This window comes from Lunatibacter salilacus, assembly GCF_009797935.1.
Classification (GTDB): domain Bacteria; phylum Bacteroidota; class Bacteroidia; order Cytophagales; family Cyclobacteriaceae; genus Lunatibacter; species Lunatibacter salilacus.
Window position 1 is genome coordinate 1 of record NZ_VOLC01000020.1, and the last position, 115343, is coordinate 115343.

A 115343-nucleotide genomic window follows, 5' to 3' on the forward strand; every position below is an offset into this window, starting at 1 on the left:
TGTGGCAGACGTCCGGAAGATACCGGCCACACCGCATCCGGGGTAAAGTTGGCAGGAACGCAGTACAGGCCATTTCAAGGAACAAGTGAACTCCATGCCGTCAGGCCAAATCGAGAGAGGAAACCCGCACCCGTGGTTGGGTTGGGCAGATCCAGCCGTAGTAGTGTTGAAGCTCCTGAAATGCGTCAGCATTCACGAACACCGATGAGAATAATTACATTGTGAGTAAATGGGAGTGGAGCGAAGGGCTGGACATGTTTTGGTTTCAAACCAGTTTACAACCAATCAATTTGGGATGACAGACTACTATGAAACAAAATCGCAACCAATTACCAAGTTGATGGTATGGCAGGCGTACAAGAAAGTAAAATCGAACAAGGGCGGAGCGGGCATAGACCGTATGGACTGGGAGGAGCTGGACAGAGATCTAACCTCACACCTGTATAAACTATGGAACCGACTGACCTCGGGGAGTTATTTTCCCGTACCTGTCAAGCGGGTGGAAATATCCAAGAAAGATGGCGGTGTCCGCAAATTGGGGGTACCGACCCTTCTCGACCGTATCGCCCAGCAGGTAGTCCGTCAGCACTTGGAAAGACAGCTTGAACCACTCTTCCATGAGAGTTCCTTTGGTTATCGGCCTAAAAGGAGTACCCACCAAGCGGTAAAACAATCAGAGCGAAACTGTTTTGGTCATGACTTTGTGGTAGACCTGGATATCAAAGGGTTCTTCGACAATATCAACCATGACCTGATGATGAAAGCCCTGACGCATTACTGCAAGGACGAATGGGTAGCGATGTATGTGTCCAGATGGCTGAAGGCGGGGATCATGGCGGAGGCAGAGTTCGTGGAAACAGTTGACGGTACACCCCAAGGAGGGGTTGTGAGCCCACTATTGGCAAACCTATATCTTCATGTGGCTTTTGATGAATGGATGAAGAGATTCCATCCGGAGAAACCATTTGAGCGGTATGCGGATGATATAGTGGTACACTGCAAGACCGAGAAACAGGCGAAGTTCATGCTAAGGCAAATCAGCCAACGCATGAATGCCTGCTACTTGGAACTGCATCCAGTGAAAACCAAGATTGTCAACCTGAGGGGCTGGTCAGAGACCAAATATCCTAGGAAGTATGACTTTCTGGGCTTTACGATCAAAGCATCCATGCAGACTGTCAAGGGGCAGGGCATGCTGTTGCCGGGCACGTTTGTCAGCATCAAGTCAAGAACATCAATACTGGCGAAATTCAGGGAACTGAAAATCCACAAGTGGCGCATGGATTTTCGGGAGGTTGCCAAGCGTCTAAACCCGGTTATCAGGGGACTGCTCAACTACTATTAGAAGCTAAGAGGAGACCTCCCGAAAAAACGGGACAGGCTATGCGGGAAGTATGGAGTTAACTCAACCACCGACTGCTCAAATGGATCAAATGGGAGAAGGGATTGAACAAAATGGCGGCAGTCAGATGGCTCAAGCACCAGTACAAAACCTATCCGGGTTTGTTTGAACAATGGAAATTGGTTCTCCTCAGGTACTTTTGTACCAAGAGATTTATAAATCTGTCTGCCTACACCAAGGCATAAGAAATCCCCGAAATTTTGCGGGGCAGGCTGTCGGAACGTGGGTGTGAATTGAAAATCACGAACACCTTTTGAGGCAATTAAAGAAAGTGAGTAAATTCCCCCGCCTGACCGGCTGTAGGCAATTGAGAAAATGCAAAATCATAAAAATGTTCTAATATATTCCGAACTATTTTCTACCTTTGTTATAAAATGATTAGAATAAAATGAGTTGAAAGTTATAAATAAGCACATTCTGGGTAAACTAATTCGGAAAAACCGAGGAAACTCAAAATTGGTGAAAGCTGTCCATGAATTGATTACTGACATTGAGAACAGTAGTTGGAAAACGCCTCATGAGTTAATCGAAAAACGCCCTGATGCAGATTGTGTTTATGGAGGAGAGTTTTACTTCTTCGATATAAATATTCATAGAACTTTGATTTTGATTGAGTTTGAAGAAAGTGGAGAAGCAACGATTGTTTGGGCAGGAAGTCATGATGATTACGAACTGAATTTTAAAAACAATCGTAATGTTATTAAAAAGTGGTTAAGAGATAATAATTGGATTTAAAATTTGTAATTATGAAAGATATTCTTGACATAAAAGAGCTTGCTAACATTGAACGACTGGGAAATGAGTATGATTTACAAAAGGCATCTTTACTTGAGCGAAAATTGCGTTTAATGATAAATGAGAATCCAGATCTAAAACCCATTCGACAAAAGCTCCGTGATTTGATTAAAGACTACGAAGATAGAGAATGGTCTGATTTTGATAACATTACCGATTTCCAAGTAGAGGAGTCTGATAAAGCAAAGGAACTTGTGAATTATGAACAGAAATTCATCAATAAGCGTAAAGAGTTCATTAGAAAAAAACTGAAGGAATATGATATGACTCAACAGGATTTAGGATTAATCTTAGCTCATCCTAAATCATATATGTCTGAATTGGTAAATGGTATATCTCAATTCACATTAAAAGATTTGGTAATTATCCATCGGGTTTTAGGGATTAACCTAACTATTTTAATTCCCACTTTTCTTCAATCTGAGACAAGAGATAAACTAATGGAATCGATTAAGAAACTTAACAAGCCAAAACTTGGATTGAGAAAGACGGAATTGGTGTAATATCAACGGCGAATCGATTGATCGTAAAACATTGGGGACGAAATGGTTATTCGAAGATTCGCTTTACATTAAAGTTGGATGCACCTTGATCCCGCAATTGGGGTAGGGCCACTGACTACTTCAGGACAATTAGAGAGATATTTCTCACCTTATATGGTTAAAATAGTTATGGGTTATGAATTTTGAATCAAAGTGCTTTCGTTCAGCACTTAAACTAATTTCATCACTCAATTGCTATTCTGAACTTCTCTTCTGACCCAACTACTCCTCACTTACATTATTGTCGTTTGAGAGGGTGGTATTTAACCTGTACAACACAATCATCGGGTTTTTCTCCACCATACCTTCCTCATTCCTCAGAATAGAATATAACACCTCCCCATCTTTATGCCGTGGCATGTTTTCTAGGGTGAATTCCCGATCACCCCTACTTCAAAAACCTAATATAAACCGGCTTATTGATATCCAGCTTTGTATCTGTCGGCGTAATCAACCCAGTTTCCCGATCCCTGCTGAAAACCAACAGCGAATTGCTTCCCTGATTTCCTGCCAAAAGATATTTTCCGTCAGGGGTAAGGTTAAAATTCCTCGGTGCCATGCCACCGGAGGAAACGGTTTGGATATGGGTCAATTTCCCCTCTTCGGAAATTTCAAAAGCAATCAATTCATTTGCGTCGCCCCTGTTTGAAGCATATAAAAATTTGCCATCCTCCGAAATTCGCACTTCCGCAGCACCTATATTTCCTTCAAATCCATCCCGTAACAGTGTTTGGGTTTCCAGATGCGTAAGTGATCCATTTTCATAGGCATATACGCCCACAGCGGCCGTAATTTCATGAATAAGGTAAAGGCGGTCTCCTGATTTGTTAAAAACCATATGCCGTGGACCCGCACCGGGCTCTACTCTTAGCCTAAAACTTGGGTTTTCTGTCAGGGGAGAGTCTTGCGTAGCATCAAAATCATAGACTACTACCTCATCCGTACCCAAATCTGCGATAAACAATTTAGTGTCGGATGGGTGGAATACCGCTGAATGGACATAAGGCTTGTCCTGTCTTCTCGGATTTACACTGCTGCCACTGTGATTAACTGTTTGCACGGCTTCATCAACTCCTCCGTCTGAGTTAACGGGAATAACCGAGAAATTCCCTCCGCCATAATTTGCGACCACAACAAAGCGCTCGCTGGGGTCTAACGTAACATAGCAGGGTCCGTTGCCTTTGGCAGAAACGGTATTGATCTTTTCAAAGGCACCCCTTTCCATCTTAAAAGCACTTACTTTTCCGCCATCTTCACCACCTGTTTCCTCTACCGAATACACCCGGTTTTGGGCTTTATTTACCGCAACAAAGGATGGATTCTCCGGTTCTGAAGCGGTGGCTGTTACTTCCAATGTTTTTGCCTCCGGATCAAATTCAACAAGGTAAATTCCCTGTTCGGGTTCATTGGTATACGAACCTAATACAAAAGAGTATTTTGGCGAGGACATAGTTTCTTGGGTTTGTTCAGTTGTTTTCGGACTGCTGCATGCCAGGGCTATAAAGCCGATAGCAAGCGAAGGAAGGAAAGTTTTCATATCTTTTTATCTTCAGGTTTTTCTTCACTGGAAAGTTTATGGGTTTTTGGATCATATTGATCCTTGAGGTCATCGTATTGGGAATCCAGCCACATCTTAACACCCGTAAAGTAAGAAGCTCTGCCTATCATATGCGCACCTACAGGTGCGGTTAAAAGCATAAACAAAATAATTGCCATTACACGGGAGGTTATGGCCGTGTCACCAAAGTAGATGGCGGCGGCGCCAAGTATTAACCCGATCCCCAACGTGGCTGCTTTGGTAGTTACGGAAATACGTAAATACAAATCCGGCATACGTACGACACCGATTGCTGCCAGCAAAATAAACAGAGCTCCCATGGTGCTTAGGATAAATATAAAGATCTCATTCATTTTTTTCTCGTTTTTCTAAATAATAAGAAAATGCCACCGTACCCAAGAAGGCTATCAAGGCCAAAATCATGGCGATATCCAGAAAGGTTGGTTGGTCGGTATGGATGCTGTAAACTGCAATGATACCAATACCGGTTGTCAGAAGCAGATCTAGGGAAACCACTCTATCCGATAAGGTAGGGCCTTTCAGAAACCGTATAAAAATAATAACGGTAGAAATGGCCAAAACCGGTAAGATTACATAATACAGGTAGTCGTATAAGTTCATCGCAGAATTTCTAATAGTCTTCTTTCAAATCCATTTTTGATTTCATCAATAAATTCATCCCTGTCATTTACATACATGGCATGTACATAAAGCACTTTTCTGTCGTCGGAGACATCCAAGCTAAGCGTACCGGGTGTAAGGGAAATCAAGTTTGCCAAGAGTGTTATTTCCAAATCTGACTTTGCGTCCAGTGGAATCCGTATTATTCCCGGCTTCATATAATACTTCGGAGTGATTACGTCATAGGCAACTTGGATATTGGCTTTGACCAACTCATATATGAAGAAGAAAATAAAACCTATAAGTTTCGGTACTCTGCTAAAGTATTTTTCCTCCCGGCGATTGGTAGTTATTAACCACATAAGAACAAAGCTAAGAGCAAAGCCAAATACAAAGTTCTCAAAGGTAAAGGTACCCGTTACCGCCAACCAAATGAAGGAGAGGAGTAAATTACTTAAAAAACGGGTTTTTATCATGGGGTAGGAGGTTAATTAGTTTGACCTAATACTGCGTGTATATAATCCTGTGGATTCATAAGGGATTCAGCCACTTTTGATGCCACTTGAATGACATATTCTGCACCAAAGCCAATGCTTAGGGAAAGTACACTCAAGAAAATAATGGAACCAACCATGGCCTGTCTTTTTAGTGGTTTTAATTCGTGGAAGTATTTGACCTGCATCTTTACGGGTATATGTATACTGTCCTTCCAAAATACCCCCGCCCATACTTTGGCAATAATGAATAAAGTAAGGAAACTTCCTAGTAAAATAAAACCCACCAACCAATAATTACCTACCGATAGGCCTCCTTCAATTAGAAATAATTTAGCCCAAAATCCGGACAAGGGCGGAATTCCAACGAGAGAAAACAGCGAAATGGACATCAGTAGCGAAAGCTTTGGATATTCTTTGTAAAATCCGCCCAAAAGCCGAAGGCTGTAGGTTCCTTTGATCTTGAAGATCAATCCGGCTACCATAAAGAGGGTAGTCTTTACAATGATGTCATGGGTAAGGTAAAAGACAGATCCGATTAATGCCGTTTCGGTGTATATACCCAAACCTGCAATCATGAATCCGATATGGCAGATGATTAAGTAGCTGAAAATTTTACGGAGATTGTTTTGGATAAGTGCACCGATGCCGCCGGATAGAATGGTGATGGCAGCCATACCGCTGATGAGGTTTATCATAAATTCATCCGGAATAAAAATCAGGGTAAATACCCGGATGAGTGCATATACCCCCACTTTTGTCAACAGTCCGCCAAATATGGCAGATATAGCAGGTGGTGGTGTATGATATGATGCAGGCAACCAAAAATACAAAGGAAATACCGCTGATTTGATTCCGAAGCCTACCAGAAATAGAATGGCCGTCACATTGACTAATCCCCTGTTTTCAATCTCGGCTACTTTAAGCGAAAGGTCGGCCATGTTTAAGCTGCCGGTAAGACCGTATAAAATTGCTATGGCTGTAAGAAACACCACCGAAGCCAATAGGTTCATGGTAACGTACTTCACAGCACCTTCCAATTGGGCTTTCTCACCGCCTATTGTAATTAATACAAAAGACGAAATGATGATAATTTCAAACCATACATAAAGGTTGAAGATATCACCGGCCAAAAAGGCTCCATTTAATCCCATTAGCAGGAAATGGTATATAGGAAAGTATCCAAATTTAATCCGGGCATTTCGCACACTGCCTACCGAAAATACAGATACAGCTAAGCCTGCCAATGTGGTCAACAACACCATCAGCGTGCTAAAAGTGTCTGCCACAAAGGTAATTCCAAAAGGCGCAACCCAGTTGCCTGCCTGTGTGGTATAAATTCCTTCCTTCCAAACCGCAGCAAACAGTACAACTGAAATAATCACCGCAACTAGAGAGCCGACTACACTGATTAATTTTTGCAGGTTTTTTTGCGTCCAACAAAACATCAGCAGCACGGCTAAGAAAAGTTGAAATATAATGGGTAAAACTACAAAAGGGCTACTCATAAGTCTTCGTCAGTTGCATTCATTTCATCTAAATCATCAGTTTTTATCACTTTGTAGGCCCTTTTCACCAAGATAATGGCAAAAGCCTGGAGGCCAAAGCTAATTACTATCGCAGTCAAGATAAGGGCTTGGGGGATTGGGTCGGCATAGAGTCCCTCCAAGGCTTTACCAGTAGCTTCAATAATGGGGGGCTTACCCTTGACAATCTTACCCAGTAGAAAAATCAGCATATTCGCTCCATTACCCAAAAGTATCAGTCCGATGATTAATTTTACAAGGCTTCTTCTCAGGATCATGTAGATTCCTGCGGCATATAATAGTCCGATTAGGATCACAAGTAATATTTCCATGTCTACAGTCCTTCAGAAATGGTAAATATAATAGTAAGCGTTACCCCAATAACCACCAAAAATACACCTGTATCAAAAAACAAGGCAGAACCTACCAGTCCAATGACAGGAATTGGCTCATCCATCCATAACCCGGTCATAAAAGGCATTCCAAAAAGCCATGGTGCCGCCCCTGCTACCAACGCAATTGTAAGTCCAACGGGCATAAGAAATCCTGGATGGAATTTGATAATTTTTCTAGTTGTCTCCAGTCCATTTGCAAAAGAGTGGATCACAAAGGCAATGGAAGCGATCAATCCTCCAACAAATCCCCCCCCAGGCAAATAATGGCCCCGCAGCAAAATGAAAACAGCGAATAGGAGAAGCAGTGGTAGAAGGTAATTGGAGGCGGTTTTGAATATAAGCGTCTTCATAGGTTATTCTTTTTCAATGCTTTTGAGCCTTAATTTTAACAAACTAAATACACCCAGTGCGGCAATAGCAAGCACGGTGATTTCTACCATGGTATCAAAGCCTCTAAAGTCGACTAAAATGACATTCACGACATTCTTTCCCTTGCCCAAGATATACGCGTTTTCCGCATAATACGATGTGATATCCTTGGTTACGGTTTCATTCATAACCTCAAGGGTTAGAATACTTATAAGGGCGCCAAAAATTAGGGAAAGCAATCCATCCCGAATTCGGTCTCTGGTGTCGGAGAGGGTTAGGTATTTGGGTAGATTATAAAGTACCAAAACGAATAGAATTACCGTCAGGGTATCTATTGAAAACTGGGTCATGGCAAGATCAGGAGCCGAATAAAAAAGAAATATCAAGCAAAAACAATAACCGACTACTCCCATGGAAGCCACTGCTGTGAGTCTGGATTTGGAGAACACTGTAAAAAATATCGCCGCGGCCATTATAAGGACAATAACAGCCTCATAAAGTGTAATGTCAGATAGGGTAGAGGTGTCCACATATATTTCGACCCCGTAAAACAACCGATAGCCCAATAACAGAGACAGAAAAGATAAGATAGTTATAAGGTAATACCTCAAATAACCATTTTGGAAAAAATTAGTCCACTTGGAAGAAAAGGATACAAAACCTTTTGCAAACTGATTGACGGCACTTTCTGGGGATAATTTCTCGAAGCGTGTTGCTTTGGCGAAAAGAACTTCTGACGGTTTAAGTATAAAATACAATGCGATACCTGATCCAATGGTCAATAAACTGAGTAGTAGAACGATATTAAATCCGTGCCAGATTTTTAACTCAAAAGTAGGGGTGCCCAAGGTCATGGAAGAAACAATGGGTTTGATTAATGCGGTATCGACAACCATGGGGAACAACCCAAAAACCATTCCCAGAGAAGCCAAAATCAAGGGGGGTACCCACATGGTGGCCGGTGGTAGGTGGAGTTTGGAGAATGCTGGAGGTAATGGTCCGATAAAGGGTTTAATTCCGGCAAGAAATCCGGCAAATAGTAAGCAAACATTTGTGATTACCGCCAAACCGGTCAACACATATCCCATGTTTCCAAGGTGAAGGGTGGCTTCATAAATAAGATCTTTACCAATAAATCCGAAGCTTGCTGGGATTCCTGCGTTGGATATTGCCGCAAGAATTGCCGCAATTCCCACCGGAAGCATCACTTTATTCAATCCTGATAATTTCGAAACATCCCGGGTTCCTGTTTCGTGGTCAATGATCCCCGTTACAAGAAACAGGGTGGCCTTATATAAAGCGTGGACTAAAATGAATACACCTGCAGCCAATAAGGCCTCGTCCGTACCCAATCCAATTAAAAAAACCAAAATCCCCAAGGCGGAAATGGTGGAATAGGCAAGGATTGCTTTCAGATCAAGCCTGAATATGGCATGAATTGCGGCATAGACCATGGTTATGCTGCCGACGATAATTAGAGGTCCATTCCACCATTCGTGATTTCCCAATATAGGAGTAAACCGGGCAAGCAAGTAAATGCCCGCCTTTACCATAGTCGCCGAATGTAAATAGGTAGACACTGGAGTTGGAGCCTTCATAGCTCCCGGTAACCAGAAGTGAAAGGGAAATTGGGCGGACTTGGTGAATGCGGCAACAAATACCATCACCAAGATCAACGGATATAAAGCGTTGGCCTGAATTTCCTCCGATAAAGTGGCCAATGCCGAAATTTGATATTCCTGCGCCACATATCCCAACGTGACCATGCCGGTCAGCAAGAAAAACCCGCCCAAACCTGTAATAGATAGGGCAGTCAATGCTGATTTTCTCGAAGCTTCATTGTCGTTATTAAAGCCAATCAGAAAGAATGAACTGATACTCGTCAATTCCCAAAAAATAAAGAGGGTAATGATATTATCCGCCAAAACTAAACCTAACATGGACGCCATAAAAAGTGACAGGTAGGCATAAAATCGGTCGAGGTAAATATGTCCTTTCAGATAAGATGAGGTATACACAAATACCAAGGTCCCGATGCCGGTGATCAGCAAGGTAAATAGCAGAGACAATCCATCCAGGTAAAAATCCAATCCAATACCCAAGCTAGGTACCCAAGCCCAAGATGAACTCAGCGTTTCCCCGTCTTTTATGGCCGGTAGTTTACTGATAAAATAGATAAATAAACTCAGTGGAAAAAGGGAAACCCATAACGTATTTGGTCCTTTAAATACCTTAATGATTAAAGGTAAACCTAACGCAACGAAAAACCCAGAAAGAACCGCTAACAGCATGTATTTAAAATTAAATGGTTGGATTCAATTGGCTAAAAATACGAAAATAAAATTACCCCGTAGAAAGAAATTGAATTTGAATTTGGGGTAATGGTGAAGATGGGTAAATAAAAGGCTGATTTTTAAGACTCTACTTCATGAAATTTTGTTTTATGACAATTTAATGGACTAGAAAATATGTTAGAACGGAAAAAATGACCATTTTTGAGTAATTTGAACGTTCACCATAACCAATCGAACCATGCCTCATGCATACGAGACAGAAGTAGCCAAAAGGTTTACAATATATAACAGTCTCTTTTTAGATTTACCTTTTGACAATATATACCGGACAGGTACATTACTGCCAATGCTAACAAGTATATGCCAGAGTGGGTTTGAAAAGAACAAGAGCCCCAAAGAGATTATACACCAGTTTTTTGACGAAATGCTTGCTGACAAAACTGACAAGGAGAGGCACGACATGCTCTTTAAGATGGTGCAGTATATCGAAAGGCAAGTAGTGTTGTTCGATTCCATTGAAGATTCCGCATTTGAAAAATTCAATGACATCAAAGGTAAGGGCACCATGGGTGCATTGATTGCTCGGGCAGAGAATGACCACAAAAAGGCAGATCTCATTGAAAAATTGAGGACCTTTTCGGTTCGCCTCACGCTTACAGCACACCCCACCCAATTTTATCCCGGCAACGTACTAGCTATTATAACTGATCTGGAATCGGCCATTCGATCCAATGACTTAGGGATGATTGACCGATTGTTACAACAGTTGGGTAAAACAGGATTTATCAACAAAGAAAAGCCCACACCTTATGACGAAGCTGTCAGTTTGTGTTGGTTTTTAGAAAATGTCTTTTACCCGAGTATTTCCGACGTGTTGGTGCGCATCCTCACCCAATTGGACATTCCATTGCACGATTGGGAAAATCCCAATTTACTGAAAGTAGGCTTTTGGCCGGGAGGTGATAGGGACGGGAATCCCTATGTCACGCACGACATCACTGAAAAAGTTGCTGATAAGCTGCAAAATTCAATTCTGAAATGCTACTACAGGGATATTCGGAAAGTCCGTCGAAGATTGACTTTCCGCAATGTGGAACATTTTCTTATAAAAGCCGAAAAAGGGATTTACGACTCGCTGTTCGGTGGGGAGAATAAATTTACTTCCAAGGATGAACTGTTGGAAATCCTATATAGCGCAAGAAAGGGGATTATTGAAGATCATGGAGGCCTCTTTCTGGAGATTTTAGATGAGTTTATCTTAAAAATACGCCTCTTTGGATTTCATTTTGCCAGTATGGACATCCGTCAGGACAGTAGAAAGCACGATGACCTTTGGGAAACAGTGATTTTAAAGATGGAAGGGAAAAATGCCCATAGGGAGTTCTTGGAAGCAACCGAAGAAAAGCAGGTTGAGAAAATCCTGAATTACACCAAACTGCCCAAAACTGAGGAAATGGAGGATGCCTTTCATCAGGAAATGATAAAAAGCTTCCAAGTCATCAACTACATTCAGACCAATAATGGACCTATGGGATGTCACAGGTATATCATTTCCAACAATCAGTCCGTAAGGCATATGCTGGAAGTTTACCAGTTGGCGAAGATTCTGCTGGCGGATGGGGGAAAACTCGGGATAGATATTGTACCCCTGTTTGAAACGATCGACGACTTGGCAGCCGCACCGGGAATTATGAAGCAACTGTACCATAACAAGCTTTATAGGGAGCATCTCTCTCAGAGAAACAATAAGCAAACCATAATGGTGGGCTTTAGTGACGGTACCAAAGACGGCGGTTACATTCGTGCCAACTGGTCAATTTTGATGGCCAAGGAGGCATTGACAAAAGGAGCACGGGAAGAGGGAATTGATTTGGTGTTCTTTGACGGAAGGGGAGGCCCACCGGCACGTGGTGGTGGAAATACACATAATTTCTATGCCTCCCTCGGACCGAATGTGGAGAATAAGGAAATTCAGGTGACCATTCAGGGTCAGACTATTTCATCCAATTATGGTAAGCAGGTATCTTGTACCTATAACCTCGAACAAATGCTTAGCGCAGGCTTAGAAAATCACCTGTATCCATCCAGCGAAAATAGTCTTACAGAAAAGCAAAAAGAACTGATCGAAGAAATGGCTGGGTACAGCTATGAGGCTTATAAAGAACTTAAAAGTCACAAACAATTCGTCCCTTATTTGGAACATGTGACACCGCTCAAGTTTTTTGGTATGACCAATATCGGATCAAGACCAGTAAAACGAAGCGGGGGTGGTGGAATGAAATTTGAGGATTTACGGGCAATACCTTTTGTGGGAGCTTGGGCTCAGATGAAACAAAATATCCCAGGTTTTTTCGGTGTGGGCAGGTCAATCGAAAAAATGGAAAAATTGGGCAAACTAGACGAGGTTAAAAAACTCTATGCTGATTCCCTATTTTTCAGATCTCTGTTAGGCAATTCCATGCAGTCTTTGGCAAAGTCTTTCTATCCGGCAACCGCATATTTGAAGGATGATGAAACCTTCGGAGGCTTCTGGAACGTCTTGTTTGACGAATACCAACGCTCCCTTAAAAATATCCTGAAGGTATCCAATATGTTGCATTTGTTGGAAGATAATCAGGTAAGCAAAGAGTCCATTGGCATTCGGGAGAAAATCGTATTGCCACTGATTACCATTCAGCAATATGCTATTCAGGATATCCTTGAAAAGGGTCAAGAAAACGCGGATTTGCAAAAGTTGATCTTAAGAACCATGTTTGGAATCATCAATGCAGCCAGAAATGCTGCCTGATCTTTGTTAAAGTTCATAAAAAAACCCTGTGTTCCTCTTAAAATAAGTTGGACGCAGGGTTTTCTTATTTAAATTCTAGCCTGATAGGTATACAGGTCAAAATAGCGTCCTTCTTTGGCTATAAGCTCGGAATGTTTTCCCCGCTCCACAATTCTTCCTTTTTCTATTACCAAGATTTGGTCCGCCTGCCGGATAGTACTCAGCCTGTGGGCGATCACAAAGGTGGTGCGCCCCCTCATCAGGACCTTAAGACTGGCTTGTATATACTGCTCGCTTTCCGCATCCAGATTGCTGGTTGCTTCATCCAATATCAGGATCTTCGGATCAGCTAGGATTGCCCGGGCTATTGCGAGTCGCTGTCTTTGACCGCCTGAAAGCTTTACACCACGTTCTCCAATTAATGTGTCAAGCCCATCCTCAAATCTATAAGCAAATTCATCAACATATGCCGCTTTTACAGCCTCCTTCAGTTGATCTTCCGTCGCATTCGGTCTGGGGAAGAGAATATTTTGCCTAATGGTGCCTTCAAACAGGAAATCGTCCTGCAGAACAACGCCTAATTGGCTGCGGTAGCTATCTAAACTGATCTGTTGAAGGTCGTGGCCGTCAACAGTGATTTTACCCTCTCCCGGATTTAAGAAGGAGGCTACCAAACCGGATATGGTAGTCTTACCCGATCCCGAACTGCCAACCAAAGCCGTCACGGATCCCGCAGGAGCATGGAATGAAATTTCTTGCACCACAGGTTTTTCAGGATCATATCCAAACGATACATTTTCAAACCGGATATCCCCATCTATCTGCGGAATCCGCAACTGTCGTTTGGTTGGGTCGGCTTCAATGGGTTGATTCATCAATTCTTCCGTACGGTCTAGCCCTGCAAACGCTTCAGTGAGCTGACTTCCTATATTGCTCATCTGCAAGATAGGTGCAATCATGAATCCCAAAAGAAGGGTAAAAGCAAGGAAATCCCCAAACGTAAGGGTTTCTTCCATAATCATATAACCCCCAATGCCCATGATTCCTGCCGATGCCAATCCGAGTAGGAGGGTAGCGGCACTGGTTACAAAACTGGTAGTAGTTAGGCTACTTTTTACATTCAAAAACAATCTGTTCACCCCTTCTTCAAAGGTAGCGACTTCCTGGGCCTCCGCATTAAAGCCCTTAATTACCCGGATGCCCCCCAAGGTTTCGGTTAGTCTGCCTGTTACCTCTGCGTTTATCTTGCCCCTTTCCCGAAATATAGGCCGGATACTTCCAAAGGCCTTCAGTGAAATCAGACTAAAAATACCTACTGGTATTAGAACAAACAGTGTCAGGGAAGGGCTTATGGTAATCAGCAAAACCAAACAGATAATAGAGGTAAGCACGCCTCCAACCATTTGTGCCAAACCGGTTCCCACCAAGTTTCTCACACCCTCCACATCTGTCATAACCCGGGATACCAGCTCTCCGGTTTTAGCAGTATCAAAAAACCGGATAGGAAGCTTAATGATATGGGCCTGTACCTGAGCACGAAGTTTGGATATGAGGTGTTGGGCCTCTACACTCAGGATTTGGGTGAGGGCATAGGAGGTGACTGACTGGATTACTACAGCGAGAACAACTGCCCCAATAAGCCATTTGAGAAGATCAAAATCACTGGATGGAATAACATCGTCAATGAGGTATTTGCTCGCCCAGGGAAGGATGAGGCCGGACAGTCGGCTAATGACAATAAGAATCAAGCCTACTAAAAGGTGCTTTTTTCTAGGCCAAATTATAGTTTTAAATACCTTACCTATGGTAACTTTGCCGGGAAGTTTTTTTTGAGCCATGAATGGGAGAAAATTTTCCCGAAGGTAACTTTTTTTGGAGAAAGTATCTGTTTCCGAATTAGACAAAAAAGCAAAACCGTGGCATCTTCTGATCAGAATATACCACGGTTTTGCTTAAAAGCTTTTCTAATATGGGTTAAAACCCTGCTGCAGTATCCATTCCCCTAGGGTCGGCTCCCCCCTCTAAAGTACCATCGGGTAATTTTAGGATGGCATCTACCCGTCCAATACCTCCCCGTTCTACAAAAACGTGTCCCTTCGCCTCTAGCGTGGATTGGAGCCTTTCGTCCATGGCTCCTTCTTCATAGGATATTACTTCCGGTTGCCACTGACTATGAAACCGTTTTGCATTGACTGCTTCCTGCATACCCATGTCAAATTCGATAACGTTGACGATGACTTGAAAAACGGACGTTGGAATAGTGGATCCACCCGGTGTACCTACTACCATAAAGAGCTCCCCGCCTTTTTCCAGAATCGTCGGTGTCATGGAGCTTAACATCCGTTTTCCCGGTTCGATTTTATTCGCCTCGCCACCAAGCACGCCAAACATATTGGGATGGCCTGGCTTGATGGAGAAATCATCCATCTCATTATTCAATATAAAACCGGCACCATCTACCACCACGGAAGAACCCATTCCTCCGTTCAATGTCGTCGTGCAGGCTACTGCGTTCCCCATGGAATCAATTACTGAAAAATGGGTAGTCTCTTCACTCATTGAAAGTAATTTCCCCTCCTGAATACTGGCAGAGGAGGTAGCCCTTTCCGGATCAAAGGTGAGGAATCTATCCTTAAGGTATTCTTTGCTTAGCAAATCGGAAACCGGAACCGGGTAGTAATCCATGTCTGCCATATAGGCTGCCCTATCGGCGTATACCCTTCGTTCCATCTCAGTTTTCAGGTGAATGTAATCTGGATATTTTCCTTTATCGTTTGATACTTGATATTCTTCCATGGTCCCGAGCATTTGCAGGATAATTAGACCGCCGCTACTCGGAGGACCCATGGTTATGATTTTGTAGTCCTTATAATTTCCAATCAGTGGCTCTCTCCATGTGCTTTCATACTTTTCCAAGTCCTCCAGGGTAATTATTCCCCCACCACGTTCCATTTCAGCGGCTATAAAGGCAGCAGTAGGTCCCGAATAAAATCCTTCCCGCATATTATCACGGATAAGCTTTAACGTCTCTGCGAGTTGCGATTGGACCAATACATCTCCCTCTTTCCACGTCTTTCCGGTAAATTGCACAGGGTCTATACTTGAATAGGTCTGGAAATTTTCAACTGCTCTGTTAAATTTGGCAGCTTCATCAGCGGTTAGTTCAAATCCGTTTTCGGCAAGATCTACCGCAGGCTGCACCAATTCGGTCCAAGGAAGACTCCCAAGCTTGTCAAATGCCTTGACCATGCCATCCACGGCTCCTGGAACACCCGAAGCAAGATGTCCTTTGATGCTTTTTCGCTCAATTACTTCCCCGTTTTCATCGAGGTACATGTCCTGGTGGGAATTGAGCGGACCCCTTTCCCTGAAATCCAGGCTGTGGTAGTTGGCGTCTTTGTCCCGTATCACAAAAAAACCACCACCACCAATATTACCTGCCTCCGGATAGACCACAGCCAAAGCAAAATGGACAGCAATGGCCGCATCTATGGCATTACCTCCTTTTTTGAGTATGGCTGAACCCACCTCCGAGGCAAGGGGATGGGCAGAAACCACCATTGCCTTTTCGGTTATTAACCCTATGACCGGCTCTTCTTTTTCAGCTGAACAGGATAGTATCAGCCCTATAAGAACTAGTAGACTTAGTTTCTTTAGCAAACAGTTCATTTTCATATATTTTTGTCGGTGGTTGAAGTATGTACATTCTTTGTACAAAGCAAATTAAATAAATAACTGTGATAAATAATGGGTATAAAATAAATAAATCACTATTTTGTTGAAATATGGGTAAAGATGGGATCTATTCTTTTAATTTTTGCTAATAATTTGGAAAAATTAGGTTGCTATGGTCCTAGCATTAAAACCTTGGACAAAGGTAAACAATTGGAGCGGATGTAATCATTGTGGATTTAAAAGGCACGGGAGTTAACTTCTTTCAAAAAAGCTTTTACTTCTGTTTCGAGCAAAATAAGCTCTTCCAGAAAAACCGGATAAAGCAAATTGAATTTTTCGGGAATATTCCGTTCCAATTTCTCCAAACTATTCTTCATACGTGAAGCACCAAGATAGAGCATTGTTGGCTTGGACTTATGGCATGTTTTCCGAGTTTTATCATAATCTCCACTGTTATAAATTTGCTGTAAGCTTTTCAATTCTTCTACATTTGTAAGTAGAATAAGGTTCAGCATCTCATTGACTGTCTCAACATCATCAAAAAAATGAAAAATTCTTTCAGGTTCAATTAATGTATACATGGTGTTTATAAAAAAATGGATCAATAAGAGGTGAACTAACCTACTTAGGTTAGAGTTTGTAAAACTAAATAAGTTTGATTGGTAATAAAACAAAGTGGGGCAAAAAAAAAGTACGTCTTATTATAACCGACTAAGAGAAAGTACGGTAGTCCCGTTCCGGTTTTCGCTACTGATGTTGTTGGTCTTTTTCATTCAGGTTTTGTTTCATACTGACTTGGGATTTTTGGGGATTTTGCCCAACGTATACTCAGGCCTAATTGGGGTGGCCTTTGCCCCGCTGATACACGGGAGCAATATGCACCTGTATGCCAATATCTTTCCAGTAATCATTTTGGGCAGTAGTCTCTATTTTTTCTATGATAGGGTAGCAGATCAGGTTTTTTTCTATTGTTATTTTATGACCAACTTCATCGTATGGCTATTCGGAAGACCTTATTATCATATAGGAGCGAGTGGATTGGTCTATGGCTTAGCGATGTTCCTGATTGCCTTGGGATTTTTTAGAGGATCGTTAAAGTCCATTATGATATCTGTTGTTATAATTATTTTTTATGGGGGCATTATTTACGGGGTTTTGCCAACAGATAAAAAGATATCATGGGAAAGCCACCTTGCCGGTGCAGTTGTGGGCATGATGATGGCTTTTTTTTCCAGTAAGAAAAAATATTTAAGCAGCTACTGAAATGAACTTTTTGAAGAAGAGTAAGTTTGTTTGCGGGAGGAAGGTTAATTTTGTGTAATAAAGATCAAACATGACCAAAAATAAAATGATATTCTTGATTCTAGGAGCGATATTCTTAATAATCATTGGCTTAATCGGATGGGACATGTCCAGGAAAACCACCTTTCCAGGTTCTAAAGGTAATCTTAAGGAACGTATGGCGCCGGAAGTGGAAATAAATAAAGATGAGTAAAAGAACGAAGATTGATCTATCAGCCATAGATCTGGAAAAAATGGCGGAAAAAATAACAGACCAGCCTGGCCTTTTACCATATGCCCATCAGGCTGGGAGTGCTCTAATTAAGCCTGAAGATAAGGGTAAAATTACGGGGAAAGCTGTTGCAGCCATGCATTCCCAGACGGATATGCAGATGGCACAGATATACGCCCAAATGCAGCTATTGGCAGATCAGGCCAAGTCCATCCAACAGCGGGTAGAGATTTCTGAGCGGATTTATCTGGCAGATATAAGGTTTGAACCTTTAATCAACCACGTGTATTATCTTTATCTTAGGGAAGACGGCAGGGACTTTTTGAGTATGGTATCCCCTCAAGAATGGGGAAGGAAAAAGCCTTATGATGAATTTGTGGCAAAAATCCGTCTTTTGGCAGATCATACGTGGGAAATTATTCGTGAAGATAATTAGGAATTAACATCGTGCACCATATAAAAGTACAATCCCTCCTTAGAACCCTAGATTTCTCTGACATCAGATATGAACCTGATTTTTCATTGGAAATAAGCGAAAGCCTATTTGACAAAAAGTCTATGGAATGGTTGCGGTCAAGTTACAATCAATTGGGTGGTAAGGACAAGGCAATACGTTTGTCCTCGTTACGGTTTGATTTTGCCATAGACAGGCATTTGTTCTTATTTGATAATGCTGTTCATTTTAATAGATATAGATCACTTACTCTAAAAAATGAAATGTACCTGGTTTTCACCTATCCTTGGGCAGTAGCTTACGAGCGCCTTTGCAGGCAACAGGAAAGAGCCTGCTTACAGGCAGGTCTTCAAGATCGGATATGGAATGGTCCCCCGTTGGCAACTAGATGCTTTGGCCGATCGGAGGAATCGGGTGATCTTAGTGGCAATGGTTCTTCGGGATGGAAGTTAAACGCATACAACGACATGCAATATGACCTTATTTCCCGCCTGCATGGCTTTAAATTGGTTCGCATTCCGGAGTACGAAACAATAATGACTGGGGGAAGTCTGAAAAAGATTGACCAACTGCTGTTAAATCCAAGTGAGTCCACCATGGGAATAATCGGCAAATGGCTTCAGCGAAAACTGGAGTCATAAATGGGACCCGCTGTGTTTATCTAAACAATCCAAATATTTCCCCTTCTACCTTTTCCAAAATGCCGGAAAAATCCTCCCGGTTGTTTACAAAGTCTATATTTGAAACATCGACAATAAGCAATTTACTATAGGAGTATGATGCAATCCAGGCCTCATATTGTTTGTTGAGATTTTTCAGGTAATCAATACGGATACTGTTTTCATAATTCCGCCCCCTTTTTTCTATTTGCCCCACCAATGTAGGGATATCGGCCCGGAGGTAGATCAGCAGGTCTGGTGCCTGAATAAAGGGAATCATGGAATCATAGAGTCCCCGATAATTGGCGTAGTCTCTTTCGGAAAGAATCCCGTTCTCGAACAAATTTTCAGCGAAAATATGGGCATCCTCATAGATGGTGCGGTCTTGAATGGTGCTTTTCCCGCCTTGCATGATCCGGTTCATCTGCTGAAATCTACTATGAAGAAAGTACACCTGTAGGTGAAAAGCCCATTTCGGCATATCGGCATAAAACTCAACCAAATAGGGATTGTTTTCTACAGGCTCCAATTCCACCTCCCACTGATAGTGTTTGGCCAATAGCTGGGTCAGGGTGGTTTTTCCCGAGCCGATATTTCCGGCAATAGCGATATGCATAGGTTTAATTTTTAAATCTCGGGGAAACGACCGCTTCCTTACTATCCTTGGAATAAGCGTAAAATCCTTCCCCTGTCTTTACACCCAAAATTCCGGCTTGTACCATATTGATTAAAAGGGGTGAGGGCGCGTATTTGGGATTCCCGAAACCTTCATATAACACGTTGAGGATGGAAAGGCACACGTCCAATCCAATAAAATCAGCCAATTGCAGGGGTCCCATGGGATGTGCCATGCCTAATTTCATTACTGCATCGATGCTCTTGACACTTGCCACACCTTCCTGTAGGGATATGATGGCCTCATTGATCATGGGCATTAATATGCGGTTGGCAACGAAACCGGGATAATCGTTTACCTCTACGGGATCCTTTCCGATTGATTTGCCCAATTCTATTACTTCATTTAGGACTAGGGTAGAGGTCCTATATCCGCTGATTACTTCAATAAGTGGCATTATAGGAACAGGGTTCATAAAGTGCATACCAATTACCTTTTCCGGCCTGGAAGTGACGGCCGCAATTTTGGTAATGGATATGGAGGAGGTGTTGCTTGCCAAAATTGCGTCTTTGGGAGCTTGGCTGTCCAATTCTTTGAACAATTCCTGCTTTATATCCCAATTTTCCGTTGCTGCCTCAATCACTATATCCGCATCTTTTACTCCCTCCGAAATCCGCAAATTGGTGTCAATTCTACCTAAAATCTCAATTTTTTCTTCTGCAGTAATAGATTCTTTTTTGACTTGCCGATCCAGGTTTTTTCCTATTGTCAACATTCCGCTATCTAGTTTCTGCTGGGAAATATCCACCATTGAAACTTTAAAGCCGAACTGCGCAAACACATGGGCAATTCCATTTCCCATGGTCCCTGAACCGATAACACTAATATTTTTCATACAATTTCGAGATATGAGATTAGACAAAGGTATGGGGAATAGTTTTTAATAAAATGAAAACCGACCTATTTTTGAAATTGTACGTGAGGTTTCTGATAAGCATGTTTGTTTTTTAACGACTTTCTTAAAAAATTAAATTTCTGAATTAGGCTTTTGTGTAATACTTCATACCAACAAAAATTCAACGCTAATCTATTTCACTTAAATTAGCCTCCAAAGAATGTTTCCTTCAAAGTCAATTTTTCAATAGAACCACAGAGAACACGGAGGTAACACAGAGGACACAGAGAATTTTAAAAAAACTTTGTGCTCTTTGTGCCTTCTCCGTGCCCTTCGCGGTCTTTTTTTAACCACATAGTTCACAGTAGTTCACACAGCGTTTTTCGATATCCTTAGCGGCCTCTGCGCCTTCTTTGCGCCCTTTGCGGTAAAAATGAGAAACACCGAGAGGACACGGAGAATTTTCTAAAAAAAACTTTGTGCTCTCTGTGCCTTCTCCGTGCCCGTCGTGGTCTTTTTTTAACCATATAGTTCACAGTAGTTCACATAGCGTTTTTCGATATCCCTAGCGGCCTCTGCGCCTTCTTTGCGCCCTTTGCGGCAAAATTGAGAACGCATCATTATAGTTCATAGGTTTCAAATATTAAGGAAGTGCCAAATTCTATTAAATTTTTTTCAATTTTTGGGATTAAGTTTTTACGGTTTTATGGCAATGTTTAATATATTTAGAAATTCAACAAATAAACTTCTGAATTCTTACCAAAATACAGGATAAATTTTTCAGTTGGTTGAAAATTGCCCTAACAATCAATCAATTAGCATACGATGGTAAACGACAGTACGAGCAATCAAGAACTGAAAAAAACATTAGGTCCCTTTATGCTTTGGGGACTAGGCGTGGGGTATGTAATTTCCGGAAATTATTTCGGTTGGAATCTCGGGTTAGCGGAAGGTGGGACTTTAGGTCTGGCCATTGCCGTGTTTTTTATCATTCTAATGTATATCACCTTTACATTTAGCTATACAGAGATGGCCTGTGCTATTCCCCGCGCTGGAGGAGCTTTTGCCTATGCTGAGCGGGGATTGGGAAGACATCTTGGGTTTCTCACCGGAATGGCCCAGAATATTGAATTTATTTTTGCTCCACCGGCTATTGCTGCTGGAATAGGCGCTTATTTCAGTATTTTTTTTCCAGAATTAAATGTGATTTGGATTGGCATAGTAGCCTATTTGATCTTTACTGGACTAAATATTTCCGGGTTGCAGATAGCCGCATCTTTTGAGCTCGTGATTACCATTATAGCGGTGGGTGGTTTGATTCTTTTTGCCAGCGTTACTTTACCAGATGTTGAACTTTCAAATTTGAAGATAAATGCGCTTCCAAACGGATATATGGGTGTAGTTGCGGCCATTCCCTTTGCCATCTGGTTCTTTTTAGCGATTGAAGGAGTAGCGAATGTGGCGGAGGAAACCATCAATCCGCAGAAAAATATCTTGATTGGATTTGGTACTGCGCTGCTTACACTTATTGTTTTGTGTGTGCTTACCTTTGTTTCTGCCGCCGGAGTGGGCGGTTGGGAGGCCATCGTGTTCCCTGCTGGAAGTATGGAACCCTCTGATTCTCCCTTGCCTTTAGCCATGGAAATGGTGGTGGGCAACGACCATATCTTTTATACTTTGTTAACTTTTATCGCCTTGTTTGGCCTCGTTGCATCCTTTAATGGAATTATCCTCGCAGCTGGAAGATCTACATTTGAATTTGGCAGGGTAGGGTATGCGCCGAAGGCTTTTGGCAAAGTACATAAGAAGTTTAAAACTCCGGCCAATGCTTTAATCTTTAATATGATAATCGGGATAATCGCCTTGATGACTGGAAAAACAGGGGAAATTATCACCATCGCCGTGTTTGGAGCCCTTTGTCTTTACATTTTATCCATGGTTTCTTTCTTTTACCTGCGAAAAAATGAACCTGAATTGGAGCGTCCTTTTAAAGTACCTGTATATCCGTTATTTCCCGCAACGGCATTGGTTATCGCCATTGTCTCTTTGATTGCCATGGTTATTTATAATTTTCCCCTTGCATTGATCTTTTTTGGGATGCTTATCGGGGCGTATGTCTTTTTCAGGTTGTTCATATATTCTCACTTAGCAAAAGCTGATTCAAATGATTAAATCGAAAGATGATATAAGGGCTTATTTACGCGACAATTCCTGTAGCAAGGTAAAGCTAGCAATAGTCGATATTGACGGTATTCTACGTGGAAAAATCGTATCTGCTGATAAATTTCGAACTATTTTGGATGGGGGAATGGGCTTTTGTGCGGTTGTCTTTGGATGGGATATGGAAGATAAGTCCTATGACAACGTGAATGTGACCGGTTGGCACAATGGCTATCCGGATTTTGATGCTATGGTAGACATCAAGACCTTCCGGCAGATACCATGGGAAGATGATATCCCGTTTTTTCTGGCAGATTTCAGCAATGAAAAAGGAGAAGGATTAGACGTATGTCCCCGCACCTTGCTTAAGCGCATAAATAACCGGGCCTTAGAAATGGGGTTTAAATCACAATTCTCGGAGGAATTTGAATGGTTTAATTTTGAGACTACACCCGACGGATACTATGGACAGGAATTAAGTAAAACCAAACCGCTAACACCCGGAATGTTTGGATACTCCATTTTGAAGGCCTCACAGAAATCGCCGTTTTTTCATGATCTGTTTGATTATTGCCATCGGTTTGGAATCCCCTTGGAAGGACTGCATACCGAAACCGGCCCCGGAGTATATGAGGCCGCTATACAGTACGGAGATATTCTCACCGCAGCTGACCGAGCGGTGTTGTTCAAAACCAGCGTAAAAGAAATTGCCTATAAACATGGGATAATGGCGACCTTTATGGCCAAGTGGTCTGAGAAGCTTCCCGGCAACGGCGGCCATGTTCATCAAAGCCTGTGGGATTTGGATTTGGAAAGCAACTTGTTTCATGACCAAAATGATCCCTTACATATGAGTGCGCTGATGAAGCAGTATATTGCGGGACAGTTATATTGCCTCCCCCATATGCTACCTCTTGTAGCTCCCACCATAAACAGCTATAAGCGATTAGTCGAAGGGGCTTGGGCTCCTACAACGCTAACTTGGGGAGTGGATAACAGGACTACAGCCTTGCGGGTTCTGTCCCGTGGGAAAAGTTCCACCCGCTTAGAAACAAGGGTGGTGGGTTCTGATGTCAATCCCTACCTGGCGATGAGTGCCTGCTTGGCTGCCGGTCTGTACGGTATAGCCCATCAACTTCCACTTAATCAGCCCGCATCGGTAGGTAATGGATATAGGGATTTCAGCAACGGCACACTTCCAACCTCGCTACAGGAAGCGACTGCCCAGATGAAGGAATCTGCTGTGGCAAAAGAACTCTTTGGCGAGGCATTTGTGGAACATTTCTGCAATACCAGGGAATGGGAATGCCGGGAATTTGCGGCATCCGTTACCGATTGGGAGCGGAAACGTTATTTTGAAATAATCTAAGAATTTCATTCATCCGAACCCATATGTTGATAAAACATGCTTAATAACCAAATACCATGAAAGAGAATACACCCCGAAGAACCTTTATCAAACAAATTGGAATCCTTGCAACAGGTACCCTGGCAGTTCCAACCATCATACCTGGCTCTGCATTAGGAAAAAATGGATTTGTCGCTCCCTCTGACCGGATAAATTTGGCATTTATTGGTGCCGGAAATCAAGCTGGAAATGATGTAAGGGGCTTTCTTGATGACCCCCGAGTTCAAATTACAAGTATCTGTGATATCAATAAACAAAGCCCAGGGTATTGGGATGGAAAAGTGGCCGGCAGGGAATTTATCATGAAGATGGTTGATGACTACTACAGTGAAAAACACGGTAAGAAATACGGATCTACCAAGGGTTTTCTTGATTTCCGGGAAATTGTAGAGGCCAAGGATATAGATGCTGTAGAAGTCGTGACTCCGGATCATTGGCATTCCATCCCCGTATTGATGGCAGCCGCAAATAAAAAAGATATTTATTGTCAGAAACCCCTGACACTTACCATAGGAGAGGGAAGGGCAATGTCAGATGCAGTAAAGAAGTATGGGGTAATATTTCAAACAGGAAGTCAGCAGCGCTCCGGCAAAGAATTTCGACAGGTATGTGAATTGGTAAGAAACGGTAGGATTGGTGAGCTGCAAACGGTTGTATGCGGCTTACCGGGTGGGACACCGGACTTTGGCAAAACGGGGCATTTAACAGAGACCGTTCCAGTTCCCAAAGATTTTGATTACGACACCTGGCTCGGCCCGGCTCCGGAGGCACCGTATTCCCCGTCAAGAACCCATGTGAATTATCGGTGGGTGCTCGATTACTCCGGGGGAATGGTGACTGACTGGGGAGGGCACCATCCTGACATAGCCCAATGGGGCATGGGGATGGACCATACCGGACCTGTAAAAATCCAGAACCCATCGTCCGTTTGGTCAGATCACCCGGTTTGGAATACGGCAACGGAGTTTTACTTCGAATGCTTATATGAAAACGGTGTCAAACTGATCGTTTCTCATGAAGCCAAGCAAGGAGTTACGTTTATAGGTTCAGAAGGCGAGGCTTGGGTTTCAAGGGGAAATTATAAAGTAACACCGGAAAAACTGGATGATACTGTGATAGGACCACAGGAGATTAACTTGTACAAAAGTGACAATCATTACCGGAATTTCATTGACTGTATCCTATCCAGAAAAGAGGCAATAGCTCCTTGTGAAGTAGGGCATAGGTCAATTACTATTGCCCATTTAGGTAATATAGCCATGATGTTGAACCAAGATCTGGACTGGGATCCGGTAAAGGAGCGTTTCACCAATAGCTTTGCAGCGAATCAGTTTCTAAATAGGCAAATGCGTGAACCTTGGGGTTCGTTGTATAGGAAATACTTAGTATAGACCGGTATTTCCAAGACTGTGTTAAACTAGTGGCATAGCTTTTCTTTGAAGGGAAATAGAGTATTTCAAAGTGGTAAAAAAAGGACGTGATTCCTGCCGTGGTATCTTTAGTGATAACGGCATTTGGAAAAACACCCGATTAGATACCCGTAAAAAAATCATCTATCCCACACATCTTCAAGCTTAACTCCCACAGATTTGCCGCATCACCCTCATTTACAGCATTTTTTGAGGGTGATTTGGGTTGGCACTTATCCCAGTATTTGCCACTCAGCTTACTTACGTCCTTATCACTTGCCAAAAAGATGGAAGTCTCAGCCCCTTTTTGGGGAGACACGCCTCCAAGCCTCCGTAATTTCCACATGATGGCATGAAAGGAAATGGTATGCTTGACACCAATGTCAGTTTTCACCAGTCCCGGCTGTACAGCATAGGTAGAAATGGGCAAATCATCCTTCCTGCGTTCAAATTCCAAAGTAAACAGCACATTGGCCAGTTTGGATTGGGCATAGGCCCTCAAGCCATGGTAGTTTTTAAGGAGATTGACATCTTCAAAATGAATTTTCCCGTGGAAATGGGAGTCTGAACTGACCGTGATAACCCGTGGATCATCGGATTTTACCAGTAGTGGAAGTAGGAGGTGGGTAAGTAAGAAGGGGGCCAGATGATTGATCGCCCATTGACGCTCAATTCCATCTTCTGTCAATTCAACTTCTGAAAACCAACTGCCAGCATTGTTGATCAGTACGTCCAACTTTGGATATTCAGCGTTAATTTGAGCGGCCATTTTTCGTATGTCAGTTTGCGAAGCCAAATCCGCAAAAGCAGGTAAGGCAATAGCTCCCGGAATAGCCGTTTTTATTTCATCGATGGCCTTCTTTGCTTTTTCCAGTGATCGGCAGACCAAGATTAAAGTGGCACCCTTTTCACATAAACTTTTAGCCGTTTCAAAGCCAATTCCAGAGTTGGCCCCGGTTATTAGGCAGATTTTATCCTTCATATTAAATATAAGTTATTAAAATTATCAAACGCAAATAAATTTCGGCATCTTTCAAGTTTAGGAGAAACAAGGTGAAATAGCTAACTAAAATTTTGAAAAAATGAAACGCCGCTGTTTGACATTTATAATGTCGAACCCAGATAAAATGGGATTTGTAAACCTAGTCTTCTTAAAGGGGGCTATTGGAATTACAGTTTCCAATTAGGGATTGCAAATCACGAGGATCAGGACAAAAAAAAAGCCCGGTTTCCCGGGCTCTCCTACAAACTGGCCTTTCGACCAACAATCAATCACAATCAACCATTAACCAACTCTTTCTCTGTCGCTACCCAGTCATTCCATCCACCCGCATAGTTCAGTATATTGTCAAAACCATTGGCTTTTAAAATAGAGTATGCTATTGCAGCTCTACCACCGGCCTGACAATGAATGATGACCTGTTTGTCTTTGGATACTTTGTCAAGATTCTGGGGAAGTTTGCCAACAAATAGGTTGATGGCACCTTCTATATGACCTTGATTGAATTCGGATGCGCCTCTTGCATCAATCACCTGAGCATCTTCTTTCAATTTAGATTTTACAGTTTCTTTGTCTATTGGTGAGTACGTTTCAAGGTTTCCTTTTTCAAATGAGGCCAGCTGCTCAGGGGTGATGTATCCTGACAAATTATCCAAACCTATTCTCATCAGCTTCCTGGTAATATCATCAACTTGGTTTTCATCAGCGATGATGATGAATTTTTCCTCGTAGTTCAAATACCAACCCATCCAGGTGGAAAAGGAGTTATTGTTAGTGATATTTAAAGTGCCTTTTAGAAATCCTTTCGCATAATCTTCCCAAGGTCTGGTATCTATAATTTTCAAACCTTCCTGCTTGATTTTTTCAAATGCTTCTTTGGAAAGGTTCTTAATCGTAGGAACCTCAGTTACCAGTTTTCTGTCCACCTTGTTGAGTTTTTTCATCATGGCGAAGTACTTTGGCGGCTCAGGTTGACCGGACAACAATTCCTTAGCAAAAGCTGCTTTGTCATCTAAAAGCTGTAAGGCCCAGTTTCTTATCTTTTCGTATCCTACTGTAGTCGATGGTACGGCACCGAGGGCTTTGCCACATGCTGAACCTGCTCCATGTCCTGGCCATACTTGAATATAATCTCCAAGTTTGTTGAATTCCTGTAGGGAATCAAACATCTGGGCAGCGCCGATGTCCTGCGTTCCTTTCAGACCGGCAGCCTGTTCCAATAAATCAGGCCTTCCTACATCACCTACGAATACAAAGTCACCAGTAAATAGCATCACAGGCTCATTGGTAGCAGGTTTGTCTGTCAATAGAAAGCTGATACTTTCAGGTGTATGTCCAGGTGTATGGAGAACTTCAAAAGCCAAGTTGCCCATTTTTACCACATCACCATGTTTGATGTTATTATGAGGAAATTCATATTTCCAGTTTTCATCACCTTCATCCGATAAGTACATTTCCGCACCTGTCAAAGTTGCCAATTCCCTTGAACCACTGAGAAAGTCCGCATGGATGTGGGTTTCCAGAATATGGGTGATTTTCAAGTTGTTGGCTTTTGCAATGTTGATATAGGTATCTACATCTCTTTTTGGATCGATTACAGCAGCGATTCCTGCTGCCTGACATCCGATTACATAACTGGCCTGCGCCAAACTTTTGTCATAAACGAGTTCGAAGAACATATTTTTCTATTTTTTAATTTCAAATTGTTAAAGAATTGGATTAGTGTAAGTATCCAAGCTTTAGATTTATTAATACAAATGTAAGCATAACGAAGCCCGTTAAAGTGTGATAAAAATTACCTAAGGGAGAAATATTTTAACTGTCCTAACTGTTCGACATTTGTAATATCGAACCCCAGGTAACCAAAATTTGTAATCCTGGTCTCGATATTCCATACTATTGGAATTTTAAATTCCAATTATCTGTCCTCGGGATTGCAAATCAGGAGGAGCCAAAACCTATAACTATACTTCAACCAGAATACATGCTTTTCAAAATAATCTTTTTGGTTGAGATTGAAATCTGTTCCCTCAAGCTTGTAGACTATTATAAGTGTATTGAAGATATCAATACGAGGATTGAATTAACTCCTAGCCTGAAAGTGATAAAATTGGGAAATTACCGCGCCCGTTGCTTTGTCCCCAGCTCCAATCTACCTGCACGTAGGGGTTTTTGATAATCTACTGTCAGGTCAAAGATATTTTTTTATATATAATGTATTAAGACTATTTGATCAATTTCAAGCCTTCCAAGGCGGAGGGGTCATCTGGATTGTTCATCAGTACTTTCTGGAACAATACCTTTGACTCTCTGCTCTTCTGAAGGTTTAATTTGTTCCAAGCCAATAATATCAATCCGTCATAATCAAAGGGATATAAGTTGACGACCTTTTCCAGATAAGAATCAGCTTTATCAAAATTCCCTCTGTTGTAATAAATCAGTCCCAATCTGTAATTGACCAAAGAATTGTTAGGGTCTGTCTGTAGAATCTTTAGATAGAGTTCTTCTATTTCGACCCATTTTCCCTGTATCGCTAGCGGTAGCACCAATCCCAGTTTTGGTTCTATGGCATATGGTTTCAAGGAAACGGCCTTGGAATAATATTCCACCGATTCCTTAACCTGCCCCGCCAAGTAAGTCAACCAGCCTAGTCTCAGGTTTAGTTCGTAAACATCGGTCTGATAAACTGCTTTTAAGGACTCAATGGCGCCTTTGAAATTTTCGGTTCTTTCAAGGGCATAACTCTGCTTAAAAGCATCAATGATTTTATCCTGAGCAATGGCACCCATGCTTAGACTTCCTGATAAGATAATTATCAGGATAAGGGATTTAGTATTGAAAGACAGGCAAACTAGCTCCTTTAATGTTTTTTTCATCTGTTTATAATTGTTTTTTAGAGGTCAGATGGAATCTCGCATGTATTATAATCATCCCAGTGTGTGACGATTTTCGTCATGCTCGATTTCATGACTTTAAAATTTAGAATGTCCATGTGAATATGCCTGTAAGGGATTGTGCATTGTATTCTTTTTTATTGAAACTTTCATTTCCCGAGTAGGGGAAAAACTCACTTTCATTCCTGAACAGGGTATAGTCTAAAGTCAATTTCAGCTTAGCGCCAGGAAGGAAAATAAACCTTCCGCCCAATCGCTGCCTGATAGTATCCATCCTATTGAAAATCACACGTCCATCTTTCATCAAAAAATTATTCATGTTTCCGGAAGTGCCGTACCCTTCCACCCAAAGCCAGGGGGTAGTTCTGAAACCTATTTGCTGATCGAACACAGAATTGCTGATCGTATTCCCATTTCCAAAATCCTGTTGATGGAAAGAAAATGTGGATTGGGTGTAAAGGTTCAGGTTACCAAAGGGATAGTAAATGAGCTTTGCATCTCCTTGATTTTGTGTGAAATTGAAAAGGGAACCCCGGTAAAAGGATGCTCCAAGGGTAACCTTGTTGAACCTTTTGTATAAAGATAAGAACCCTACCAGATCATTTTCTCCCATATTGGAAATCCTGCGTGTTGCTTCAGGTCTTCCCGACGGGCCTGTAATCACTTCGGTGGTCACGGGAAAGATTCTTCTGATTAAATGGATCCCGCCCACAAGGGTCAGCCCTTTGCTTAAAAGAACATTTCCGGCGACATAGTATTGGTGTAAGGTTGTCAAATAATCCTTATCCGAAAACTGCTCGCCTGCTAACTGAGAATATAACAAATGATCGACTTGAAGATAGGAAAAGCCTTGATACAAAGAAAATCTTGGTGCGATGTCCAATTCCAATCCCAGATAATAGTAGCGGTGTTTATTTGGAATAAACTGAACGCCATCAATCTCAATAGGTACCTCTGCAGTGAACCCGGCAAGCACAGCAGGGTCGGACTGTCCGGTATAATTATAGGCCAAATCAATTTTTCCAACAACAGGCATCTGCTCCGTTTGGGTCTTTTTTTTCAATGCTGGGGGTAAATCTGCTGCAATCAGTCTTGCTTCCGTATTCCTTCCGGCAAATAAATAAGCATAATAGAGATATTCTTGAATATAAGCTTCAGCATTGTTCATTTTGCTGGCTTTCTCCAAATGGCGGATGGCTTCATGGTAATTGGTTTTTTCAAAAAAGGCTATGCCCATCCTTACCCTCAAATAGTAAAAATCCATGCCATTTTGAATGGCTTTTTTGCCTTCTTTGATCAGCTCGCCCCAAGCTTTTTGTTGGAAAAGCCTATAAGTCAGTGCGTCCACCTGAGGCAGACTTTGTTGGGCGAAGAGTTTATCTGAGAGACCCAATCCGACTATTATAGTGAATAAGATCAGCTTTCTATACATTTTGCTTGGGTTTGAAAGTGTTTGTTTTTAAACTGAAAACGTTGTAATCCACTGGCCCCAATCTGAAATAGAAATTCGGCATGTTCCATTTCTTTTCCGAACGCTGATTTGATGACCTTGCCATTAAGCACTATTGTTTGTTGCCCCAATCCCCTTGCTTTATCCGGGTAGGACAGAAGATATTCTCCTTTTAAATACCGATAAAATGGCGCAATGATATCTTGTAGGAATATCTTGTTGGGATGGAAGACCATATTCACAGGGAAACTGTCCTTCAATTGGAGCTTATTGGAATATCCAAAGCTGATTTTATAAGCTGCCAGATAGAATTGACATAACAAAGATTTTCGGTCACCCACAAAGTGGATAAAATGGAGTATCCCCTCATCCAATTTGTAAAAAGCTTTGGAAGCTGTTTTCGTGCATTCAAGATAGGTATTGAGCAAGTAGTCCCTTTTTACTTCCCAAGCAACTTTTTCCCCAGTATTGGTTTCCCATTGGATTTGGTTGCCAATGACAAAAGAAAAGGCCTTTTTCAGTTGCGGATTAGGAGTTAAAGTAGAAACCTTTGCTTGTAAGGGAGGATTCCCCACTGCCTCCAACGTTTCTACTCCTTCATATTTCATCCAATAATCTGAAATGGGATAATCGATGGTTCTAGAACCGATAAAAGGAGTGGCCTGCAACTGAAAGTGGAGGTGAGGATAGGCGGAATTGCCGGAATTGCCCGCTTTAGCGATGATTTCTCCCCTGTATACCTTATCCCCGACCTTTGGCAATATGGAGCCTTTTTTCAAGTGGCTGAGTTTGCTGAATAAAAATTCCGAATGTTTGATGACCAGGGTGTTGCCCCAGTTTTTGTCCAGATTTCTTTTTCCTACGGAGTTGTCATCGGTGTCATTGACGAAAGTTTCGACGATCCCATCTGCCGGGGCCAGTACATTTTTATCAAAGCAATAATAGTCTGTAAGAAAGTCTCCCGCATCTTGGTAGGTTTTGCCCTGCTCGTCCTGAATTTCAAAATCCCAGGCATGACTCCATTCGTCTTTGTGGGTAAATGTTCCATTATGACCTTGGGTCACTGTCCATTCCCCAAAAAAAGGCAAATAGAACGGAAAGGGACTTCCTTTGCCAAACCTCTTCTGAAAATTGAGGAAGTTATACAGGTTCTTTTCAGGCGATTGCTGTTGCCAGAAAATGGTACTCAAACCTATCCGATTGTCCACCCTGAATTTCAGGCCATACAAAAACAGCAATACGGTCACATTGAATGGAAAGGAGTGTACCGGTAAATAAAACAGATTGAAAACCTGCTGTAGAGAAATGCCTATGACGGCGGTGATGGGTATGATAAATAAGAGACTTAAATAGGAGCTTTTATTGGGAATAATAAAATAGCCTCCCAAGGCGATGGCGGCCAGGATATAATTAAAGCCTATGTAGCTGTAAGAAACTTCCGAGAAGGGAACACCCAATAAAACATAAAATAGGTAGGCGATGTAGAAACCCAGCAAAGAAAGGGTAAAACCTATTCTTGAATAAATCAATAAACCCAAAGCGGCGAAAAAACCCGAAAAGATATTTTGTTGGAAGAAAATTGCACCAATGGAAAGAAAATAAGTTTTTAGGGAGGTGTGAAATGGAATTTGGTTCCACCATTCATACATGGTGACCAAATTCTTTCCACCCAGTAGATATAATTCATTCAATACATAAATGCCCCTTTCACTTAATCCTAACGATTCAAACTCTCTGGTAGCCAACCTGAGTATCCAAAAGACAAGGATGAAAGGCAAACTCAGAAAGGGAAGCCCATATTTCCCCAAAATTCCTTCAAAAGAAAGCGATAACAACACCGTCAGCATTCCCGATATAATCACCAAAACCAAAAGCAGTAGGCTGGGCTGGAAATAGATAGATAAGCCAACACCTACCAAGAGCGAATTGAATCCATAATACCCCTGTCGGATATTGTGCTCATACAGTCCCATGAAATATCCGGTAAATAATGCGGTAGTCACAGATATCAGTCCATAGATTCCCACATAGAAATCCACGAAAGTCAGCACCAACAGGATGATTCCAAACCATTTGTTATTGGAAAAGAATACCTGTGCGTAGCTGTTGAACAGTGCTTCCGGAAACCATGCCAGTTTTTTCACAGCTTTATCAGATATGGTTATAGGTCGAAATTATTCAAATGTTCGGGTGTCAGTTCCTGAGAATTGATAGTTTCAAGTGTTTCGTTTTTTCTGATCAAATGTGGATTACCTTTTGCATCAAGCAATACTACATTGGGCCTCATGCTGATGAATTGCAGCCATTGGGTGTTGTTGTATGCCCCAACTCTTCTAATGACATATTGATCGCCTTTTTTGAGCAGGGGGAACATGACATTTCCTCTGATGACATCAATATTCATACACAATGGTCCATAGATGGTTGTGTCTTCTGTCTGTTCGGAGACCGGTTCCACAGGCCTGATGTCATGTTCGTACCAAAATGCGGTAAACAGGATATTGACACCTGCATCAATAATCGTAGCCCTTCTTCCATCTGCCAATCTTTTGTTGGCGAGCACTGTACCTGCCAAATAGCCAGCGTCATCAATCAGCGCACGCCCATTTTCCAAAATCAACATAGGAAGGTTATCCGGCTTGATTTCACTGCTCATCAGTGCTGAAGTAATCGCCTCGGCAAAGTCATCAAATGAGGGGGTGGTATCTGTACCTGGATAATATGCCCCTCTGAGGGTGTTTTTTGAAGCAAAACCACCGCCCATATCGATATATTGCAGGACATGCCCATGTTTTTGTTCTAACCTGACTGCAAGTGAAGCCAATTTGGTTGCTGCGATTTTGTAGGCATCCGTACTCATCATATAGGTGCCGATATGGGTATGTAGACCCAATAAATCCAATTTTTTGTTGGCCATGATCCGGTTGAGGGCATCCCAGGCTTCACCGTTTTCATAGTTAAACCCAAACCTGTCCCAACGGGGATAAATACCGGTATCCATATTGACACGAATGGCTACTTTGGGTCGTTCTTCGATTTCTTTGGAGAGGGAAATAATCTCGTATAATTCGTCAAAGTGATCGATATGGATGAGGGAGCCGTTTTTAATGGCTTTTCTCAGGTCTTCCCTGCTTTTATCCGGACCGTTGAATATAATCAATTCACCCGGAACTCCATTGGCCATTGCCTTGTCGTATTCAAAACCTGAAACCACCTCTGCCCAGGAACCTTCCTGATGAAAGACATTGCAGACCGCATTCAGGTAGTTGGTCTTGTAAGACCAGGCAAATTGGACTTTGGGATACCTCGAACTGAATGCCCTAAAAGCATTTTTGTGGGTTTTTCTGATCGTAGCCTCAGAAATGATAAATAATGGAGAACCGTAGGATTCGATTAAGGAATGGATGGAAATATTGTCAATGTGACTGATGGGTTCCAATTTGTGGGACATGCCGTATTTGCTTGGCAGACCCGCATTGATCCGTTGTATGACAGGCCTTTCGAAGGTTAACTTGGTCATGGAAGAATAATTTTGTCGGTTATAGTTCTCCTTTTGTGGAAAGCTGTTCAAATTCTTTCAAATCGCAGATCATGTCATAGGAATACCTGATGAACATTTTCCCTACGTCATAATGGGTGAAGGGCTTTACCTCCATTCCCATAGCCAACAATACCAAAGCCTCCGGTAGATTTTGTCCGGCTGCAACGGCTAGATAGACCCATGCAGGTAACCTGGGGTTGATTTCTATCATATAGAGTTCATTATCGGAAGTCCGGATAAGTTCCAGTTCCATACCACCTCTCCAGTTGGTTTGGGAAATGATTTTATGGGTCAATTCCAGCATAACAGGATCTTCTAGCGTGATTCCGCCCCAGCCTTTCCCTTTATCTGTGATATATGTTTTCCGCATGGGTACCGCTCCGATGGTATTGCCATTCCCGTCTCCCAGGGCTACCACATTGACTTCAGTGCCCTTAACAAATTCCTGTATCACGATGGGCAATCCCCATTTGGCTGCGATTTTATTGAAATAAATGCCTATTTGTTCGAAATCATAAGCGATGTAGGCATCATAGAACTTACCCTTGACGACCACAGGATATTCAAACTTGTCCTCAATTTTTCTAAAATCCATGATACTTCCTATGGGTTCACTGTAAGGAACGTTAATCCCATATTTCTCTCCAAACTGAGGCAGGTTGGATTTATGTCTTTCTTCAAACTGCTGCATGGTAGGAAGAAATGTCCTGATGCCCATCTCTTTCAAAATCTTTTCTGATTTCATAAAAGTGAAAAGCTCGGAGTCAAAATTGGGAATAAGCACGTCAATGTGCTCCTTTTCATGAATATATCGGATCCTTTCCAAAAGGGGCTCTATCCCGTCAGAAGGGTAGGGGACTTTATATGTTTTATCTATCAATTCATGCATGTAGGGGCCGGGTTCCAGGTTGTCATAGGCCAACCCGATGATTTTTGGATCAATTTTAAGCGAATCCCGTAATCCCCGTGTGACCGGTATTCCAGGCCCGGGGCTGTCAATATTATTTAGGCCGGATAAGGCGATCGTTAATTTAATCTTCTCCATGTGGATCGGTAAGTCTCATTTGCTTGAGGGTAGTGGTGAAGTCATAAAAGTATCTCTCAAAGGATTCCCCATCCATGTCATATTTCGCCAACATCTCCTGAAGTATTTCTTGATAAGACTTGCCCGATTTGATCAATTGTACTATTTCCAATCCGGTCGGATTCAGCGAATAGGAATCTCCCGTACCGGGGTCAAATACAAATCCGGAATCACTGATAGCGATATTTTTTTTGATTTTCAGCATGGATTGGATAATTTGAGCGTTTTTAATCCAATCATGAAGGTAGCTATCTGTATTTGGAGTTTCTATGACTTTTGTCACTTGATTGAGAAAACCTATAAATAATAATCTAAGAGGTTTTGGAACTTCTGAGGTTTCACTCTGAATCCTTGTTGCCCTACCTTCTTCTCTTTTGCCCACTTGGTTTTCTCGAACGTTTTTGGGTGAGCTCTTCTAACCCTTCATAAACTACAGACACAAAAGAGACGGTCAATATCAATGAGGAAAGCAACCTATGGTCTAATAAAACTGATACCAACGGCTTTGTCTTAAAAAAAGGGAGATTTGTTTTGGTGATAGCCAAATTCATAAGCAGATTTCTTAAACTGATATTGAATTACGGAATACTCACCTTAAGAAATCGGAGCTATAATATCAAACGACTTTTTAACCTGACCTTAACGGTTGCGTATGGCTTTTCATCTCCACGGCCAAAACTGAAATTCTATTAAATAAATCAAAATCAACCTGATATATGATAATTGTCACAAATAAAACAGATGATAAGATGTAATTTTAATCCTCAAGAAATCCGAAAGGGAACAAAAAGATGAAAAAAATCCTATATACTACCGACTTTTCCAAAAATGCAGAATCGGCATTTCGCATAGCTTTAAATCTGGCCAAAAAGCACCATGCAGAATTCCATTTGTTACATGTATTTGACATTCCGACTTCTTGGAATTATCCATATACAGCGGAACCACTCGAAATGGAACGACAGGCAATCAGAGAATCTAAAGAAAAGTTAACGGAGCTCTTCGATCGCTATTCATCAGATTCGGATGATGAATTAAAACCCGTTTACCACGTCATTGAAAATCCATCTGTGGTGGACGGGGTTCTATCCTGTATAGATGAAGTTCACCCTTACCTTGTCGTTATTGGTACAAAAGGAGGAAGCAAGGCCCGAGAAATTATTGTAGGAAGTACAACCAAATCACTTCTTTCCAAATCACCCGTGCCCGTATTGGCAATACCCGAAAACTCTTCGGTTGAGGTATTTGAAAAAGTTTTGTATGCAAGTGATTTGTATGAAGATGATATCAAAGCCTTGGAGCAACTAAACCATATTATGGAACCTTTTCAGCCAGGCATTAGTGTAGTTCATATAAGTAGCCTTGAAGCAAATTCCGAAGCTAAGAAAATCGAGCGGTTTAAGGAAATGCTCAATGAAAGAAATTTGGATAAAAATATTGAATTAATTCATTATATATCTCTATCAATCCCCGAGGGCCTTGAGTCATTTTTATCCAAAAATCGTTTTGACCTACTTGTCATGCTCGAAAAGGAAAGACATGGTCTAGTTGACCATTTGTTTCATAAGGACTTGGTCAAAAAAATGGAATTCAGGACCAAGATCCCTCTTTTGAGTTTTAACCAACATAATGTCAAGTAACGAATTTTAATACATTCAATTAAACACTAAAATCATGATAGCACGAAGAATTTATCTGGGATTATTGATTTTCTCAATTTTGATCGGAGTTTACTTTTATGGGATTGCTGTCCAAAATTATGACAAAGAGTTCTTAAAGATCTTTTCAATCGTTCCTTTCTTTCTTTTCATGGCCGGCGTACATGGTCTTATCGCACATTTATTGACTCCCACTACCAAAAATAAACTGATCTCATATCCTTTGGTCATGGGAATGGTTTATATCCTGCTTTTTTTCATTCACTTATTTGTGATTGTTCCTATTATATGTGCAAATTTTTAAAGAATGTGAAATGAAAAATTTACAGAAGTTAATTGATGAAATTACAAAAACGACTTTATTAATAGAAAGTAAATACCCAGAACTGTACTGTTTTTTGGACGAAAACCCAATTACTATTCCAATTGGAAACGGACACCAAGTAGATGAAAAATCACTTCAAATCTATCTTGAAAGTCTTCAGCAACTTCTTTTGCATCATATTGAGGAACACAAAAAACCCTCTGAATTCAAAAAAGCAAATTCTTTGGGATTGAAGTCTGAAATTTCAAAGCTTTCAAGAGATGTCAGGGAAAGGACCTTAAAAAGACTTCAACAAATACCCTTAGGATTTATCAATTGGAGGTTGAACAGTAACAGCATGAGTTTTGGGGATATTGCGGTCCACCTCGTTTACGTTGATGAACTGTTTATGAAAATGATGGAAATGCCCGAAAAAAAGTATGTTTGGGTTTTGGGAATAGATACTCCCCAGGTAAAGATTGACCGCGAAACTTTCACCAACCTCCTAATCAGACTTCGAGAACTGCAATCAAAAAGAGAAGCAATACTTGAGATCTTGAATGAATCAGACTTTTCTGAAAACGTCAGGGATGAAAACGGCGAAGATTCAAGTCTGTGGTGGTTTGTTATGGACAGGTTGATAGAACATGAGGTCTACCATCGTGGGCAAATGTCGGCTTATCTAAAACTCCTTAAAGGTGAAGCTGACTGATTAAGTTTACAGAATAGAACTAACCGAACTATTTTGACGATATTGAATTTTTGTATGGAATATTTCTGCCATTTTATTTCCCTGCCATTTGGCCTTTTCTGCCTTCTCGCCATAGAACCGCTCATCTATCGTTTCGAAAAATAGTTGGATCCAGCGGTCAAAATGTTCTTTTTCCACCGCTAACCGGGCATGTGGCACAAAGGGACTGCCAAATTAAGTATGTTCTTCCAATAAAACTGTTTGCCAAAACTTGTACATTTTTTCCAGATGGTCAGGCCACCTTTCCTGGATTTTTTCGTTGAAAATATCCTTAAGCAAACTGTCTTTTTGGACCTTTTCATAGAAGGCATCTACCATTGATTTGATGTCGTCAAGCGTAGAAATTTCTTTTTTTGGTATCATTAGAAATAAGATGTATACAGTTCCGGATTCCAGAACATGGTGAAATAAAACGCCGCAAAGCCTACAAAGGAAATGATGAGGGCCCAAACCCATGCGGGAATTGCCTGGGGCGTTTCTGAACCTCTGATCATAAAGAAATCGTTACGCTCGCTTCCATAGGAATTCACCGTAATCGGGATTTGCTGGTTGACAACTTCCCCCTCTTTTATTCCCATAACCGAAATATCAGGTCCGTTTCTCACCTCAAAGGAAACTGTTTTGATGCCTTCTTTCCCGGAAGTGGATTTTGCGAGAATTTTTAGCACATGTTTTCCATCCGGAATTTTTGTTGTGTCCAAAATAAACTTTACGGGGGGTGCGAATTCCGCAAATGGTTTTGGGTCCGAATCAAGAAAAATTTTAACTGTTCTGTTATCTTCCATAGCTACTACTTTTTATCATTCCAAGACAATGTTTTTGATATGTCCAGAAAGGTTTTCTTCGGGCTTGACAAGGTATTTGATACTGAAAACCAAGGTGAAGACGACCAGAATGGCTGCTGACCAGGTAATGACGTAATCTATATTGCCCTGAGGTCCTTGTCCATGTGTTATGTTTTCCAGCACCTTAGGCTGATTGGATTTACACACTTCACAAGCAAAACTTACAGGTACGTACAAGGAAATGACGAGAGCAATCAGGAGGGATTTTAAATTCCGCATCATTTCCAGTAATTATTAGCCATGGCAATGGTCTGAAACTCCGTAGCAATTACCTGTGAGGAAGCGATCAGCTGCGCGGTGTCCTGGGCATAGTCACTTCTAAGATTTTTGCGTATATCGCTATTCGGCTGGATTGCCGCAATTGATTTTCGGGCTAATTTAATTGCCAGGTCACGGCCTTCCTGCGGGGTGGCTGTTATCAGTGATTCCAAATATATTTCTTTCGTTTCCATCATCGTTATTGTTTAAGGGTTTTTACAAATGATCTGATTTCTTTTACCTTGTCTATAGTGACTGCACCGGCCGTATTTCCCCAATTGGAGCGTTCATGGCTGGCAATTACGGCTATTTCCTCATCAGAAAGCGTTTCCTGAAAGCCAGGCATAACACCAAATTCCGGCCGCGCATCATAGCCTTCCAAGATGATTCTGATTAATGTCTCCGGATTTTCGTCGTTGATAATGGGGCTCCCGATTAGGGAAGGAAAGGCCCCCGGAAGTCCACCCCCTTCAGCCTGATGACAGGCAGCACAATTATTCATATATAATGTCTGACCATTGGGTAGTACTGCCTCACCCGTATTGTTTGCAGTCTCCTTTTCCTTAGAGGAAGGAATGAAACTAACAGCAGGGTTTTGAGGCATCTCCGCTTGTTTCAGGGATTGAAGGTAGGCTACGAGATTAAGGGCTTTTTGCGAAGCAACCACTTTTTTGGTGGACGCATTAAGGAATGTTTGGGGAACGGGAACCAAGTAGTCCGTATCCTTGATTTTTGATTCCTCCTTAAGCTCAAAAAGCCACGGATAGGAGGGCATGATGGATTCCTTGACTACAATCCTTGGATTGTACAGATGCAATAAATGCCATTCCATGCCCGGTTGTCTTTGCCCCACGTTTGTAAGATCAGGTCCGGTTCTTTCACTTCCCAACAGGGATGGAGATTGTCTCCACAGGTCCTGTCTTTGCTTACTGAAGTAATAGTCAGAAGGAATGGACGGCCTTTTTCCCCACGTATTGTCCATTTCTATATTTCTTACCTGTTGGGTATGGCATGACATACAATTTTCCTGTACATAAATGTGGAGCCCATTTAATTCCTCCTCCGAAAATACCTCCATGGTAGGGAGAGGTTGAGTCTTTTGAATCTGAAAAGCAGGTATGAGGGCAACCAAAACACTCAGCATCAAAAAACCGAATATCGCAGTGCCTACTAGAAGTTTGTGATTTTTATGGAAGTCTAACATTTCATATGTTTATAATTGTTCCTCAGTTGCCATATGGAATCTCGCCATGATAATCATCCCACTGTGTGACGCTTTCGTTATGTTCGATATCATCTGTTTATAATTGTTTTTTAATGGCCACATGGAATCTCGCAATTATAATCATCCCTCCGTGCGTCATCTGAGTCGTGTTCGATTTCATCTGTTTATAATTTGATTTTAATAGGTCAGATGGAATCTCGCTTTTATAATCATCCCACTGTGTGACGTATTCGTCATGCTCGATTTCATCTGTTTATATTTTGTTCTTCGTTGGTCAAATGCCTGCCTAAAGTACGACAGACAGGGCATCTGGCATAGAGGACAATCATCCCACCAATTGACGCGTTCGTCATGCTCGGTTTCAAATCCTATTAACAGGTAACTCTTTCAATTTTAACCCTTGTTCGTTTGATTCTGAAATCACCGACTGCGGTATATTTCCGTTGGGATTTATTATCGTTTTCTTTTGATCCTTGATCATCACGTAGAAATTATAGGCAAACAAGAGGTGGGAGATAAACATTAGGGTTCCACCAATTGCCCTCCATAGCCAGAAAGGCTGCATTAGGATCACAGAAGCAATAAAGGGTTCGCCCTCTATCCAACTTAGTCCCTTGAGGGTGCCACCTATCATCAGTGAGACCATATAAGCAAAGAGACCGATAAACGCCATCCAGAAATGCATCCCTACTAATATTTGTCTTGGTTCTCTGCCTGTTATTTTGGGAAGTATGGCATACACACAAGCCCAAAGGATAAATGTGATAATCCCATACATCGTCATATGCGAATGCGCTACGTTGAAATCCGTAAAATGCCAGACGAAATTCGTGAACCGGAAAGCTTGCAGGCTTCCCTGCGCGGATCCTACAAAATAAAATACAACCCCGACCAAAAAGAAGGGGAGGACGTAGCTCTTCGAGATTTCATTCCAACTTCCCTTCATGGTCATTAGAAAGTTGGTTGTGCCCGCTACTACCGGGATCAACATGCCAGCACTGAATACAATTGCCACTGTCTGCAGCCACCACGGCAAGGGGCTGAAAACAAAATGGTGGGTGCCAATAAGCGTGTAAAACAGCATCTGTGTCCAGAATGCCAAAACCCCGAGAGAATAAGAATAAATGGGTTTGTTCAGGGAAGAGGGGAGATAATAGTAAATCAATCCCAATGTAAACGTCATAAACCACATGCCGACTCCTTGGTGCATATAATATCCCTGGATGACGGTCTCACCCAGTCCATCCTGATACATCGGAAGATAGCCAATGACAACCAGAATAATGGTCCAACCCAATCCACCCAGCAAATACCAGTTGGATACGTAGATTTCTTCGATTTTACGACGCGCTACGGTTTGGTAGAAATTGAAAAAAGTGAGGATTATACCAAGGGCAAAAAGCAGTGCCACCGGCCAGATATACTCTCGGTATTCTCCACCACCGTTGTTGATTCCTGACATTAAAAACAGTGTGCCAATCGCAACGCTTAGGTTCATCAACCACCAGGCATACCAAGCGAGTTTATAGCTGTATAACGTATTGTTGGAGGTCCTCGTGATGACAAAATGACCCAAACCAATCATGGTAAGTGATGCCCAACCCCAAAAAACGGCATTGGTATGGACAGGACGCAATCTCCCAAAGGAAAGCCAAGAAACGGAATCCATTTCGGGCCATAAAAATTTCAGCCCCAGATATTGACCGATCAGCGTGCCGAATACCAGCCAAAAAACGGAGGCGCCGATATACCATATTATAATTTTCTTAAGCTGGTAGGGTGTATCGTAGGTGATGGGGGACTTTTTCTTTTCGTCTACGATGGGATTGTTTGGTTCATGGGTTACACCGGCAATGATACCGCGGGGATCGTCTACTTCGAGACTACTTCCGAGTTCGTTGTCGGATAATCTATAGGATGCCGAATTTTTTCGCCTTTCAAGGATCCGAGCAATTTCTACTTCATTCATATCCAAAAGTCTCTCGCTAAATTCATTCTTTTTATTTCTCTCAGTTTTAGTTTGAAGGTGTGAGAAATATGCTGAAGCTTTGACAATGAGTATGAATATGGCGATAATAAGTACCGTAACAATGAGTAAGATCGTTCCAATAATACCCGGACTTGCCATCCAGTTCGAAGTATCAGGATTTGGTGTGGGTTGGGCGGAGATTTCCGATGGGATATTGATTAAAATAAATAATAAGCTGACATAAAAATTCCTGATTTTCATTTTGGATAAATTTATCGGAAATAGGTTTAAATTTTTTTATCGTATCAATAGGGTTTTGCCTGATTTAAGTTCGCTAGCCAAATCGAATATTGTGGTAGTTTCAAGCATCTCCCGGAGATCCTCTCTTATTTTTATAAATTTATCATGCATTGGACAAGGCCGGTTACTGTTACATTCCTCCAGCCCAAGGCCGCACCCTGTGTAAATATCATCGCCATCTATTGCTGAGACGATATCGCTGACTTTAATTTCCGTTATCTTTTTGATGTCAATGATAAAACCTCCGTAGGGGCCTTTTTTGGATTCCAGGATTTTCTTATTTATCAAGGAAGTTAGTATTTTAGCCGTAAAGGCCTCTGGCGCATCAATACCTCTGCTTACTTCACTGATTTTAACTCGTTCTCCCTCCAATGACTTGGTGGCGATATAGATAATGGCCTTTATAGCGTATTCGCAGGATTTGGAAAACATGATATTGGTCAGTTAATCCAACAAATGTAGTGTATTTTTTTTAATTACGACAAATTTATCGTAAATAAGTTTGATAGGTCAAAACCTTTGAAAGGTTTTAATATTTCTAAAAAATGTCTAGTTTAAAAAAACTCAAACTTTGGGAAGCGAATTAAAGAAGCAAGATTATCCACCACTCTCTGTAATATGGATACTACGAGTAAAGTGGCGGATAATATAAAATTATAAATAATGATAAATAAAATATCTTACTCTTAAAAACCTTCAATAGGTTCTCAAAAAGTAACACTTAATACGCTATTGTCTAGTGGTATGATTCCTGTTTTTTTGAGATTGGCTTTCGCTGTACTCGCTGCCTGAGTTTCTCAATAGCTTCATACACAATGGGTACCAAATATACCGTTAGTACCAGGGAAGAAAGGAGCCCACCGATAATCACCCATGCTAAGCCGTTTTTCCATTCAGAGGCCGTACCTGCTGCCAAGGCTATGGGAAGCATTCCGAATACCATAGACAAGGTAGTCATCAGGATCGGCCGCATTCTGCCTTTTCCTGCTTCCAAAAGTGCGTCTCTAACGGAATGTCCTTTTTCCCTAAGCTGGTTGGTGAAATCCACAATCAAGATGGCGTTTTTGGTTACCAGTCCCATCAGCATAATCAGCCCCAGTAGCGCAAATAAACTGAGGTTGTTCATGGAAAGGTTGAGGGCCAAGAAGGCTCCAATAACGGCCACTGGAATGGAAAACAAGACTACAAGGGGGTAGACAAAGCTGTCATATAGAGCGACCATGATCAGGTAGATCAATAAAAATGAAATCAACAATACCGAACCCAAAGCGCCAAAACTGTCGTTTTGCCGTTTGATATCCGATCCCCAGACATAGCTGATATCTCCGGGAAGCGGGTTTTCTTTGAAATAGGCTACAACTTCATCAGCCACTGTTCCGGAAGGCCTTCCCAACGCATCCGCCGTAATGGTCACCGCAGGCTGTCTGTCTTTTCGTTCCAATAGGGAAGGGGATTTATCCTGTACAATTTCCGCAACCTGGGCGAGTGCAATAGGCATCCCCAATGGATTGACCAAGAGCAATCGCGTCACATCTTCAAAATTTTGTCTGTTGAAATTATCCAGTTGGATACGGATCGGGTATTCGGTTCCCTCTTGGGTCAGGGTGGCATCGTCGTTGCCGCTTAAGGCATTTCTCACATTCAAGCCAACATAGGCGTTGTTGAGTCCTAACCGTTGTAGCCTGTTCTGGTCGGGAATGATCTGAAATTCAGGGCTACCTTCTTCCACTGATAATTTGACGTGATCTGCCCCAGGAATATTTTCTATAGTAGTCTTTAATTTTTTGGCTTCAGCCATCACCCTTTCTTGGTCAGGACCACTCAAGGTCAGTTCGATTGGAGCAGATCTAGGAACCAAGCCCAAGGCGGACATGGCATAGCTGGCTCCGGGAAACTCTTTTTTGAGTTCTTCCCGTACAATTTTCATATATGTTACCGTAGGGATTTCACCTCTTTCCCTGGCATCTTTGAGCTGTACGGTCAACTCAGACTTGTAGGGGGATCCTACTCCTAAGCTTCCTATGCCGGTAGAAGGTCCACCTACATTGCTGAACACCGTAGCCACCTCTGGTTGCTGAAGAAGAAATTGTTCTACTTCCAGCGTACGAATATTGTTTTCTTTGAGGCTGGTGGATTTGTCATATTCCAGATACATCCTGAATTTCCCCTGATCTCCCGTGGAAATCAGCTCTTTACCGATGATTCCTTGCTTCATGATGATGCCTGTGATGGCAAAAAGGCCAAGAATTATTCCTGCGAATGCCAATTTATGATCCAGCACCCAAGTCAACTGCCTCCCATACCAAGAAATAAAACGATCCAATTGATGCTCAAACCAGATCAAAAACCGGTTGAAAGGATTGGTAGGTTGCATGTCTTCGGATTTACCGATCCGGGATGCCATCCAAGGAGTAAGCGTAAAGCCCACCAACAAGCTGGTAAGGGTAGAGGTGATGACGACCACGGAAAATTGCTTTAACATATCCGCAACAAAGACTTGAAGGAAAAGAATGGGGAGGAAAACCACCACATCCACCAACGTGATGGAGATCGCTGAGAATCCGATTTCCATACGTCCTTCCATGGCAGCTCCCCGCTTTTCCTTGCCCATATCAAGGTGTCTTTGAATATTTTCCAAGACCACCGTAGCGTCATCCACCAATATACCGATGATCAAAGACATGGCCAGCAAGGTCATCAAGTTGAGGGTATATCCTAGGATCCACATCACGGCAAATGCTGTGACCAAAGAAGTTGGAATAGCAACCAAGACGATAAGTGAGTTTCTAAAACTTCTCAAAAACAGTAACATCACTAGAGAAACAAGAATAACCGCCAAGATCAGGTCAAAAACCACTGAGTTGACCGCGGCGATGGTATTGTCTGTGCTGTCATCGGCGATAATGAAATTTACTCCGTCAGCAGCATGTAGATTTTCGAGTTGCGATAATTTATCCCGGACAGCGCGAGAGACGTCTACCGCGTTAGCATCACCCTGCTTTTTGAGCATTAGGCCGATGCCTTCCTGACCGTTGTATCTGCTGACAGAACTAATCTCTTTGATGCCGTCTTTTACAATGGCCAAATCACGTACATAAACAGGGCTTCCAGGAATTGGCATGGCAACCTGTACCTGTTGGATGTCGTCCAGGGTTCTAAATTTCCCAGTCAGCCTAACGGCACTCTGTTCTTTGTCCGTTTGGACCAAACCTGCCGGGATGTCCAAACCTGAACGGTTGATGGCATCTACTACTTGGCTGAGGGATACTTTGTACTGACGCAGTTTTTCCTGATCTACTTTGACCTGTACTTCCCGCTGTTCTCCTCCCAAAACGGTGATTTCAGCTACTCCTTTGATCTGTTGGATTTGCGGTAGGTATTCGTCTATCAGGTTTTGATAAAAAGCCGTACTGCTCAGCTTACTGGTAGCAGTGATGGACATGATGGGTAGATCATTGGGAGAGACTTTGCTCATTTCAGGGGACAAAACCTGATCGGGTAGGTCTTTCCGGATGTTGTCAATGTACCGCTGTGCATCCAACATTGCCTGATCCAAGTCAACACCATATTTCATGTTGGCAATAACCACTGAGGCGTTGGGGAGGGATTTAGTGACCAGATAATCCACCCCTTCCAAGTTGGAAAGTGCATCTTCGATTTTTTGGGAAACGGAACTTTCCACTTCTTCGGGTTCAGCACCTGGATAAACCGTTTTGATCACCACTACAGGCTGGTTAAAGTCCGGCATCAACTCGTAGGACAAGTTGGTGAATCCGATATAGCCAAGCAGTATAAAAACACTGAATAGTACAATGATCAGCGAAGGCCTATTGATTGCTATGGAGGTAATGTTCATGACTCTCGGATTAAAGATTGGTGATGACAGAAGCACCTTCAAATACATTGATCAGGCCTCCAATGATGATGATATCTTTTTCTTGTATACCTGAGCGGACAAGTACCTGCCCCTGGGTTCTTTTTTCAATTTGAATCCCTTGGATGTGGGCTTTGCCATCTTTGACTACATACACCTGTGGCTCCAAGTCCGAGCCAACAATTGCCGCTGAAGGGATCAATATGCCGGTAATGTCAGTATCGGTTGCTAAGGTCAAGTGTCCGTACATGCCCGCTTTGATTTCCTGTTTGGGAAGGTTGGGAACAATGATTTCGACCGGGAAACTATTGGCGGCATTGCCACGGCTTCCGATCATATGGACCTTACCGGAAGTTTCTATCGGAATAGAAGGGATGCTGACCGGATAGGTTTTGCCCAATTCGAATAGTTTGAGATCCTGTTCCGGTACCTGAATGCCCAGTTTCACCTGAGAAATATCGGTTAGCTGCAATAGTGGCTTTCCGGGAGCCGCAAAATCCCCTTCCTCCGTAAGCTTGGCTGTCACAACGCCGTCGAATGGAGCACGGGTTTGGCTTTTGCTGATTTGTTCCTTTAGTGTACTGACCTGAACGTTGGCCGTTTCCAGCGCCAACTCGGTTTTTTCCAGTTGAATGCCCTGAATGGCATCATTTTCCACCAAGATTCGGAAGCGTTTGAGATCGGCTTCCAATCCTTTTACCTGAACTTCGGCTGCTTTGAGCTGCCATTGTAGCAGGGAGTCGTCGAGCTGAACAAGGACTTGGCCCCTTCTGACAGTAGTACCTGATTCTACCAAGACACGGTTGACTTTGCCTTGGATTTCTGCACTGAGTTTACTTTCTCTATTCGGTTCAAAGGTTCCCGTGAAGCTGTATTCAGGCTGAATTTTGGTTTGAGAGACCTGTAGCGCGGTAACTTGGACAGGCTGTTCCCGGTCATAGAGGTAAACGCGCTCTTCTGCGATTTGCTTGTTGGTAATCAGTTTGGCTACCATCAGGCCCACAAGAGCCAAAGGGATCAGGATATATAGGATCTTTTTCATGTTTCTATAATTGTTTTTCAGCGGTCACCCCGATGAGTCGGGGCAAGCTATGGAATCTCGCATGGTTGATAGTCATCCCAGTGTGTGACGGCTACGTCATGCTAGATTTCATGTGTTTATAATTCTTTTTTCAATGGTCAGATGGAATCTCGCAATTATAATCATCCCACTGTGTGACGATCTCGTCATGCTCGATTTCATGTGTGTATAATTGTATTTTAGAGGTCACCCCGATGAGTCGGGGCAAGCTATGGAATCTCGCATGTTTCGTAATCAGCTCAATAGTTGATGTTTTCGTTATGCTCGATTTCATTTTAATATCAATTCAAGAGGTTTCCACTGGTTTTTTTGATGTCAAGAGTTGCTTTGAGGTATTCTACCATCGCATTGAGGTAGAGTTGCTGGGCATCTCTCAGGGCATTATCGGCCAATAAGACCTCGGTGAGACTGGCCAATCCTTCTTGCTGTTGGATTAGGATTCTTTGGTAAACTGACTCTGCCAATTGGATCTGTTGCTGGCTGGTCTGCAATTGGTTTTTGGCCACATGACTCTGCAGCAGCGCATTTTGGTGCAACATGTCCGTCTGTTGGACGATCAGTTCCCGCTGTAGTTGATTGTTCTGAAGTTCTACTTTTTTCTGGCTGAATTTCTTATGGGTAACTGTGCCGTTAAATAGCGGCAGGTTCAGCTGGAGGCCTACAAAACTCACGGGATAAAAATTCAGGAACGATTCCGGTTCACCTGTAAAACCAAATCCGGTTCGACCATAATTTCCATAAAGGGCAAGGCTTGGGATTCTGCTGTTCCTAATGGTGGTCAGTTCCTGTTGGTTGATCTGTTGTTTCTTCTCCTGTATCAATTCATCCAGCATTTTTTGCGTATTCCAAACCTCTGATTCATTTATTTCAATGGCTAGAGGAATTTCCATTTCGGTACTTAGAGGCAATCCCATGACAAATTTGAGTGCCTTCAGGACTGTCTCGTACTGATTTTCGACTTGAAGGGCTGCACTTTCGAGTTGTTGGATTTGGAGGAGCACCTTGTCCCAGTCTGTGCGCTGCGCAATGGTCTGTTCGTAAAGCAGACGAGTATTTTTCTCCAGTCTTTGGCTATTGGATAGATTTTCCTTTATAAATGCCAGCTTATTTTTCAAAATCTGGGCATTATAATACAGGTTGGAAACTTCCAGGTAAACCTGCTCTTTGGTTTTACCTTCCTGCAATAAGGTCAGTTCCTGGTAGGTTTCGGAAGCTTTAATGCCGCCCATCACCTGTGCGTCATAGAGCGGCATTTTGAAGGTCAGGTTGGCACTGATGTTATGAGGCACACCAAATTGGATTTCCCTAAAAATACCTTCAGGCCCACCGAATGCGGATTGTGGCATCAATTGGAAAGGGAGTTCGGTAAAATATCGGTAATCCCCCTGAAGAAAGAGCTTCGGGCGGAGCTGCGCCCTGGCTTCCCGATTTTTAAGCAGGGCGATTTCACCCTGGTTCCGGGCCATTTGGATATTTTTGTTTTGCACCATAGCCGTATCAAGGCATTCCTGCAAGGTCCATGGTTTTACCTGGGCCTTTCCGGTAATACTTACAAATAGAAGTAGTAGCAGAGCTAATTTTGGTATGTGAATATTTACTAACATTTTTAGATAAATTTTTTTAAGGTTTCATAAGGGTCAACAATGCCTGAAGCATATTCTGTCCCTGTCTTTCTATATCAAATTTGAAATTGGAGATTTTCCATTTATACATTTGCAGGCGAAAGGAGCCCATGACGATATGCACTAGTTCTTCTGTAGTAATAGCCTGAGTAAATGTGCCGGATTGTTGCCCCTGCATAATCAGGGGCATCAAATACTTCATTTTGACCTGCATCAGTTGCATGATGGCCTGATTGATTTTTTCACTTTCCTCCAACAAACCATCGGAAAATACAGCTACCACGAAATGTGGATTAGCTTTGAAAAATTGAAATTGGCTTTGGAAGATAGCTGCAAATTTAACTTCAGGAGCAGCATCTGGAAGACAGATCTGTTCCAGCCTATCGTCCATATTGTTACGAAGGTACTGGAGCAGGGCAAGTATAATATCTTCTTTACTATTGAAATGCCGGTAGATAGCAGCTTCCGAAAACCCCATCTCCTTCGCAAGATTTTTAGTGGTAAGTCCACTTAAACCTGATTCGGTGAGGATTTTACCAGCTGCGCTGATTATTTCCAATTGTCTTTCAGAGATTTCCATTTTAGTAAGTTAGTATTCACTAACAAAGATAATTATTTATTTTTGGTTTCAAAATCGAAAAGTGAATTTTTTACCATTTTCTCACTTGTGGAGTTTTTGAAACTTAGTGCAAGATTGGAAAACACAAATCATGCTTTGATCGTGAAAATTATATTTTTTATAGTAAGCAAAAGCCGGTGACATCTTCGAACTAGCAGAGTTACACGAGGTCCTTGGTAACCGTGCCAAAAAATCCTGATTCAGCCCATGCCTTTCCTAAATTTACCCGCTGGGAATGCAGGAAATAATAAGAATAAAGTTTACCTTAATGATTCATCCATTTTAAACCCCTTTTTCCATTTGCCTATGAATCTTGCAGCAATTGACATCGGTACCAATTCCATTCATATGATCATCGTGAAGGTTACCTCCAAACAGACCTTTGAAGTGCTGGTGCAGGAGAAGGAAATGGTAAAGCTCGGGGTGGGCGTGTTTGCAAACAAGATGCTCAGTGAGGAGGCGTTTCAAAGAGGTGTGGAAACCATCAAACGTTACGTACAGCTAGCGGATGAATATGGGGTGGAGGATATCATTACAGCGGCCACCTCTGCCACCAGGGAGGCCAAGAACGGCCGGGAATTTTTGGACCGTCTTATTCAGGAAGTGGGACTTTCTCCCCAGTTGATCTCTGGCAAAGAAGAGTCCCGGCTGATTTTTCTCGCCGTGCGAAAGGCAATAGATTTGGGCAAGGAAAATGCACTGGTGATAGACATCGGTGGGGGAAGCACGGAAGCTGTGGTAGGTAATAAGGAGGAGGTGCTGTTTAAAAGCTCCATGAAATTAGGGGTGTTGAGACTTCTTGACCGGGTGGGTACCCAAGGGCTACTGTCCAAATCCCAGCGTACAAACCTATTAGGTCACATCAGGGATTCGTCTCAAAAAATCATGGCAGAGGCCAGGTCGGTGGGGTTTTCTAAGGTCATCGGTACCTCTGGAAGTATACGTGCCTTGGGAGAGGCTGTCATGTACCTGAACGGAAAGGAGATCATCCAATCGGTAAACGCAGAGGCTGTCCGTTTGAAGGATTTGGAGAAGATTACCGATCGCTTACTGGACATGGATGCGGGAAAGCGCAGCGAGGTGCCGGGTATCAGTGAAAGCCGTGGGGATGCCATTCACCTAGGAGGGTTGTTGCTAGTGGAGTTGCTTCACTTGGCGGGAGTAGAGGAACTTACCCTATCGGACGCTTCGCTTCGGGAAGGTCTGATTATCGATTATATCGAAAAGAATGGGCAAAAACTCCAAGATTCGGTGCCAGGTAAGAATTTGCGGGAACGAAGCAGCTTGCTGCTGGCCAAGCGATTCGAGACTGATGTGGAACAGAAAAGGCAGGTTGCTCGATTGGCGTTGCAGCTATTCGATCAGCTCAAGGACTTACACGGAATGGATGCAACAGCGAGAGATCTCCTATACCAGGCCAGTTTGATTTTTGATGTAGGCACCTATGTGAATTTCAAAGATTACCACAAACACTCCAAGTACCTCATCTTGAATAGCGGACTTCGGGGTTTTAACAATTCGGAAATCAATGTCTTGGGGCATTTGGCCAGATACCACCGCAAGTCCGGCCCAAAAAAGAAACACAAGTCGTTTGGAAACTTGGTCAAAGGGGATCGACAGATGGTGAAAGGATTGGCAGGGATACTGCGTATTGCGGTAGCCTTGGACAAGACAAAGAATCAGTGGGTGGAAAATGTCTATTGTCTCCCGCAAGGGGAAAAGTTGATCATCCGGCTGTTTGGAGAAGGGAGCATGGAGCTGGAACTTTGGGAGGCACAACGTTTTGCCGATGTGCTGGAGAAATATATTCAACAGCCAATTCAATTTGAAATAGGCTAAGCGATGGCCTGATAGGGTTGATGTACACTTCGATATGCCTTGATCAATGAATCTTCAACTGTATCATCCCATTTTATGGATCGGCTGGACCCTTTTCCAACTTAGTCTATTGGGTAGAATAGTAAGCAGCTTATTCAAATAGCAAGACTGGAGAGTCATGTTTGGGCTATTCAATGGTTGGAACATTTTGGGACTGTTTGTCCTGATGGGATTTACCTAATGATTAAAGTTTGGAATTCGGGGTCTCGTGTCACGCCTATTAGTTGACGAAATAATAACCTGAATGATTCTGTAAACAAAGTCACACAAGATCGCTAATTTCTTCGTAAATTAGCAACTCCATTGCAAATGCTCAGAGCTATCTACCATATTGCACTAATTTTCGTCATTCTTTTGTCAGGGATGAATTATTCCGTGATTCATTCCTATTTTTTGATCAATAGGGCAGATATCGCAGCAGCATATTGTGAAAACAAGGAAAAGCCAGAATTAGCATGTAATGGAAGCTGTAAACTCGACAGCATGTTGGCCAAAGCCAAGGAGCAGCAGGAGGAAAAAGAACAGGTATATCTGGAAGATTTTCAGATAAATTATACCCTTGTTCACAGAAATGAGATCTATCCAATTCGACATGTAATCGGAGAAGTGAAATTTACTTCAAAACTTGTCTCTTCTTGGGCTGTTAAAATAAGCTTGGATTTTTTTCATCCGCCGCAGCTAGCATAATTTTTTACTTTAAGGCCTCGCCTTGCTTCTTACCTTATGTATGCCGACCGGTTTCAGTTTGACTGAATGGGGCTGCATGCTGTCCTTAACCCAAAGAATTTTCAATCATGAAATCCATTCAAACGAATTATAAAATCCTTGTAATATTGTTATTTATAGGGATCAATACAGACGCTTTCACACAACAATTTAGAGTTTTGGATCAGAGCACGCGTGAACCTATAGTCGGATTGAGTTATCACTATGGACAGGTTTCAGGAATTTCTGACGACATAGGAATAATTCAGATTCAATATTTACCTACCGAAAATATCCATTTGAGTCACATCAACTATGGCAAATGGACACTTAATCCTAGTGAATTAAAGAAAGTACTGGAAAAAGGGTTGCTGTTCAGGGCTGAGTGGTTGCTGAATTTACAACCTGTCACGGTCATTTCTCTCAAAATGACAGATGAAAAGGACCAGAAAATCTTAATCTCTGACCGAGAAAGGCTGCATCATGATGCAGGGGCGATTTTAAATCTCAATCCTTTAATTAACGGCATCCGAAAAAGCGGAGCCTTCGCCTTTGACCCTGTAATGCGGGGGTTTAAATATGATCAGTTGAATGTGGTGATCGATGGTCTGCAAACGGCAAATGCGGCCTGTCCCAACCGCATGGATCCGCCCACCTCGCAGGTATCTCTAAACCGGATCAAGCAGGTAGAAATTCTCAAGGGCCCCCATGCGCTTCGCTATGGGATCGGTCTTGGGGGTACAATCAATTACATTCAGGAAGACCCGAACTTTTCTTCCTCCTCCCAGGTCAATGGAAGGTTTTCTACAATGTATGAAAGTAACGGAAACATCTTTAGAAATGAAGGGAGTGTGGCATTTACTGGAGCGAATCATGATGTTGGCGTCATGGGTTCCTGGTCAAAAGGATCAGACTACACGGATGGAGACGGGAATGTCGTTCCAGCCAATTTTATGCGGGGAACACTCGGTATGTACGGCGATATCAGGCTTAGCAAAGCAGATTTGTTGCAGGTGACTGTCAACAGAAATTTTGCCAGGGATGTGGATTTTCCGACACTGGCGATGGACCTACGTTCTGATGATACTTGGATGGGCTCTGTCAGACATACGCGGACCTTCCAAAACCGCACCCTTCAAAGCTGGAATACATCCGCATATTTCACGCTTGTTGACCACCTGATGGACAATCTGCTTCGGGAACTGAATCCCCGCATGATGAATGCGCGTACACCAGCGAATACCCAGAACTATGGCGCAAGGTCCGAGGGAAGCTGGAATCTCGGTGGGGGGAAATTATTTGCCGGTGCCGATTACCGCTCCGAAGCTGCCCAGGGAATCAGGGAGCGGGAATTTCTGATGGGACCGATGGCTGGCAGAACGGTTTTGGATAATGCTTGGCAGGAATCTCAGATTCAAAAGTTGGGGACTTTTGCAACTTATTCCTATCCAATGGGAGAATATGTGCTTTCCGCAGCCGCCCGACTTGATGTCAACCATGCTTTGGCCGATGATACGATGCCAGAGTTCGAAAATGCTGCTAATGCCAGCAAGGTAACCCAACTCAATCCTGGCCTATCGCTGGGGCTGAAAAGGGATGTTGCGGAACATTTTAATTTTGGAATATGGTTGGCGAGGGTGCAGAGAAGCGGTAGCATTATGGAGCGTTTTATTAACTATTTTCCCGTAGGAGTTGACCCGTATGAGATGGTGGGAAACCCCGATTTGAAAGCTGAAACCAATAATCAATTGGATCTGGTCATTGGCTATACAAAAGAAAGCATTCAGTTTGAATTCAGTCCCTTTGTTGCCTACCTGACAGATTATATTACCGCGGAGAAAACGGATCTCACACCTCGGATAGCATCGTCTCCCGGAGTTCGTCAGTTTGTCAATACAGAAAGCGCAGTAAAGGCAGGCTTTGAGTTTTCCGTAAACCAATATATAGGAGCTGGGATACAACAACAGTTTGCTGTGGCCTATACGTTTGGACAGAACCTAACGCGTTCCGAGGCACTGCCGGAGATTGCTCCGATGGATATCCGCTATGCCTTGATCGGTAATCATTTGGATAATAAGCTGCATACCGCTCTCCGTCTTAGACATGTCATCGGGCAAAACAGAATTTCGGAGAGTTTTGGAGAAAGGACGACACCGGAATTTACATTGCTGGACACGGATGTGTCTTATAATTTGACGAATCAACTGGCCATCAAAGTAGGTGCACAGAATCTGTTCAACCAATCCTATTACGAGCATCTAAACAGACCGATTGGAGTGGACAGAAGGCCAATGTTTTCTCCCGGAAGGAATTTCTTTGTAATGGTACGCATGAAGCTTCCCTGACAATTCGATCCGTTTAATTTTAAATTGACTTATATTGAATCGACTACTTTTTTTAAAGTAGTGATGTGGTTTCGATTAAGCAAATATTAAAAATTGAATGCTACCCACTGTGATGATCACCTTATTGGATTTGTCAGTCCTTCTCCTAGAAGAAACGTGTGCGCTGACGTGGCGGTATCTTTTGAATATCAACAAAGCATCAATCCCTATGCCGAAGGTTTACCATCTGATGTCCAAACACAATTTGATGACCGGTATTTGGAATTTTTTCCAACTATTTCTGAAACATCAGGATAAAATACCTAGGGTGACATTATGGGGTATCGCAGATCACCACTCTTGGAAAAATAATTAGCCGGTTAGGGGCAGAACAGATTATCCATTATAGTTTGACCGGGATTTGCAACCCAAAACTATAGTGAACAAATTAATTGAGTTGGCCGAAAAGTAAATCTCGGTTCAATTTGTTCAATATCTGTCCTCGCAATTGCAAATCACGAGGAGCACATGGCATGGCATGCTATTCGACATTTGTAATGTCGGACTACAGATATAAAGGATTTGCAATCCTCCCACGAAGCGTGTATCTGTGGGAATTTTAAACTCCTTTTAGAATTGCTCTAACGATTTTCAAAAAACGTTAAATGGTAAAAAGTCTAAGGAAAAAGATTTTCTTTCAGCAGATTGGCGCCTCAACAATATTATGTGAATTGTTATAAAATATGTTGTATATTTAAAGTGAGGAAAAGATTAAATGCAATAGAGTCATAGAAAAATTAGCCTTATATTGTAACCTACCAGAAGGATGAAAAATATTTCATATTTACTGTTTCTATTTGCGTTTTCGGCCTGCATTCCGGCTGAGGATTCAACTTATCCTGAGGAAGTCACACTTCCTACTCCTCCTCCTATCGAAGAAAATAGAAGAAACATTTGTGATTTTGACTTATCAGAAAAAGAAGGTGAGTATGAACTTGCTGGAAAATGGGAGTTTGCGGGTTTTCAAGACATTCAGACGGGAAAAATGGATAACCTTACTTGCTTGGCTCGCATTGCTGATTTTGCCTTATCTGGGGAGGATTATGACAATTTGTTTAAAGTCATATTAAATCTCTCCCAAGTTGGCGGTCATTGTAATGAAACTGTCTCGTTTGAAGCGATTAGTTTTGGTTCGCATTTCCAGGGTTGTTATCAAGCCGATGGGGAGTTTATTACCTTTGTTATATCCGAAAGCGACATAAGGAGTATTCCTAGTTCTGCCTCCACTACCTTTCCAGTGCAGGGTTTTGAGATTAGGTTTTTAGAAGACTTACGTACTGCGAGGAACTTCCAAATAGCAAAAAACAAGCTGTACCTCTATGGTGAGAAGGAAGAAGAAAGAATAGTTTTTGTTGCTTTAGATGAATAGAAATTTAACAAGGATTTTATAATCTGTTTATAATCTCCATCAAGTCGCCCATTCGTGGCAATAAAAAAAAATGAAACTAGTTGAATTCCTAGGAAAAGATTTTCTTAATGGGTGGTGGCCACGTAATGATACTTGGTGGATATTCCGGTGATGCATCTGCAGGTTTGGAGTTACTTTTTCGCTAATTTACGTCTCCTGAATGGGGGGTAAGCTTAGTCCTGTATATCCATCAAAAATGCAAACTTGAAAAAACTGAAAATATGATTAGCCACGAATGCACGAATAATTTACCCATTCGTGCATTCGTGGCAAAGTACAAGAATAACCGCAGTGCCAATCGAACAAAATACGGTAATATTGTGCGGAAAAACCGTGCATATAAAACAAATTATAAGCAAGCCGTCCTCCGATCAACTTTCCAGTAATCTAATCTAAAAATTAAAATGACAATTGAAGAAAAATATCCCGAAAGCTACTTTGACCATTGGATTGTAATGTTTTCAGCAAATAACGATCATTGGAACAAGGAAAATTATATCGCTCAAATCGCGGTATACAAAGAACTCGAAAGCGACTAAAGATTTATTGAGCTTCAACGTGAAACTAAATTAATTAAAGACAACAACGATTTCATTTTATTTTTACCATCAGCAAGAAAATTTGCTGATATAGATTTAAAATTGGAAGATTTAGTTGAGATGGCAGATATAATCCTTGAAGATCGAGAATAAAATAAATTAAAGAAATAAGACCATGAAGGATTATACAAAGTCAAAACATTCGATGACCTGATTGAACTGGAACAAGGCAAAGTTGGAAGTGAAAATAGAAACAAGTATGATGAATATGCCCAGATGTTCATTGTAAGCGAAATCCGGTAATGCGAACTTGAAAAAACTAAGCACAAGGTTTACTTAACTAAAATGACGGACATTTACTATAACAAGAAGTCTACCCACCAAACATTAAGTTTTTTCCGCTTAAGCGGACTTGGTTTCCTGATGGGGTAAAATACTATACCCTTTGGTTAATTTCGTGGAATGATTAGTCAAATCATACAGGTAGTTTTACCTTTTCTAATTCATTCAAGTTAAAACCAAGGTGCGTTGGCGATGAAAATTCATTCTTCCAACCAGGCATAGACTATTCCATGCGCAGCGTCCAAGCCGAGGATTACGGCTATATTGCCAATTTCTGGAGTGATGGAACGCATCAAATCAGGGGATACGCAGCGAGTGGGAGATTTTTTTCAGACATGAAAGAGGCAGCGGATACCGAAAGTTTGGTTTCAGACCGTCTAAACATGTATATTTATCGGGTGCCCGAGGAGCTTTATGATTTTAAAGCGGATCCTGATGGACTTGTCACTATAATTGATCTTCCGGAATATCAATAAAAGATCCAGGAAATGAAAAAACTCATCCTACAACAGATGAAACGTCCCAGCGACCCCATTTCGGATGAATTTGTAAATAAATTTATGGATAGTTGACCTTATCCTTTCCAACTATAGTAAGATTGCCCAAAATCATTAAAGACAAAAACTCAATTCGTGTAGACATGATGCAACTAAAATTGACAAAAACCATTTTTCAATTTTTCATAGCTTTTCTCCTAATAAATAGCTGTACTGAAAAGGAAGAGGCTAAACGGCCCAATATATTGTATATTATGACTGATGACCACACGCAACAGGCATTACATGCCTACGGTCATGGTTTGCTGGACAAGGTTTATTTTCCCAATATGGATAGGCTGGCTAAAGAAGGTGCCCTGTTCAAAAACAGCTTTGTCACCAATTCAATTTGCGCCCCCAGCAGGGCTGTCTTGCTTACCGGTAAATACAGCCATATAAATGGAAAAATCGATAACGTGGCTCCATTTGACTGGGATCAGGCAAACTATCCCAAAATATTGCAGGCCTCCGGCTATGAAACGGCCTTAATTGGTAAAATCCACCTTGGAGGAAAACCACAAGGTTACAATTATTCGCTGACGTTACCTGGTCAGGGGAATTACTATAACCCCGAATTCATAAAAAATGGAACCGAAGAAGTTAAATTTGAAGGACATTGCGAAGCATTAATTCCCCAATTTGTTATCGATTGGATTGACAAAGATTGGGACAGGAGTAAGCCCTTTGCCATAAACTACCATACCAAAGCTCCCCACCGTAATTGGATGCCGGAGGAAAAATACATGGCACTTTATGAGGATCAGGAGTTTGCATTTCCACATAATTTTTTTGACGACTATAGCGGTAGAGGGACTGCCGCCCGGGAGCAAGAGATGGAAATAGTAAATGACATGTATTGGGGATGGGATATGAAGTTTGAGAAGAACCCCTACACTGGGGAGGAAAGTCGACTCCCGGCTCCCTTTAACCGCATGAGTGAAGAACAAATGAATGCCTGGAATGCGGTGTATGGTCCGCCAAATAGAGCCTTTTTGGAAAATAACCCTACAGGTGAAGAGTTAGCCAAGTTCATGTATCACAGGTATTTACGGGATTACTTGAAAGTGATTAAATCTGTGGATGATGGTATAGGCTTGGTGCTTGATTACTTGGAGAAGCAAGGGCTTTTAGAAAATACCATTGTTATTTATACATCTGACCAAGGGTTTTTTTTGGGTGAGCATGGATGGTATGACAAACGTTTTATGTACGAGCAGTCGCTTAGTACACCGCTTCTAGCGAGATATCCGAAGGAAATCCAGCCTGGAACTGTGGTTGAGGGAATGGTGCTGAATCTTGATCATGCCCCAACGATCTTGGATTATGCGGGTATTTCCAAACCTGCTGACATGCAGGGAGAGTCTTGGCGAAAACTTGCGGCGGGTCAATCCATTCCTTGGAGAGATGCCATGTATTACCATTATTACGAGTACCCTGGGCCGCACAATGTAATGCGGCATTATGGAGTCAGAACGGACAGATACAAGTTGATTCATTTTTACCATGACGTGGATGAGTGGGAAATGTACGACCTTCAAACAGACCCGGATGAAATGAACAGTATTTATGGAAATCAGGAGTATACACAAGTACAGGAAATGTTACATAAAAGATTGGAAGAACTTCGATACCAATATGGTGATTCTAATGAGTTAAACCTGCAATTTATCGGTGAAAACTAAGGGATACGGTGATCTCAACATCCAAAATTTAGACTCAAAAATCCCTGCCCCGCATCTTGACCAACAAGCTTCAGAGGCTTTGCGGTTTACTGATGCGCACAGTTCTTCGGGGATATGTTCCCCCAGTCGAGATGCATTGCTCACAGGAACCTATCATTGGAGAAGACAACATGGCCACTATGAATAACAGCCTGACCGGGAAGCCGATATGGATAGGTTGATATCGGAAAGTAAAGCTAAGGGATACTTTATAAAGGATGAATAAAAACACTTATCATTGTTAATAATGTAAAAGTTTAATAAAGAATAAATATGATGTTTAATATGAAAATCAGAAGTCTCCTTCTGCTTATATTCTTTGTTTTTACATGTAAGCTTTCAGCCCAACATGAAATGAATTTTGAAGATTGGAGAAAATTTGGTCCAATCCCCAAAAATTGGAAGATTGTTGGAGGGGTAAATGCTGATTGGTCGAGTAATGACTTTTTATCCACTTCCCCCGGTACGGGAGTACTTGTTAATGCTGCCCAAGCCAAAAACAGCAAACATCTGGTTTCAGGATTTGAACATGGGGATATAGAAGTCGAATTCGATTATATGGTTCCCAAAGGATCCAACTCGGGGATTTATCTTCAGGGACGGTATGAGGTGCAGATTTTTGACAGTTGGGGAAAAATAAATCCAAGTTTCGCAGATGCGGGAGGGATTTATCAGCGCTATGACGAAGCAGCCAAATTAGGGTTTGAAGGCGTCCCCCCACGTATGAACGTAAGCAAAGCCCCAGGTTTGTGGCAGCATTTTAAAATCATATTTGAAGCCCCAAGATTTGGTGCAAACGGTGAGAAAGTCAAAAATGCCAAATTCATCCAAGTCTTCCATAATGGAATACTAGTCCAAGAAAATGTGGAAGTAACTGGGCCCACACGGTCTGCTTTGTTTGAAGATGAGCGTGCACAAGGGCCCATCATGATTCAGGGTGATCATGGTCCGGTGGCGGTCAGGGATTTCAAATACAAAACGTATGGCAGCAAAAGCCCGGAGATCAAAGACTTGAATTTCTCATATTTCGAGGGAAAATTTGAATCTGGAAAGGAATTCGTGGAATTGAAACCCAGCCAAACGGGAGAATTGGATAAGATAACGTGGGATTTGGGCCATGGTAACATCGATTTTGGATATGCGTATTCCGGCAATTTGGAGATTTTTGAAGGCGGTGAAATTACGTTTTCATTGGTATCCTTGGGGAATAGCTCCCTTTATATCAACGGAGAAGAGGTATTGGAAGACAAAAACCAATTTTCCAGAACGGTGAGTTTATCATTAGAGCATGGATCGATACCCTTCAAACTGCTTTATCACAAAAATAACCAGCCTGGTAGAAGGCCCCAGCTCGGCTTGTTTGTGGAAGGACCGGGTCTTAGAAGGACTCCATTGCATGAAAAAAGCTCTTTTGTTGAACCTCTTCCCCAGAAACCCATTTTCGTAGAGCCCTCCGCCGAGCCCGAGATAGTAAGAGGTTTTTTCCAGCATGGTGGCAAAAAGAGAACTCATACTGTGAGTGTTGGCGAACCGCTTAAGACTAACTATACTGTTGATCTGCAACAGGCCGCTCTTTTGAGTATTTGGAAAGGAGGCTTTTTAAATACCGCTCCCATGTGGAGACAGCGTGGCGAGTCGCAGCTTATGATCCCAAATGGAGGGCTTATTGAATTATCGGGTGGTCCATCCATAGCTATATTGGAATCCCCGGACAGTGTTTGGCCAGATTCTTTAACTACCGAACAGCTTCAAATCCTAGGCTATTTCTTAAGACCTGACCGAAGACCAGTTTTTAAATATGTCATTGAGAATATTGCTATAGAAGATTCTCTTGAACCTGAGGATAATGGTATATTTTTAAGTCGAACCATTAGCTATGATAATCCGAATAATGTATCCAATGTCTGGGTAAGAGTCGTCTCCGGAGAGAATATAGAAATGATATCAACAGGGGTTTACATTATTAATAATGGTCAATACTATATTAAAGTAGCCGAAGATTATTTGAACAATACTGTTTTAAGGGAAAATGCTGGTGGCAAGGAGTTGTTGATTCCCATCAACTCCGGAAGTTCTAAAATCAAATACAGCCTAATTTGGTAAATGTTGTTTCTGGGCAGAATAAAGTGAAAATTATAAGTTGAATACCGACACTATGAACATCATGATATATATAAACGGTTTAATCCATTATTCACAAAAGATTACGTCTTTTTGGATTATCTTTTTTATCGGAAATTGTTTAATCATTTCAGGTACATTACATGCACAAGTTGCCTCTTCCAGCGTGCAGGAGAAAACTTCATTGAAAGAGGCCGATTATTATGAAATTGTAGATATACCTATTCCTGATGGAATAGAACTAGAGGTTGGCGGATTGGCCCTAACCCCAGACGGAAGCTTGGGAGTAGCAACACGGAGAGGGGAGGTATGGCTTATAGAAAATCCATATATGACAGGCACACGTATTCCCCGGTTCACCAAATTCGCTTCAGGATTGCATGAACCGCTTGGCCTGGCCTACCATAAGGGAAGTTTTTACACCAGCCAACGTTCGGAGTTGACCAAATTGACGGACAGAAATGGTAACCGAAGGGCGGATGCGTATGAAACTGTCGTTTCTTGGCCCTTGTCGGGAAATTACCATGAGTATTCCTATGGGCCGTTGTTTACCCCGGAAGGCGACATGCTTGTTACGTTAAACCTTGGCTGGATAGGCCACGGGTCTAGTATGGCAAAATGGCGTGGCTGGATGATGAAAGTGACCCCGGAAGGAAAAATGATTCCCATGACATCAGGCATGAGATCGCCTTCTGGCTTTGGATACAACGCACAAGGAGATGTGTTTTATGGAGAAAACCAAGGGGATTGGGTAGGTTCCGGCCGTATTACCCATGTGGAACCGGGTGATTTCGTAGGTAATCCGGAGGGCTTGGTTTGGAGTCATCTGGAGGAATCACCTGTCAAATTAAGACCTGAGGATATACCGGATACAGGATTGCCCATGTCACAGGTAGCGGCAGCTATTCCCGGATTCAAGACCCCTGCGGTATGGCTTCCCCATGGACTGCTTGGTATTTCTACTTCCGATATACTTGTTGACAAATCCAATGGCGAATTTGGGCCTTTTGCTGATCAATTGTTCGTCGGGGATCAGGGTTTAAGTAAAATTGCTAGGGTATATCTAGAAAAGGTAAACGGTGTCTACCAGGGTGCGGCTTTTCCTTTCAGAGAAGGATTTTCCTCCGGTATCCTAAGAATGGTATGGGGAAATGATGGATCCATGTTTGTGGGGATGACGAGTAGGGGTTGGAATTCAACAGGCCCGGCACCGTTTGGACTGCAAAGATTGGTTTGGACAGGGAAAACGCCTTTTGAGATCAAAACCATAAAAGCCCAGCCGGATGGATTTGAGTTGGAGTTTACCCTGCCGATAGAGGAGTCGCTTGCCAGGAATCTTGAGTCCTACAAAATGTCAAGCTTCAACTACAAGTATCACCATAATTACGGTAGTCCAGTCATAGAATTGGAAGATTTGGCGGTCAGAGGAGCGGTTGTATCCAATAATGGATTGACGGTAAGATTGGTAGTAGATGGCATGAAAGAAGGGTATATCCACGAAATAATCGCGGCGGGGATCAAATCCAAGGAGGGGATGGGATTGTTGCATGATGTGGGATATTACACGCTGAATCAAATTCCAAGTGGGGAGAAATTGAAACTTGCGGACGTAGTTGAAAAACCCAACGACCCGCACCGTGGGCATCAAAACATGGGTAGCCCTTCGACAACTGCCACAAGTTCAGCTAATGTAGCGGCTACATCATCAACAGGTCAACAAAAAAGGGTGACCGAAATGCCTGGCTCATGGTCTACCGGCCCGGACCATAGCTTTAGCATTGGTACGAAACCCGGTTTGAAATACGATTTGGAGTTGCTCGAAGTAAAAGCAGGCAGCAAAATAAAGATCACCTTCAACAACAATGACGATATGTTACACAATCTGGTCGTGGTAAAGCCAAATACAGCCATTCAGGTTGGAGAAGAGGCGTTGAAGATGGGGTTGGAAGGCTCCCAAAAACACTATATCCCCAACTCCGCCAATGTGTTGTTTCATACAAATATCCTCTCCCCGGAAACTTCCGAATCCATTTATTTTGAAGCCCCTACTGCCCCGGCTGAATATATGTATGTGTGTACCTTTCCCGGCCATGCCTATGTGATGCAGGGGATGCTGAGGGTGTTTAGGTAGGGCTGCTAAGTGTTACAAAAATTTGGTTTTTTTTAGATGGGGTTCTTATTTAACAAACTTGCATGTTGGCTATAAATTTTGAAATAATTATTTTTAATGTGCGAACAACTAAACATAGCAACAAGATTTCCGAAAGTAAAAAATCGATAAATCATGGCAAACACTTATACTAAAATACATATTCAAATGATTTTTGCAGTGCAAGACAGAAACTGTGTTATAAGAAAATCATGGAAGGAGGAATTATTCAAGTATATGACAGGTATAATCCAAAATCATGACCATAAAGTATTGGCAATTAATGGAATGCCTGATCATGTGCATATTTTGATTGGTATGAGACCTACACAATCATTATCAGACTTGATGCAAGATATAAAAGGTGATAGTTCTAAATGGATCAATCAAAGACGTTTTGTGAAAGGAAAATTTCACTGGCAGGATGGTTATGGGGCGTTTTCTTACAGTAAGTCCCATGTGGATAACGTAATAGATTACATCAAAAATCAGGAGGAACATCACAAAAAAACAAGTTTTATGGAGGAGTATCGAGCGTTTTTAGATAAGTTTGAAGTCGACTATGACGAGCGATACGTCTTTAAAGAAGTTGATTATCAAAATGAATAAAGGTTTTGTTTATGCCGTTAGGCATCCAATGCGGGTAGCAGACGGTAATGCAGCGGCCATCCCGTCCCGTACGGGACGGAACACAACAATGGTCATCTTGGTTTCTACCCACATCCAGTCCCTAACGGGACCGGATTGATGCCGCATAAATCATTGTAGTCAATAATAGGATTAAATATATCAAAGAACACATATCCGATGCCGTCAGGCATCCAATGTGGGTAGCAGAACGTATCGCGGCGACAATCCCGTCCCGTACGGGACGGAACAACGATGGTCATTTTGGTTTCTACCCACATTTAGTCCCTAACGGGACAGAATTAATGCCTCATAAATCATTGTTGTTAATAATATGAATAAATTATCAAAGAACACATATCCGATACCGTCAGGCATCCAATGTAGGTAGCAGACGGTAATGCAGCGAATCCCGTCCCGTACGGGACGGGACACAACAATGGTTATTTCCGTTCTACCCACATACAGTCCCTAACGGGACCATTTAAAATCTACATAAACCATCTAATGAAATATATTCTCATTCCGTTCCTAACATTCATCTTATCCACAAGCGCATCCCAATCCCAAACCAGAACTGTCAAAAACCATTTGCTGGCTTTCTGGGATTTTTCAGAAGGCCCGGGAGAAACGAGAATTTCAAAATCATTCTCCAATCCAGAAACCTACCACTTACTTGAGGGAACCAAACCGATAGAACGTGTCAGTGAAGGACCGATAAATAATACTTCAGCCGTCATAAGGGACAGTACATGGTTTTACATTCCCAGGGAGAAATTGGGCAAGCTGAATATATTCGGAAAAGAAAGCCAAGTCACTGTAGTGGCTTGGGTGAAAAAGGACACCGAAAAATACTGGCAAGCCATTGCAGGCGTGTGGGATGAAACACGTGAAAAAAGGCAATACTACATGTTTTTGAATGCTGCTTCAAAAACGCACTCCGATGAAATGAAACGTTATCCAGCTAACGGATTAATCCATGGCCATATTTCAGCCTCGGGAGGTAAATCTCCTGGACAGATTGCCTGGATCTCCTACGCAAGCAGTGATCAGTCTGTATTGACCGATGAATGGACCATGATTGCTATTTCCTATGATGGTAAAGAAATCAAGGCATTTAAAAACGGAAAATTAAGTGGCAATACATTGACCAACCCCTTTCCTTACGAGGATGGTATTTTTGATGGGGGTGAAGATGGGGCTGATTTTACCGTGGGAGCAAATTCCGTGGTAGGCAAAATGACTAATCAATTTAAAGGACAAATTAGTGGTTTGGCGGTTTTTGATGTCGCTTTGACGGAAAAAGATATTATGCGACTATACAAGAAACAGATTAAACTATAATCGATAGTTCGCTTTAGAAGAGATCCCACAAATTAGATAACACCTCATCACTGTATCTTCCATATGAACTTATGTGGTTAATAGGGTTTAACAAATAACCATCCGAATGGTCAAAAATGGCTGGTCGTTTATAAGTGATTAATTTTTAGGCTTTCGTTTCTCTCCAATAAATCGGTATTTTAAATAATAATTAACCATAAGAGACATATGAAAACATATTAGTTTTATTATTCAGAGCGACAGGCATTCAAAATCGAGAAAAATATACTAATTCAAGCCATCTAGGAAGGAAATCGCTAGCCTTTTTACTCTACGCTCATATGAACTTATACTCCCTTTAGGAATAAAAAAATTTTACCAAAACTGTTGTTTAACTTAGGTAAAAAAAATAGCCAGTCGGCTATGACTGGCTAAACAAATAAAGGATAATATCCTATTATTTTGATTCCCTAATCCACTTCATAAGTGTTTGGTAGGTGATATCGTTGTCTTTGCAGAAATTCACCTTACTGATACCGTCGGCATCCGCTTTTGCCCATGACTCCATCAAAGAAGCTTTTTCTCCTTCAGTGTAGGTTTTTCTTGTCCGGGTACTAGATTTTTTAGAACCTTCCAGTCCAAAAATATGGTTTAAAAGCTCTATAAACTTTGATGCATCTGATTTTGTATCAATTCCTAATCCCTTTAATCCCTCAACAGCGGCATCATTTGTATTCTTGATTGATACTTGCTTGCCACTTTTATATACTTCCTCGGCAGACTTATACCTTTTACCATCTTGATCTACATAGATAAATGGTGAATCATTTGACAGCAATTGATTGTACTCTTTTACGAATTCTTTTATATCCATGATATTATTTTTAATAATTATTTTAAGATTATAACGCAAAAGTATTCAATTCGTTATCGTTAACCAATTATTTTTTAATAAATATAATATGTTTTCCCATAATTTATGACTAGTATCTTTTACTTAAAGAAAATTATAGCGCACATCATAAATGATTAGCACATTTAACGGCATTTTTTTTAATCGACTTATACATTTTATTCTTTGAATATCAGTTCTTTAATTCAAACCTGCTTCTTTTGGGTTCTTCGCTAATCAATTCTTTCTTTGAGATAAATGCCCGTTCGCAATAAATTTATTAATTTAGAGGTAGTAAAATCAAAATTTCAACCAAAGATTGTAAAAACCATTATGACCAAAGAGAAAAAGCCAATAAGAATATTAGTAGTTGGATGTGGAAACATGGGTGCATCCCATGCATTAGCCTACCACCAACTGGACGCTTACGAAATTGTAGGCTTAGTTTCTGGAGGAAGAACGAAAGAAAAATTAAATGAGAAACTTGGCGCAAATTATCCTTTATTTGATGAATATTATGCCGCGATGTCTGCAACTAAACCAGATGCGGTTAGTATTTCCACCTACCCGGATACTCATGAACCTTTTGCCATTCATGCCATTGAGAATGGCTGCCACGTATTCGTGGAGAAACCCTTGGCGGATACAGTGGAAGGTGCTCAACGGGTTGTAGATGCCGCGAAGAAACATGACAGAAAGTTAGTGGTGGGATATATATTAAGGCATCATCCATCTTGGGAAAAGTTTATTGAAGTCAGCCAGCAACTGGGAAAGCCATTGGTCATGCGGATGAATCTAAACCAGCAAAGTGAGGGAAGCATGTGGACGCTCCACCGAAACCTGATGAAATCACTAAGTCCTATCGTAGACTGTGGCGTACATTATATAGATGTTATGTGTCAAATGACCAGGTCTAAGCCAACTCAAGTATATGCTATTGGTGCTAGGCTTACAGATGAGATTCCTGCTGATAACTACAATTATGGAAATCTTCAGATCCGATTTGAAGACGGGTCTGTAGGCTGGTACGAGGCGGGATGGGGTCCCATGGTGTCGGAAACTGCCTTTTTTATCAAAGATGTCTTTGGACCGAAAGGATCGGTGTCCATAGTAGCGAAAGAGGCCGGAGGCTCCGGTAAATCTGACAGCATTGAAGCGCATACTAAGACAGAATCCCTGTTGTACCATAGGGGAGAGCTGAATAAAGAAGACTTATTTGTTCATGAAGACGAATGGATAGACCTAACAGACGAACCTGATCATAATGGGTTGTGTAAGCGGGAGCAGGAGTTTTTTCTCCGGGCCATTCAAGAAAATTCGGACCTTTCCGACCATATGGAAGATGCTGTCAACAGTCTGAGGATTGCTTTTGCTTGTGATGAATCGGTAAGGACCGGACAGGTTGTACAGCTTTGATTCAGCTCTTTCCACACGCTACTTAAACCATAATATAACCAATCAAAACAGCTGGCTCTCCCCGAAGGCGTGTCGGCTGTTCTTATATTTACATCAAATGAAACATTCAATGGTACCCGGGGAAATTTCCGTGGGAATAGTAGGACTAGGTCTAATGGGAAGCAGTATAGCTACCTGTATGTTAATTGCGGGGCATCCGGTGGTAGGGTTGGAGCCATTGGAGGAGGAGCTGGCATTAGGTGAGAATCGTATACAAGCACACCTTAAAATCGCCTGGGAAAAGAATCTTATTTCCGAGAAACCTGATTTTTATCTTCAGAATCTTTTGGTTACTTCGGACTACTCAGAGCTCCGAGACACCCATATCATTATCGAAAATGTCAAGGAGGATATAGCTATCAAAAAGGTTGTATTTACAAAGATTGATGCCGTAGTTTCCACCGATGCGTTAATTACTTCGAATACCTCGGCTATTCCCATTTCTGAATTGCAGGAATTTGTGAGCAATCCGAGCAGGTTTTTTGGACTACACTGGATGGAGCCCGCTCACACCACTAGATTTCTAGAAGTTATCTGCGGTGATAAAAGCGATATAGAATTGGCTAACTACCTCTATAATATGGCTGCGCTTTGGGGAAAAGAGGCCGTACTGGTAAAAAAAGATATTAGGGGATTTATAGCTAATAGACTAATGTATGCCATGTATAGGGAAGCAATGTTCCTGGTAGAAGAGGAATATGCATCAGTGGAAGATGTCGATCGGGCTTGCAGAAATGTGGCGGGTTACTTTTTGCCTATGGTAGGAGTCTTCCGTTGGATGGACCTTACAGGAGTCGGAGCATATAGGACGGTTATGAAAGACCTTTTCCCGCTACTAAATAACGCAACAGTGCCGGGTAAATTGATAAATAAAATAGTCGATGAAGGTGGTAACGGAGTTTTTAATGGTAAGGGATTTTACGAATATACGGAGGAGGAGCGGAAATTATGGCAAGAGGCGTATACCAAATTTACCTATGAGATTCGAGAAATTGCTCTAAAATATCCCCATGATGTAGTGAAAAAACAAATAGACAAAGAAAATGAACAAATTTAATGAAGTGTAAATAGTTACTATTAGGGATGATGGTTTATTTTTAGGTGGCTCATATTATTCCCAAAAACGTTCCTAAAACTTGTTCTACGGATACCTATCGATTGACTTTCCTGATGGTTACAAAGTTCTTCTGATTCCAAATGCCCGGTGCCGGCGCAGGTTCGGCATTCTCCGTATTCAAGGTGTGTACCTTCGCATCGTGGGCAGGTAAGTCTACCTGCTCCCGAACAGCGTTCACAATCATAATATTCCAGAATATTAAATACGTTTTTTTTAGTCACAATTCCTTGCCCTGCACACCTGCTGCATCCTACAATCCCCTGTGCTTTGCATAAAGTACAATCCTGTTCCACTTGCTTTTCTCCCGAACAGGTTGTACAGGTTAACAGTCGATAGCCCTTTTTATCGCAAAACTGACAGGCTGATATCTCCTTTAACGGTTCTTCCAATTTTCTCTCCAGGGCTTTGGCCTCCTTATAATGCTGTCCTTTAAAGCCATTCAGATCCAAATATTTGCCGAGAAAATTACTACTATTGTCATACTGCTTCAACTCATACAGCGTTTCTGCAAAAAAATAAGGCATTTCAGAAGGAATTGGTGCGTTGCTTTGAATGATCTGGTGAAATATTGCATTGGCCTTCTCAAATTCACCCTCTTCCATGGCAGTTGTGGCTTGGGTCATCAATCTGGAAGTATTGCCTAAGTTTGGGCTAACTTGTGCTTGAAGTGTCTCCCCGTACACCATTATCAGCATTAAGAAAAACAAATATCGGAAAGGTCTTATAAGGCAATCCATCATATGAGAATTCGGTTATTGTCAATTAACATCAGGACTGACGAAATTGATTCACCTTCGGTGTTATTTCTTTAGGCAAATTACAATTTTGTAAGAAGCGTACAAAGTTGGCTTTCTTTTTTTATTTTTCCATGTTAATAAACCATAAGATTTCGTTTTTTGTACCTTTGGTAAATGTACACCATAGGCGTAATAGGAGGGGGGGCGGCTGGTTTTTTTGCAGCCATTCAAGCAGCATCCTCAGGGCATAAAGTTATACTTTTAGAAAAAACATCCAAGGTACTTTCTAAAGTAAAGGTATCAGGAGGTGGAAGATGTAATGTAACCCACGACTGCAAGGTGGTTTCGAAACTGATAAAATTTTATCCAAGGGGAGAAAAGTTTTTAAAAAAAGTATTCCTTCAATTTTCTGTTGAAGATACGCTGAAATGGTTTTCAAGCAGGGGAGTGGAGCTTAAAGTAGAATCTGATGGGCGTATGTTTCCAGTTTCGGATTCTTCACAAACTGTAATCGATGTGCTGGTAAGGGAAGCGGAAAAAGTCGGAGTTACCATCCGGTTTAACGCAGCGGTACAAAAGGTGACGAAGGAAAATATGGGATTCAACGTTCATTTAATTCATGAACATTTTGGGGTAGATAAACTTATTATTACTACCGGAGGCAGTCCTAAAATCGAAAACTACGGTTGGATTCAGTCATTGGGCCATCACATAGTTCCCCCGGTTCCATCACTTTTTACATTCAATACCCCAAACGAGCCTCTCACTGAGCTACAAGGTATTGCATTGGCAGACACGTATATCCGGTTGGAAGGGACCAAACTTTCCTATGAAGGACCTTTATTGATCACACATTGGGGCCTGAGCGGCCCGGCAGTTTTGAAATTGTCCGCTTTTGGGGCAAAATGGCTTCATGATGTTCACTACAAAGCAAACGCACACATCCGCTGGAATAAAGGGTTTGAGGAGGAACAGCTCCGCAAGGATTTGGTTCAATACAAATCCCTGCATCCCAAAAGAAAAGTTCATTCACATCCACTTTTTGGTATTCCACAACGGCTTTGGATCTATCTGGCAGAAGTTTCTGAAATAAACTCTGAATCGTGCTGGATGAATATTTCTAAAAGACAAAACAATAAATTATTAGAAAATCTTTTTAGATTTACAATTGGTATTCATGGGAAAACCACCTTTAAAGAAGAATTTGTAACGGCAGGAGGAGTAGATCTCGAAGAGATAAATCCCCAGACCATGGAAAGCAGACTTATTCCCGGGCTTTATTTTGCTGGAGAAGTTATAAATGTCGATGGCATTACTGGCGGATTCAATTTTCAAGCTGCTTGGAGCACGGGTTTTTTGGCAGGAATAAATGCAACGAAATAGTATCTATGGAAGCAACCAATGAAAACATCGACTACAGAAAAATTGAAGAAATGGTCGAAGGGGATGAAGAGTTTCGAACACAACTTTTAGAAGCAATAATAGTGGCAGTAAAAGAACTTCAAACCAGCTATATAAAAGGTATAGAAACGAAGAAGGAGGAGATTATCAAACAGGCACGCCATAAGATAAAACCCACTTTGACGCTCTTCGGGTTGAGGGCATTAGGGTCAACCTTGGGAGAGGGAAAACAACTGATAATTAAAGGTGGTTTAAATCAGGATTTAAATTCCCACAAAGTTAAATTTCTTTCCGTTTCCAATGCAGTTTTGGAAGATATCAACCAGAAGCTATCAAATTAATACCACTTTTTGTATTTAAGAAATTACGTGTCAATTACTCTTAAATCCTATCCGAATCTTTTGAGTACCAGATCTGTCACAGCTTCACCGATGGACAATGAACTTGTTGCTGCGGGGGAGGGGGCATTCAGGACATGGATGCAACGTTTGTTTTCAGTGATGGCAAAATCATCCAGCAAACCCCCATTCCTATCACAGGCTTGGGCACGGACACCGGCTCCTCCTGGAATCAAATCTGAAGATTGAACATCCGGAATCAATTGCTGCAGGGCTTTTGTAAAGGCATGTTTTGAAAAGGACCTATAATATTCTCCCATACCGGTTTTCCAATATTTGGCAGCGACCTTTTGAAAACCAGGCCAAGTAACAGCGTCCATAAATTCACGATAGTTAAAATCCGATTTTTTATACCCCTCTTTTTTAAACGCCAATACTGCGTTGGGGCCGGCTTCCACGCCCCCCTTTGCCATACGGGTAAAATGAACCCCCAGAAATGGGAAATTTGGATCAGGAACAGGATAAATCAGGTTATTTACAAGGTATTCCCGGTCTTTTTTTAATTTATAATATTCTCCTCGGAAGGGAATAATTCGGATATCTATGGGGTTTTTTTCCTGCATTTCGGCTATCTTGTCCGCATATAAACCCGCACAGTTTACAAGCAACCTAGTATCCACAGGATCTTTAGTAGTCATTACAGTTGAGAGGGTACCTTCTGAAACGATATCCAAAACTTCGCAGCCCAAAAACAGTTGACCCCCAAGCTCTAGAAATTTGTTGGCAAAGGTTTCTGCTACCAGTTTGTAATCCACGATGCCCGTTTGCGGAACATGGAGTGCTGCTACACCGGTACAATAAGGCTCATATTCTTTCAATTCGCTTATTGAAATGGCCCTGCTACCCTGAAGCCCATTTTCCAACCCCCTTTCCAACAATTTGGTTAAAAGGGGGATTTGGTCGTCTTTGGTAGCGACTACCACCTTGCCTGTGATTTCATAAGGAACGCCTTCCTCTTTACAAAAATCAATCAGCATCTGATATCCTCGAATACAGTTCTTTGCCTTGAGACTACCAGGTTTGTAATAAAGACCGGAATGAATCACGCCGCTGTTGTTTCCTGTTTGATGCTTCGCAACCTGTTTTTCTTTTTCAATGATGGCCACTTTCATATGTGGCTTTTTCTTTAGAATGGTTAGCCCGGTTGCTAATCCCACGATTCCGCCACCAATAATGGCTATGTCAAATGTCATATAGGGTTAAATTTGTCTGTAAATATACATGGATCACCAAAAAGAAATTGACGGTTTTTGAATAATATTCCCTAAAATCCGCAAACCTTCCAGGTTTTGCTCAAAATCAGCAAGTTGTTCGAAACATGTGGTGAAACCCGGAAGGTTTTTTTCCATAATGATATCTGTTTACCGAATTGTACTGCGGATTTTATGTAATATTCCTTTTGTTACCATTCTTCGGATTTGTCAGTGTCATCTGTATCAGATTCTATATGATAAATAGATTCGATTTGTTTGTTGATTTCCGGGCTATATTTTAATTCCCCCTGCATCAGGAAATCATTTACCTTCAGGAGGTTATCGTACGTGCAATCTGGCACATGCATAGGTACTTTATAGACTCTTGGATCATTTTTAGAAAATAGGAGGTCCCCTTTACCACCAAAAAAATAAGGCCAAAGCGTCAGGGAACAGGATATGGCAATTCGGTCAATTCTATTTGTATCGATATAGCTGTTTACCCTTTCCCGAATAGAAGTAAAAAATTCCATTGTCTCCGCTAGGCGTACCCTGGACCCAGCCCTTGATTTTCCTTTGGTCTTTAAGTACTTAATTTGGCTTTTCCCCTGTTTTTTTCTTACCATATATGCACGGAATACTTTATGATCTATGTTTTCACCATTTTCAAAATACCCCACTGCTGCCAATCCTGATTCTATCAGGATGATAATATGTTGATACAGCATATTATCCTGATGAATGGGGCGGTAGGGGAAGGCGACCTGAATAGGAAGTCTGACAAACAGACGTTCTCCTCCCGGAAGGGTATATTCGATCTGATGCTTTTCAGGCTGATATTCTTCCCTCCAGCCAGATACTCCCACCTGCTTTAGAAGCGCAATACAATGGGATTCCTTTATTAGGCGATGTTTCACAGTATTTTAAGCTATACAGTTTTTGTTGGTCCCAATGCGATCAGTTTAAGAAATTCCACTGAAATGCTGAGTAAGGGACATAGGGAGATCGTTAAGGGAAATTGTCACCTTCAGCTCCCAAAATTAAGGGGATATTTTCGTTTCTATCACTTTATCTAAAATAGATTTTTAGCGCCTCTCCCTTTCATTGTGTTAAATATTACGACTGGGAAGAATTGAAAGATCCGACGATTTTGATTTGGATACGATGTTGTAGAATTTAACGCCGTGGTTTGCATGGAATAGCTTTGGAAGCAATTTTTCTTTTTAAGGATTAATCCATAGATTTAAAATTCCGAATTCTTTAAACCCAAAAATTATGAAAATTGCCATGCTTGGCTCGGGATTCATTGCCCGTTTTTATGCCGATACGTTACATGACCAAAGAAGAAAAGATAGAATTCATTTGGTTTATTCCCGCGACGAACATAATGCTAAACGCTTTGCGGATGATTATGGATTAAAAGTATTCACAACTGATATGGAAGAGGCAATTAACCATCCTGACACCGAGGTGGTTCTTATTTCTCTTCCCAACCATCTTCACGAAGCTGCTGTATTGGCTTGTGTTAAAGCAAAAGTTCCTGTACTGTGTACAAAACCCCTTGGAAGAAATGCCCAAGAAGCTAAACGGATGCTTGAAGCGGTGGAGAAAGCGGGAATTTTTGCAGGCTATTTGGAGGATTTATGCTATACACCCAAGTTTCTGAAATCCATGAAGAGCATTCAGGGAGGAAGTTTAGGCAGAATCCTCTGGACCAAATCCCGGGAAGCGCATCCTGGACCTCACAGCGATTGGTTTTGGGATAAGGAAAAGTCGGGTGGTGGGGCCATAATTGACCTGGGGTGCCACTGCGTTGAAATAGGCAGGAACTTTATCGGTAAACAAGTTAAACCTTTGGAAGTGATGTGCTGGGCGGATACACAGGTGCACCCAATTGATGCGGAGGACCATGCTGTTGGCCTGGTACGCTATGCGTCGGGTGCCATCGGTCAATTTGAGGTTAGCTGGACATTTCGGGGGGGAATGGATCTTAGGGACGAAGTCATGGGTACAGAAGGCACGATATGGCTAAATAGCTTCTTGCGGACTGGCTTCGAAATGTTCACCACTGGTAAAGGTGAGGGATATATTGCTGAAAAAGCCGAAAGCAATTCCGGATGGCTATTTCCAGTAGGGGATGAATCCAACGAATTGGGGTATCCGCATATGTTCACGGATATGTTTGACGCCATGGAAACAGGCAGGGAACCGTTGGAGACTTTTTACGACGGATACGTAGTAAATGCCATTTTGGATGCTGCCTTTCTCTCTGCCCGCACTAAGCAGTGGGAGCCTGTAGCCTTGGATATTTGGAGAGGGGAAGAAGTGACGGAACATGCGGCGAGTGTTCAGGATTATGATAGTGATCACCTATTAATAAAGAAAGAGATTCTTCCAAATGGTGATGTGAAGTTGATTTTAAAAAACAAAAAAACTGGGGAACTAAGCCAAGTAGTTAACTAATTTACCTGCAATCTAGAGACATTTTGAAAGATGAGAAACTGTAGTAGGCGTCGTCTTATTACTTTATTGTACCGTTCAAAACCGAAAAAAGCTGAAAAAATAATAAGGACCATTCCCCTAAATGAAAATAAACACCTTGCAGACAAAAATCAGATTGGATGGTTTGAAGAAATGTTAGAATCTTTCTCTTGAGTGTCACCCAATGTCAATGTCCCGAGATTCAAACGATGTTTAAAGCAGTTCAAAAAACCTCCTTTTTTCCAAAACCAAAATATAATTTTCAAGTATCCATATGCGTGTTTTTTTTTTAGTTTTCGGTATTTGTATGGGCAGCAATTTCCTGTTTGCCCAAAAAATAAACCATAACTACCAATTGCCAATAAAAAAGTCTTCGTCAGCGATCATTATTGATGGCATTATGGAGGAACAGGGTTGGTTGGATGCTGCAGTTGCGGAGGACTTCTATATGATTCTTCCGATGGATACCAGTTTTTCCCAAGTATCCACGGAAGTCCGAATGACTTATGACGATGACAATTTATATTTGTTGGTCATCAATCACCATGCTGTACCAGGCCCTTACTATGTTGAATCGCTTCGGAGGGACTTTTCCTTTGGAAAAAATGACAATTTCCTGCTCTTTATGGATCCCTTTGACGATCAGACAAATGGATTTAGTTTTGGGGCAAATGCCGCCGGGGCACAATGGGATGGGTTAATGTTTGAAGGAGGCAAAGTGGACCTAAGCTGGGATAACAAATGGGTATCTAAAGTTACCAACTACGACGATAAATGGATATTTGAAGCAGCCATACCCTTCAAAAGTATACGGTACAAAAAGGGGATAAGGGAATGGGGGATCAATTTTAGTCGGCTTGACCTGAAAACCACAGAAAAATCTTCATGGGCACCTGTACCCCGCCAATTCCCCTCCGCGTCGTTGGCTTATACAGGAATCCTGGTTTGGGACAATCCTCCCCCAGAACCAGGTGCAAACATATCCGTCATTCCCTATGTGATGGGAGGTTCTGTAAACAATTTTGAAGGAGATATGAAGCCATCCTATCAAAACAGAGTTGGTATGGATGCAAAAATAGCGGTAAGCTCCTCTCTTAATTTGGATTTGACCGTAAATCCCGATTTTTCTCAGGTAGAAGTAGATAGGCAACTGACCAACCTCGACCGGTTTGAGCTATTTTTCCCAGAGCGCAGACAGTTTTTCCTGGAAAATGGAGACCTTTTTGCCAATTTTGGATATGAGAATATTCGACCCTTCTTTTCGAGGAGGATAGGGTTGGATGCACCAATTCAGTTTGGTGCCCGCCTCAGTGGCAAAATCAACAAAGATTGGCGTATTGGTGCCATGAATATGCAAACAGGAGCAGTCGATGAAACTGGACTTCCGTCCCAAAACTTCAGCGTGCTCTCGCTTCAGCGACGTGTATCACAGCGATCTAATGTTGCCGCGATTTTTATAAATAAAGCAGCCTTTGATATCGGATCCCCAACCGAACCGATCGGAACCCAAACAAATCAGTACAACCGTAACCTTGGATTCGAATATAATCTAGCCTCGTCTAACAATATGTGGACGGGAAAGGCTATGGTTCTAAAGTCCTTCAGTCCGGGAGAAACCGGAAATGGCATGGTCCATGCCGCGAATCTCCGTTATTCCAGTGGGTCATTAACAGCCGAATGGAGGCATGACTACGTCTCTCCCGATTACACCGCAGAGGTAGGATTTGTGCCGCGGGTAGGGTTTTATAGGGTCAATCCCAGCATGGCTTATCTCTTTTTCCCAAAAAGTAAAAAGATCCTCAGGCATGGCCCTACGGCAAACGTATCCTTGTTTTACAATATGGACATAGAACAAACGGATAATATTACGATGTTGGGATATACAATGAGATTTAGAAGTCAAAGCGATTTGACAGTCTTTGGAGGCTTTAACCGGATACTGCTTCAGGCCCCATTTGACCCGACGAATTTCAGCGGAAATACATTAGATGCTTTCACGAATCACAATTGGTATAATTACGGAGTAGAGTATACTTCTAAGCCGCAAAGTTTGTTTACTTATTCCATGTCTTCTCAATATGGGGGGTACTATGCAGATGGTAACAGGTTTAACTTGATGGGTGAGGTTGGGTATCGGTTTCAGCCCTATGTGGGGATAAATATGGCTGCAAACTACAACGATATATTACTTCCCGCACCTTGGTTCCGAACAAGTTTTTGGCTGGTAGGACCCAGATTGGATGTGACACTCACCAATACCGTATTTCTGACAGCCTTTGTCCAATACAACGAACAAATCGACAATATCAACCTCAATACCCGCTTCCAGTGGAGATTTAAGCCAGCTTCGGATTTATTTCTTGTATTTACGGACAACTATTTGCCTGCTCCCTTCTATGTAAAAGACCGGTCAATTGCGTTAAAATTCACATACTGGTGGACTATGTAGATAGATTATTACCAATCCTTTAACCCCAATAATTTTTCTCCCAAAGGAGAAAGTTCAGCTCTTTTGTATTTTTCCTTTTCCCAGTTCCTGGGGTCGCCCGGAAAGGCATACCCCTCTGGAGGATTTCTTTCCTGCCATGATTTGATCCGCCACTGCCGCAGTTCTTCGTTTTCGGGTTCGGCAGGCATCATGGAAATATACTGGGCCATTCGGACTTTATTCACGGAATTGTTTGGCCGTATTCCATGGGGTAGTTTGCTGTTGAAAACTAATAAATCTCCTGCGTTCAATTTTAACTTGCATACGTCAAAACCAGTAATGTCCGGTTGAAACTTGTTTCGATCTTGAGGTTGAGTTTTTTTCCATTCATCGTATGTTCTGAATAACTCGGGAACACATTGAAATCCACCAACCTCCAAATCTGTCTGATCGTTTAGTGCTACCAATCCCTGGACGTTTTGGGGGTCGGTATCTGGGTCGTAATCCCAGTGAATAAAGCCTTTAAATTCAAAGTCGGGCCTCGCCGGTAAATTCAAATTGGCCCTATCTATTGTTACCCATAGTTCTTCGATACCCCAAATGTCGCTGAAAATCTCATGGACTTTAGGAAATTGGCGGATATCCCACATATACTGGTGGTGGTAAATTTCCACCATACCACTATTCTGTAGCTCCTTCATTTTCATTTCCGCACGGTCTGTCGTATACCAGGTGGATGGATCGTTGGGGTCTTTTTCCTCAAACTCCCACAACAAATTTGCCATTCGATTTGTGTATTCTCTGGGTACGGCATTATTTATCACTACAAACCCATTGTTTTTCCAAAAATCCCAATCGTCATCTGTAAGAACTTTTAACGGTCGGCCGTTTGAGCGGTCATTAAGCCTAATTTTACTTGAAGTGGCCGTGGATGGGTTTCCAGGAATCTCTTTATGATATGTATTTGCTGCCATGATCCAGTTATTTTAGATTGCATTTTTGATTACCATGTTAATTTAACCATTTTTGGCAAATAAACCAGAAAGCCATGTGGTGGGATATCTCGTTATATACCCACTGGAATAAATAAATTTCATCAAACAGAATATTTGTTTTAGTTTGGTCACAAAATAAAAACCAATGGAGTTAGTAAAAAAACTGATAACCACCTATTACTGTATTTTTGGATTCGCCTTTTTTTCCGGCACCGCCGGGGCTCAGACTTCGTCAGAAATATTCCACGGCCTGAAAAAATTGAAGGAAACAAAGAGAGTTTTGTATCTGGCAGCCCATCCGGACGATGAAAACACACGTCTGATTGGTTACTTGGCTAATGGTGAGCATGCTGAAGTGGCCTATCTTTCACTGACTAGAGGAGATGGTGGGCAGAATTTGATTGGCAAAGAATTAGGTATAGAACTTGGAATGATCCGGACGCAGGAACTTATACGGGCCAGGGAGACAGACGGGGGGCGACAGTTTTTCTCAAGAGCGATTGATTTCGGATTCAGTAAGCATCCTGATGAGACGCTAAATAATTGGGATAGGGAAAAACTATTGGCTGATGTGGTGTGGATTATCCGAAAATTCCAACCTGATATTATGATCAACCGGTTTAATGATGAGCCTGGTACCACGCATGGTCATCATACCACCTCAGCAATCCTTTCCCTTGAAGCGTTTGAAAAGGCCGCTGACCCCAGTATCTTTCCTGATCAACTACAATGGGTAGAACCTTGGCAGGCGAAAAGGGTGTTTTGGAATGCCTACAACTGGGGTGGCCAATATGAACCCAAAGATGGGAAACTTTATCACCGATTTGACGTCGGTGATCTGAATCCATTGTTGGGTAGGACCTATTCGAAAATTGCCGCTGATAGTAGAACCATGCACAAATCCCAAGGATTTGGCTCCACAGCACAACTGGGTGAAGGCAACGATTACATGGAACTTGTAAAAGGGGAGGCATTTTCAAAAGGTCCATTCGAAGGGGTAGCTGATCGATGGCTAAGCGTTCCGCAAGGTAAGGGCATTGCCCAAGCCATAGAATTGGCCATGAAGAACTTCGATTTTAAAAAACCCGAAAATAACGTAAAATCCCTGCTTGAAATCAGAAAAAAACTTCATGGATTGCCTTCGGACCTTGCCTGGATTAAGGAGAAACAAGAAGGAATAGATCGACTTGTGCTGCAGTCCATGGGTTTTGCTGCCGAATTCATATCTGGAAAGGAATTGTCGTTTCCAACAGATGAATCCCGTGCTAAATTAACATTAAATAATTCCAGTTCCAGTCCCATAGAGTTGCAAACCTTTACGGTTTTGGATCAATCTATTTCACTGCAAACCTCCTTATTGGAGAATCGGCCGCATACCCAAGAAGTTACGATAAAACTTCCAGGAAATTTCCCCGTTTCCCAACCCTATTGGATGGAACAGCGGCCAGAGGATAACCTTTTTCAAATTGAGGACCGACTTAAGATTGGAAAGCCTTTTAATGATCCTGCTGTGGTAGGCAAACTGGTTTTTAGCATTCAAGGCCAGAAATTTGAAAGAGAGATAGCGTTAAAATACAAATACAACGACCAAGTGGATGGTGAAATAATTCAACCATTTACCGTTGTACCTCAAGCCTCCCTAAGTATAAATAAGGAAAACGTTTTTTTGCTAAATGGAGAGTCCGATGAGATTAAAGTAGAAGTTAATTTTCAAAAGGAGCTGCTGGAAGGAGAACTGATTTTCGAGGGTATTCCGGAATCAGCAGTAGAAATCCTCTCCAGAATAGAAGAAGTGGAAAAAAAGCGAGTGATCTATACGGTACGACTAAGTCCGGCAAATGGTGAGGAAAAGACTATTATCGGAGTACAGTATACCACATCTGATGGCCAGAAATTTGAAGCGGGACAACGAAGAATTACCTACAAGCACATTCCAAATTTAACATATTTCCCGCCAGCTGAATTCAACCTAATCCAGCTGAACCTGCAAGTAAGCCCTCAGCGGATTGGCTATATTCCAGGGGCCGGGGATGATGTGCCGGGAGTATTGGCTAATTTGGGATACTCTGTAACCCTCTTGGATAACGGCAGCCTTACCTTAAGTAAAATGTTGGAATTCCAAACCATTATAGTGGGGATTCGGGCTTTCAATGTTAACCAAGTTTTGGCAGACGAAATGAGCCAGTTGATGGCTTACGTAGAGGAGGGCGGTAATTTGATTGTTCAATACAACACTTCATCACCTTTATTAACACGAAAGCTAGGTCCTTATCCCGTTGAACTATCCCGCAATAGAGTCGCTGTAGAGGACTCTCCCGTAAAGGTCGATTTCACAGCACACCCTGTACTTTATTCTCCAAACCGAATTGAAATGACCGATTTTGACGGGTGGGTTCAGGAGAGGGGATTATACTTTCCAGGCAATTGGGATGACAATTACACGGCACCACTAGAGATGCAGGATCCAAATGAATCACCCACTAAAGGATCTTTGCTTTTGACAAATTACGGCAAGGGAACATTTACCTATTCGGGCATTTCTTGGTTCAGGTTGTTGCCAGCCGGGGTGCCTGGTGCAATAAAACTTTTCGTAAACTTAATCGAACAAGCCGGTGAAAGAAAAAATGACTAACCGACTTTGGAATAAAATTTATTTCCTACAAGTACTTGTACTTGCGATATTGACGGTTCTTTTTTACTTCCTAACTAATGCGTTCTCATGAGTGTTTTAGATTGGAGTATACTGTTTGGGACCTTGACGGTAATTGTGGGATACGGGGTTTACAAAACCTACGGCCCCAAGGACATGGAAAAATACCTGAAGGGAGGTAATGATATGAATTGGTGGACCATTGGTCTATCCATAATGGCCACCCAAGCTTCGGCAATTACTTTTCTAAGTACTCCTGGCCAAGCATATTCGGACGGAATGCGCTTTATCCAGTTCTACTTTGGACTGCCGGTAGCCATGATTATCCTATCGGTATTTTTTTTACCTATCTATTATAAGCTTAAGGTTTACACTGCCTATGAATTTTTGGAATCCCGTTTTGACTTGAAAACCAGGACATTGGCAGCTTGTTTATTTCTCATACAACGTGGACTTGCCGCAGGGATCACTATCTACGCTCCAGCGATTATACTTTCGACCCTATTGAACTGGAACTTGACATTTACTAATATATTTATTGGTTGTCTGGTGATCATATATACTGCTTCTGGTGGCACTAAAGCTGTTTCCATCACTCAAAAGCAGCAAATGGCTGTAATGATGGGAGGGATGATATTGGCAGGAATTCTCGTTATTCAACTGCTGCCTGTCACATTTACCGAGGCCCTGCATGTCGCTGGAAAAATGGATAAGCTCAATATTGTTAACTTTGACTTCGACCTTTCAGATAGATACAATTTTTGGTCAGGAATGACAGGCGCTTTATTCCTTTTCCTTTCTTACTTTGGCACCGACCAGTCACAGGTACAGCGTTACCTCACCGGCAGTTCTCTCACTCAAAGCAGGATGGGTTTAATGATGAACGGGTTTTTGAAGATTCCCATGCAGTTTGTCATTTTGTTCATTGGTGTTATGGTATTCGTTTTTTATCAATTTTTCCAACCTCCTGTTTTTTTCAATCAGGTGCAGGTTGACAAATTGAAGCAAACGGAATATTGGGATAAGTACCAAAGTTTGGAAGAGGATTATAAGACAAAGTTTGAATCCAAAAACATTGAGATATACGCCTTGCTGGATGCGGTCAAAGCCAATGACGAAGAACTCATAGAGACTTCAAAGGAAAGGATAAAGGAGGAATCCAAGGGCCAAGAAGCCATCCGCACCGAAATTAAATCGCTGATATTGGCCAATGACCCCTTGGGGGAAACAAACGATACGGATTACGTCTTTATGCGTTTTGTGATGGACTATTTGCCAAAAGGAATAATAGGCTTACTATTCGCAGTGATATTCTCCGCCGCTATGTCCAGTACCGCATCTGAACTAAACGCTTTGGCTTCGACGACTACCATAGACATCTACAAAAGATCCATGAATAAGAATGATCTTTCCCGGCATTACATGTATTCATCCAGGTGGTTTACGGTATTATGGGGTGTGTTTGCCATTCTATTTGCCACGTATGCCACCTTATTTGAAAACTTGATTCAGGCAGTGAACTTATTGGGTTCCTTATTCTATGGCACGATCTTAGGGATTTTTCTAGTAGCGTTTTTTATGAAGTGGGTTCGCGGGCATGCCGTCTTTGTGGCAGCTCTGATTACGGAAGCAGTGATTCTTCTTATCCATTTTAACAATGGCGGGCAACTGTTTGGAGTATCAATCAATATCGGATACCTGTGGTATAACGCCATAGGAAGCTTATTGCTTATGGCAGTGGCTGCAATAATTCAACTCTTTCTAAAAAGACCCCTAAAGGAATAAAAAAAGGTGGCAATTTTTGCAATTGCCACCTTGTCTAAATTTCAAATTACAGCTTATTTGAGTGCCTTAATCAATCGTTCATTAAGCCCTACATAATCTAAATTATTTGCTTCTTTGGCCATTTCCATGGATTTGGTTGCAGACGCTTTAGCTTCTTCCTTCATATTCAGTTTTTGTTCAATCTTCGCTTTCAGGTGAACCGTCCAATATTTGGGATCTGCTTCTACGGACTTAGTGACCCAATCGAGGGCAAGATTCAAATCCCGGTCTGTATTGAAATAATAAGTTGCGGCCTGAAAATAAATCCCGGGATTATCGGGAGTTTTGTCTATTACATGAGCTTGGATTTGATTCATTACAAGGGGGTCCACTTCGCTTTTTATCCGTAGCTGGGTGGAAACCTTTTCCCAATCAATAAACAGGGAGGCTCCCGAATCGGTGATGTCCCTGAAACCTATTTCAAGCGTTTCAATCGGTCTTTTTAATTTTTTTGATGTAGCCTTTACACGTAAAACATCGTCCGAAGGACTATATCCCACAGCTCCCCAGAGGTCAGTTTTTGACGAAAAAACAATTGTGGAAGCATTCTTTTCAGGAATGCTGTAAAGTGCGTATTTTCCAGCCTTGAGAGGCTGGCCTTCGACGGTAACATCGGTGCTGAATTCTATAATGGTGGCAGAATTAGCTCCCGTTCTCCAAACCTGCCCAAAAGGTACCAGTTCTCCGAAAATTTTTCTTTCACGAACACTCGGTCTGCTGTATTCGAGTGTTACTTGTGTAAGTCCCACCAGCTGACTGACTTTTGAAGGGGGACTTGCTTGAGGCATTTGGATTTGGGCCCTCAGCGGGGAATTAATAAGCATTACTAACGCAAATAGATAAATAAACTGTTTTGTATTCATAGGAAATTATAATTATATTAGGTTTCCGTTATAGTAAGCCATCTAGGTTTTCACATGAAATGAGAATACAATAAACGCATGCAAATGTATGGAGTTTATCGGAGTAACAGGTAATTCAATAAAATAATAAAAGAAAGTGATACCTAGATTTTTGTAGTTTAAATCTTTTGAAATTTCTTTACGATAAAAATCTTTCAATGAATATAGCCATTATTGCTCCCTACAAAGACGTGTCTGATTGGGTAGCAACTTTCCTGCAATTAGATTCCACTTTAACGGTTGAGGTTTTTCCTGATATTCATCAAAATGACAAAATTGAAGCAGTAGTTTTATGGCAGCATCCCCACGGGATATTGAAGGAATTCCCAAATTTACGGTTAATTTGTTCCATGGGTTCGGGTGTTGACCATATTATGGCCGACCCGGATCTTCCCAAAGATATTCCCATTACCCGAATCGTAGATCCCCGCCTTACTTTTAGTATGACGAACTATGTGGTCATGGGGGTACTAAACTTCCACCGACAATTATTCCGATATTTGGATTACAAAAAAAGGAAAATCTGGGACATGAGTAATCCCGAGATTGATATTCAGGTAGGGGTGATGGGTGCCGGTCAGTTGGGCGGTGATGTACTGGATAAACTTAAGGGTTTGGGAATTATAGCCTTGGCCTATGGAAATAGTCCAAAAGAAAGCTATCCGCATCCTTATTTTTATGGAGATCAATTGGATGAATTTCTCCAACAGGTGAATGTCGTCGTATGTATGTTGCCTTTGACCCCTAAGACGGTTGGTTTTTTAAACTTAACGCTCTTTGAAAAATTCCAGAAGGGTACCTACCTTATCAACGTGGCTCGTGGCAAACACTTGATAGAGGAGGATTTGATTGACGCTATATCTGCGGGTTATATTTCAGGGGCACTTTTGGATGTGTTTCAGGAAGAACCCATGCCGCCGGAACACCCTTTTTGGGAGCATCCATCCATAATGATGACTCCTCATATTGCCTGCATAACCATGTACCAGGCGGCTGTACCACAAATCTTGTCCAACATACGAAATCTTCTGAACGAAACTTCCCTTCAAAACCAGATTGATCCCACACAGGGCTATTAATACACTTGGTTTTAAAACTCTTAACTCCTATGAAACCTTACACTATTTTATGTCCCACGGACTTTTCGGAATGCTCTCTTAATGCTATAGAATATGCTGCCAAGCTTGGTGAGAAATATGAAGCGCACCTAATCATTTTTCATGTCCCCAATAAAGAAGATTACAACAAGCTCAATCTGCCCAATAAACCTGGGGAAGAACTCCAGTTTTCTCAAAACAAACTCAACAATTTAGTGAAAACGGTCAGGGAAGAAAGCTTGTCCAAAGGACTCACATCCTGTGAAGGCCTGATCAATGAAGGAAAGACAATCGAAGCTATAATGGATTGTGCTGCGGTTAACAAAGTGGACCTCATTGTTATGGGGACCGAAGGTGTGAATGAATTTAAGAAAAATTATATCGGAACCACTACAAGTAAAATCGTAAGCCGATCTGCACAGGATGTGTTCGTTATTCCACGCAAGGTGTTTTTTAAAATGCCTCGGAAACTAGTGTATGCGACAGATTACCTAGAAGAAGACAAACTTGCTATTCAAAAAGTAGTAGATATTGCGAAATTCTTTGACAGTGAAATAGACATTGTTCATGTGGGCGTGAAATTGGGGGTTACTGACAAGGCACTTCATCAATCAATGATTGAAGAAATTACCCCCTTTATAAATTACGAAAAAATAAATTTCGTTCTAAAAGCTTATCAGGATGACCCTGGACTGGGACTTGAGAGTTATTTAGTATCTGCTAAGGGCGATATCCTGTTTACTTTAAGTATGAAAAAAAGCTGGTTCGACCAGCTATTTACCCAAAACCTTTCCCGGAAAATGTCATATTTCATCAATAAACCATTGTACGTAATTAAGACCCTTTAAACGTTTTTTTTATAAAAAGGTAAAAATCCTTGCGTACTTTCTCATCGGTAACTAAGCCGTTCACAATGCTGAAAAAGGAAGAAAATGTGATGCGTTTCTGATGGCTCTGGTTTACATCTCCCATAGACGGGTCCATTGTCTGATTATCAATTTCCGATTCCGGCAAATCTTTATTTTCCAGCGGATTATACCCGATAAGATCATCTGATTGTTGAAAACTTTTCTTCGACCGACTAATGTAGCCCATCTTTTCTTCGACCAATCCTTTGTTATTGAAGGAAATTGCATCCTCGGGATCCAGCTCGATAGCTTTTTCGTAATCTTCAATAGCACCCTCCAAATCTCCAATTCTGTCTTTCAAATAGGCCCTACTGGAATACCTGTATGGATTGGAAGGGTCCAAATTCAATGCCCTGTCAAGTTCGGAAAGTGCTTCTTCATTTCTGTGCAAAAGGTGCAAAACTACCGCCCTGTCACTAATGTGTGTGGTATTATAGGGTGACTGCTTAATAAGACTATCAAAATCCTCCAAGGATTTTTCAAACCTTCCCAATCGGGAAAGTACCCGCGCCCTATAGGCTATATACTCCATTTCGTTCGGTTTTTCACGGACCAATTCATGGAAAAGCTCAAGCGATTCGCTGAATTCCCCAAGCTTAAACAAGGATTTTGCTTTTTCAAATTGTACCACACGTTCGTCTGTTTGCATGCATGTACTACAATATTTTTCGCCTATTTGTTTCCTTATTTGTAAAAAACCCAGCTTTAACTTCACTAATATTCCTCAAATCATCAAATCTCTCGTTAGGCAATCGCCATTTTTCTTTACCTTTGCATGCAGATAACGCTTTTCCATGCCCAGTACTCCTGAAACTATTTTAAAAGAGTTAAGATCAGGCAAATTTTCACCTGTCTATTTTATTCAAGGTGAGGAGCCTTATTTTATCGATCAAATCACCGATTACATAGAGAATCACGCATTATCGGCAGCCGATAGGGGATTTAACCAAATGGTGATGTATGGCAAAGATGCCCCTATGACGTCAATAATGGCAAATGCCAAACGTTTTCCAATGATGGCGGATAGACAGGTCGTCATAGTAAAGGAAGCCCAAAACATACCGGATTTGGGTAAAGAAGCAGGGTATGACCAATTAATAAGTTATGTAAAGAATCCGCTTCCAAGTACAATCTTGGTTTTCGCCCATAAGTATAAGACCCTAGACGGCAGAAAAGCTCTATACAAGGAATTGGATAAGCATGCCCTACTGATCAAATCCGATAAAGTGCCCGAATACAAACTTTCTCCCTACATAGAAGGGTATCTCAAGGAGAAAGGGTTTACTATCGACACCAAAGCCTGCCAAGTACTCGCCGAATCAATCGGGAATAACTTGGAAGTGCTGACGAACGAGGTGGATAAAATGTTGATTAATTTTTCGGAACCCATAAAGATTAATACTGACCATATTCAGAAGTTTATCGGAATCAGTAAGGAATACAACACATTTGAGCTGACAAAGGCGTTGAGCTATAAAGATGTGCTTAAGGCGAACACAATCATCAGGTATTTTAGTCAAAATCCGAAGTCCAACCCGTTGATTCCTATAATTAGTCTATTGTTTACCCATTTTAACCGGTTGTTGTTAGTGTATGGAAACAAGCAAGCTTCAGAAAGAGAACTCGCTGGTATTCTAAAAGTTAACCCGTACTTTATTAAGGAATATAATATTGCGACAAAAAATTACCCCTTAGGCAAGATTATTGATATCATCGGATACTTGAGGGAAGCAGATCTACGTTCGAAAGGTGTCGATAACAACAGCATGGACGAATCTCAAATTTTAAAAGAACTTGTATTTAAAATCCTGCATTAATATTAGTTGCAAAAAATGAAAATATCCTTAATCACGTTCGTATTTCTGGCTCTCTACTTTGAGGTCAACGCCCAAGCTACCCTTTACCAGCAGGGATCAGAAATAATTTTTCAAGATGCACTGGAATTATATACGAAAGGGCAGTATCCGGCCTCCAAAATTGAGTTCGCCCGATTAGCAGAAGCCAATCTTTCGGAGAACAGAGAAATTGAAAGAACGTATTATTACGCCTCAGCAGCGTTGAGAACAGAAAATCCGGATGGGTCAATTCTTCTCGAAAAATTTATTTTGGAGAATCCCTCCGCACCCTTGAGGAATACTGCCGCTATGGAATTGGGTAACCATTTTTTCATGGCCCGAAACTATCCCAAAGCCATCGAATCTTTTCGGAAAGTTGATACTGAGACCATATATGGTGACGAAAAAGCTGAGGTGTTGTTCAAAACTGGCTATTCATTTTTTCAGTTGAAAAACTATCAGGAATCATTGGGCTATTTCGAACAGGCGAAGCGTTTTAGGTCCGAATACCTTCCTGATGCCTACTATTATGCAGCCTATGTATATATGGTTCAAAATGATGATGCAAAAGCCATCCAGGATTTTAAAGAAGCAGAAAAAGCGAGAACCTATGCCGGCAAAGTGCCCTATATGCTAGCTTCAATTTTTTACCGCCAAAAGGATTTTGATGCACTCATTGCCTATGCTCCGTCCATACTCCAACGACAGGGTTTGGAGAAAAAGGAAGACATTCAGCTTCTGTTAGGAGAGGCCTATTATGAAAGAGGTAACTACGATCAGGCGGCCCAGAATTACATGGCTTTTGTGCAGGCCAAGAAAGGTGCCTTGACCCGGGAGCAACAGTACAAGGCGGGAGTGAGTCATTATCAAACCGGAAAATTCGGTGAAGCAAGTAATTTTTTCAAAGAAGTCGCCCTGCAAAATGATAAACTGGGGCAGGTATCCAGTTATTTCCTTGGACATGCTTATGTTAAGCTTAACAATCCCCAATTCGCATCCAACAGTTTCAGTAATGCTTACAAAAGCGATCACGATCCGCAGATCAAAGAGGAGGCACTATTTAACTATGCGAAAGTGAATTTGGAGAGGGGGAGTTTTCAGGACGCAGTAGCTGCTTTGGATACCTATTTGGATACCTATGCCAACGGACCCCATGCCAAGGAGGCCGAGAACCTACTAAGCGATGCGCTTATTAATACCAATAATTATCTCCGAGCCATTGAGCATATGGATAAAATGGCGAATAAATCCGACCGGATAAAAGGTGCTTACCAAAAAGTAACTTTTTACCAGGCAATGGTTTATTACCGGGATAATAAATATCCGGTGGCGTTACAAATGCTCAATAAATCACAAACATCTCCCATTGACAAAAATCTGCTGGTACAATCCCAATTCTGGAAAGGGGAAATTCATGCTGCAAATAGTAACCTACCGGAGGCCATAAAAGCGTATGAAGCGGTCGTTGCTCTAAAACCATCGGCTCAAGACCCCCATTTGATCAAGACCCATTATGGATTGGGATATGCCTATTTTAATTCCGAAAATTATCCCAAGGCAGAAATTCAGTTTAAGGCTTATACGGACAAATTGAGAGGAAGCCGGGAAAAGGAGAATTACGATGATGCCCTTTTGCGTTTGGGTGATACGTATTATGTACAAAAGAAATTTGGTGATGCCTTAGAAACCTTCAATCGCGCGATCCGGGAAAACAATGCATCAACGGACTATGCCCATTTCCGAGCAGGAGTAATTCAAAACTTTGAGGACAGAAATCCTCAGGCTATTGATCAATTAGACAGGATTATTAGTGGGTTTCCAAACAGTAGGTATTTAGAAGATGCGCTTTTTCAAAAGGCACAAATCAACATGGAAATGACCCGCTATTCAGAAGCTCGGGATGGGTTTTCAGCATTGATTTCCAGTCGGCCAAACAGCCCTTTTATTCCGTTTGCCCTGGAGGGAAGGGCAGTTGCCAACTATTCACTTCAGCAATACGAAGGTGCTATTGCGGATTATAAAAGCATTTTGGACAACCACCCAAATTCCCCGAATGTAGATGCAGCCTTGGTGGGACTTCAGGAAAGCCTCACATTACAGGGCAGGGCTGGGGAATTTTCCACTTACCTATCTACCTATAAAAAAACCAATCCGGGAAGCAATAGCCTTCAAGTGTTGGAATTTGAAAATGCTAAAAACCTCTTTTTCAGCCAATCCTACCAAGCTTCTATCGGTGCCTTTGAAAACTATTTGAGAAGTTACCCGAATGTTACACAAGCTCCGGAAGCACGCTTTTTCATCGGTGACGCACATTTTCGTCTAAACGATAAGGACAAAGCTTTGGAATACTTTTACCAATTGGAAAATGTAAGTGATGCGGCCATAAGGAACAGGGCTATACAACGGATAGGAACATTGGAGTTTGAAAGAGGAAATTATCAAAAATCCATTCCTTACTTTAGGTCAAGTGGGAAAAATGCCCGAACGAAAATAGAAGAATATGACGCGTATAACGGGCTTATGGAGTCTTTTTATGCGACTAACAGCTACGATTCAGCTATTTATTATTCAGATAAAGTGATGCAACTTGGGGAGGTGACACCGGATGCCCTGCCCAAGTCATTGCTTGTAAAGGGCAAATCGCTCCAAGCTGCCGGGAGGACGGATCAGGCCAAAGGAACTTTCGAGACGCTATATAAGGACTTTAAAACCGTTCACGGAGCCGAAGGACTATATCTGTTGGCATTAATCTTACACGAAGGCGGTCAGTTTAAGGAATCCAATGACCTCATTTTTGACCATTCTCAGGATTTTGGTCCGTATGATTTCTGGTATGGTAAGCAGTTTATACTTTTGGCCAAAAATTATATGAAACTTAATGAGGCATTTCAGGCGAAAGCCACATTGGAATCAGTGGTGGAAAATTCCTCCAATGATTTGGTAAAAGAGGAAGCGAACCAGTTATTACGTTCTATCAATTGACCTATGAAGGCAGCATTAATTATTTGTTTTTATTTGATATCATCGGCGATTTTTCTCATTCCATCACACGCCCAGGAGACTAGGGATAGGGGGGAGATTCGGGATACGGAGTTTATCATCCGAAAGGATAGGGTACTTTCATTACCCCAACAGCCCCGTATTTATGAGAGACCGCCATCCTTGCCTGCTGTTAGTAGCCAAGGCAATTACGTCTACGAGGTAAAGAATTTCCAGCTTGATTTACGGCCGATAGAGTTAAACATACAACCGTTTGCCAAATCTTTTCCCAGGTCGGTTTCTGATCAATATCACAGTTTTGTCCGTGCCGGATTTGGTAATTATATGTCCCCATTAGCGGAAATTTTCGTCAACAGTCTTGAAAGTGACGAGCTATCTTATGGGCTTAAGTTAAAACATCAGGGGTTCTATGAAGGGCCAGTGGATGGATCTAATTCAGCAGAGGATCATACGTCAATTAAGATTAACGGCAGCTTATTTAGAGAGGATTTGGAGATATTCGGCGATGTAGGGTATGATAGGGACCGTTACAACTTCTATGGATATACTACCAATCCTGTGTTGGAAGCAACTCCATTTGATTTGGATCAGGTATTTAATACCGTAAAGGTCCAGTTAGGCGTGCGGAAAATTGAACAACTCGACCTGTTTACGTATGAAGGATCCCTAAATTTCCGGATTTTTAACGACAATTATCTGGCAAGGGAGCATGAAGCAAGTATTCTGGCAGCAGTTGGGTTTAGGGCTAATGAGAATCTGGCAGGTGGTATTGCCACACAGCTTTTCTTCACATCCCCGTCCGATGCGTTCTATTCGGATATAAATCGGAATTATTTCAAGCTTCAGCCTTATGTTACATATTCCAAAGACAAATTTCGGGTTAAGGTAGGGGCCAGTGTCGTTCAGGAAAATGATATAGTCCCCAACAAGACCAGTGATTTCAATATATTTCCGTTAGCAAAAATAAGCTATCAAATCGATCCTACTATTGGAGCTTATGCCTCTTTAGAAGGAGATGTAATCCGCAACACCTATTATGGGTTTGTTATGGAAAATCCATTTCTCGGACCAAGTGCCCAACTTCGGAATACCATTCAGAATTATGAAATTGATGCCGGCATTACCGGAACAATCAATGGAGAGATTAATTACAAGGCGGGAGTGAAATATGGCAACTTTACCAATATGCATTTCTATGGAAATAACGTAAATGACAGCACGCGTTTTCAGTTGATATATGATGATATGAGCCGGGTGTTGAATTACCATATCAGTACGGACTGGAACTACGAAGGATGGTACCAACTGGAGGCTAGTGCAAACTATTATCAATATACCCTTTCGGATTTTTCAAGCCCATGGCATAGACCGGAATGGGAGATCAAACTCCACAATATGTTTCGACCTGACGATAAATGGCTCATACACGTCAACGCCAATGTCATGGGAGGAATCCCTGTTATAAATTTGGCATCGGATACCACTGATACGTTGCCGGCACTTGTGGACTTACACGCTAAAATAGATTATAGCATTACTACCAGACTTTCAGTTTTTGCCATTGGTAACAACCTCCTTAATCAGTCTTACCAAAGGTTCTGGAATTATCCGGTTCGGGGTATTCAGGGAATTGGCGGTGTTAGTTTTAAATTTTAGGATTCAATGATAATAAGGATTAATAGGTTTTAAATCCTTCCCCTTATTGGGATGTGAAGGTTTTCCTGTAATTTAGTGTATTCATTCAGTTAAATATTTTTATTATGTCCGAAAAAGATTCGTCAAACAAAAATGATCCATCCAATGGGGATGAGGACTTTGGTTTGCCCAAAGTTAAATTTACACCAATAGGACCCGAGAAGAAAGTACCTGAGGAAAAGACTGTCAATCCAGAAATCAAGGCAGGGAATACTTCCAAATTAAAAAGCAAGGATGCCGAACGTGAGGAAAAGAAAGGGAACGGTTTTTTAATCATACTTTTGTTGTTGATTGTAGCCCTTGGATTGGGAAGTTTATATTACTTTGGATTCTTTGAATCAAATCAAGTTCCGACGCAGACAGATGTTCCTACTCCCACAGAAACTGAGTCCTCCGTGCCTCAGGTAGCGGAAACGGATGATACTGCCAATGGAATACCTGAGCCTGAAGTGACGGAGAATGTACTAACAGAGATTACAAGTAGAGCTGCGTCTCCTCGTTACTTCGTGGTAGTGGGCAGTTTTATCGACGATGACCTAGCAAAAGATTACAGTACTAAATTGAATAAGTTAGGTAACCCAACGTTTTTAATTCATCCTTATGGTGAGAAAGCCTTTTATAGATTGGCGGTAGCCCAATATGACAACGTGACGCGGGCCTTGGAAGTGATGGAAGATCAGCAAGGCAATTTTGAAGAAAATTTATGGGTTTTGAAATATTAATATGACGCTATTACAAACTTTATCAACGGACAACCAACTGGCTGTCGACACATTGAACACCATTCAGGAAACAGGATCTCAGATCGGGTTGTTGGATTTATTAGTAAAAGGAGGATACATGATGATTCCTCTCTATCTCTTGTTTGTTTTGGCTATTTTTATTTTTGTGGAAAGGTTGATGATTCTCAAGAAAGCATCTAAAACCCCCAAAGGACTGATGGATCAGGTAAAAATGATGGTGCAGGGAGGAAACATTCAGCAGGCTAAGATGATTTGCCAAGGAGAAGAAACCCCCGTGGCCCATATGCTCACCAAGGGTTTGGAAAGGATAGGAAGCCCGCTTAAAAACATCGAGGTAGCCATCGAAAATGTGGGAAAAATTGAAATTTATAAGCTGGAAAAGAATCTTGGTTTATTGGCTACCGTTTCGGGTGCAGCCCCTATGATTGGATTTTTGGGAACCGTAACCGGAATGATCCAGGCATTTATCAGTGTGGCCCAAGAAGAAGGCATGGTTTCTCCGAAACTATTGTCTACAGGGATTTACGAAGCTATGATAACTACTGCGACGGGCTTGGTAGTAGGTATTTTGGCTTATTTGGGCTATAATTATCTGGTATCCAAAGTGTCCAAACTTGTCCATAACATGGAATACACCAGCATTGAATTTATAGATCTGCTACAGGAAAAAAAGTAATATGGCACTTCAGTCAAAAAACAAAATTGAAACAACCTTCAGCATGTCTTCCATGACGGATATTATTTTCCTTCTGCTGATATTTTTCATGCTGACATCATCCTTTATTACCCCATCGGGCTTACCCGTCAATCTGCCATCAAGTGAGACGTCAGACATCATCATGCAGGAAGTATCTGTCAGTGTGACAAAGGACCTGAAGTTTTCGGTAAATGACAAAAGGGTAAACCGGGATGAAATTAAAAGGGAATTGGAAACGTTGTTAAAGGAGAAAAAGGGTCATGTGGTCCTTCATATTGACAAAGAAGTGCCGGTGGAGTATTTGGTTGAAATCGGTGGCATAGCTGCCACGTTGGAGGCAAATGTATCCATTGCAACAAAACCTTTTAGATAATTCATGGAAGCTTGGGGCATAGATAAGGAAGATTCAAAAAGCCGAAATAGAGCAATGATCATCACGTTTATCGTGAATGTATTGCTTTTGATTGGAATTTATTTCATTGTCGTTTGGCGTGAACAAATTCCTCCTATGTCTAAATTTGGGCTGGAATTGAACCTTGGGTTTACCGATATGGGCAGTGGTAATGTACAAACCACAGCACCTCCCGCCGAAACCCAAACGCAGGTCACTGAGGCTCCTGCACCCGGCGAACCAGCGCCTCAAGTGACTGAAGCTGCTGTTCCCAAAGCCTCTCCACAGACATCCCAAGCTAACCCGACTCCTACAGAATCCAAGAGATCCGTAGAGACTCAGTCTAAAGTAGCCAGCCCTCTTAAAGGTGCGGAGACGGCTTCTGAGGCACAGAAGGAAACGGCTAAACCCGCAGAAACCAAGCCTTCACCTGCCAAACCGGCAGAAAGTGAGGCACCAAAGACTGAAACTAAAGCGGAGGAAAAACCTCAGGTAGATCAAAGGGCCATTTTCGGTGCCCGGGGAAGTACTGGTACGGGAAACCAACCTAGTGCTGGAAGTAGTCAGGGAAGTTCATCTACCCCTGGCGATGAAGGTAAACCACAGGGAACAGTAGACGGAAGATCCATCTTACAGTCCGGCCAAGGCAATACGGGTGACGGCGGCGGTTACAATCTGGATTTGGCAGGTTGGGATTTTGCATCTAGACCGAATATTCAGGATCGGGTTTCTTCCCGTAACGGACGAATTGTATTTAGAATCACCGTGGATGAGGACGGCCGCATTGTACAGGCAATCCCGCTCGAATATAATGTGACAAATGAAGTACTTACCTACTATCGTACAGTAGTGAATTCCATGTCTTTTAAGCGGCAAAGCGGCAACCCAACAGCAGATTTTTCTACAGGAAGGATCACTTTTATTATCAAAGTTGATTAATTGATTTCATGAATTATCAGGAAACCCTGGATTACCTGTATAAAGCCCTGCCTATGTTTCAGCGGATTGGAGCCGCTGCATTTAAGAAGGACCTCGGCCCAACAATCGCATTATGCAATCATTTAGGAAATCCAGAAACCAAATTTAAAAGCATCCATGTCGCCGGTACTAACGGCAAGGGTAGTACCTCTCACGCACTAGCCTCCGTCCTTCAGGATGCCGGCTACAAGGTTGGCCTATATACGTCACCCCATTTAAAATCTTTTACGGAACGTATTCGGGTCAACGGAAAAGAAATTACACAAGAAGCCGTCGTTGAATTTGTGAAAAACCATAAAGACTTTATGGAAGAAATTTCACCCAGCTTTTTTGAGATGACGGTGGCTTTGGCTTTCGATTATTTTGCCAACGAAAATGTGGATATTGCTGTCGTGGAAGTTGGCATGGGGGGGAGGCTGGACAGCACCAATGTAATCACCCCATTGTTGAGCATCATAACAAATATCGGACTGGATCATGTTCAATTTCTGGGGACAACCTTGGAGGAAATAGCAGGAGAAAAGGCTGGTATCATCAAAGAAGGTGTGCCTGTGATTATCGGTGAAACCCAGAAAGAAACCAGTCCTGTATTCACCCAGATTTCGAGGGAAAGGAATGCATCGATTTATTTTTCTGATCAATTAATAACGGTTCATCCAGAAACCAGTAATATACCTAACCTGAAAGAATATATTCTAAAAAATGGCAAGGGAGAGCAGATTACTATTCAATTGGATTTACTTGGAGCTTACCAAATTAAAAACCTTCCCGCAATCTATCTGGCTTTTGAGCAACTCAATCAGTTGGGGCTATTTATTTCCGAAGAGAACTTTAAAAGGGGACTTTCAAATATCACCCAACGTACAGGTCTGAAAGGAAGGTGGCAAATCTTATCAAAAAATCCTTTAACCATCTGTGATACAGGACATAATAAGGATGCTTTTAAAGTAATAGTCAAGCAACTCAAATCCATTCCCCACAATAAATTGTTTATGGTTTTGGGCATGGTGCAGGATAAGGATGTTGAAGGGGTGTTGAAATTACTTCCCATAGAGGCAGCCTACGCATTTTGTCAAAGTCAAATTCCACGTGCTATGCCTGCAGCGGATTTGGCTAGTCTTGCCGCTTCACTTGGGTTGGATGGAATTGTGATGTTGGATGTGAATGATGCCATTAATTATTTTCAAAAAAAAGCTGGTCCCGATGATCTCATCTTTGTAGGAGGGAGTACATTTGTGGTGGCAGAAATCAAAGAATTATAGCATGGGTCGGAAAAAGCTGGAACGCTTTAAAGAAAACGAGGAAAACCGAAATGTCATTCAACCGGGAAAAGAAATTTACACAACCATAAAAGGTACTTGGAAACAGGGGTTTTTTCAAAATGATAATCCCATAGTCGTTGAACTTGCATGTGGACGCGGTGAGTTTGCGGTAGGATTGGCACGTGTAAATGCTGATAAAAACTTTATAGGAGTGGATATTAAGGGGTCCAGAATCTGGAAGGGAAGTACCATGGCCATTGAGGAAAATCTGCTAAACGTTGCATTTCTCAGAGCTCAAATTGAGCAGCTGGACCAGTATTTCGAACCAAAGGAGATAGATGAGCTCTGGATTACCTTTCCAGACCCAAGACCCAAAGACAGGGATGAAAAGCGAAGGCTTACTTCTCCGCGGTTTCTGGAGATGTTTAAGGTATTGGTAAAAGTGGAAGGCACCGTCCATTTCAAGACCGACAATACAGCTCTCTATGAGTATACACTAGAGTTACTGAAAAGTAGACCTGATACAGGGGTTCTCAAAGAAACTCCGGATTTTTATGCTTCTCAGTGGCGGGATGATCATTTCGGAATCAAAACCCGCTATGAAAAGATGTTCTCGGAAAAAGGGGAAAAGATAAAGTACATTTCTTTCCGGTTTCACTAATCCTCGATTTCCAGCTTCTCAAGCGTGTCGGCGAGTTCGTCGAAGTCTTTGATTCCGGGTTTTATTTCCTTGCCTCCTTTTATGGCTATTCCTTTCACCTGTGTCGTCTCTAGGATCATTTCCACCGTGTCCGCATTAAACCCGAATCCCAGCAATACATCACAGTTTTGGGCTATTTCACGCACAACATTCCAGTCCGGATTATCATAGAGCCCGGGATCGGAAGAGTCGATTAGTAAAATTACATCGGTTTCTTTTAAGCGCTGGGCTAATGGCAACAATTCACGGAGTTGTTCATCATTATCAACCCCTTTGTTCAAGATCAATTTATATCCCGAATGAGCCAGCTTTTGAAGGTGGTTTTCCTCTTCCACTTGAATATATTGTATGCCATCATAGGCAGAAATCTGCTCTAATATAAAAGATGGCTCAGAAGTTGTAAACTCTCCAACGTACTGTAGGCCGGATAGCCAATCTGTTATTTCTTTGAAGGCGTCCGGAGACAAATAGTTTTCGTCAGTAGTTTCCAGCGCAAATCCCATCAAATCCACATACATCCCTGAGCAATACCGGGCATCGCTCAAATTGTTCACATTACTTATCTTTACAAAAGTTTTTAACGCCATTTCAAATAAATTGTGTAATTTTTGTCGAATTTCAAAGATAGGGGAATTAGAAAGATTTTATCGTATCAAGGAAGTATTTATGGTAACAGTTGGACGCTAGTTCCTCTGCCATAAAACGGTCAAATGAAAGTATGAAGCGGCAGGTAGGAATAAGACTAAAGAGGGAAATGCGGTTAATTGCTGGAATTTTAGGTTTCTTTGTGGTGACATTGTTGTCTTGTCAGGAAGAGCGGGAAACTCCGGATTTATTGATTTCTGCCTATCTACCACTTAATTTGGGTCAATATTGGACCTATGAAGTCGTTGAAAGGGTTTATTTCGGGGAAAACGACTTTGAAGAAAATGAATTCTATTATAGAGATAGAATAACTAGGCAATTTGTCAATGAAATCAATGAAATTGTTCATGTAATAACTAGGGAGCGGTCAGAGAACCTTCAAGATTGGGGAAACGAATTGGCTTATACACTGAATTTCAGCCGCAACCGAATCATTCGAACCATTGACAATGAGCCTGTTATTCCATTGGTGTATCCGGTACAGGTATTTCAGCAATGGGATGCAAACGGAATGAATGCTAATTTGCCAGAGCTATTTACTGTTGAAGAAATAGGGAGCTATGTCGTGGGAAATAGGGCTTTTGGATCTGCGGCAATGATCAGACAATCGGAGGAAGACGATCTCATAACCCTACGGGACAACAGATTCGAGGTTTACGCAGAGGGAATTGGAATGGTAGAGTCGTATTATGAAGTATTTGCCTACTGCTCACGAAGTGATTGTTTGGGTGAACAAATTATTCAAAGTGGACGTTTTAAGCAAATGAAATTAATCGCCAATGGTATCTTATAAAGCATCTTTATTTATTTTTTTATCATGCATGGTTTTTGGGGAGGTTTGGTCCCAGGATAGGTATGCCATTCATTATCGCTATAAAACTTCAGAGACCTATAGTTTGGAAAGGCCACTTGAATTCCTTACGGCTGATGCTATTCAACGAAGAGTACGTGAAGGAGTGCCTGTGGACAGCACTGACCTGCCAGTTTCTGGCCAATATATTTCGCAAATCACTCCCTACGTAGAGAAGGTTTTATACCATAGCAACTGGCTAAATGCCTCGTTGGTAAAGGCTGAAATCAACCAAATTGACTCCATCAAAACGTTGCCCTTTGTGGAAGATGTGATTTTGGTAGGTAGGGGAAAGGGCCCCCAGTTAGAAAACAGCCGCAAAAGTTATAACGAACCCCTAAAAATAAAAGGGTTGAATAAAAGGCAACAAACATTCGAATTTCAGAATGACATTTTGGGGATACCCCATATGCATGAGGATGGGTATACAGGGAAAGGGATGAAGATAGCTGTATTTGATGCGGGTTTTGCGAATGCTGATAAGATTTCCGGTATGCGACATCTTTTCGAACGGGATCAAATTTTGGGCACCCGGGATTTTGTTCTGCCTGGAACAACGGATGTATTTCGCTCCGATTCCCATGGCACCGGAGCACTCTCGCTAATGGCTGCTTATGACCCGGACCGAATGATCGCGGGAGCCTTTGATGCTTCCTATATATTGTGTATTACTGAGGATGTGGATTCAGAGTTTTGGATTGAAGAGTACAATTGGGTGAAGGCAGCAGAATTTGCCGATAGCTTGGGAGTAGATATCATCAACAGTTCCTTGGGATATAATATCTTCGATGACGTGGATATGAACTATTCCAAAGAGGATATGGACGGAATGACCGCAATTATTACTAGGGGTGCCTCCATGGCTGCGCTAAAGGGCATATTGGTAGTAACAAGTAATGGGAATGAAGGCAGTTTGTCATGGCGAACTATCACAGCACCTGCGGATGCTGCCGACATATTGGCAGTGGGAGCCATCTCAAATAGCCTCGAAAAAGCGGGTTTTAGCTCTGTGGGTCCCACAGCTGATGGAAGAATAAAACCAGAACTGGTAGCTTATGGTACGGGAGTTACACTTTGGCGGTATACTTCGGGACCTTCTTTTTCCAGTGGAACCTCCTTTTCGGCCCCTCAGATAGCAGCATTGGCTGCAGGACTTTGGGAAGCCAATCCGGAATGGACCCGAGCTCAGGTTAAGGAAAAACTTTTGCAAAGCGGACATCAATTTACCAATCCTGATATGAATTTGGGCTATGGAATCCCCAATTATTCCAGGGTCATGTATGGGGTAGTTAATGAATTGGAAGAGACTGAATTGGCCATTCAACCAACAAAAATTTACCCCAATCCCCTGGATGGCAATACATTGTTTGTGGAATATACCCAATCGAATTCCTGCCAATTGAATCTTTTTTCTACCTCAGGCCAATTGATCAATCATTGGCAACTGGCCAGGAACTACCAGTACACCCCCTTTGAGCTATCTTTGGAAACGGTAACGCCTGGATTCTATATCATTGAATTACAAGATGGTAACGGGGCGGAGTTATTCAAGTTTTGGAGAAAGTAAGGATTAGACCGAAAAAATGCTTTTTTTTGACTGAAATTTCGAAAACGAATAGTTTCCCACCAATGGTTTTCACTTGGTGGTTTTACTAAACTTAACTAATCCATGAGTCATTTAATTGCACCATCTATCCTGGCCGCTGACTTCGGCAATTTGCAACGTGAAATTGAGATGCTAAATAAATCAGAGGCGGATTACATCCATGTGGATGTGATGGATGGTGTCTTGGTGCCAAATATCTCTTTTGGCATGCCTGTCATTGAGGCCATAACACGGCATGCTACCAAACCTCTGGATGTTCATCTGATGATAGTGCAGCCAGAAAGATATTTGGCAACATTTCAATCACTGGGTGCCGCGAACATTACTGTTCATCTGGAAGCTTGCACTCATTTGCACCGAACCATTCAGGAAATTAAGTCCCTTGGATGTACTGCGGGGGTAGCATTGAACCCTCATACATCCATTCAACTGCTAAAGGATATAATTGGAGACTTGGATATGGTTTGCCTCATGTCGGTGAATCCGGGATTTGGTGGTCAAAAATTCATTGAGCATACTTATTCCCGTGTAGAAGAGTTAAAAGCACTTATTATAGAAACTGGTGCAACAGCCAAAATTGAAATTGACGGTGGAGTGAGTATACAAAATGCCAGTCAGTTGCTGGAGTACGGGGCGGATATTCTGGTCGCTGGCAATTTTGTGTTTAGCTCGAAAAATCCAACAGAAACCATTAATAAGCTAAAAAATATTGTTTAAATTCAAAAAATAAAGGTTTGAAATATAATTGGCTTATTTTTTGTGACTTCTTTTGTTAAAATAAAACTTATTTGCGTAATTAGTAAATAGAATTTATAAAATCGTTAAACGAAAAATTATGAAAACATTATTTGTATCCGCTTTCTTGATGTTGAGCTTTATCAGTGTTAATGTATTTGCGCAGGAAGAATCGGAAGTAGTAACAGATGAGGAAATAGAAAAATTTGCGGTCATGGAAGATTCTGTCATGGCATTCTATGAAAAAAAGAACATAGAATTGATTGACATGATCCGTAACAACGAGGTTATAGAAGGTGCCGGAAGGTATAATGAAATCAAAGCGGCATGGGATGACGAAGAAAAGCTGGCCGAAATCGAGATTACGGATGATGAAAAAGCTGCTTATGAAGAAATATTAGCCTTTATGGGTTCTCTCGGTGACGAAGTTCGTGAATTAAAGATAGAACTGATTAAGAATGACGAAATATTGGGAGTTGCTACCTTTAACAAGGTAAATAAAGCCATGAAAGAAGATCCTGAAGTAAAAGAAAAGGTTGAATCGCTACAGGCGGAGCTTAAGGAAAAAAGAACTGAGGATGAAGATACCGAAAGCGGTACAGGTGCATAACTATAAATTGCAAATTTAAATTGAAACAAAATCCCTCCTATGTTGAGGGATTTTTTGTTTCTTTACGTTAGTAAATAGTGTGGATATTAGCTAGCTATGATTCACTTTTGGTAGTAAATAATTGTCAAGATTCAAGCTGTTATGTTAAATCGCTCTTGTACTAAGCCATTTTTATTTGGAACTCTTGTTTTTATACTCATCACCGCATCAGGATCTTGGGCGCAGGATGATGACATCTTCGGAATCGACCGCAAACTTAGGGGAAGTTCGAGAAAAAGTGAAAGTGATCTTGGCAATGTCTTTCGAAACGCCATAGGTAGTTTTTCCTTTGAAGCCGCCGTAGGATCGGGTTTACACAGCACTGCACTAACGTTCCACAGTCAGTCACCGAGTGAATACGGTAATATTACATCTGTTTTAACCGATAATTCACCTGATATCAGTGCGGATGACACGCTGACTTTTCGGGGCACACAATTTGCCCAATTTGCCCAACTTGGTGTTAAACTGAATATATTTGATCTCCTGATAATAGGAGGTGGTTATGGGCGCGAGTGGGGAAGAATGGATCCCTTAAAGATTGAGGATTATCGATTTGGATTTGAAAATCCCAATTATACTTTTGACAAATTATTTGGAACGGTAGGAATAGTACTGTTCGATGCCAACAAAAGAGCATCGTTTTTAAATTGGAGGTATAAAAAATACGACTCAAATAATTTCTATATGCAAACCGAAAGAAGGCTCCGAATACAGCAGGAGTATTTATGGCGGTTTGTTCTTGACGGTGAATTTGGCAAACTGATATCACGGGGGAATTTTGATAGTCAGGTTTCGATCGATGAACCTTACTATGGAGTTGGGTTTAGGATCGAAAGAGATTTGTCTGAATACACTCACATATATATTAGGCCCGCCGTATCCATTCGCAATTTCAACTATGGAAGAGCAGATCTCATGGAAAGCCAAGCCATGACCCAGACCATGGCTACCATACAGGTTGGAGCGTCACTAAGAATACCCAGTACCAAACGGTGCAAAGTCCCTGGTTGTGGAGTTGTGATGAAGCACATACATAATGGGGTAGAATATCGGGGAAGCTCGATCTGGAAGCGCCAACACAGGAAAGTAGGACAGTGGTACGGAAACTAAATCATGAATTCATGGTATTCTTAAAAAATAGATAAATTAACTCCATGAATATAAATTAAATACCATCAAATTGGCTTTAAAGTAAAATTTTATTTTTCTAAAATGGCTATTTTTTCGTATATTGCCGTTTATTATTGAGATTATTCTAATTATGGCTCAAGGAGAAAACGAGAATATAATACCTATTAATATTGAGGAAGAAATGCGGGGTGCCTACATCGATTATTCGATGTCGGTTATTGTTTCCCGGGCATTACCTGATGTAAGGGATGGCTTAAAACCTGTTCACCGTAGAATACTTTACGGGATGCAAGAATTGGGAGTATCCCACAACAAACCCTATAAAAAATCAGCGAGAATTGTTGGGGAAGTGTTGGGTAAGTATCACCCTCATGGAGATTCAGCGGTGTATGAAACCTTGGTAAGAATGGCGCAACATTGGTCCTTAAGGTATCCATTGGTTGATCCGCAAGGAAACTTCGGTTCCATCGACGGAGATAATCCGGCGGCCATGAGGTATACGGAAGCCAGGTTGAGGAGAATTGCCGAGGAACTACTGATTGATATCAACAAGGAGACCGTTGACTTTCAATTTAATTTCGACGACACCTTAAAGGAACCTGTAGTACTCCCCGCGAAAATTCCCGCTTTATTACTTAATGGAGCTTCAGGTATTGCTGTTGGGATGGCCACCAACATGGCTCCCCATAATTTAAGGGAAGTTATAGATGGGATAGTTGCCTATATAGACAACAGAGATATTACCATACCTGAATTGATGGAGCATATTATTGCTCCGGATTTTCCAACCGGGGGAATAATATATGGGTATAATGGCGTAAAAAATGCCTTTGAAACAGGTCGTGGCCGTATAATTATGCGGGGCAAGGCCAATGTTGAACTGAAGGATAACGGAAAGGAAATGATCATCATTACTGAAATTCCGTACCAAGTCAACAAGGCCAGCATGGTGGAAAAGACCGCACAGCTGATCAATGAGAAGAAGCTGGATGGAATATCTGCCATTAGGGACGAATCCGACAGACAGGGGATGCGCATCGTATATGAGCTTAAAAAAGATGCCGTTGCGAATGTCGTACTCAACAATTTATATAAACATACTCAGCTACAAACCTCCTTTAGCGTCAACAATGTAGCGTTGGTAAAAGGTAGGCCCTATACCTTAAATTTAAAGGACCTCATTGTACACTACGTCAACCATCGCCATGAGGTAGTGGTTCGACGGACTGAATACGAGCTGAAGGAAGCGGAGAAGCGAGCGCATATTCTTGAAGGATATTTAATTGCGCTGGATCACTTAGACGAGGTTATTAGTTTGATTCGGGGGTCAAGGGACCCTGAAACGGCTAGAACTGGTTTGATGGAGCGGTTTGAGCTTTCTGAAATTCAAGCTCGGGCAATCTTGGACATGCGTCTTCAACGTCTTACCGGCATGGAGCGTGAAAAGATCCAAAAAGAGTATGATGAATTGATGCTCCTGATAGAAGAATTGAAAGAAATATTGGCTGACGAAGGAAAGCGTATGCAAATCATAAAAGATGAGCTCGCTGAAATCCGTGAACGCTATGCTGATGAGCGTAGGACGGTCATTGAACATAATGCGGAAGACTTCAACTACGAGGATATGATTCCTAATGAGGAAGTCGTGATTACCGTAAGCCATCAAGGGTACATAAAACGTACCGTGCTGACTGAATATAAGACCCAGAGTAGGGGAGGGGTGGGATCCAAGGGAGTTACTACTAAGGAACACGATTTTACAGAATATCTGTTTACGGCATTAACCCACAATTATTTGCTTATATTTACGGATAAAGGTAAATTGTTCTGGCTAAAAACCTATGCCATTCCTGAGGGAGGGAAAACTTCAAAAGGAAGACCCATTCAAAATTTGATAAATATTGAAGGTGGAGACAAAATCCGTTCAATCATTCAGGTGAGAGATTTGGCGGATGAAGATTACATCAACAATAATTATCTGGTGATGATTACAAAGAAGGGCATTATCAAAAAAACCACCCTCGAGAAATACAGTCGACCCCGCACCAATGGCATCATTGCGCTGAATATCAGGGAGGACGATCAGTTAGTGAATGTAGAAATGACCAATGGGGATACCCACATTGTGATTGCCTCAAGTTCTGGCAGAGCGGTCCACTTCCACGAGTCAAATGTCAGGCCTATGGGAAGGACAGCTACCGGCGTGAAAGCTATTAATCTCGATGGAGGAGCCTTCCATGTTATTGGCATGGTTTGTGTATCCAGAGATGATGCAACGTTACTTGTTGTTTCTGAAAAAGGGTATGGAAAAAGATCATTCCTTACAGAATACAGAATAACTAAGAGGGGTGGAAAAGGTGTAAAAGCCATGAATGTGACGGATAAAACCGGGGGATTGGTAGCGATTAAAGAAGTTGGGGATACCGATGACTTAATGATTATCAACAAATCTGGAATTGCCATAAGAACTCCAGTTGCCGGCGTAAGAGTCATGGGAAGAGCCACTCAGGGTGTGAGACTTATTAGGCTGAACGATACGGACGAGATTTCCTCAATAGAAAAAATTGAAAATATAATTGATGAAACAGACGGTCCGCTTCCAGATTTAGACCAGACAAACGGAACTGATATGGAAAACGATGCCGATTTGGAAAACAATGAAAACGCTTGATATATTTAATAAACTTGAGAACCTATAAAGATTTAAAATCGTGAACATGAAAAAGTTAATTTTATCATTAGCTTTGGTTGGAATAGCCACTACGCTAGCATTTGGCCAAAAGAAAGTAGTCAAATCTGCTGAAAGAAACATGAAAAGGGGAAACTTGGAAGAAGCCTACGGTGAAATCAAAGGAGCCTTGGAAGATCCGGAAACAGGTCAAGATCCAAACACGTTTCTACTAAAAGGCAAGATTGAAACTAAAATGTTTGAAGCTGATTCTTCAAACACCATGGAAAACTTAACATACGGTACTTCCGCAAAAGAAAGCTTCATGACTACCTTTGAAATGGAAGGTAATGATTCTACTACAAAGGTGAGCAAGGATTTATTTAAAGAAGTTCTTCCTGATATGCCTGAGAATTTCCAAGGGGAAGGAATTTACAGGTTGAAAAACGCCTCCTTCAATAAAGCTATTGAGCGATATGAGGAGGATGATATGGAAATGGCCTTCGAATTCTTCGCTTTGGCGGCTGATTTGGATCCCTCTGATACATCCATCGTATTTAATGCCGGATATACCGGAAATATGGTTGGTGAATCGCAGCGGGCTAAATCTTATTTTTCAAAACTTTTGGAAATTGAGGAATACAATAAACTCAATGCTTATTATTTCTTGATTCAAATTGCTTCTGCTGAGGATAATAATCCAGAAGAAGCATACAGATTGGTGTCTGAAGCTAGAGATATCTATACCGATGATAAAGGCTTGGCAGAATTTGAAATTCAGTTGCTGCTTCAATTGGATAAAATGGATGAGGCAATGACTTCAATTGAAGCTGCATTGCAAAATGATCCTGACAATACCGCAATCCGTCTTAGATATGGTTACTTAAAGGAAAAGTCAGGAGATATTGATGGAGCTTTGGAGGAATATACCAGAACTGTTGCTGCTGACAGTGAGTTTTTTGAAGGTAACTATTATGCCGGGGCACTCTATCTTGAAAAAGCAAGAGATATCATAACGGAAGTTAATGACCTTTCTGATGAAGAGTGGGAAAAAAGATCGCCAATAATGATACAGGAAGCTGATGATTTGTATGCAGATGCTTTGCCTTACTTTAACAAAGCGTTGGAGTTAAAGCCGGATAACACGGATATCATGGAGATTCTTTATCAAATTCATACGAGGTTGAACAATGAATCTGAAGTCGAAGTATATGACAAGAAACTAGCTGAACTTTTAGGGCCGGATTGGCTGGAGAGATAATCGTTTAAATAATTTTCGGAAGAAGGGCATTGATTTAATTCGATGCCCTTTTTCTATTTTAACATTTCTGGGTAGATTCCCAAATTTAATTGCCAAACGGACGGTAACAAATATAAGGTGGCGAGTAGCACAACTATAATTGAAATTACATTCATCCAAATACCTGCCTTAATCATAGCCGGTATGGTTAAATAACCTGATCCGAACACTACGGCGTTTGGAGGAGTAGCAACAGGTAGCATAAAAGCGCAACTCGCTGCAAACGTTGCACCAACCATTAATCCATAAGGGTGTACATTCATGGCTAACGCAACCGCAGCCAATATGGGTAACAGCATGGAAGCAGTGGCCACATTGGATGTAATCTCCGTAAGGAAATTAACAGCCGCAATAATAAATAGAAGGAAGAGCCAAAAAGGGATATTTTGAACCAAAATAAACTGTTCACCTATCCATTGCGCCAATCCAGTTACCTGAAATCCGCTTGCCAAGGTCAGTCCACCTCCAAATAAAATCAAAATTCCCCAGGGAATTTTTTCCGCCACATCCCAGTCTAGAAGTTTTTTATTTTTTCCCTCCCCAGAAGGGAGAACGAATAATAGCATTACTCCAATAAGTGCAATAATTGTATCATCCAAAACGGGAATAAGAGGCTGTAACAAAAAGGTTCGACCTATCCATGCAGTACTTACACCTAAAAACACCCATAAAACTCTTTTTTCTTGTTTGCTTATCCTACCTAATGCTTTTAGTTGTTCATCAATTTCTTCTTTTCCCCCTTTAGTTTGCTTTGTCAAAGTAAGATCAAACGCAATATTCACCAAATAATACCAACAAATCACCAACAAAACCACAGAGATAGGCAGCCCGATCATCATCCATTGACTAAACCCTATTTCCACTCCAAATGATTTTTTTACAACCCCCACAAGAATGATATTGGTGGGAGTACCTATAACCGTAGCCATGCCTCCAATACTTGCCCCGTATGCAATTCCCAGCATTAAGGCCCTTCCAATCGTTGTGTCCGCCAAGGATTTGTCAAGGGACTGATTTCCCAACTGCGAAACTACCGCAATAGCGATAGGAAGCATCATCAGGGAGGTGGCAGTGTTGGATATCCACATGGACAAAAATGCAGTCGCAATCATAAAACCCAATATGATCCTATTTAAATCAGTACCCATAAAGGCGATGATATTCAAAGCAATCCGTTTGTGAAGGTTCCATTTTTCAATAGAAACTGCTATCATAAACCCACCCATGTAAAGTAAAACCATCGGGTCCGAATAGGCTAATGAGGTTTCCTTAATTCCTAACACACCCGTTAATGGAAAAAGAAGTAAAGGCAAAAGTGCCGTCGCGGCAATCGGAATAGCTTCAGTAATCCACCACGTTGCAATCCAGGCCGTGATGGCTAGCAAGGCTACGCCCTCATGCGACAGGCCTTCCGGGGAAACAAACTGAAAGATTAGAATAAAAAAGAGGGGACCTAACAAAAGTCCGATACGGGAAGTGTTCATAAGTTGAATTGAAATTTAAGATTAAACACTTTTCACGAAATATCAAAAAAAAATGGTTGGTGGTGAAAACTTCCGGTCAAATAATTTCCTTTGGAATTGAGTCTCATTTCAGCTATTATTGGTAGTGAATAGAAGAGTTTATAAATTAACAGGATAGTACAGGACAGTATTTGACTTATATTACCTTTTATTTATATACTGGAATTACAAAGTTTAAATGAAGGAATTTCTTTTTATTCAATTATTCCATACCCATTAAGTAAACTAACCTAATAACCACCAAATGAAAAATTTGAATAAATTACTCAAAGGTTTTTTATTGATATCCCTCGTGTGGACAGCTGTTAGCTGTGGACCGGAGGAAGAAACATTGACTTTGAGGAAAGGAGACCATATCATGCTGATCGGGAATAACCTCGGTTCACGTATGATGAATTACGGGCATTTTGAAACGGAAATGCACGTGAGGTATCCCGATTCCCTACTTTTTATCCGAAACATGAGTGATGCCGGGGATACCCCTGGCTTTAGGGCTCATTCCGGAAGGAAAACTCCCTGGGCATTTCCAGGAGCTGAAAAATTCCAAACAGAATTGGCAACACCTTCAGGTAGTGAAGGGCATTTAGAATATCCCGACGAGTGGCTTACCCGCTTAAAGGCGGATATTATTGTTGCCTTTTTTGGTTATAGTGAGAGTTTCGAAGGCCAGGAAGGGCTAGAGCTATGGAAAGAAGAACTGGAAGCCTTTATCGAGCATACAAAAGGTCAAAATTATAATGGTAATCTTCCAGCGCAACTGGCTCTGGTTTCTCCAATTGCATTTGAAGATCTGTCGGACTTATATGACTTACCTGATGGAAAGAAAGAAAACGAAAACCTGGCACTCTACACCCAAGCAATGAAAGAAGTTGCCGAAAGAAACCAGGTTTTTTTCGTAGATGCCTTTGAGCCATCCAAAAAGTGGTATTCCTCCAGCAAAGATCCCCTAACCATTGACGGGTTTCAGATGAATGAGGAAGGGTATAAAAAGTTCTCGGTATTTCTTGCGGAGAAACTTTTTGGCAAAAATAAAGCCAGAGCGGAGAAAAACCGCAACCAAATCCAAGAAGCAGTAATGGAGAAAAACTGGATGTGGCATAATGACTACAAAATACCCAACGGGGTCCACGTATTCGGGCGTCGATATAATCCATTTGGACCGGACAATTATCCATACGAAATAGAAAAAATAAGGCAAATGACCGATAACCGGGATCAGGCCATCTGGGCTGCTACCAGAGGAGAATCATTTGATCTCGTAGCAGCTGATGCCAACACCCGGGAATTGCCGGAGGTGCAAACTAATTACAACCCGGAGAAAAACGGAAATCTCGAATACCTATATGGGCAGGATGCTTTGGATAAAATCCAGGTACCTGAGGGATATAAGTTAGAGTTGTTTGCCTCTGAAGTAGAATTCCCTGATCTGGCCAATCCTGTACAAATGACATTTGACAACAAGGGCCGTCTATGGGTTGCAGTAATGCCAAGTTACCCTCACTATAAGCCGGGAGACGCTAAGCCAAATGACAAAATTCTAATATTGGAAGATACTAACAATGATGGCAAAGCCGATAAGCAAACGGTATTTGCCGACGGTCTTCACCTTCCGATAGGTTTGGAAATCGCTCCGGAAGGAGTGTATGTATCCCAAGGGACTAACCTAGTAATCCTAAAGGACCTCGATGGCGATGATCGGGCTGACTCCAAGGAAATCTTAATGAGCGGTTTTGATGATCACGATACCCACCACAATATCAGTGCATTTGTTGCGGATCCCTCCGGAGCAATCTACATGGGGGAGGGGGTTTTCCTCCATACCAATGTAGAAACACCCTATGGTCCAGTACGCGCAACGAATGGAGGATTCTATCGGTATAATCCGGCAAGGAGACACTTGGAAAGAACAGCTCAGCTTCCCATTCCAAATCCTTGGGGAATTGCATTTGATGACTGGGGACAAAATTTCTTTGCAGAAACTTCCGGACCTGACGTTCGCTGGATGATGCCGGGCTCTGTAAAACCGCGTTATGGGGAAGCAACCCACAAAGGGGCTAACTTGATTGAAGATGCGCACCGTGTACGTCCCACTTCCGGCTTGGAGTTTGTTTCTAGCAGGCATTTCCCGGATGATGTTCAGGGGGATATGCTGATCAACAACACCATTGGTTTCCTTGGAATGAAACAACACGTGATAGAAGATGATGGCACTGGGTATAAAAGCCGTCACCGACAGGATTTGGTGAAGAGTGATGACAGAAATTTCCGTCCTGTGGACATGGAATTTGCACCGGATGGGTCGCTATACTTTATTGACTGGCACAACATCCTGGTAGGTCATATGCAACACAATGCTAGAGACCCCCTACGGGACCATTCCCATGGAAGGATTTACAGAATCACCTATCCCAGCCGTCCACTTATCACACCGCCGCCAGTTGCAGGCGCAAGTATTGATCAGTTATTGGAAAACTTGAAATTACCGGAATTTCGGGCCAGATATAGAACCAGATCTGAATTGAGGGGTAGAGATGCCGATGAAGTGTTGGCTAAAATGAAAACTTGGACCGCAAACTTGGATAAAAGTGATCCCAAATATGAACACCATGTATTGGAAGCACTTTGGGTATCTTGGGGGCTAAACAAAGTGGATCAGGGACTCCTCAAGCAAATGCTGGAAGCCAAAGATCCAAGAGCCCGTGCCGCTGCCGCAAGGGTATTGCGCTATACAGGCCATCAGGTTCCAAATCAAGTTGACATGCTTAAGCAGGCTGCAGCGGATGAACATGGAAGGGTACGTTTGGAAGCTATTGTGGCTGCTTCTTGGTTAGATAAAGACAGTGGCTTGGAAATACTTGAGGTAGCCAATGCACATCCAAAAGATGAGTGGATGATCAAGGCATTTGAAACTTCCCTTGCCCATTTGAACAGCTTCTCCCTCAGTGATGTAGTTATCAGTGCCAGTGGAAGTATTGAGTTTAAGAGCAAGTCACTGGACGAGGTCATGCCTGCATCCAATACCAACTTGAAGGGTGCTGAGGCGGCGCTGTATGAAAAGGGAAAAATAATTTATAGTAAAGAAGGATTTTGTATAACTTGTCATCAGGAGGACGGCAAAGGTCTGACAGCTTCCGGATTCCCGCCCCTGGCAGAAACGCAGTGGGTGATAGGCAATCAAGACCGCCTGATCAAAATCATACTTAATGGCCTGATGGGCCCCATAGAAGTACTGGGTAAGGAATATCCCGGCCAAGTACCTATGACTCCTTATGGGGGAATGCTTAATAATGAGGAAATTGCCGCAGTGGCTACCTACGTACGAAACTCATTTGGCAATGAGGCTTCGGCAGTTACACCGGCTAGGGTGAAAAATGTCCGGGAGGCAACGGCAGGTAAAACAGGATTCTATTCACCGACAGAATTACTGCAAGAACACCCTCTGGAAAAGCCTACGGCGAGTAAATAGGAGGTCAGATATCAACGAAAACAAAAATGTCGTATATGGGTAGTTTATTAACCATATACGACATTTTTATTTATGGGAGAAATTCCAAAAATAGGAAACGGAATAAGGTAAATCTAAAAAAATTATGTCTTCTCACGAAATGATACGTCATTTTTTTAAACCATATAAGATCATATGAGAACACATTAAAAAAACGATTCGCTCACAAAGCGGACAATTGTTGGAAAAATAAATTAACCTTATATGTTCTCAAAGTATCTTATATGGTAAATAGTTTTTCATCATTATCCTCCAAACGATAGGTTATTGTAGTATTTAAATCTGTACAGAGAATAAGTGAAAAACAAAATCTTGAGCGCAATAATCAAGGCATTACAGAATAAATGTCTACAAATGCAACCTCCTCTGGGCGTCGCGTTCGGCATATCTTTTTATGGTGTCTAACTGTACTTTTGACATGGTTCCATGAATAGGAGGATAAGCTATCCTGCCCATTACCCATTCCTTCCATTTAGGAAAGGATTCCATTCTTGCCCTGCTGATTAGACGGGTGGCATCTTCGCCAATCGGATCGAGAACAAAAGCCCAAGTCATTCTGAAAGGTCCGCCAGCGCGCTTGGTTTCACCTCCAATAACGAAATATTTATTGACTCGCAGACCATATACCTCAAAAAACTGATCACCTTGGGGTGTAGCGGAAATCCTGTCACCGACCTCTCTGCTCTCCCAACTATTCACTATATGGTCTGTACTTCGTCTTCCGCCATTGTCGAGAACATCAATACTATACCAACCGGCACGATCGCAGCCTAGCTGCATCAGATAACTCCAAACAATAGAGACTGGTGCTTCTATGTTTCGGTAATAGCTTATACTATATTTCGTGTCCGGAATTAGCTCGTCACAGGGTAACCTGCGATGTTCGTCATCCGGTAGTTTTATCTTCCCAAGTTCAACCCCAAGGTGTGCCATCACAGATTTTCGAATAAGTTTTGAGCCTATGCCGATGACCTGATAATACAGGTTTAGTTTCTTCCAGCTTTTTTCATCCGTGGCTGAAGTCCTTAACTCAACCGCGATAGTGCTGCCATTTGCAAACGGATCAACGGAAATGGCCCAGGCAATCTTGCCATATCCCGGTGTATTGAAGTCCTTAAAATCTGAGGGGCAAACTTTCAAAAAAGGTATTTTCAAATGCTAAAATTGACCAACTGAACCGATTACAACCTCTTTCCCTGCTGTTTCATGAAGTACAAAGAATCCTGTATCAGTTTTAGTAATTTGGTCAACGCCCAGACCTGAATTTACGACATGTTTTTTGGAACCCAATATTTTTTCGGGGAGGGTACGGATATCGAATAATAATTTTATCCATGGAACTTCCGACATATCAAAATGCCGGGCTTCCTTCCACGCAATCTCAGGCGAGGCGTTAACAAAAATTCTGTGAATCTCAGTGTGCCGAGGATGGGGGAGGTAATTTTGAATCGCTCTCATATCATTTAAATGAATATCATTCGATAAGATTGCATAGGCATTTAAATCCTTATAGGATACCCGCATTCAGCAGTACTCAATACAATGCTGCAACTGCTAAATATTTGACCTGTGGAGACGCTTGACATAGTAAAATTGTTTGCCAAGAATTGGGATAATAATACACGCATTAAGCCAGAAAAACAAATTTTCCAGTTCCAAATTTTGGTGATAATGGAAGATACCTACACAGCATAACATTTGTCTGCAGTACTCAGGTCTTAATTATAAGACAATGTGGTAAGGTATCTTCGTTAACTAGCCATTTCCAGGTTTCAAACGATTTTAAATACTTCTTATCCTTACTTCCTTTAGAGAGATTCCTTTCTGTTACCCTACTAACTGTAGCGTTGCAGGTTCCCGGCACTGCTGTTGCAGCGGGTTAAGCCAAGTTAAAAACAGTTTTTATTTTCGGGTTTCCCCACGGAGATAGTTCCATGTGCCGCTCCGCAAAATGGCAGCAGCTTTAAAAAAGCTGCTCAATAGTGAGAAATGTTCTTCAGACATCAATTGACTGCCCATCACGTCCACAGGTTCAGGCTTTTCGGCAACACGTTTCTTTGTACTCCCCAAGCTTTGCCCCTGATGGGTAAAGCTTCTGTTGGCTAAGATAAGGGTTTGGCTGGAAAATCCGAAAATGTTTAGCTTTTATAGGTGGGCTATTTGGTTTGTGTTTTTGTTCCCAATACGAAGTACAAATAAATACTTGCAAATTAAATGACCAAGGAATGGTTGATTTGGTTTGGTTTTCGAACTCCCGTCGGGAAATGTTCAAAATTTTAGGCATCTGTTTACCAAAAAGTTCTTTAGTAAGCCATTGCAAATGGCATTAAGAGGATTACGACTGCAAAGGAGGTTATAAATAAGAGGGTTGTTAAGAGGGCATTTGTAAAGGTCTGTGCTTAAAATACGGATAAACTAACAATGGCTCTAAATGAGATATTTAGAGTCTATAATTAAGAAAGACAAAACTACCGATACAAAATACCCACACTCCCAATACAATAAAAAATGAGATCCAAGCAGATACCTTCTTTTTACTCTTGGGGAGATTTTCAAACTCTCTAAAATATTCCAGATATCTATCTTGTCGAAAGGAAATCCAATAAGCAAAAACATATGAAAAAATGGCCATTACAGCAAAGTGAGGTAACTTCAAATTAAATTCTGTCCTTAAATAGCCAGAAGTAAAGTTAACAATCCTAAAAGTCAACAGAAAGAATAAGACAATAAAATGACCTCCTGATAAAATACTACTTATCCCAACCTCCGGATTTTCTAGAGCTTTAACTACTTCTTTTTCAGAATTACTAACTCCTCTTTTCTTATAGCTTTCTTTTACTTTTTTGTTCCTCAAAAACAATAGTACCGGATACGTAAAAAACTTTTGAGTTTTTCTTTCAAACCTAAATAGATTGAAAAAAACTATATTTGATAACCAAACCATATTTTTATTTTCGATGATGGATTTCATTTACAGCAGCTCCTGCAGCCTCTGACCCAATATAGCCCCCACTAACTCCTCCTAGGATTCCTCCAATTATAGCACCGGGAACAGCACCACCTCCCCCAAACCAAACACCAATTGCTGCTCCTGCTGCTGCACCCCCTTTAGCACCTACGGATCCGCCAACTATTCCGCCAGCTGTTTGAGCCGTCGCAACCTGAGTATTATACCCAAAGGCTCTTCCA

The 115343-nt window shown here is 41.8% G+C and carries 101 protein-coding genes (1 of these 101 running past the window's edge); 54 read left to right on the plus strand and 47 right to left on the minus strand.

What is annotated here, in order from left to right:
* The 4 genes from FQ608_RS21795 to FQ608_RS21810 all read left to right on the plus strand — a co-directional run.
* On the plus strand, nt 1-225 hold a 225-nt coding region (locus FQ608_RS21795), incomplete at its 5' end, for a hypothetical protein (protein ID WP_158860620.1).
* Between the two features lie 4 nt (nt 226-229).
* Nucleotides 230-1345 (plus strand): group II intron reverse transcriptase/maturase, encoded by a 1116-nt coding sequence (ltrA, locus tag FQ608_RS21800; protein WP_158860621.1) that lies wholly within the window; start codon nt 230-232, stop codon nt 1343-1345.
* A 516-nt stretch (nt 1346-1861) separates the two neighbouring features.
* Nucleotides 1862-2137: a type II toxin-antitoxin system HigB family toxin gene (locus FQ608_RS21805; RefSeq protein ID WP_234364324.1), complete on the plus strand. Its 276-nt coding sequence runs from the start codon at nt 1862-1864 to the stop codon at nt 2135-2137.
* Between the two features lie 11 nt (nt 2138-2148).
* Nucleotides 2149-2700, plus strand: coding sequence for a helix-turn-helix domain-containing protein (locus FQ608_RS21810; RefSeq protein WP_158860623.1), 552 nt, complete (start codon nt 2149-2151; stop codon nt 2698-2700).
* A 261-nt stretch (nt 2701-2961) separates the two neighbouring features.
* Here the strand turns inward: FQ608_RS21810 and FQ608_RS21815 are convergent, their stop codons facing one another.
* Genes FQ608_RS21815 through FQ608_RS21855 form a run of 9 tightly spaced genes read right to left on the minus strand, consistent with a single transcriptional unit; the run spans nt 2962 to nt 9993 of the window.
* Nucleotides 2962-3099: a hypothetical protein gene (locus tag FQ608_RS21815; protein WP_158860624.1), complete on the minus strand. Its 138-nt coding sequence runs from the start codon at nt 3097-3099 to the stop codon at nt 2962-2964.
* A 28-nt stretch (nt 3100-3127) separates the two neighbouring features.
* On the minus strand, nt 3128-4276 hold the full coding sequence (locus FQ608_RS21820) for a lactonase family protein (RefSeq protein WP_158860625.1): 1149 nt from the start codon (nt 4274-4276) through the stop codon (nt 3128-3130).
* Nucleotides 4273-4650, minus strand: a complete 378-nt coding sequence (gene mnhG / locus FQ608_RS21825) for a monovalent cation/H(+) antiporter subunit G (protein WP_158860626.1) — start codon at nt 4648-4650, stop codon at nt 4273-4275. The genes FQ608_RS21820 and mnhG overlap by 4 nt, the downstream gene beginning before the upstream one ends.
* Complete coding sequence (locus FQ608_RS21830; protein WP_158860627.1) at nt 4643-4918, minus strand: cation:proton antiporter; 276 nt, start codon at nt 4916-4918, stop codon at nt 4643-4645. The genes mnhG and FQ608_RS21830 overlap by 8 nt, the downstream gene beginning before the upstream one ends.
* Nucleotides 4915-5394: a Na+/H+ antiporter subunit E gene (locus FQ608_RS21835; protein ID WP_199856443.1), complete on the minus strand. Its 480-nt coding sequence runs from the start codon at nt 5392-5394 to the stop codon at nt 4915-4917. Before FQ608_RS21835 ends, FQ608_RS21830 begins: the two co-directional genes overlap by 4 nt.
* Before the next feature lie 11 nt (nt 5395-5405).
* Nucleotides 5406-6920 (minus strand): proton-conducting transporter transmembrane domain-containing protein, encoded by a 1515-nt coding sequence (locus tag FQ608_RS21840; RefSeq protein WP_158860628.1) that lies wholly within the window; start codon nt 6918-6920, stop codon nt 5406-5408.
* On the minus strand, nt 6917-7270 hold the full coding sequence (locus FQ608_RS21845; RefSeq protein ID WP_158860629.1) for a Na+/H+ antiporter subunit C: 354 nt from the start codon (nt 7268-7270) through the stop codon (nt 6917-6919). The genes FQ608_RS21840 and FQ608_RS21845 overlap by 4 nt, the downstream gene beginning before the upstream one ends.
* 2 nt (nt 7271-7272) lie before the next feature.
* Nucleotides 7273-7683: a Na+/H+ antiporter subunit B gene (locus tag FQ608_RS21850; RefSeq protein ID WP_158860630.1), complete on the minus strand. Its 411-nt coding sequence runs from the start codon at nt 7681-7683 to the stop codon at nt 7273-7275.
* 3 nt (nt 7684-7686) lie between these two features.
* Nucleotides 7687-9993: a putative monovalent cation/H+ antiporter subunit A gene (locus FQ608_RS21855; RefSeq protein WP_158860631.1), complete on the minus strand. Its 2307-nt coding sequence runs from the start codon at nt 9991-9993 to the stop codon at nt 7687-7689.
* Between the two features lie 241 nt (nt 9994-10234).
* On the opposite strand from FQ608_RS21855, the gene FQ608_RS21860 reads away from it, so the two are divergent.
* Nucleotides 10235-12784: a phosphoenolpyruvate carboxylase gene (locus tag FQ608_RS21860; RefSeq protein WP_158860632.1), complete on the plus strand. Its 2550-nt coding sequence runs from the start codon at nt 10235-10237 to the stop codon at nt 12782-12784.
* A 68-nt stretch (nt 12785-12852) separates the two neighbouring features.
* Here FQ608_RS21860 and FQ608_RS21865 read toward each other — a convergent pair whose 3' ends face one another.
* From FQ608_RS21865 to FQ608_RS21875, 3 genes are all read right to left on the minus strand, one after another.
* Nucleotides 12853-14601, minus strand: coding sequence for an ABC transporter ATP-binding protein (locus FQ608_RS21865; protein ID WP_158860633.1), 1749 nt, complete (start codon nt 14599-14601; stop codon nt 12853-12855).
* Nucleotides 14602-14737: 136 nt separating this feature from the next.
* Nucleotides 14738-16438, minus strand: a complete 1701-nt coding sequence (gene ggt, locus FQ608_RS21870) for a gamma-glutamyltransferase (protein ID WP_449405374.1) — start codon at nt 16436-16438, stop codon at nt 14738-14740.
* 236 nt (nt 16439-16674) lie between these two features.
* Nucleotides 16675-17019: an Hpt domain-containing protein gene (locus tag FQ608_RS21875; RefSeq protein WP_158860635.1), complete on the minus strand. Its 345-nt coding sequence runs from the start codon at nt 17017-17019 to the stop codon at nt 16675-16677.
* Between the two features lie 94 nt (nt 17020-17113).
* Here FQ608_RS21875 and FQ608_RS21880 point away from each other — a divergent pair, with 94 nt between their 5' ends.
* The 4 genes from FQ608_RS21880 (at nt 17114) to FQ608_RS21890 (ending at nt 19046) form a co-directional block, all read left to right on the plus strand.
* Nucleotides 17114-17701, plus strand: a complete 588-nt coding sequence (locus FQ608_RS21880; protein ID WP_234364325.1) for a rhomboid family intramembrane serine protease — start codon at nt 17114-17116, stop codon at nt 17699-17701.
* Between the two features lie 70 nt (nt 17702-17771).
* A complete protein-coding gene (locus tag FQ608_RS27305) occupies nt 17772-17933 on the plus strand; it encodes a hypothetical protein (protein WP_199856444.1) in 162 nt (53 codons plus the stop codon).
* The gene (locus tag FQ608_RS21885) at nt 17926-18387 is read left to right on the plus strand and encodes a DUF2452 domain-containing protein (protein WP_158860636.1); all 462 of its coding nucleotides are present in this window, start codon (nt 17926-17928) and stop codon (nt 18385-18387) included. The genes FQ608_RS27305 and FQ608_RS21885 overlap by 8 nt, the downstream gene beginning before the upstream one ends.
* Before the next feature lie 11 nt (nt 18388-18398).
* A complete protein-coding gene (locus FQ608_RS21890) occupies nt 18399-19046 on the plus strand; it encodes a DUF7255 family protein (protein WP_158860637.1) in 648 nt (215 codons plus the stop codon).
* A 16-nt stretch (nt 19047-19062) separates the two neighbouring features.
* Here the strand turns inward: FQ608_RS21890 and FQ608_RS21895 are convergent, their stop codons facing one another.
* The gene (locus FQ608_RS21895) at nt 19063-19680 is read right to left on the minus strand and encodes a deoxynucleoside kinase (RefSeq protein ID WP_158860638.1); all 618 of its coding nucleotides are present in this window, start codon (nt 19678-19680) and stop codon (nt 19063-19065) included.
* A gap of 4 nt (nt 19681-19684) precedes the next feature.
* Entirely contained in the window at nt 19685-20575 is an 891-nt protein-coding gene (locus FQ608_RS21900; RefSeq protein ID WP_158860639.1) for a 3-hydroxyacyl-CoA dehydrogenase family protein, read from the minus strand.
* 825 nt (nt 20576-21400) lie between these two features.
* Between FQ608_RS21900 and eat the strand changes: the two genes are divergently transcribed.
* The 3 genes from eat to FQ608_RS21915 are packed head-to-tail and all read left to right on the plus strand — an operon-like array spanning nt 21401 to nt 25534.
* Complete coding sequence (gene eat / locus FQ608_RS21905; protein ID WP_158860640.1) at nt 21401-22747, plus strand: ethanolamine permease; 1347 nt, start codon at nt 21401-21403, stop codon at nt 22745-22747.
* A complete protein-coding gene (locus tag FQ608_RS21910; RefSeq protein ID WP_158860641.1) occupies nt 22740-24104 on the plus strand; it encodes a glutamine synthetase family protein in 1365 nt (454 codons plus the stop codon). The genes eat and FQ608_RS21910 overlap by 8 nt, the downstream gene beginning before the upstream one ends.
* A gap of 56 nt (nt 24105-24160) precedes the next feature.
* Nucleotides 24161-25534, plus strand: a complete 1374-nt coding sequence (locus FQ608_RS21915; protein WP_158860642.1) for a Gfo/Idh/MocA family protein — start codon at nt 24161-24163, stop codon at nt 25532-25534.
* A gap of 139 nt (nt 25535-25673) precedes the next feature.
* Here the strand turns inward: FQ608_RS21915 and FQ608_RS21920 are convergent, their stop codons facing one another.
* From FQ608_RS21920 to FQ608_RS27590, 8 genes are all read right to left on the minus strand, one after another.
* Nucleotides 25674-26534 carry an SDR family oxidoreductase gene (locus FQ608_RS21920; protein ID WP_158860643.1) on the minus strand — a complete coding sequence of 287 codons (861 nt, stop codon included), beginning with the start codon at nt 26532-26534 and terminating at the stop codon, nt 25674-25676.
* A gap of 296 nt (nt 26535-26830) precedes the next feature.
* Nucleotides 26831-28231, minus strand: coding sequence for an MBL fold metallo-hydrolase (locus FQ608_RS21925; protein ID WP_158860644.1), 1401 nt, complete (start codon nt 28229-28231; stop codon nt 26831-26833).
* Between the two features lie 546 nt (nt 28232-28777).
* Nucleotides 28778-29428 carry a tetratricopeptide repeat protein gene (locus FQ608_RS21930; protein WP_234364326.1) on the minus strand — a complete coding sequence of 217 codons (651 nt, stop codon included), beginning with the start codon at nt 29426-29428 and terminating at the stop codon, nt 28778-28780.
* A 103-nt stretch (nt 29429-29531) separates the two neighbouring features.
* Nucleotides 29532-30878, minus strand: coding sequence for a tetratricopeptide repeat protein (locus FQ608_RS21935; protein ID WP_158860645.1), 1347 nt, complete (start codon nt 30876-30878; stop codon nt 29532-29534).
* Nucleotides 30863-33040, minus strand: a complete 2178-nt coding sequence (locus FQ608_RS21940; protein ID WP_158860646.1) for an urea transporter — start codon at nt 33038-33040, stop codon at nt 30863-30865. The genes FQ608_RS21935 and FQ608_RS21940 overlap by 16 nt, the downstream gene beginning before the upstream one ends.
* Nucleotides 33041-33057: 17 nt before the next feature.
* Nucleotides 33058-34416 carry an alanine racemase gene (locus FQ608_RS21945; RefSeq protein ID WP_158860647.1) on the minus strand — a complete coding sequence of 453 codons (1359 nt, stop codon included), beginning with the start codon at nt 34414-34416 and terminating at the stop codon, nt 33058-33060.
* A gap of 19 nt (nt 34417-34435) precedes the next feature.
* Nucleotides 34436-35482: an ATP-grasp domain-containing protein gene (locus FQ608_RS21950; protein ID WP_158860648.1), complete on the minus strand. Its 1047-nt coding sequence runs from the start codon at nt 35480-35482 to the stop codon at nt 34436-34438.
* Nucleotides 35469-35903 carry an HPr-rel-A system PqqD family peptide chaperone gene (locus FQ608_RS27590; RefSeq protein ID WP_234364327.1) on the minus strand — a complete coding sequence of 145 codons (435 nt, stop codon included), beginning with the start codon at nt 35901-35903 and terminating at the stop codon, nt 35469-35471. Before FQ608_RS27590 ends, FQ608_RS21950 begins: the two co-directional genes overlap by 14 nt.
* Before the next feature lie 409 nt (nt 35904-36312).
* On the opposite strand from FQ608_RS27590, the gene FQ608_RS21960 reads away from it, so the two are divergent.
* Entirely contained in the window at nt 36313-37161 is an 849-nt protein-coding gene (locus FQ608_RS21960; protein ID WP_158860649.1) for a universal stress protein, read from the plus strand.
* 332 nt (nt 37162-37493) lie between these two features.
* Nucleotides 37494-38195 (plus strand): DinB family protein, encoded by a 702-nt coding sequence (locus FQ608_RS21965; protein ID WP_158860650.1) that lies wholly within the window; start codon nt 37494-37496, stop codon nt 38193-38195.
* 213 nt (nt 38196-38408) lie between these two features.
* On the opposite strand, the gene FQ608_RS27595 is transcribed toward FQ608_RS21965, so the two are convergent.
* The 11 genes from FQ608_RS27595 to FQ608_RS22020 all read right to left on the minus strand — a co-directional run bounded on the left by FQ608_RS27595 (nt 38409) and on the right by FQ608_RS22020 (nt 49988).
* Entirely contained in the window at nt 38409-38597 is a 189-nt protein-coding gene (locus FQ608_RS27595) for a group III truncated hemoglobin (protein ID WP_234364328.1), read from the minus strand.
* The gene (locus FQ608_RS21975) at nt 38597-39019 is read right to left on the minus strand and encodes a cytochrome C (RefSeq protein WP_158860651.1); all 423 of its coding nucleotides are present in this window, start codon (nt 39017-39019) and stop codon (nt 38597-38599) included. The genes FQ608_RS27595 and FQ608_RS21975 overlap by 1 nt, the downstream gene beginning before the upstream one ends.
* A 15-nt stretch (nt 39020-39034) precedes the next feature.
* Nucleotides 39035-39301, minus strand: a complete 267-nt coding sequence (locus FQ608_RS21980) for a hypothetical protein (protein WP_158860652.1) — start codon at nt 39299-39301, stop codon at nt 39035-39037.
* On the minus strand, nt 39298-39534 hold the full coding sequence (locus FQ608_RS21985; RefSeq protein ID WP_234364329.1) for a hexameric tyrosine-coordinated heme protein: 237 nt from the start codon (nt 39532-39534) through the stop codon (nt 39298-39300). The genes FQ608_RS21980 and FQ608_RS21985 overlap by 4 nt, the downstream gene beginning before the upstream one ends.
* Before the next feature lie 2 nt (nt 39535-39536).
* The gene (locus FQ608_RS21990) at nt 39537-40541 is read right to left on the minus strand and encodes a cbb3-type cytochrome c oxidase subunit II (RefSeq protein ID WP_158860653.1); all 1005 of its coding nucleotides are present in this window, start codon (nt 40539-40541) and stop codon (nt 39537-39539) included.
* Between the two features lie 382 nt (nt 40542-40923).
* A complete protein-coding gene (locus tag FQ608_RS21995; RefSeq protein ID WP_158860654.1) occupies nt 40924-42792 on the minus strand; it encodes a cbb3-type cytochrome c oxidase subunit I in 1869 nt (622 codons plus the stop codon).
* A 36-nt stretch (nt 42793-42828) separates the two neighbouring features.
* Nucleotides 42829-43263, minus strand: coding sequence for an RrF2 family transcriptional regulator (locus FQ608_RS22000; protein WP_158860655.1), 435 nt, complete (start codon nt 43261-43263; stop codon nt 42829-42831).
* A gap of 304 nt (nt 43264-43567) precedes the next feature.
* Nucleotides 43568-46687, minus strand: coding sequence for an efflux RND transporter permease subunit (locus FQ608_RS22005; protein WP_158860656.1), 3120 nt, complete (start codon nt 46685-46687; stop codon nt 43568-43570).
* A gap of 10 nt (nt 46688-46697) precedes the next feature.
* Nucleotides 46698-47747: an efflux RND transporter periplasmic adaptor subunit gene (locus FQ608_RS22010; protein WP_158860657.1), complete on the minus strand. Its 1050-nt coding sequence runs from the start codon at nt 47745-47747 to the stop codon at nt 46698-46700.
* A gap of 320 nt (nt 47748-48067) precedes the next feature.
* A complete protein-coding gene (locus FQ608_RS22015; RefSeq protein ID WP_158860658.1) occupies nt 48068-49390 on the minus strand; it encodes a TolC family protein in 1323 nt (440 codons plus the stop codon).
* A 16-nt stretch (nt 49391-49406) separates the two neighbouring features.
* Nucleotides 49407-49988 (minus strand): TetR/AcrR family transcriptional regulator, encoded by a 582-nt coding sequence (locus FQ608_RS22020; RefSeq protein ID WP_158860659.1) that lies wholly within the window; start codon nt 49986-49988, stop codon nt 49407-49409.
* A 246-nt stretch (nt 49989-50234) separates the two neighbouring features.
* Between FQ608_RS22020 and FQ608_RS22025 the strand changes: the two genes are divergently transcribed.
* From FQ608_RS22025 to FQ608_RS22090, 13 genes are all read left to right on the plus strand, one after another.
* The gene (locus tag FQ608_RS22025) at nt 50235-51866 is read left to right on the plus strand and encodes a Ppx/GppA phosphatase family protein (protein WP_234364330.1); all 1632 of its coding nucleotides are present in this window, start codon (nt 50235-50237) and stop codon (nt 51864-51866) included.
* Nucleotides 51867-52214: 348 nt separating this feature from the next.
* Nucleotides 52215-52592, plus strand: coding sequence for a hypothetical protein (locus FQ608_RS22030; RefSeq protein WP_158860660.1), 378 nt, complete (start codon nt 52215-52217; stop codon nt 52590-52592).
* 107 nt (nt 52593-52699) lie between these two features.
* Nucleotides 52700-54955 (plus strand): TonB-dependent receptor domain-containing protein, encoded by a 2256-nt coding sequence (locus FQ608_RS22035; protein WP_158860661.1) that lies wholly within the window; start codon nt 52700-52702, stop codon nt 54953-54955.
* Nucleotides 54956-55048: 93 nt separating this feature from the next.
* Entirely contained in the window at nt 55049-55252 is a 204-nt protein-coding gene (locus tag FQ608_RS22040; protein ID WP_234364342.1) for a hypothetical protein, read from the plus strand.
* A 508-nt stretch (nt 55253-55760) separates the two neighbouring features.
* Nucleotides 55761-56363, plus strand: a complete 603-nt coding sequence (locus FQ608_RS22045; RefSeq protein WP_158860662.1) for a hypothetical protein — start codon at nt 55761-55763, stop codon at nt 56361-56363.
* A 1150-nt stretch (nt 56364-57513) separates the two neighbouring features.
* Entirely contained in the window at nt 57514-57759 is a 246-nt protein-coding gene (locus FQ608_RS22055) for a hypothetical protein (RefSeq protein ID WP_158860663.1), read from the plus strand.
* Nucleotides 57760-57923: 164 nt separating this feature from the next.
* Nucleotides 57924-59501: a sulfatase family protein gene (locus FQ608_RS22060; protein WP_234364331.1), complete on the plus strand. Its 1578-nt coding sequence runs from the start codon at nt 57924-57926 to the stop codon at nt 59499-59501.
* A complete protein-coding gene (locus tag FQ608_RS22065) occupies nt 59491-59688 on the plus strand; it encodes a sulfatase-like hydrolase/transferase (RefSeq protein WP_158860664.1) in 198 nt (65 codons plus the stop codon). The genes FQ608_RS22060 and FQ608_RS22065 overlap by 11 nt, the downstream gene beginning before the upstream one ends.
* A 137-nt stretch (nt 59689-59825) precedes the next feature.
* Complete coding sequence (locus FQ608_RS22070) at nt 59826-61643, plus strand: family 16 glycoside hydrolase (protein ID WP_158860665.1); 1818 nt, start codon at nt 59826-59828, stop codon at nt 61641-61643.
* A 52-nt stretch (nt 61644-61695) separates the two neighbouring features.
* Nucleotides 61696-63792 (plus strand): plastocyanin/azurin family copper-binding protein, encoded by a 2097-nt coding sequence (locus FQ608_RS22075; RefSeq protein WP_234364332.1) that lies wholly within the window; start codon nt 61696-61698, stop codon nt 63790-63792.
* Between the two features lie 153 nt (nt 63793-63945).
* The gene (tnpA, locus tag FQ608_RS22080; RefSeq protein ID WP_158860666.1) at nt 63946-64419 is read left to right on the plus strand and encodes an IS200/IS605 family transposase; all 474 of its coding nucleotides are present in this window, start codon (nt 63946-63948) and stop codon (nt 64417-64419) included.
* Complete coding sequence (locus FQ608_RS27605; RefSeq protein ID WP_234364333.1) at nt 64412-64558, plus strand: hypothetical protein; 147 nt, start codon at nt 64412-64414, stop codon at nt 64556-64558. Before tnpA ends, FQ608_RS27605 begins: the two co-directional genes overlap by 8 nt.
* A 386-nt stretch (nt 64559-64944) precedes the next feature.
* Nucleotides 64945-65781 carry a LamG domain-containing protein gene (locus tag FQ608_RS22090; protein ID WP_234364334.1) on the plus strand — a complete coding sequence of 279 codons (837 nt, stop codon included), beginning with the start codon at nt 64945-64947 and terminating at the stop codon, nt 65779-65781.
* A 436-nt stretch (nt 65782-66217) separates the two neighbouring features.
* Here the strand turns inward: FQ608_RS22090 and FQ608_RS22095 are convergent, their stop codons facing one another.
* Nucleotides 66218-66634, minus strand: a complete 417-nt coding sequence (locus FQ608_RS22095) for a hypothetical protein (RefSeq protein WP_158860668.1) — start codon at nt 66632-66634, stop codon at nt 66218-66220.
* Nucleotides 66635-66985: 351 nt separating this feature from the next.
* On the opposite strand from FQ608_RS22095, the gene FQ608_RS22100 reads away from it, so the two are divergent.
* Both FQ608_RS22100 and FQ608_RS22105 read left to right on the plus strand, forming a co-directional pair.
* Nucleotides 66986-68068, plus strand: coding sequence for a Gfo/Idh/MocA family protein (locus FQ608_RS22100; protein WP_158860669.1), 1083 nt, complete (start codon nt 66986-66988; stop codon nt 68066-68068).
* 97 nt (nt 68069-68165) lie between these two features.
* A complete protein-coding gene (locus tag FQ608_RS22105; RefSeq protein WP_234364335.1) occupies nt 68166-69164 on the plus strand; it encodes a 3-hydroxyacyl-CoA dehydrogenase family protein in 999 nt (332 codons plus the stop codon).
* A 20-nt stretch (nt 69165-69184) separates the two neighbouring features.
* On the opposite strand, the gene FQ608_RS22110 is transcribed toward FQ608_RS22105, so the two are convergent.
* The gene (locus tag FQ608_RS22110; protein ID WP_199856445.1) at nt 69185-69964 is read right to left on the minus strand and encodes a molecular chaperone DnaJ; all 780 of its coding nucleotides are present in this window, start codon (nt 69962-69964) and stop codon (nt 69185-69187) included.
* A 171-nt stretch (nt 69965-70135) separates the two neighbouring features.
* Here FQ608_RS22110 and FQ608_RS22115 point away from each other — a divergent pair, with 171 nt between their 5' ends.
* Both FQ608_RS22115 and FQ608_RS22120 read left to right on the plus strand, forming a co-directional pair.
* On the plus strand, nt 70136-71344 hold the full coding sequence (locus tag FQ608_RS22115; protein ID WP_158860670.1) for a BaiN/RdsA family NAD(P)/FAD-dependent oxidoreductase: 1209 nt from the start codon (nt 70136-70138) through the stop codon (nt 71342-71344).
* Nucleotides 71345-71349: 5 nt separating this feature from the next.
* The gene (locus tag FQ608_RS22120; RefSeq protein ID WP_158860671.1) at nt 71350-71703 is read left to right on the plus strand and encodes a hypothetical protein; all 354 of its coding nucleotides are present in this window, start codon (nt 71350-71352) and stop codon (nt 71701-71703) included.
* Between the two features lie 47 nt (nt 71704-71750).
* Here the strand turns inward: FQ608_RS22120 and lhgO are convergent, their stop codons facing one another.
* Nucleotides 71751-72953, minus strand: a complete 1203-nt coding sequence (gene lhgO / locus FQ608_RS22125) for an L-2-hydroxyglutarate oxidase (RefSeq protein WP_158860672.1) — start codon at nt 72951-72953, stop codon at nt 71751-71753.
* A 209-nt stretch (nt 72954-73162) separates the two neighbouring features.
* The gene (locus FQ608_RS22130) at nt 73163-73870 is read right to left on the minus strand and encodes a hypothetical protein (protein WP_234364336.1); all 708 of its coding nucleotides are present in this window, start codon (nt 73868-73870) and stop codon (nt 73163-73165) included.
* A gap of 358 nt (nt 73871-74228) precedes the next feature.
* On the opposite strand from FQ608_RS22130, the gene FQ608_RS22135 reads away from it, so the two are divergent.
* A complete protein-coding gene (locus FQ608_RS22135) occupies nt 74229-75416 on the plus strand; it encodes a Gfo/Idh/MocA family protein (RefSeq protein WP_158860673.1) in 1188 nt (395 codons plus the stop codon).
* Between the two features lie 292 nt (nt 75417-75708).
* The gene (locus tag FQ608_RS22140; RefSeq protein ID WP_199856446.1) at nt 75709-77883 is read left to right on the plus strand and encodes a DUF5916 domain-containing protein; all 2175 of its coding nucleotides are present in this window, start codon (nt 75709-75711) and stop codon (nt 77881-77883) included.
* Nucleotides 77884-77891: 8 nt separating this feature from the next.
* Here FQ608_RS22140 and FQ608_RS22145 read toward each other — a convergent pair whose 3' ends face one another.
* Nucleotides 77892-78836, minus strand: coding sequence for a phytanoyl-CoA dioxygenase family protein (locus FQ608_RS22145; protein ID WP_158860674.1), 945 nt, complete (start codon nt 78834-78836; stop codon nt 77892-77894).
* 166 nt (nt 78837-79002) lie between these two features.
* Here FQ608_RS22145 and FQ608_RS22150 point away from each other — a divergent pair, with 166 nt between their 5' ends.
* Both FQ608_RS22150 and FQ608_RS22155 read left to right on the plus strand, forming a co-directional pair.
* Entirely contained in the window at nt 79003-81489 is a 2487-nt protein-coding gene (locus tag FQ608_RS22150; protein ID WP_158860675.1) for a PIG-L family deacetylase, read from the plus strand.
* 87 nt (nt 81490-81576) lie between these two features.
* Complete coding sequence (locus FQ608_RS22155) at nt 81577-83292, plus strand: sodium:solute symporter (RefSeq protein ID WP_158860676.1); 1716 nt, start codon at nt 81577-81579, stop codon at nt 83290-83292.
* A 53-nt stretch (nt 83293-83345) separates the two neighbouring features.
* Here the strand turns inward: FQ608_RS22155 and FQ608_RS22160 are convergent, their stop codons facing one another.
* Nucleotides 83346-84194, minus strand: coding sequence for a DUF2911 domain-containing protein (locus FQ608_RS22160; RefSeq protein WP_158860677.1), 849 nt, complete (start codon nt 84192-84194; stop codon nt 83346-83348).
* Nucleotides 84195-84391: 197 nt separating this feature from the next.
* Here FQ608_RS22160 and FQ608_RS22165 point away from each other — a divergent pair, with 197 nt between their 5' ends.
* Nucleotides 84392-85312, plus strand: a complete 921-nt coding sequence (locus FQ608_RS22165) for a 2-hydroxyacid dehydrogenase (protein WP_158860678.1) — start codon at nt 84392-84394, stop codon at nt 85310-85312.
* Nucleotides 85313-85341: 29 nt separating this feature from the next.
* A complete protein-coding gene (locus FQ608_RS22170) occupies nt 85342-86178 on the plus strand; it encodes a universal stress protein (RefSeq protein WP_158860679.1) in 837 nt (278 codons plus the stop codon).
* Here the strand turns inward: FQ608_RS22170 and FQ608_RS22175 are convergent.
* Complete coding sequence (locus FQ608_RS22175) at nt 86165-86887, minus strand: tetratricopeptide repeat protein (protein ID WP_158860680.1); 723 nt, start codon at nt 86885-86887, stop codon at nt 86165-86167. The two genes, FQ608_RS22170 and FQ608_RS22175, sit on opposite strands and share 14 nt — an antisense overlap.
* A 145-nt stretch (nt 86888-87032) precedes the next feature.
* On the opposite strand from FQ608_RS22175, the gene holA reads away from it, so the two are divergent.
* From holA to trmB, 9 genes are all read left to right on the plus strand, one after another.
* Complete coding sequence (gene holA, locus FQ608_RS22180; RefSeq protein WP_158860681.1) at nt 87033-88055, plus strand: DNA polymerase III subunit delta; 1023 nt, start codon at nt 87033-87035, stop codon at nt 88053-88055.
* 15 nt (nt 88056-88070) lie between these two features.
* A complete protein-coding gene (locus FQ608_RS22185) occupies nt 88071-91055 on the plus strand; it encodes a tetratricopeptide repeat protein (RefSeq protein WP_158860682.1) in 2985 nt (994 codons plus the stop codon).
* 3 nt (nt 91056-91058) lie between these two features.
* The gene (locus FQ608_RS22190; protein WP_234364337.1) at nt 91059-92729 is read left to right on the plus strand and encodes a TonB-dependent receptor; all 1671 of its coding nucleotides are present in this window, start codon (nt 91059-91061) and stop codon (nt 92727-92729) included.
* Between the two features lie 104 nt (nt 92730-92833).
* A complete protein-coding gene (locus FQ608_RS22195; RefSeq protein WP_158860683.1) occupies nt 92834-93490 on the plus strand; it encodes an SPOR domain-containing protein in 657 nt (218 codons plus the stop codon).
* A 1-nt stretch (nt 93491) separates the two neighbouring features.
* Nucleotides 93492-94187, plus strand: coding sequence for a MotA/TolQ/ExbB proton channel family protein (locus tag FQ608_RS22200; RefSeq protein ID WP_158860684.1), 696 nt, complete (start codon nt 93492-93494; stop codon nt 94185-94187).
* A 1-nt stretch (nt 94188) separates the two neighbouring features.
* A complete protein-coding gene (locus FQ608_RS22205; protein ID WP_158860685.1) occupies nt 94189-94581 on the plus strand; it encodes an ExbD/TolR family protein in 393 nt (130 codons plus the stop codon).
* 3 nt (nt 94582-94584) lie between these two features.
* Nucleotides 94585-95538, plus strand: coding sequence for an energy transducer TonB (locus tag FQ608_RS22210; RefSeq protein ID WP_158860686.1), 954 nt, complete (start codon nt 94585-94587; stop codon nt 95536-95538).
* A gap of 8 nt (nt 95539-95546) precedes the next feature.
* A complete protein-coding gene (locus tag FQ608_RS22215) occupies nt 95547-96839 on the plus strand; it encodes a bifunctional folylpolyglutamate synthase/dihydrofolate synthase (RefSeq protein ID WP_158860687.1) in 1293 nt (430 codons plus the stop codon).
* Between the two features lies 1 nt (nt 96840).
* Nucleotides 96841-97500: a tRNA (guanosine(46)-N7)-methyltransferase TrmB gene (trmB, locus tag FQ608_RS22220; protein ID WP_158860688.1), complete on the plus strand. Its 660-nt coding sequence runs from the start codon at nt 96841-96843 to the stop codon at nt 97498-97500.
* Here the strand turns inward: trmB and trpF are convergent.
* Nucleotides 97497-98126, minus strand: a complete 630-nt coding sequence (gene trpF, locus FQ608_RS22225; RefSeq protein WP_158860689.1) for a phosphoribosylanthranilate isomerase — start codon at nt 98124-98126, stop codon at nt 97497-97499. The genes trmB and trpF overlap by 4 nt on opposite strands.
* 131 nt (nt 98127-98257) lie before the next feature.
* On the opposite strand from trpF, the gene FQ608_RS22230 reads away from it, so the two are divergent.
* From FQ608_RS22230 to FQ608_RS22260, 7 genes are all read left to right on the plus strand, one after another.
* Nucleotides 98258-98977 (plus strand): hypothetical protein, encoded by a 720-nt coding sequence (locus FQ608_RS22230; RefSeq protein ID WP_158860690.1) that lies wholly within the window; start codon nt 98258-98260, stop codon nt 98975-98977.
* On the plus strand, nt 98964-100601 hold the full coding sequence (locus FQ608_RS22235; RefSeq protein ID WP_158860691.1) for a S8 family serine peptidase: 1638 nt from the start codon (nt 98964-98966) through the stop codon (nt 100599-100601). The genes FQ608_RS22230 and FQ608_RS22235 overlap by 14 nt, the downstream gene beginning before the upstream one ends.
* A gap of 102 nt (nt 100602-100703) precedes the next feature.
* Complete coding sequence (gene rpe, locus FQ608_RS22240; protein WP_158860692.1) at nt 100704-101357, plus strand: ribulose-phosphate 3-epimerase; 654 nt, start codon at nt 100704-100706, stop codon at nt 101355-101357.
* A 118-nt stretch (nt 101358-101475) separates the two neighbouring features.
* Complete coding sequence (locus FQ608_RS22245; RefSeq protein ID WP_158860693.1) at nt 101476-101985, plus strand: hypothetical protein; 510 nt, start codon at nt 101476-101478, stop codon at nt 101983-101985.
* Nucleotides 101986-102126: 141 nt separating this feature from the next.
* The gene (locus FQ608_RS22250) at nt 102127-103137 is read left to right on the plus strand and encodes a hypothetical protein (protein ID WP_234364338.1); all 1011 of its coding nucleotides are present in this window, start codon (nt 102127-102129) and stop codon (nt 103135-103137) included.
* Nucleotides 103138-103288: 151 nt separating this feature from the next.
* A complete protein-coding gene (gene gyrA, locus FQ608_RS22255; RefSeq protein WP_234364339.1) occupies nt 103289-105829 on the plus strand; it encodes a DNA gyrase subunit A in 2541 nt (846 codons plus the stop codon).
* A gap of 46 nt (nt 105830-105875) precedes the next feature.
* Entirely contained in the window at nt 105876-107087 is a 1212-nt protein-coding gene (locus FQ608_RS22260) for a tetratricopeptide repeat protein (RefSeq protein WP_158860694.1), read from the plus strand.
* 53 nt (nt 107088-107140) lie between these two features.
* On the opposite strand, the gene FQ608_RS22265 is transcribed toward FQ608_RS22260, so the two are convergent.
* Nucleotides 107141-108610 carry an SLC13 family permease gene (locus tag FQ608_RS22265; RefSeq protein WP_199856447.1) on the minus strand — a complete coding sequence of 490 codons (1470 nt, stop codon included), beginning with the start codon at nt 108608-108610 and terminating at the stop codon, nt 107141-107143.
* A 283-nt stretch (nt 108611-108893) separates the two neighbouring features.
* Here FQ608_RS22265 and FQ608_RS22270 point away from each other — a divergent pair, with 283 nt between their 5' ends.
* Complete coding sequence (locus FQ608_RS22270) at nt 108894-112115, plus strand: PVC-type heme-binding CxxCH protein (protein ID WP_158860695.1); 3222 nt, start codon at nt 108894-108896, stop codon at nt 112113-112115.
* A 387-nt stretch (nt 112116-112502) separates the two neighbouring features.
* On the opposite strand, the gene FQ608_RS22275 is transcribed toward FQ608_RS22270, so the two are convergent.
* The 5 genes from FQ608_RS22275 to FQ608_RS22290 all read right to left on the minus strand — a co-directional run.
* A complete protein-coding gene (locus FQ608_RS22275; protein WP_234364340.1) occupies nt 112503-113309 on the minus strand; it encodes a hypothetical protein in 807 nt (268 codons plus the stop codon).
* 3 nt (nt 113310-113312) lie between these two features.
* The gene (locus tag FQ608_RS27310; RefSeq protein ID WP_199856449.1) at nt 113313-113612 is read right to left on the minus strand and encodes a hypothetical protein; all 300 of its coding nucleotides are present in this window, start codon (nt 113610-113612) and stop codon (nt 113313-113315) included.
* Nucleotides 113613-114056: 444 nt separating this feature from the next.
* Nucleotides 114057-114224 carry a hypothetical protein gene (locus FQ608_RS22280; RefSeq protein WP_158860696.1) on the minus strand — a complete coding sequence of 56 codons (168 nt, stop codon included), beginning with the start codon at nt 114222-114224 and terminating at the stop codon, nt 114057-114059.
* 370 nt (nt 114225-114594) lie between these two features.
* The gene (locus tag FQ608_RS22285; RefSeq protein ID WP_158860697.1) at nt 114595-115125 is read right to left on the minus strand and encodes a hypothetical protein; all 531 of its coding nucleotides are present in this window, start codon (nt 115123-115125) and stop codon (nt 114595-114597) included.
* A 159-nt stretch (nt 115126-115284) separates the two neighbouring features.
* Nucleotides 115285-115343, minus strand: the end of a protein-coding gene (locus FQ608_RS22290) for an RHS repeat domain-containing protein (RefSeq protein ID WP_317168949.1). The gene runs 283 nt beyond the window's last position; only the last 59 of its 342 coding nucleotides appear in the window; its start codon lies off the right edge, out of view; it ends in the stop codon at nt 115285-115287.

What these genes read in the sequence shown, in the direction of transcription:
- ltrA (WP_158860621.1), top strand. Translation starts at nt 230, where the DNA reads ATGGGAGTGGAGCGAAGGGCTGGACATGTTTTGGTTTCAAACCAGTTT.
- FQ608_RS21810 (WP_158860623.1), top strand. Translation starts at nt 2,149, where the DNA reads ATGAAAGATATTCTTGACATAAAAGAGCTTGCTAACATTGAACGACTG.
- FQ608_RS21815 (WP_158860624.1), bottom strand. Translation starts at nt 3,099, where the DNA reads ATGCCACGGCATAAAGATGGGGAGGTGTTATATTCTATTCTGAGGAAT.
- FQ608_RS21820 (WP_158860625.1), bottom strand. Translation starts at nt 4,276, where the DNA reads ATGAAAACTTTCCTTCCTTCGCTTGCTATCGGCTTTATAGCCCTGGCA.
- mnhG (WP_158860626.1), bottom strand. Translation starts at nt 4,650, where the DNA reads ATGAATGAGATCTTTATATTTATCCTAAGCACCATGGGAGCTCTGTTT.
- FQ608_RS21830 (WP_158860627.1), bottom strand. Translation starts at nt 4,918, where the DNA reads ATGAACTTATACGACTACCTGTATTATGTAATCTTACCGGTTTTGGCC.
- FQ608_RS21835 (WP_199856443.1), bottom strand. Translation starts at nt 5,394, where the DNA reads ATGATAAAAACCCGTTTTTTAAGTAATTTACTCCTCTCCTTCATTTGG.
- FQ608_RS21840 (WP_158860628.1), bottom strand. Translation starts at nt 6,920, where the DNA reads ATGAGTAGCCCTTTTGTAGTTTTACCCATTATATTTCAACTTTTCTTA.
- FQ608_RS21845 (WP_158860629.1), bottom strand. Translation starts at nt 7,270, where the DNA reads ATGGAAATATTACTTGTGATCCTAATCGGACTATTATATGCCGCAGGA.
- FQ608_RS21850 (WP_158860630.1), bottom strand. Translation starts at nt 7,683, where the DNA reads ATGAAGACGCTTATATTCAAAACCGCCTCCAATTACCTTCTACCACTG.
- FQ608_RS21855 (WP_158860631.1), bottom strand. Translation starts at nt 9,993, where the DNA reads ATGCTGTTAGCGGTTCTTTCTGGGTTTTTCGTTGCGTTAGGTTTACCT.
- FQ608_RS21860 (WP_158860632.1), top strand. Translation starts at nt 10,235, where the DNA reads ATGCCTCATGCATACGAGACAGAAGTAGCCAAAAGGTTTACAATATAT.
- FQ608_RS21865 (WP_158860633.1), bottom strand. Translation starts at nt 14,601, where the DNA reads ATGGCTCAAAAAAAACTTCCCGGCAAAGTTACCATAGGTAAGGTATTT.
- ggt (WP_449405374.1), bottom strand. Translation starts at nt 16,438, where the DNA reads ATGAAAATGAACTGTTTGCTAAAGAAACTAAGTCTACTAGTTCTTATA.
- FQ608_RS21875 (WP_158860635.1), bottom strand. Translation starts at nt 17,019, where the DNA reads ATGTATACATTAATTGAACCTGAAAGAATTTTTCATTTTTTTGATGAT.
- FQ608_RS27305 (WP_199856444.1), top strand. Translation starts at nt 17,772, where the DNA reads ATGACCAAAAATAAAATGATATTCTTGATTCTAGGAGCGATATTCTTA.
- FQ608_RS21885 (WP_158860636.1), top strand. Translation starts at nt 17,926, where the DNA reads ATGAGTAAAAGAACGAAGATTGATCTATCAGCCATAGATCTGGAAAAA.
- FQ608_RS21895 (WP_158860638.1), bottom strand. Translation starts at nt 19,680, where the DNA reads ATGCATATCGCTATTGCCGGAAATATCGGCTCGGGAAAAACCACCCTG.
- FQ608_RS21900 (WP_158860639.1), bottom strand. Translation starts at nt 20,575, where the DNA reads ATGAAAAATATTAGTGTTATCGGTTCAGGGACCATGGGAAATGGAATT.
- eat (WP_158860640.1), top strand. Translation starts at nt 21,401, where the DNA reads ATGGTAAACGACAGTACGAGCAATCAAGAACTGAAAAAAACATTAGGT.
- FQ608_RS21910 (WP_158860641.1), top strand. Translation starts at nt 22,740, where the DNA reads ATGATTAAATCGAAAGATGATATAAGGGCTTATTTACGCGACAATTCC.
- FQ608_RS21915 (WP_158860642.1), top strand. Translation starts at nt 24,161, where the DNA reads ATGAAAGAGAATACACCCCGAAGAACCTTTATCAAACAAATTGGAATC.
- FQ608_RS21920 (WP_158860643.1), bottom strand. Translation starts at nt 26,534, where the DNA reads ATGAAGGATAAAATCTGCCTAATAACCGGGGCCAACTCTGGAATTGGC.
- FQ608_RS21925 (WP_158860644.1), bottom strand. Translation starts at nt 28,231, where the DNA reads ATGTTCTTCGAACTCGTTTATGACAAAAGTTTGGCGCAGGCCAGTTAT.
- FQ608_RS21930 (WP_234364326.1), bottom strand. Translation starts at nt 29,428, where the DNA reads ATGAAAAAAACATTAAAGGAGCTAGTTTGCCTGTCTTTCAATACTAAA.
- FQ608_RS21935 (WP_158860645.1), bottom strand. Translation starts at nt 30,878, where the DNA reads ATGTATAGAAAGCTGATCTTATTCACTATAATAGTCGGATTGGGTCTC.
- FQ608_RS21945 (WP_158860647.1), bottom strand. Translation starts at nt 34,416, where the DNA reads ATGACCAAGTTAACCTTCGAAAGGCCTGTCATACAACGGATCAATGCG.
- FQ608_RS21950 (WP_158860648.1), bottom strand. Translation starts at nt 35,482, where the DNA reads ATGGAGAAGATTAAATTAACGATCGCCTTATCCGGCCTAAATAATATT.
- FQ608_RS21960 (WP_158860649.1), top strand. Translation starts at nt 36,313, where the DNA reads ATGAAAAAAATCCTATATACTACCGACTTTTCCAAAAATGCAGAATCG.
- FQ608_RS21965 (WP_158860650.1), top strand. Translation starts at nt 37,494, where the DNA reads ATGAAAAATTTACAGAAGTTAATTGATGAAATTACAAAAACGACTTTA.
- FQ608_RS27595 (WP_234364328.1), bottom strand. Translation starts at nt 38,597, where the DNA reads ATGATACCAAAAAAAGAAATTTCTACGCTTGACGACATCAAATCAATG.
- FQ608_RS21975 (WP_158860651.1), bottom strand. Translation starts at nt 39,019, where the DNA reads ATGGAAGATAACAGAACAGTTAAAATTTTTCTTGATTCGGACCCAAAA.
- FQ608_RS21980 (WP_158860652.1), bottom strand. Translation starts at nt 39,301, where the DNA reads ATGATGCGGAATTTAAAATCCCTCCTGATTGCTCTCGTCATTTCCTTG.
- FQ608_RS21985 (WP_234364329.1), bottom strand. Translation starts at nt 39,534, where the DNA reads ATGATGGAAACGAAAGAAATATATTTGGAATCACTGATAACAGCCACC.
- FQ608_RS21990 (WP_158860653.1), bottom strand. Translation starts at nt 40,541, where the DNA reads ATGTTAGACTTCCATAAAAATCACAAACTTCTAGTAGGCACTGCGATA.
- FQ608_RS21995 (WP_158860654.1), bottom strand. Translation starts at nt 42,792, where the DNA reads ATGAAAATCAGGAATTTTTATGTCAGCTTATTATTTATTTTAATCAAT.
- FQ608_RS22000 (WP_158860655.1), bottom strand. Translation starts at nt 43,263, where the DNA reads ATGTTTTCCAAATCCTGCGAATACGCTATAAAGGCCATTATCTATATC.
- FQ608_RS22005 (WP_158860656.1), bottom strand. Translation starts at nt 46,687, where the DNA reads ATGAACATTACCTCCATAGCAATCAATAGGCCTTCGCTGATCATTGTA.
- FQ608_RS22010 (WP_158860657.1), bottom strand. Translation starts at nt 47,747, where the DNA reads ATGAAAAAGATCCTATATATCCTGATCCCTTTGGCTCTTGTGGGCCTG.
- FQ608_RS22015 (WP_158860658.1), bottom strand. Translation starts at nt 49,390, where the DNA reads ATGTTAGTAAATATTCACATACCAAAATTAGCTCTGCTACTACTTCTA.
- FQ608_RS22020 (WP_158860659.1), bottom strand. Translation starts at nt 49,988, where the DNA reads ATGGAAATCTCTGAAAGACAATTGGAAATAATCAGCGCAGCTGGTAAA.
- FQ608_RS22025 (WP_234364330.1), top strand. Translation starts at nt 50,235, where the DNA reads ATGCCTTTCCTAAATTTACCCGCTGGGAATGCAGGAAATAATAAGAAT.
- FQ608_RS22030 (WP_158860660.1), top strand. Translation starts at nt 52,215, where the DNA reads ATGCTCAGAGCTATCTACCATATTGCACTAATTTTCGTCATTCTTTTG.
- FQ608_RS22035 (WP_158860661.1), top strand. Translation starts at nt 52,700, where the DNA reads ATGAAATCCATTCAAACGAATTATAAAATCCTTGTAATATTGTTATTT.
- FQ608_RS22045 (WP_158860662.1), top strand. Translation starts at nt 55,761, where the DNA reads ATGAAAAATATTTCATATTTACTGTTTCTATTTGCGTTTTCGGCCTGC.
- FQ608_RS22055 (WP_158860663.1), top strand. Translation starts at nt 57,514, where the DNA reads ATGCGCAGCGTCCAAGCCGAGGATTACGGCTATATTGCCAATTTCTGG.
- FQ608_RS22060 (WP_234364331.1), top strand. Translation starts at nt 57,924, where the DNA reads ATGATGCAACTAAAATTGACAAAAACCATTTTTCAATTTTTCATAGCT.
- FQ608_RS22070 (WP_158860665.1), top strand. Translation starts at nt 59,826, where the DNA reads ATGAAAATCAGAAGTCTCCTTCTGCTTATATTCTTTGTTTTTACATGT.
- FQ608_RS22075 (WP_234364332.1), top strand. Translation starts at nt 61,696, where the DNA reads ATGAACATCATGATATATATAAACGGTTTAATCCATTATTCACAAAAG.
- tnpA (WP_158860666.1), top strand. Translation starts at nt 63,946, where the DNA reads ATGGCAAACACTTATACTAAAATACATATTCAAATGATTTTTGCAGTG.
- FQ608_RS27605 (WP_234364333.1), top strand. Translation starts at nt 64,412, where the DNA reads ATGAATAAAGGTTTTGTTTATGCCGTTAGGCATCCAATGCGGGTAGCA.
- FQ608_RS22090 (WP_234364334.1), top strand. Translation starts at nt 64,945, where the DNA reads ATGAAATATATTCTCATTCCGTTCCTAACATTCATCTTATCCACAAGC.
- FQ608_RS22095 (WP_158860668.1), bottom strand. Translation starts at nt 66,634, where the DNA reads ATGGATATAAAAGAATTCGTAAAAGAGTACAATCAATTGCTGTCAAAT.
- FQ608_RS22100 (WP_158860669.1), top strand. Translation starts at nt 66,986, where the DNA reads ATGACCAAAGAGAAAAAGCCAATAAGAATATTAGTAGTTGGATGTGGA.
- FQ608_RS22105 (WP_234364335.1), top strand. Translation starts at nt 68,166, where the DNA reads ATGAAACATTCAATGGTACCCGGGGAAATTTCCGTGGGAATAGTAGGA.
- FQ608_RS22110 (WP_199856445.1), bottom strand. Translation starts at nt 69,964, where the DNA reads ATGATGGATTGCCTTATAAGACCTTTCCGATATTTGTTTTTCTTAATG.
- FQ608_RS22115 (WP_158860670.1), top strand. Translation starts at nt 70,136, where the DNA reads ATGTACACCATAGGCGTAATAGGAGGGGGGGCGGCTGGTTTTTTTGCA.
- FQ608_RS22120 (WP_158860671.1), top strand. Translation starts at nt 71,350, where the DNA reads ATGGAAGCAACCAATGAAAACATCGACTACAGAAAAATTGAAGAAATG.
- lhgO (WP_158860672.1), bottom strand. Translation starts at nt 72,953, where the DNA reads ATGACATTTGACATAGCCATTATTGGTGGCGGAATCGTGGGATTAGCA.
- FQ608_RS22135 (WP_158860673.1), top strand. Translation starts at nt 74,229, where the DNA reads ATGAAAATTGCCATGCTTGGCTCGGGATTCATTGCCCGTTTTTATGCC.
- FQ608_RS22140 (WP_199856446.1), top strand. Translation starts at nt 75,709, where the DNA reads ATGCGTGTTTTTTTTTTAGTTTTCGGTATTTGTATGGGCAGCAATTTC.
- FQ608_RS22145 (WP_158860674.1), bottom strand. Translation starts at nt 78,836, where the DNA reads ATGGCAGCAAATACATATCATAAAGAGATTCCTGGAAACCCATCCACG.
- FQ608_RS22150 (WP_158860675.1), top strand. Translation starts at nt 79,003, where the DNA reads ATGGAGTTAGTAAAAAAACTGATAACCACCTATTACTGTATTTTTGGA.
- FQ608_RS22155 (WP_158860676.1), top strand. Translation starts at nt 81,577, where the DNA reads ATGAGTGTTTTAGATTGGAGTATACTGTTTGGGACCTTGACGGTAATT.
- FQ608_RS22160 (WP_158860677.1), bottom strand. Translation starts at nt 84,194, where the DNA reads ATGAATACAAAACAGTTTATTTATCTATTTGCGTTAGTAATGCTTATT.
- FQ608_RS22165 (WP_158860678.1), top strand. Translation starts at nt 84,392, where the DNA reads ATGAATATAGCCATTATTGCTCCCTACAAAGACGTGTCTGATTGGGTA.
- FQ608_RS22170 (WP_158860679.1), top strand. Translation starts at nt 85,342, where the DNA reads ATGAAACCTTACACTATTTTATGTCCCACGGACTTTTCGGAATGCTCT.
- FQ608_RS22175 (WP_158860680.1), bottom strand. Translation starts at nt 86,887, where the DNA reads ATGCAAACAGACGAACGTGTGGTACAATTTGAAAAAGCAAAATCCTTG.
- holA (WP_158860681.1), top strand. Translation starts at nt 87,033, where the DNA reads ATGCCCAGTACTCCTGAAACTATTTTAAAAGAGTTAAGATCAGGCAAA.
- FQ608_RS22185 (WP_158860682.1), top strand. Translation starts at nt 88,071, where the DNA reads ATGAAAATATCCTTAATCACGTTCGTATTTCTGGCTCTCTACTTTGAG.
- FQ608_RS22190 (WP_234364337.1), top strand. Translation starts at nt 91,059, where the DNA reads ATGAAGGCAGCATTAATTATTTGTTTTTATTTGATATCATCGGCGATT.
- FQ608_RS22195 (WP_158860683.1), top strand. Translation starts at nt 92,834, where the DNA reads ATGTCCGAAAAAGATTCGTCAAACAAAAATGATCCATCCAATGGGGAT.
- FQ608_RS22200 (WP_158860684.1), top strand. Translation starts at nt 93,492, where the DNA reads ATGACGCTATTACAAACTTTATCAACGGACAACCAACTGGCTGTCGAC.
- FQ608_RS22205 (WP_158860685.1), top strand. Translation starts at nt 94,189, where the DNA reads ATGGCACTTCAGTCAAAAAACAAAATTGAAACAACCTTCAGCATGTCT.
- FQ608_RS22210 (WP_158860686.1), top strand. Translation starts at nt 94,585, where the DNA reads ATGGAAGCTTGGGGCATAGATAAGGAAGATTCAAAAAGCCGAAATAGA.
- FQ608_RS22215 (WP_158860687.1), top strand. Translation starts at nt 95,547, where the DNA reads ATGAATTATCAGGAAACCCTGGATTACCTGTATAAAGCCCTGCCTATG.
- trmB (WP_158860688.1), top strand. Translation starts at nt 96,841, where the DNA reads ATGGGTCGGAAAAAGCTGGAACGCTTTAAAGAAAACGAGGAAAACCGA.
- trpF (WP_158860689.1), bottom strand. Translation starts at nt 98,126, where the DNA reads ATGGCGTTAAAAACTTTTGTAAAGATAAGTAATGTGAACAATTTGAGC.
- FQ608_RS22230 (WP_158860690.1), top strand. Translation starts at nt 98,258, where the DNA reads ATGAAGCGGCAGGTAGGAATAAGACTAAAGAGGGAAATGCGGTTAATT.
- FQ608_RS22235 (WP_158860691.1), top strand. Translation starts at nt 98,964, where the DNA reads ATGGTATCTTATAAAGCATCTTTATTTATTTTTTTATCATGCATGGTT.
- rpe (WP_158860692.1), top strand. Translation starts at nt 100,704, where the DNA reads ATGAGTCATTTAATTGCACCATCTATCCTGGCCGCTGACTTCGGCAAT.
- FQ608_RS22245 (WP_158860693.1), top strand. Translation starts at nt 101,476, where the DNA reads ATGAAAACATTATTTGTATCCGCTTTCTTGATGTTGAGCTTTATCAGT.
- FQ608_RS22250 (WP_234364338.1), top strand. Translation starts at nt 102,127, where the DNA reads ATGTTAAATCGCTCTTGTACTAAGCCATTTTTATTTGGAACTCTTGTT.
- gyrA (WP_234364339.1), top strand. Translation starts at nt 103,289, where the DNA reads ATGGCTCAAGGAGAAAACGAGAATATAATACCTATTAATATTGAGGAA.
- FQ608_RS22260 (WP_158860694.1), top strand. Translation starts at nt 105,876, where the DNA reads ATGAAAAAGTTAATTTTATCATTAGCTTTGGTTGGAATAGCCACTACG.
- FQ608_RS22265 (WP_199856447.1), bottom strand. Translation starts at nt 108,610, where the DNA reads ATGAACACTTCCCGTATCGGACTTTTGTTAGGTCCCCTCTTTTTTATT.
- FQ608_RS22270 (WP_158860695.1), top strand. Translation starts at nt 108,894, where the DNA reads ATGAAAAATTTGAATAAATTACTCAAAGGTTTTTTATTGATATCCCTC.
- FQ608_RS27310 (WP_199856449.1), bottom strand. Translation starts at nt 113,612, where the DNA reads ATGAGAGCGATTCAAAATTACCTCCCCCATCCTCGGCACACTGAGATT.
- FQ608_RS22285 (WP_158860697.1), bottom strand. Translation starts at nt 115,125, where the DNA reads ATGAAATCCATCATCGAAAATAAAAATATGGTTTGGTTATCAAATATA.